This is a genomic window from Gilliamella sp. Pas-s25 (genome assembly GCF_009795885.1).
In the GTDB taxonomy this organism is placed as follows: Bacteria; Pseudomonadota; Gammaproteobacteria; order Enterobacterales; family Orbaceae; genus Gilliamella.
Genome location: NZ_WTEV01000006.1, coordinates 1 through 81,868, shown reverse-complemented (window position 1 = coordinate 81,868; position 81,868 = coordinate 1). Strand labels below are relative to the sequence as shown.

The window sequence follows — 81,868 nt, the reverse complement described above, 5'->3', positions numbered from 1 at the left end:
AGCTAAGTAGTTAATTTACTGTTACGGGGGGTAACAGCTAGCTGAGTGGTTAATTTACTGTTACGGGGGGCAACAGCTAGCTGAGTGGTTAATTTACTGTTACTCAAAATTTATTTTATTTAGATAGGAGTATTCCCATGGAAACAATTGAAAACAATCAAGTTGGTGTTTTACGAAGTGATATTAAAATAGAGCTTCATACTGTTCCAGCAATTCAAATCTGGTATGGCAGAAAAAAAACTGATGATAAGCATCAAATTCAAAGTATGACAAGGGCTATTGCTTATTTAAAAGTCATTGAAATAGCAACACGTCTTGATGATCCCTACGCAGATATCAGATTGACTAAATTCTATGAGCATATTACTAAAATTGAAAAATTATTAGATGTTGAGAATTATCGTATTGATGAAACACTTAAATCAGTCCCACCAGGTTTTAAAATAAGTGATGCGACATCAGTTAAACCCGTTGATCTGAACCTATTTATTAATGTTCCAAGTGGTTATCAGTTAGTATTTTTACTGTGTAAATTTGATTTATTTGTCCGAAAAGTTCAGCTAGCTAAACATATTTCATTAATCAAAAATAGTGATGCATCAGATAGGCAGAATATGATTGCTCATGAATTACGTTCGTTAATTACTTATATTACTAAATATAAACGCACTGGTGTAACACGAAAAGATTTTGTCGATAATACCCCGTTAGCAACTAAAGCTATTGAGCAATTAGGGATTGTACCAGAAGAAATACTAAATGCAGATAAAATGCGAGACAGAACAGTATCAATAACTAATAAGGTGAACTAATGAATGAGTTTTATAAAGATGAATATGCAAATACACTCTCTTCAACAGATTATCAATTTGCAAAACAACATCTATCCCTAAAAGGCCTTTTAAAGCCTTTTAAAGGTAAGGGGGAATATGAAACTATTTTACAAGAAATTGAGTCATACCTTTCTAGATTAGAAAACATTGCAGAAAGACTCATCAATGACACAAGAGATAAATTACCCATTAAGTATTTACCTTTTTATTTGAAAAAAAGACGCTTATCAAATGGTTCAGTATATTTAAGTTGGAAGTATAAGAAAATAGTCATTGTTGATGGTAAAACTAGTCGTACCGAGATTGAGGGAAAACGATTGATATTAGATGCGTTGGAACAAAACAATTTGAGTTATGAGGATAAAAATTTTATCAGACAACTAGAAATTGATCGCTTAACGTTAAATTTTCAAATGAGGGTATGTATTCGAATCAGACACTTAATTAATGAAATGTTGCCCAAGTTTGATGAGCTTAACATACCAACTAAATAAATAGCACTTGGTTGGAAAACTGCTGAAATACGTCACAACGACCGAAATTATATTGAGGAGTAAATTATGAAATATTTTACTTATGACCATCACGGTGATGGTTTTGAATATCACAACACAGAAGAAGAAGCAAAAAGCTATGCTCAACAATGTTTGGATTTTTACTTACAAAACGACGATGAAAACAATGTAGATATTTGTTGGGGTGAGATAAAAGAAGATGTGCATTCAAATGATGGAGTGCTTGAGTTAAAAGCAAGCAAGGAGTGATTATGATTGCATTCAAGTTTAAACGACGCAACGCAAGCTGTAAATTTTAGATTAGAAAAACGAATTGAAAAAATACAGCATCAAATTAATGAGAATTTAAAAGAATTGGAGCAAGAAAATGGCTAGAGGAATAAACAAGGTAATTTTAGTTGGCAATCTGGGGCAAGATCCTGAGGTTCGTTATATGCCTAATGGTAATGCTGTTGCTAATTTTAGTATCGCAACATCAGAATCGTGGAAAGATAAACAAACAGGTGAAAACCGTGATCGTACTGAATGGCATCGTGTTGTTATTTTTGGTAAATTAGCTGAAATTGCAGGAGAATACTGTAAAAAAGGTTCCCAAGTTTACCTTGAGGGGCAATTACAAACTCGAAAATGGCAAGATAAGTCTGGACAAGATCGTTATACTACAGAAGTGGTAATCAATCCAATCGGCGGTACTTTACAAATGTTAGGTTCACGGGATGGTTCACAAAATTGGGGACAAAGTGCTAACAATTCTTCATCTGCACCAGTGCCACAATCAACAACGCAAAATGCACCAACTACAGAACAAGCTACAGCTATGCCTGAGGAGCCACCAATGGACTTTGATGACGATATCCCATTCTAGAGTTTACTTTATAAATATTAAATAGATAATCTAGCTAAAAGTAGTTAGGCTATCTATTTTTCGAGGGTTATTTTTAAAATTCTTAATATTTCTTTTTTAGGTTTATTTTGCATTTCGTTGTATCTCATTTTTAATGATAATGCTTGAGTTGCTAATATGACTATGTGGGGAACTGACTCTGATTTTTCGTAATTTTGATATGTTCTTGTTGTCACGTTTAATTGTTCTGCTGCAATCTCTTGACACCAACCGAAACCTCTTCTCCAAATTTTTAATTCATATCCGTTCATATCGTCATTCTCTAATTTAAAAATACGAAAATTTTTCGTATTTTGGTTTGAAATTTTATTCATATTTATAACTGAATAAATCAGAAAATAAAATGATATATTGAATAATTTAAAAAAATTAATAATAATAAATTATAAGTATGTAGAAAGGTAGAAGATAATATGCACTTATATAAAGTTTTGCCTAATAGTACAATATTTCATGTCATTGAACGGAATCAATATGAAAAAGATACACAAAGTAAATTTCCTTTCGTTCAACAAAATGACAAAGGTGAAGCTTGCTATTTTGCTATTTGTCCTGCTTGTGATAATCCTATACAAATTATAAATCTATATCACAGCTCAGATAAATTATTGAAACCTTATGGAAAGCATTATCACAAACCAGTTAGTGGAGCTAATAATAACATTGTACAATTAGGTTATTTTAATCCAGATAATTATAAACAATGTCCATTTGCAGCCCATAACGCTAACAAACGCTATAAATCTTCTGATAGAAAATCAAAGCTAGATGAAACATCCAGAAAAATATTAACAATCTTGGGCCAACATTTAGATCGAATTATTTATCTTATCCAAAAAGATATTGGTTTTCACATAGGCAAGAATTTACTTACTAATATGTTACAAAATTATATTAACTTTGAAGGGTATCTTTATTGCGGAGCTACAATTCTTAATATCCCTTGGATATTTGCTTATATGGCTAAAAACCATTCTTTATTCGGTAAAAAAATAATTGACAGTACATTAAAGGACACAATTCTAGAAAAGACTAATAAATTTATAAAAATGGAAGAAGGATATTTCATTTTTTCTAGTAAAATTTTTACAGAATTAAATTTCTATTTTACAAATCATATTCCGCTTAGTGCTAATAATAAAAAAGAGTCTATCGATTTAGTCATTACTTATCGAGTTTCAAATAGTGAATTTCGTGAACCGCAAGAAATTTACCGAAAAACTATCGAAATGAATCATGTTCATTTTAGTAATTTGATAAATCTGGATAAATGGCATAAAAATTCTTTTAGTGATTATTGTATAGAACAGGCAAATGAATTGATATCACCTATACTTATAAGATAAATTTAATATAGGTGATGTTTGTCGCAAAATTTACTAATTTAAAACTTATTGGATAAGTGGTAGCGATTTTCTACTAATATCCAAAATTGGACGTTTATTTGAGGTATATAGTTGTTTTGCTCTGCGATTTTTAAGCAATTAAGAATAGTAAAAAGCCCGATTTGAAACTCATGTTTGGTATCTTTAACTTTAAATAAAATAGGATTATCGCAATTGTCACAAATGCAGTTTGTAATAATAGCAGGGTTTTTCATACAAATTTTTTTATGAGCATTGTAACAGTCATCATTTTTATAATATTCATTTAACGTATTAGTCCATTTATCGTCTTTAGGAATATATCCGAGTTGCATTGCTAGTTGTGCAAAATAGATAATATTAAAAAGTCCAATACAAAAATTGAATTTGCCGTTTGACATGTTAAATATTAGCGTTTCGTGGTTTTTATAATCTAAAAATGAATGATTAACGGGAATAGCCATATCTATCATTATTTACTCCAATAATTGTTTATTGAACTTTAATTATAATTATGCTGTATATGTTTTTTATTATTAAATCAATATTCCATTTAGCAATATTGATTTAACTATCCCATATTTATTTCAATTAATTAATATTCAGTTATCAAAAACAATAAGAGAATGAATGTTAATGAAATTATTTATTTGTGAAAAACCTAGTCAAGCTAAAGATATCCAGAAACATATTGGAGCTACAGTTAATGATAACGGTTTTTATCGTAGCTCCGATGGAAAAATATGTATTACATGGTGTGTCGGTCATTTGCTGGAACTAGCAGAACCACATGTTTATGACGAAAAATTTAAAAAGTGGAGCATAGACGATTTGCCTATTTTACCTGAAAAGTGGGTTTATAATGTTGCTCAAAAAACGTCAAAACAATTTAAAGTGGTTCAAGGATTAGTAAAAAAAGCTAATGTTATTATTATTGCCACCGACCCAGATCGGGAAGGGGAAGCTATTGCCTGGTCTCTGTTAGAACGTTTTAACTGGAAATGTGAAACTAAAAGATTATGGTTTTCAGCACTTGATGATACATCAATAAAAAAAGCCCTTGCTAGTCTTAAGGCAGCTAGTGAAACTTATCCGTTATATTTAGCAGCCCAAGCTCGAGCAAAAGCTGATTGGTTGGTTGGATTAAATAGTACCAGACTATTTACTTTATTAGGTAGAGATTTGGGTTACGGAGTTTTATCTGTGGGTCGTGTTCAGACACCAGTCCTAAAGCTAATTGTTGATAGAGATAGAGAAATTAAAAATTTCATACCCAAACCTTATTTTTCTGTAAATATTCAGTTATCTAAGACATCCCAGACATTTAATGCCACTTGGATTCCAGAAGAAAATATAGACGAAGCTGGACGATGTCTTAATGAATCTTTTGCAAGACAAATAGCACAAAAGCTACAGCATTCAAGAGAAGCAAAAGTTATTGATGTTAACACTGAACGGGTTAAATTCTCTCCTCCTTTAGCATTTAGTTTAAGTGACTTGCAGAAAGCGTGCTCTAAAAAGTACGGTATGTCTATGCCTCAAGTACTTAATATTGCTCAATCACTTTATGAAACACATAAAATTACAACTTACCCAAGAACTGATTGTGGATATTTGCCTGAATCAATGTTTAATGAGTCTGAAACCATAGTTTCTGTCATTATGAAAAATGATCCTGAAATGGCAAAATTTATGCCACAGATTAATTTAGCTTATAAATCTCGACTTTGGAATGATAAAAAAGTAACCGCACACCATGGAATTATCCCAACGTCAAAGATTATTGAATTGTCTCAACTTAGTACAGATGAATTCAAGGTTTATGATTTGATTAGACGAAACTATTTAGCTAATTTTATGGTGCATAATGAAGTAGATAAAACAGTAGTTAATTTAATTAGTTCTGAGCAGAAATTTCAAGCAAAAGGTACAGTATTAGTTGAGCTGGGATGGAAAGTATTATTTACAAGAGACAACATTGAAAATGCTGAAGATGTTGATGATAAACAAAAACTTCCACTTTTATCTAACAATGATATTTGCACTATTTCTAAAGTTGACTTTAGATCGTTACAAACTAAGCCACCGACACATTTCGATGACGGTAGTCTGCTTGATGCAATGAAACAAATTGCCAAATATGTAGAAAATCCTCAATTAAAAAAAATGTTAAAGGAGACATCGGGGATCGGTACTGAAGCAACAAGAGCTGGAATTGTAGAAACATTAGAAAAACGTAATTACATTGAACGAAAAAAGAAAGCTATCTTAGCAACTGATATTGCCTACGCACTGATAGACACATTACCTCCCGTATTAAAAGATCCTGGTATGACAGCCTTGTGGGAGCAAGAATTAGAAAATATTGCAACAGGTCAACAGCAACAAAGCGAGTTTATGCGTAAACAGTATATTTTTATTAACCAACTAATTCAAACGTATAAAGGAGCTGAGTTACCTAAAAATATCACATCTAAAAAAGTCTCAAAAACAAAATTATACGATTGCCCTGAATGTAAAATTGGCGCACTTATCAAAAGAGAAGGTAAAAGTCAAAAAGGTAAATATATTTGGTTTGGTTGCTCTCGTTACAAAGATGGATGCAAATTTACCTGCTTTGGGGACAAGAAAGGTAATCCAGTTTTTGAGAAGAAAGGGGGATGAGATTAGGCTCAATATTGAAAAATTAAACGAATTATGACAGAATCAAAACTTACTCCGTTGTTTTTGTGGTTTTGCGGTCATAAAATCACTAATTTGTTTTAGATTAATTTTTAACCCTTATTAATCTGAAATGTCCCAAGTCCATAATTTATGGCTGCTTGTAACAACTCTGTGTAAGTTACAACTATACTGCGGTTGGATAGAGCTGTATGTGTATCAGAGCTGATTCAATTCACATCAATTTTGAAATAATATACAACAAGGAGCAAGGTGGTTCTTGTTCCTGTCTTTATGTCCGAACTCAGGGTAAATACCATTGTAAATTGTAGCTTGTAGCAAGAAAAACAGTGGTATTTACCTTGTTTGTTCTATAACGACTAATAACAACACCAAAACTGAATGGTAAAAAATCAGTAGCCCTTAGTGCGTTAACGCGTGCCTGATAAGACTGTTTAAAGCAGGCTTGTTTATTCGGTTCATCTCAGCTAACTAAATAGCGAATCGAGAATGTGTATGAAACTGCATGATTTTTGAGGGGAGAGTGCATTTTATCACTTTTTATTGAGTTGTCTTTAACTCTAATTATATTAATTACATATATACTTGGAAACAAAAGCCCATTTTGATAATTTTGATAAATGGGTTTTTTGTTGTACTCAGCATTGATTTATTTGTTTACTCAGTCATCATTGCATTTTACCTTTTTACTTTCTATATTAATCTAAAGGTAAATACAATGAAAATCGCTATCTCTATGTTAGCATTGCTTCCAATATTTGTATTAACAGCATGTACAAATAACTCTAAAACTATTAGTTCTAAGTCTAAAATAGAATCTAAACCTACACCAGTTTTGCAGACAGATCGATATACCATTGTTGAACTAGATGATCCAATTCATAAATATGTTTTAGATCAAATTATTAATATTTCACTACCTAAAAATTTAAATTTAACAGTTAAAGATGGAATGGAATATGCTTTAAAACAATCGGGTTATTCTCTTTGCACTAACTCAGATATCAATGTTCTTTATGAAAGTACTTTACCTAAAGTTCAATATAAAATGGGGCCAATTTTATTAAATGATGCACTACATGTTATGGCTGGCCCTGCTTGGAATTTAGATGTTAATGACGTTGAACGAGAAATCTGTTTCCATCTAAAAAAAGGATATTCTCGAAAACAACAACCTATTTCCTCAGTTAAACAGGAACCTCAATTTGAAACTTATCAAGTACCTCCTCAAATGATAGAAACAAAAGAACTAAAAAATGTTGAAACAAAAGGAGGCAAAAAATGAAGGATACGCTAATAAATAAATTAAATATAAACCAACCCATTGCAATAACTAAAAAAATGGTCGTTTTAATATGTGGTGTATTTGTAATCTTGTTTATATTAGTAGCAATAGCATTGCATTTATCTCTCCTTAACATGAATCAAGCATCTAATAACTATAAAGAACTGGAAGATAAAATAAACACGAATAATGTAAGTATAAATAGTATTAACACATTGGAAAAAAAATTAGATGAAATTCAGTTGGAACAGAAAAAAATCAATGTTGATTATGATAATTTAAATACACGCTCTGCACGAAGTCAACAGGACATAACGTCATTACAACTAATTCTAAATGATAAAAATCTCGATAGTAAATTAGATAATTTTGAAACAGCTATAGCAAATATTGAAGTTGAGTTAGAAGCAGTTAAGAATGTTCAAAAAATGCAACAAGAGTCATTAGATGGCGTTGTGGCATCTTTCAGTCAATTTAAAGATCAGATTATACAAAAAATTACAGTAATGCTATCAAATAACAATAGCAAGTCAACCAATACAACAAGAAGTAATATAAAGGCTAAAACTGCAACTGCAACGGCAGTAAATTTTAAATATCAATTATCTAGCATTGAATTTAGAGCTGGTGAATTAGTTGCTGTATTCCTACCTAAAAATGCAACATCACTATCTGCGTTGAAATTTGTAAATGAAGGTGAGTTTATAGATGATTCTTGGAAAGTTGCAAAAATTGATAAAAACTCTGTGAAATTAATAAATAGTAAGCAACAAACTTATACTCTAACAATAGATAAGGAGTAAATATGATACTAAAAAAACAAATATGTTTGTTATTGCTATTAAGTTTTATTTCTTGGGATTTATTAGCTAATTCTCAACAGGTTTCCAAGGATCTTGATACCACTGAATCGGTTGAAAAATCTGATGAAGAATCTCGGAATACGCAAGAAGAAAGAATTAAAGAGAAAGCATCTTTTTGGGGATTGACAGTCACAGAATGGCAAAAATATGAAAAACTCATTAATGAAGGCGGACGGCGTTATTGGTCTCCTAATCTTGACCCTCTAACCACTCTTGGCGTTGAATCTGAAACTCAAGAAGAACGAGAGCATTACGCAAAATTATTAGCCCAAAAAGAATTTGAACGTACGACTAAAGAACTTGAATTTCAACGGATTTATAATCGTATGTTTAAACAACTTTATACAAACATATTACCTGTTGAGTTGGATGATAATCCTAATTTTGTAGCACCTCTAAATTATGAGGGGGACAGAATGATTTTATTTATTGATATTAATGATAATGTAAGAAGTGAAACATTATTAGGTAAAGTATTAAAAACAAATAAAGAAATGGATATTTATTTGCTGAATACCAAACATGATGATCTAGCTGCCCAAAAGTGGGCTAGTTTAAATCATCTCCCAATTGATAAAGTAAAAAGTGGCGAAATTACATTAAATCACAATAGCGGTCAGTGGGAACAAATCGGAAAAAATACCTTGCCAATTTTAGTACAAAATCAGGGTGGCAAATGGAGACAAATTGAATTGGGTGATTTGTAATGATTATAAACAAAAGAGCATTAATTTTTATTATCTCTATAACAGCTCATTCTGCAATAGCTGATTTGAATGTAATCAGTGATTATGGCGGTAATTCGATGGGTGTGTATTATGAAATGTTAGATCCTCAAGATGAATATAGTGAGCAACAACAGCAATTTTTAGCCCCTGAAAACATGAAAATTGATGAGGGAACCTATTTACCAGTGCATAGTGAAAAACTTTCTCCAGGTATTTTTGAATCATATTCAATTGATTATCCGACATTGCAACCTTTTATCATCATAGGCGCTGATGAACTTTCTATTGAATGGTTGAAAGCTCGAAATAATGATTTAGAGACAATAAATGGTATTGTTGCCGTTGCTGTAAACATAGACAATGTCAATCAGATTAAAACATTAAAATCTCTTACTAATATTCCTATATATGCAATGTCTGGCGATGAACTCGCAGAGAAGTTTCAAATAACATCATATCCGGCGCTAGTTACTGCGAAAAGTATTGAACAATGATGGGAATAACATCATGAGTAATGAGCACAATATTGAGGCCATATTTAGACCCGCTTCCGAGTTGTATAGCGCTGTAACATCAATAAGTTGTGCATTTATTTGCCTTGTTGCACCCTGGTCTGTAGCATTGTCAACTTCTGTTAATGTTGGTGTTGCATGTGCTTTTTTATTGTTTGGCATTTACAGAGCTAAGCAAGGTATTACCATTATTCGATATAAGCGGAATATAAAACGTTTACCATATTATTCTCTGACTAGTGAACAAATTCCTGTTAGCCAAAAATTTCTTTTTCTAGGGAGAGGGTTTAAATGGGAACAAAAACATTTACAACGAATTATATTGTGCCGTCGAGAGGAATATAAACGTTTTGTTCAACCATCAGCTATATACCGGGCTGCTAGGCAATGGGAACAAAAACATGAAAGAAGTCTTATAGCAAAGTGTACTAGTTCAAATCGTTGGTTTAATCCAGTAAAACCATTACCACCCGTTGGCGGAAACCCATTCTTACACGGTGTCGAAATTAATGAGGTCGATATTATGATGCCATTTGTTGATCGTGGAGGTCATACGTTAGTTTTGGGAACAACAGGTGTTGGAAAAACAAGATTGTTAGAAGTGCTTGTTACACAGGATATTGCAAGAGGAGATCCAGTTATTGTCATTGATCCTAAAGGAGATGCTGACTTATTAAAAAGAATGTATGCAGAAGCTAAACGTAATGGTAGACAAGACGAATTTTACATATTTCATTTGGGTTACCCTGAAATTTCAGCTAGATATAATGCTATCGGTCGTTTTAGTCGAATTACTGAAGTTGCGCAGCGTGTTTCAGCTCCACTGGCGGGAGAAGGCAATTCCGCAGCATTTAAAGAGTTTGCATGGCGATTTGTTAATATCGTTACAAAAGCGTTAATTGAGCTTGGTCGTCGTCCCGATTACATTCAAATCAATCGTTATACAAACAATATGGATACCTTATTTTTAGAATATGCTCAGCACTATTTTGATAAGCACGATCCAAAAGCTTGGATCACTATTAGCGAAATGGCAACAAAAGTTAATGACAAAAATGTTTCATTAGCAATGCGTGGAAGAGACAAGCTGGTCGTTGCTCTTTATGATTATATTACTGCAAAAAAAATTCGTGATGATGTTCTAGAAGGTTTACGTTCAGCTATTCAATACGATAAAACGTATTTTGATAAAATTGTTGCCTCATTAATGCCATTTTTAGAGAAGTTAACAACAGGAAAAACAGCACAATTATTAGCACCCGATTATTTGGATATCAATGATGAAAGGCCAATTTTCGACTGGGAACAGGTGATTCGAAAAAAAGGGATCGTTTATATTGGACTTGATGCTCTATCAGATGCGGTTGTCGGTGCCGCAGTTGGAAACTCAATGCTAGCAGATCTGGTATCAATAGCGGGTTATATTTATAAACATGGTGTTGATGATGGTTTACCTGGTGAGAATAGATCCAAAATTAACATCTGTTTGCATACTGATGAAGTGAATGAAATCATGGGAGATGAGTTTATTCCACTCGTAAATAAGGCTAGAGGGGCAGGAATAAATGTTAATGCATACTCACAAACGATTTCAGATATCGAAGTCAAAGTTGGGAGTGCCGCTAAAGCAGGGCAAGTGCAAGGTAATTTCAATAATATAATTATGTTACGTGTTCGTGAAACCAAAACAGCAGAACTTATTACATCACAACTTCCTAAAGTTGATATCTACAAAAATACGGTAGTATCAGGTGCAAGCGATACACCGAGTCCAGATACAAAAACGGATTTTACATCGAGTACACAGGACAGAATTAGTACTGAATCAATGCCATTACTTGAGCCATCGGAACTAATACAGTTACCAAGAGGACAAGCGTTTGTCCTGACTAACGGTGGTGTTTTATATAAAGTTCGCATGCCTCTTCCGTCTCAAGAGCAAGATATTATGATGCCTGATTCCATTAATACACTTTCTAAAGAGATGGCAAAAAGTTATTCAACAGGTGAACAATGGTGGGTAAATTCAAATTCAGTATGGGAAAAGCCTGAAATAGATAATGATTCAGATTGTCCTGAGGAAAATGAATTACCAGTTCATCTAGCATTGGACATTGATGATGATGAAAAAGCTTTTTTACATACTTTACAAGAGGAGAAAGATGAATAATGGCCAATGTTGAATCTGATTCAAATTCAAATAAGCCCAAAAAAAAGGGATTTATTTCATCTATAGTTTCTACACTTTTTTTTTCACTTCTTATAAGCATTGTTATTGAATGCATTGGTATAACGTTTTTTTGGACTGAACTCGGTGATAGTCATAGCGAAGAAATGCTCAATGTTGAGTTTAGTTATCTTGAACAAGACTTTGTCAATAGCTTTATTCTGTCTGAGCCTGTAGTTTTTGCTGAAAATATTATTACCAATATATATGAACTCATTGCTGTTAAAACGGGATTGATTGAAATAGTAGATGGAACTGTGAATGATGAAAGCTCGACTGTTTATAAATATATTAATTCGGTTGGTGTTTATGTAAAAGCCATTATTAATATTATATTGGTTTTTTTTGTTCGCTTAGTTATTTTGATTCTTTCAATACCGATTTTTATTCTTGCAGCTATTGTTGGTTGTGTAGACGGCCTGGTTCGGCGAGACATTCGGCGATTTGGAGCAGGTCGTGAATCGAGTTTTCTATATTATCATTCTAAAGCATGGATAAAACCTTTGTTAATTTTATCATGGCTTATCTATTTATCAGTTCCTTTCACAATTCACCCAAATGCCGTTTTTATTCCCATGGCCTTTTTATTTGGTCTCAGTATTAGTATTACGTTCGGTTCATTTAAGAAATATTTGTAAGCCAATTTTTTTTAAAAAATCAAAAAAGATTTAATTGATGTTTTTCGCATATTAATCATTATAGTAGAAATCCAGTTTAAAACTGGAGAAAAAATATGCGAAAGCATCCTAACATAATTCTTTCAATAGTTGGTTTATCTTTATTGTTAAGCTCTAATTTGAGTGTCGCAAATGAAAAAGAAGAACTCGCATTAGTGTTAAAACAACTTAAACAAGTTAAGCAATCTTTACTAAAAAGTGAGATTGTTTCAGGAACCGAGCAATCAGAACGTTATCATTTTAATTATAAAGCAATACAAAATGATATTGATCAAGTTATGCACGGTATCGAAAGCTATATATCCCCGACAAGATCACAACCTCGTTCACTTAACTTTCCAGTGATTGAAGGCGAATATCAAAATGAATGATATCAAAGAAAAAACCTATAACGCATTTAAAGATGGTGCAACATTCACGATGGATGACTCATTTAATTTTTTCGGTGCGATATGTTTTGCTGTAGGGCTATTTTTAATTGCTATCATTATTTTATGTCTTTTGAAGGGGCTTGGTGATGAAAGTGCCAAAGTTGATGATTTGCCGTCAATTATTATTCGTGCAGTTGTTGTTGTCTTAATTCTGATGTCTTTCATTTATTTTCAGTAAAAATTTTTAAGGAGAAAAAATTCATGTTCAAAAAAGCAAAAAAATTATTTCAAGTAAAAAATAATAAGATGTCTATAAACCTAATATTACTGTCTTTAGCGTTATGGGGACGAAATGCATTGGCAAAAATGCCAACTATAGATGACCCAACACAAGGGAAAAAAAGCGGATTTTTAGCAAATATGCAAGCATATATATATGACGGTTTCGTTTTTGGCGGATTGATTATTGTTGGTGGTGTTTTTATTGTCGCAGCAAAAAATATCATCGTTGAGTATAACAATATCGGTGAAGGGAAAGGTTCGTGGGCAAAACTAGGCACTTTAGTTGTTATAGGTATTGTATTAGTTGTTGCGTGTATTTGGCTTGCAACATTGGCGGCTGAAACACTGCAAGATTAATAGAAAGGTAAATAAGATGAAAGAGAATGACATTGATATGCTTCCTGACCGTCTCAACCGTATGCCTGTAGTCTATAAGGGCATGACAGTCCGTGAAATATCGTTGATGGTAGGGGTTGGTGCAATTATTGGTGGTTTGTTCGGAATTATCTTATTTATCTTATTTGGTCGCTGGGTGTTAATTCCCTCAGCGATCGTTTTTATGCCATTGCCAACCCTTTTTTTCGGTGGAAATAAGGTTACTAAATTAAAGCGAGGTAAACCAGAAACCTGGTTTGCACGGTCTATTGATTTGTTTTTCGCCAAAAAAGGATTCAATGGAAATAATCTAATTTTTAATGATCAAGAATTTATCGTTAGACGAAAAAAACTAAAAAATAATAAGGTAAAACAAAAATGAAATATTTACATGCACTTACGGGGCGAGATAAACACATCCAATCATTGAGATTTGTGATTATTGTATTGCTTGTAATTATTTTAGCTATGGCTTGGGGATGGCGGTCAGCACCAAAGGATTTAACTATTCATATTCCACCTGATACAAGATCTGGTAGCACTCGGCTTTGGTCAGATATCGATCCAAGTAACATTTATGGATTTGCATTTTATATTTTTCAGCAACTACATAACTGGCCAACAAACGGCGAAGTTGATTATAAACGTAACATTAATACTCTTACTCCGTTTTTAACTCCTCAATGTAAATCACAGTTATTGAATGAATATGAGGAAAGAAGGCAGGGTGGTGAACTAAGAGAACGGGCTCGAAACATTGCTGAAATAGATGGAAGAGGCATTAATTCAGGAATTAAAAATTACGAAACAAATCAACTGGAGCCTCGAGTGAAAATTTTATCAGATAAAGCATGGATTGTGACATTCGATTTATACATTGATGAATATTACAAAGGGGAAGCGGTTAAACGAGCAATGGTTCGTTATCCACTTAGTGTTGTTAAGAGTGATTCAAATCCAGAAGAAAATCCCTGGGGTTTAAAGCTTAATTGCTATGCAAGTCAACCGTTAAGACTCACTTCGTCTACAGGAGAACACAATGAATAATAAGATGATTATAAAACTTTCTCAACTAATCATAACATTATTTATTTTTGTATCGTCATTCAATAATGCTATTGCTGTTGAATTAATTACATGGGACAGAACACCTATTAAAATTAGTATTAATCAAAATGATGAAAGAATGGTAATTTTAGAAAGAAATATATCAGTCGGATTACCTGCATCATTACAAGATAAGCTTCGAGTACAAAGCCTAGGAGGTGTTATATATTTAAAAAGCAATGCGCCATTTACTGAAACTCGATTAATGCTAAAAGATCTTGAAACAGGTGAAATTATTTTAGTTGATCTGACGGGAAATGGACCATCCAAAAAGAAATTAGAAACAATTAAAATCACGACCGATAATGAAAGTGAAGCTAATTTAAAAAAAGCAGAAGAAAATTATACAACTGTGCATGATGAGCAGGTATTACCAACTCCCGTTTTGCTTACTCGATATGCTGCACAAAATTATTATGCTCCATTGCGTGCAATTGAAAAAGTACCTGGTATTAAACAAATTTCTATGTCATTACCCCCATTATTAACCAGACTTGTACCCCAGCTTCCAATTACTGCAGAACCCAAATCAGTCTGGCGTCTAAAAAACTATGAGGTTGTCGCAATCAAATTAGTTAATCATAGCAAAGGTTATGTCAATTTAGATGCAAGGTTGTTACAAGGTAATTTTTATTCAGCAACATTTCAACACAATACATTGGGTCCGAAAGGTGAACCTACTGATACGACGATGCTTTACATTGTTACTAAAGGTAAAGTAATCAATGCATTTTTACCTGAATTAAGTAAAGGTAGAGAGGAATAATATGGCAACAATCAAAGGTAATAAATTGTTACCAATTATCGTTGGTGGCGTAATCCTAGTTGGAATTTTTATTGTAGTCATTGCAAATAAAAATAAAAAAAATGAATTTTCATCAGGTGATGAAATAGTTGAAATAGCTGATTTAAATGAAGAAGATTTATCTGTGCTCGGCATTACGGGTGATACGGAAAAAGATACCGTTCAGACGTTAGTGACGCTAGTTAAGACTCTAAAAAAGGATCAAGCGGATATAGTAAGTGAACTGAAAAAGTTAAAATCCGAAAATGAAAATTTGAAAAAGACAAGAGTACCACAGTATAAGATAGAGCCACCATCAAATGATTCAAAATCTAATGAGCCTACTGAGCTAGAAAAAAAAGTTTCAATTCTAACAGATAAGCTTAATAAATTAGCATCAAACTTCCCTATATCTAGTTCTAGTGAAACAACTGATTCAAAACAATCAAAACCAGTTTCAATCCCAATAGGAAGAGGGCAAACAAGTAAAGTTGATATGACTAATGATGATGAAATTCAATGGATTAATCCAGCTGACCAAATTGTTGTTAATAGCAATAAAGGTAAAAATACGACGGGATTTCAGTTTCCGACTAGCTTTGGTAGCGATCCTATTCGTTCAAAACTAAAAGACCATAAAGATAGTATCAATCAGCCAATTGGTGAACGAAAAAATGAAAAAGATCGTCAACCATTTTATACAGTACCCGCCAATTCAACGTTAACAGGCTCTGTTTCAATGACATCATTGCTAGGTCGAGTTCCCATTGATGGTGTTGTATCTGATCCGTACCCGTTTAAAGCTGTTATTGGTCGAGATAATTTAATCTCAAATGGAATTGAATTACCGCATATTGAAGGAGCTATTGTCTCTGGAACTGCATCTGGTGATTACGTTCTATCTTGTGTAAGGGGCAACGTTAAATCAATTACATTTGTTTTTGATGATGGGCGAATTATAACGATCCCTGATTCCTCAAAAAATAGCAAAGATGAAAGTATTGGATGGTTATCTGACGAATACGGTATTCCCTGTGTTTCGGGAGAAATCAAATCTAATGCGAGCCAATATTTATCAACTGTAATAGGTCTAGGTACAGCAGCAGCTGCTGCAGATGCAATGGCACAACAAAATACTACTGTTGTAACAGATGGCTCAAATGTTACCAATGCCGTTACTGGTAATAATGGTCAATACGTTTTAGGGAAAGGACTGAGTGGTGGAATTAATCAAACAATCGACTGGTTAAATAAACGCTATGGTCAAACTTTTGATGCTGTTTATGTCCCTCCTGGTAAAGAAATTGCCATTCACATTAGCAAGGAGCTGCAAATTGATTATTTATTTGAGGGCAGACTTGTTGATTATGAGATGAATACTAAAAAAATGGGAGGGCTTGATTAATGAAACAGAAAAAAAAATTAACAATATTTTTATTAACTTTTGGCACAGCTCTATTTTTATTATCTGGTTGTAGTACTTCAAAAGAAAAAATGTTTCCACATAGTAGTGAGACGATGAGTGATATTTACAATAAAAAATCGGGAGGGGGAGCTTCTCAATCTCAATTGTTTGATAATCGACTTAAACTTAGGCGAGAAGTTGATAATTTAACGCAAAATGTTGAAGTGGTAACGCATACACGAACAGCAGAACAAGAAATTAATAATCTTTTTCAACGATTACCAAACCCCGATTTAGTCATGTATGTCTATCCTCATTTGACCGACGGAAAAGTTCCAGTTCCTGGTTATTCAACAGTATTTCCATTTTATGCGGAAGTGCAATATGCGATGCCTGGAGAAAGGGTGGAGAATTACTAATGAAGTTATTTGGTAAGAAAAAAGTTTCACAAAAAGAAGTTCAAGAAAGTAAAAGACCAACACGCAAAGGAAATTTGACTCATAGTCATAAAAAAAACTTTCTTTATGCCAATAATGGAAAAAAATCAATTATTGATTTTTTGCCTTGGATTGAATTTGATGAAGAGCATAATTCAATTTTATTAGAAGATGGTCGATCTGTCGGTGCTGTTTTTGAGATTACACCCTATGGAACTGAAGCAAAACCAACATCAAAACTACGAGCTATTAGTGATATTGTAGCAAATAGTATTGAGGATTCTTTTGATGAACGAGATATGAATCCGTGGGTTATACAATATTTTTGTCAAGATGAAGATAATTTACAAGATTATATCTCTTTATTAAAACAATATCCTAGACCTCACGCTCAGGGCACTGAATTTACAAAAAAATGGCTAGATATTATGGAATATCATTTAGATAGTATCACTAAAAGTGATGGCCTTTTTTTTGATAACACAGTGACAAAAACACCGTGGAGAGGAAAGGTTCGGAAAACGAGGTTAGTTGTATATCGGTATATCGGACCAAAAGAACGTGAAGATTTAAATGCACAAGAAAAGCTAGATATTGTTTGTAACAATTTGATACTTGCATTAAAAGGGGCTGGAATTGCTGTCAAGAGATTGGGGAAAAATGAGGTTTCTAGGTGGTTAGCTCAAATATTTAATCCTTCACCTGTTCAAGGTAAAAAAAATTTTATTAAACAGTTAATGGATGACCAAAAACAGGCTGATGAACTGCCGATCATTAATGATTTTGCCGAAAGCCTTTTCTACAGTGAACCAGAGATTAAAGAGGGTTACTGGCATTTTGATAATATTCCGCATGCTGTTGTTATGGTGGATCGATTAAAAACACCACCCAAAATTGGTCATATTACAGGCGAAACAAGTAAGGCCGATGGAATAAATGCGCTTTTTGATGTATTGCCTGAATCAACAATGATGAGTTTAACAATTGTAACTCATCCACAGGACAGGTTAGAAGAACATATCAATTTTGTTCGAGGTAAAGCCATTGGTGAGAATGCTGAATCGTTGTCTGTCAAGGAGGATTGTGATGAAGCGATGGAGTATATCAGGCAACGAGAAAAAATGTATTACAGCTCTATTGCATTTTTTGTGAAAGATTCAAGTATCGGTGGATTGAAACGTAAAATACAGGGGCTGAGTTCAGTACTTAATAATAATGGGCTTGTCACAGTAGCTGAAGCTAATGAAGTTGCTCCAGCATCGTCATTTTTAAGATGGTTACCTATGAATTATAACCCTCAAAATGACATAAAACGACTGTATGTTAAATTTAATTGGTGCAAGCATTTAGCTAATTTATTACCTGTTTTGGGTCGAAGTAGTGGAACAGGTCATCCTGGTGTGACATTTTTTAACCGCGGTGGGGAACCATTGAGTTACGATCCAATGATCGATAAAGCACAAAATGGTCATAAACTTATTTTAGGGCCGACAGGGGCTGGTAAATCAGCAACACTGAATATCGAAATAGCACAGCTTGTTGCTATGTATCGGCCGAGAACAATTATTGTCGAAACAGGTAATTCTTTTGGTCTTCTTGTTGATTTTATGGAGCGACTTGGGGTCAGTGTTCATCGAGTAAGTTTAAAGCCTGGTAGCGGTGTAGTGCTTAATCCTTTAGCTGATTCTCATTTAATTTTACAAAATAAGGATATTCAGTTTGAAATTGATGAAAACAATTTGAGCGATGACATTGTTAATGAAGCACTAGAACAAAATGAGGAAGATGAAGAAGATGATGCACAACGAGATGTACTCGGTGAAATAGAAATTTCTATACGTCTAATGATTACTGGAGGGGAAGAACGGGAAGATGAATTACTTCGTCGTTCAGATAGAGCAATGATTAGACAAGCCATAGTTATGGCTGCTCAAGTTGCTTATGATGAAAGACGGCAAGCTATTCCCAGTGATGTTCAAGATGCATTATTTTCTTTAAGTAAAGATAATCAGTTACCCGAAGCTCGACGTGCAAAAGCATATGAAATGGGTGAATCATTAAGTATGTTCACTCAAGGATTTGAAGGTGAAATATTTAATAAACAAGGCACGCCATGGCCAGATGTTGATGTCATTCATGTTGATTTGGCAACTTTTGCTAGAGAGGGGTATGAAGCTCAATTATCAATTGCGTATATTTCTCTTATTAATCATATCAACAATATGGGCGAACAATATCAGCATCAATCCAGAGCTATCGTTAATATCACAGATGAGTCACATATTATTACCGTAAAACCACTAACAGCAGCATACTTAACAAAAGCGTCGAAAATGTGGCGTAAACTGGGAGTATGGCTCTGGTTAGCCACCCAAAATATGGAAGATTTTCCCGATGCGGCTTCAAAACTATTATCAATGATTGAGTGGTGGGAAATGTTAGTAACAGAATCATCTGAAGCAGAGAAAATACGTCGTTTTAAAGCATTAACGGATGAACAAATTTCAATGATCACTTCTGCTTGTAAAGCTGCTTGCCAGTACACGGAAGGAGTTGTGTTATCAAAAAATATGGAATGCCTTTTCCGAATTGTTCCCCCAAGCCTTTTCTTAGCTCTAGCTATGACAGAAAAGGATGAAAAAGCGGAGAGAATGAAACTGATGAATGAGTTTAATATCAGTGAGCTTGATGCAGCCATTAAAGTATCTGAAAAATTAGATGAAGCTCGAGGTATTACACGAAAATATGAGGATTCATAATGAATGATAATAATTTTTTATTTAATGCTACTTCATTAAAAAAATCAAATATTAATATTGATCACAGTAAAGATTTTGAACAATTCTGTTCTGAATTATTAGGAAAAATTGGGGCAATAATTTCGACCAAATTACGTTTATGTCGCATACCTACAGATGATCATACAGAATTTGGAATACTGTATAAGCAATATGCTTTAATTGCTTTTGAAGGTAAAAAATCAGCGTGTTTAATTGAGGTGTCATGCAATCCTAATTTAAACAAAATTCATTGGCCACAATTAGCTGATATTGAAACAGGGAAACGGCTATGCATTAATGTTGTTGATTGGATAGATGCCTTTTTACTGATTAAAAATTTGATGGGCTTAACAAGAGGTGACTGATGCATGAAACGTATATTAGGACTGATTGTATTTGTAAGTTTTCAAAGTATTGGGGCAGATATTCATAGTATTGATGTTTTTGTGAATCATGAGCAAGCAAGTCGAGTTAAAAATTGTCATGATAATTGTCAAATATATGATCTAGATAGCACAGAAGTGCTTTTAAATTCATTTTTTGGTGAGTTACCGAGTGATATTGATGATGCTTATTCAGTTGTTGAAAAAAAATTAAATTTACCAGAATGGAAAACGCATGAAGCTCAAATAATTGAAGCTCAAAAAACAATTACAAAAGCATTTTATCTCGGTGTTAAAAAATATCCTGCGATTGTTATTAATGAAAAAAATGTGATTTACGGAATAACAGATGTTGCACGTGCAGTTAATGATTTTATGAGTAATGAGGATAAACGATGATAAAAAAAATAAAATGTAGCTTACTTGGACTCATAATTACTATGCCGAGTTTTGCCACATCTATTAGTACTCAACAAATAGTTCAATCAGCTCTCTCGACTAGTTGTACTGAATATAAAATTGCTGGAACCTGTTTTTGGCTGTTTTGTTCTTACGGTTGCAAAATTCGTACATCTGTAAAAGTAAAGCACTATATCCCCGATGTTGTTATGTCCGCATATGAACAGCCGTTTGAAAATCCTTGGACTGAAATTAATGCTATTACCTCATCAGGAAGTTCATTAGTTGGGGCAAATATTCAAGGAGGGGGAGATACAAATAATCGTCAAGCAAATAATCGAACAAAAATTCGTTTTAAAGATGTTCAAGCAATCGGCCACCCTGGTGGGGCTGTTTTCTCTCAAATGCTATCGGGTATGGGCTACTATTGTAATAATGGGGTAACGCCATTTTATCCTTATTTTGTGAGTGAACTTGATTTTATTGCATGGCGATTAGCACTTGTTGAATCTGTATACCCAGAGGCATTAATACCAGGTAAAAGGGAAATTGGTTCATCCGATATGTGGGGAAACATTTATCCAAGAGCTGGGGCTGTTACTCAAAATGACGACTTCAAGGCAGGAGCGGTGGTAGTTCAACGAGGTGCTGATGTATTAACAAATAGTAATTCATTGCATGTCGTTCAAAATTACACTAAGCGTAAAAAAGATGGATTTTGGCCACCAGCTCCAGTTAAAGAAAATACAAACAATCATAAATGGCAAGAATTGGCTCCAACATTAAATATGTCATGCGGTATCTTTCCAAATATTAATGATACAGCAAGCGTTGATGGAGCCTATGTTTATGCTTTGTGGAGACCTTATGCATGTTGTAAGAGACGTGGGCAAAAATTTTTATACAGTATCGATTTTGGGGGATGATCATGGCAAAGAAAACAACAATGACTATAACAGCATTATTATTAACAATTAGCTCATATAGTTATGCTAATTCAACTGGTGGGATATCTGATAGCCTTTATTACCGTATAGGTGGTGGATCGGTAAAAGGATCTACATATACATTTGATAAACCAAAATCAATTATGAATATGGGCAAATGGAACTCTAGTCTGATGTGCGGTAATTTTGATATTAGCTCAACGATTTCAAATCAGCTTAATGGTGTGACAGAGGGGTTTAACAATATTATGAGTGAGGTCATTAACAATGCTAAAGGCGCTGTGGCGAGTTTGCCAGCATTGGTTATTCAACGTGCTAATCCTCAGCTTTATGATTTGTTGACAAACGGTGTGTTACAAGCAAAGTTAGATTATTCCGATATTAAGACTAGTTGTAAACAACTTGCTGAAAAAATGACTGATTACACAGATTCTGCAAGTTTGGTTCAAGCCGCTAAAGCCGAAAATATGGCAGAGATGTTAAATGGAAAGAAAGTCGATGCTATTCGAGTTGATAAACAAATTGATAGCGATGCAGGTAAAAATGGCATTTCATGGATCGGAGGGGTAAAAAAGGGGGGAAAAGGGCAAGCTCCGATTAATATAACAAGTGATGTTGCTTTAGCTGGCTATAACTCATTAATAAATCGAAACGTTACGGATACAACACCCGTTAGTGATGCACAAAATAAAGGGGGGGTTTATAAAACATGGAATAAACCTAGTGACGCCCAAGTGTGGCTAACTGATGTGGTTGGTGAGCGCACCATGATAACTGATAGTGAAAATCAAAACGGCAATGAGACAGGTAAGCCAGGAACTGGTTTAAGCCCTAAAACCGAAGAATACTACGAATTTTATTATAAAAAGTTGGTTGATTTAGTAAATGGTACAAAGCCGCTTAGCAAAGCGGAATTAGAGGCACTAGAAGGTAGCTCTGTAAGTGTCACTCGAAGTGTCATTGAAACATTGAGAGACGATAATGAGCGTGTTGTACTAGTGAAACGTTTAGCGAGTGAAATGGCGCTGTCTAGAACTATTGAAGAAGCGATGATGGCACGGCGTATCATGTTGGCAGGCCGTAAAGAGCCAAATGTTGCTAAAAATGAACCAGTTCAGTCTAAAATATTGGATCAAATAGATGAACTGGATATGGAACTGAATCAAATTAAATTAGAGTACGATATGCGTAAATCTATTGCTGGGAATACGTTATTAGTCATACAAGAACGAAAACTTCAGCGACAACAAGGGGTTATTTTGCATATTGATAATCATGAATCTTTTGACGCCAATAAATAAAGAGCTAAATATGAATAAGAAAAAAGTTATTAAATTTGTCGTTTCTCTTGTTTTTTTACTTGGATTGCTTTGTTGCATATTATCTGTTTTTTCATTTGAGACAGAACATAAAGTTGCTTCTATTAATGAATTTTTGAACGGTAATTATTGTTTTTTTCTGGTAATGCGTTTAGTCATTTACTGTTTTGTTGGTTTTGTTTTATTCAAATTCAAAATTACGATAAAGGCCAAAGTTAAAACAGAAAAACAAAATGATTACAACAAGTTATTTTTCAGAACTAGCATTATATGCGTTGTTTTAATTTGTTTTAACGAAACAATGCTTTTTATGCATTTGATGGGATAATTAAAATGTCTGCAATGAGTTTTTTTGACTATGTGACATTGTCACTAGCATGGCTGATTAATAACGGGATATGGAACATTATATCAACATCTGGTATTTTCATTCTGCCATTCATATTTAAAATGTTTAGTATTCTGATAAATGTCAGAGAAGACGGTGAGTTAAAAGGTAAGCATGCAAACGTTATTGTTACTCGATTAGAAACTTACGTTTATATTAGCATGGTTGTCATTTTCTTTGCATGTTATCCATCAATTCCTCTTGACATTCGAGTGTTACATTATGAGCATAATGGATATTCAGCAGTTATCGATAAAGGAAAAATCACTCGACAGAAAATGGAATGTTCATACGCTGAAATATCTCCAGAATCGTCATCATTTAAAAAAAATAACATTCTGCTGAATGGACAACAAATTTATGTCCCAATTTGGTGGTACTTTGTGCATTCTTTATCTTCTGGTGTTACACAATCAGTGGTCACGACATTACCTTGCAATACTGATTTAAGAGAAGTTCGTTCAACAATCTCAGAATTAGCTGTAACAGATCCGATTTTGAAAAAAGAAGCGAATGAGTTTTATTCATTCTGTTTTAACCCATCTTTTAATAAATTAAGTACTGAGTTGCCTAAATTACCAGATGATTTAATCAATGATGTAACATGGCTTGGATCATCATATTATTTAAATACATCAGGATATTATGATTCTTTTAGATCTCAGAATCCTCAAAAAGATTGGCCCTATGACGAACAGCGAGATGTTGGGTTAACACCAGGCGATGGTAATACTGGCTATCCTTCATGTAAAGCATGGTGGAGCGAAAGTAAAGTTGGGTTAAAAAAGAAAATTATTGATAACATTAATAAACAAATTAAGATTGAATCTAATGAGAAAACAAGAACGGGTAATTTAAATCCTAACATAAATAAATTTTCGTTCTGGGAGTGGGTGACTAAAAGCAAAGAAGAGTTAGATGAAATTGTTTTACGTTCAGTTTTATCACCCAAAAAGATGTTGGCAACCGCTGATTATATGTTTATTGATTATGGAAATAAAGATCCTTCAGCATCTCAACAAATTGGTAGTGCAATTGCATCCACGGGTATATTTTTTAAGTCTATGACAACGTTCATTGAAATTGATGCATTGAGACAAGCAGCCCCGATGATACAGTCAGTATTATTGATGTCCGTAATTATTTTATTGCCCATTATCATAGTGATTGGCGGGTTTGAACCTAAAACGATAATTACACTAACATTTGTCATGTTTTCATTGATATTTTTAACCTTTGTCTGGGAACTTGCTCGTTTTCTAGACTCTAGGCTGATTAATATTATGTATGAAAATAATGCTGTTCATTTTCTGAGGGATAGGTGGTCAACTGATAAGTCTTTAATTGATATCATAACATCAATAATATTTATTGGTTTTCCGGTGATTTTGTTAGCAAGTTTTTCGTGGGCTGGAGTAAAAACAGGGAATGCAATAAATAATTTTATGGATAAAAATTCCGATAAAATGCAACAGGCAGGAAAAGAAGGAATGAGTGAGGTTAAACAAGGTGGTAAAAAGGCAACTAAAATAATAACGAAAGGTAAAAGTAAATAATTAATAGCATCAAAATAACTGGCATTAAATACTAAATGTCAGTTATTTAAAATAATTACCATTTCATCCTGCCATCTCTTGTATAAGCATGACCGTCATCATCGTAATATGCTGTTTCATTTCTTCTTTTTTCTTCTGATGATGTTTCCAAAAAGCATGGTAATACGTAGAGTATGCCTTTGAATATGAACAATATGAATTTTATAGAAACTGATAAAATTTTTATAAACAATTCAAATCCGTCGCTATTAAACAGCATTTTATGGTTTGTGTCAGATTGTATTGGTTTATCTTTATTTTCCATTTTTATGTCTCTGGTTAAAATTTATCCTTTATATATAAAATATATTTTGCTTTGTGTCAATGCTAAATACTTAAATGGCAAAAACAAAGGGTAAAAGGGTAAGGAAAAAAGGTAAAGGTTATTAATGGTAATGGGCCATAATGGGAATGGCCCTACCTTGAAAAGGCTGAAAAGGCTAAAAGTAAAAAGGGCATAACATAACTAGTTGTTGATTTTAAATTTAATATTGAATTTAGTGAATAATTTGCATTATAATGAAACTAGTTTTAGTTACTTTATTAGTAACAAACAACGAGAAGATGATCATTAATTCTCAGACGCTGCCAATAAAATGGGGCGTTCCTTTCTTAAGGTGATCACATCCTAACAGCCAACAAACTCACTACTTTCGTAGGTTGGTAACATCTATTTGATGTTGAGTTATTTTAGACTATCACATTCATATATTGAGGAATACTCAATGTCTTATGCAATTACTTTTGACTTCGATACTAGTAGATTAGAGCACTATTATCCTGGTGTATATACTAATGCTTATAAAGAAGTTAGAGATGAGTTAAAAAAGCTTGGTTTTGAATGGAAGCAAGGATCTGTGTATTTTGGTAATAGTAGTATTAATGCAGTAACTTGTGTTTTAGCCGTTCAACAATTGGGACAAAAGTTTAGTTGGTTTACACCTTCATTGAAAGATATTCGAATGCTAAGAATTGAGGAATACAATGACTTACTTCCAGCATTGGTGCAACAACGAGAACTAACTCATGCCTCATTAGAAAAAAATGAGATCCAAAATAAAACAAGAAAATTATTTTAATAAGTAATTAATTGTTTTTATCACTTACCCATAGGGGAATATTTTCTCCTGTGGAAAGTATTCTCCTTCTTATTCAACTTTTAATTAGGAGAATATCCATGACTAACGAATACATACTTCTTTCAACAGAATATTTCCTTGCTTTAATCAATTGTGAAGCAACTATACCTGATAATGTATCATTAAGTTCAATCATTCAAGAATACTTACATAAGTCTTAATTTTAATGTCAACCAGGAGGGGGATTTTCACTCCTCTTGAGTGATATCTCCTGATTTTGTTTGAGGAGGTTTATTATTATGAGATGGTATTTTGAGCATAATATTCATACTAAATCTGAGTTAATTAATTTATTAATTGCTCCTGTTTATAGTGAACATTATGAAGAAAAAACATTGCAATTTCATGTTTGTAATGACTATATTCATGGAGTAACCATATTATGGTCATTAATTGAATTTAATGTCATAAACGATTATCGAAACATTTTACTGGCGGGTAAATACCGTTACATAAAATGTAATTTGATTAAAAAAATTGACGAGGCTTGGAGCTATTCATATTATTGTGAATTATCTTTTCCTCCTTATTATTCATGTCCACTTAATTACCTTGAATTAGCTAATTTTGAAGTAAATCAAGAATGGCGAACTCAAGTTAGAAATTATCATCAACTACAAAAATAGTTTTCCTATTTCTATTTAAACCAGCTTACTTTATTACGCATAAAGTAGTTGGTTTTTATTTTTACTTTTTATACTGGAGCATTAATATGATTTCAATACCTGGTGAATTAGTCATTACAACCAGAACGGGTAAATATGGCAATTTCAATGTTGCCAAGCTTTTTACGTCCATTGGTGAATTTTCTTTAAAAGATAATAAATTATTGGATCAGTATGAAGCTGGAAAATATGAAGGGTCGTTTGTGATTAAACAAATCAAATCTTCTTCATATAGTTATGGCAATCGTGTTGTTATTGAATGTTGTGCGTATATTGAAGATATGGATCTGGTTAATTCATCCAAATTAGATGAAGCAGATTCGGAAAAAATACATGTATCAGAAGACCCTATTTGTCAGACTGAGTCATCTGAAGTTCAGAAAGTTAATACTGAACATCAACATGAAGAAACTATGGCTACCTCAGGTTCAGGTGATGCTGAACTGTTTGGTATTTTATGGCCGATAGGTGATCAAGTTAAACTAGATTCAACGGAGGATCGCTTAAAAATACGTTCCCAGAAAAAACGTTTAATCGAACTTGGTTACCATTTTGACTATAAAAGCCAATGTTGGAATAAATTGCCAGAACAATTTTAACTTAACTTATCTATCTCTGGGGAGAAACAGGTCTCTCTAGAGATCGTTTCTCCTTATATTGATTTAAGGAGAAACTTTAATGAGTAACATTCTTACATTACAAGATATTCCAGATTTGAAATGTGATTGTTGTATTGCGAATAATGACTCCGAACTGATTTTTTTATCTGTATGGGGGAAAGATACAGCAATGCAGGAACTCTTTGCAAAACTTACGATTGGCGAAACAACTACACATGGTTTAACGGATATTAAGTTAAATCATCATCGGGTGTTTTTAGCTGAAGGAAAGTATTATGCAAAGCGCACATTGAAAGTAACTAAAACGTTATTTGGTTCGTTGATTCATGCTTTTATTTTTGATAAACGCATTATTGAGCCAAACCGTGATTCAAATTCAATGATCTCTATTTATAAGATAGAAGATGTTTCCACTAGACATAATCGTTACTTTGATGCAATTAAAACACTTTCATCTGTACCCATTTTAGAACATTGGGCTGACAAAATTGTATCGATTGCTAAACAACAAGGAATGATTAAAGAACATAAAGCAATTGTTGGTGATATTGATGCAACAACAATTATTGTAAACGACACAATATTAACTCAAATCATGAGCCAAAAAATTTGTGATGGTATTTTAACTTTATCATAATCATAGGGAGTATTTATGGTTACACTTGTATCACCGAGAGTGGCGCATAATTTTGCTAAAAATGGCTATTATCCAACGGATGATGCTACAACAAATGCAATTATTAGCCATTTTGTAAGAACTGATAATACTGCTATTCGAGTTTTAGATCCTTGCGTTGGTGAAGCTCGAGCAGCAAGTAATATTGCGTATTCACTTAGTCATAAAGCAAAACTATATGGTATTGAATACAATCGACATCGAGCAGAACTAGCTCAAAAATATTGTGATGTTTTGTTAAGAAGTGACTTATTTGATACCGTTATTTCACCTAATTCCTTTGGTTTATTATTCTTAAATCCGCCATACGGAGATTTAACTAGTGAACATAATGGAGCAATTAAAAATTATCAGAAAGACTACAAACGACTAGAGAAAATATTCTATCGTTTTACGATTCCGTCGCTTCAGTATAACGGTATTTTAGTATTAATAATTCCGTTTACTCAGCTTGATGAGATGCTTTCAAATTGGATTGCAAATCAGTTCACTGATATTTCAATATTTACAGCTTGTGATAAACAATTCAAGCAAATTGTTATTTTTGGAAGAAAAGTTCGACAAAATGATATATCACTTCAGGAAAAAAATGATGTGAAGGCGAAATTTAAGGCTATTTTTGAAGGAGAAATTGCTCCTGATGAGATAGCTGTTACAAATAAGCCAATGTATCAAATTCCTGAGCTAGAAAGTGAAATTAAGTCTTTCTATAAATTATCATTTACCGATGAAGAGTTAGGTCAGGAAATTAAAAAGATAGGTGGATTATGGAATGACTTTAATCTTTTTTTCAAAAAATGTTGTGAACGCAAACGCAAACCGTTGTGTAAAATGTCGGATTGGCATTTATCGTTAGCACTAGCTGCTGGTGAAATCAATGGTATTGTAAAGTCTAACACAGGTAAAACATATATTATTAAAGGTGATACTTATAAATCAAAGTCGAAAAATGTTGAAAATACGTTGGATGATAATGGATTTATTATTGAATCAAAAACAATTTTGACTGATAAATTTGTTCCTTCAATTCAGGCATGGGATTTCACTCCAAATTCTGAAACATTTGGTTCGTTATTTCTGATTTCGAACCGAGATAATGAAGCTGATGAATTGTGTGAAAATGATGGATGTCTTGAAAATAATCAATACAATTTGGTTATCACTGGAGAGATTTATTTTACACAAGGAGTTAAGTCCTTAACAGATAGTGATTTTAATATGGCACTTGCTGTTTCAAAAGCTCTCAGTCGTTATGAAAAAGGTGATTGGGGTAATGATATGGATGATAGTGACAAAAAATTAAATGATCGAGTTTTAAGGCAAGGACAAAAAAATGATCGCTTATTTGCAAGTTATAAGCTTTCTGATGATATAAAACTATGGATTATTACTGAATGGCATGGTGAGCGAGGTTTTATAACTACGTTAATGCTGCCAAATGAATATTAAATCTATATTAATTTAAACATTAACCCATAAGGGATACAATCCCTTGTGGAGCTTGTATCCCTTTTTATTTAAGGATTAAAAATGGAACAAGTAACATCAAATATACAAATTGATTTAAATAGTTTTATTAACGAGTTTAAAGATTCACTATTGAATAGTTTGAATGCATCTAATCCTCCAGTTTACAGTGAGGATGATATGTCATTTGAACGACAATCAATTATGGAACAGTTAAAACGTAAACCATTTAGTGAACAAGCTAATGTTGTACAGGCTGTTACAAAATTGTTATTAGATCAGAATGAACCTGCAGCAATTATCAATGCTGAAATGGGAACAGGAAAGACAATGATGGCAATTGCTGTGGCAGCAGTACTTCACTATGAAGCCCAGTATCGACGTAATCTGATAATTTCGCCACCTCATCTTGTATATAAATGGCGACGAGAAATTTTAGAAACGATACCAGGTGCAAGAGTATGGGTTTTAAATGGCTCAGATACACTTGTGAAGCTATTAAAATTGAGGCAAGAGCTTAAGTTAGGTATTACATCTAATGTGCCTGAATTTTACGTTTTAGGACGTGTTCGAATGCGGATGGGATACCACTGGAAACATGCACTGAAATCAAAACCTATTTACCAAAAGCAAAATATTCATGAACGTGGGGAAGTTAAAACAAAATACATAAAAAAAGACTGTGCTGCTTGTCCCGACTGTTATAATTTTTGTCGTGATGACGAGGGGGAGTTAATTCTTTTTAGCGATTTTGTTTTGAAAGAACATCGAACAACTTGTGTGAATTGTGGCAGTGCTTTATGGACTTTGATTAGACCATTAAATAACTCGAATTCTAGTTTTAGAGACAGAGTTAAAAAATCGATGTGTCAAATTCCGACAATTGGGCCAGTGAAAGCTGAATCTCTAATTAATAAATTTGGTGACGATTTTCTATCTGATCTGCTTGCGGATAATGCATCAGATTTTGTTAATCTTATGAATGAAAATGGTGAGTTTATTTTCACTGACAGACAAGCAATAAGAATGGAAAAAGCTTTAGCTAAACTTGAATTTGGTTTTGGCGAAGGTGCTTATCAAGCTACCGAATTTATCAAAAGATATTTACCACAAGGATTTTTTGATTTATTGATTGTTGATGAAGGTCATGAGTATAAAAATCAAGGCTCTGCACAAGGGCAGGCGATGGGTGTGCTTGCCAGCCAAGTTAAAAAGATTTTACTTTTAACTGGTACTTTGATGGGAGGTTATGCAGATGACCTATTTTTTTTACTTTTCCGTGTATTAACGTCTAAGATGATTGAAGACGGTTATAAACCGAATAGCAGAGGTTCACTTGGTACTGCAGCAATGGAGTTTATGCGAGATCATGGAATCATTAAAGACCTATATACGGAAAGGCATGGAAATAGTCATAAAACAGCCAAAGGTAATCAGATTTCTCATCGAACACAAAAAGCTCCAGGTTTTGGGCCAAAGGGTATTTTACGATATGTATTACCGTATACAGTATTTCTAAAGCTTAAAGATATTGGTGATAATATTCTCCCGAATTATACTGAAGAGTATATTGATATTAAAATGTCATATGAGCAAAGAAGTTATTACGATGATTTATCGAATAAACTTAAGAGTGAGTTGAGAAGTGCATTAGTGAAAAGAGATACAACATTACTTGGTGTTGTACTCAATACCTTACTTGCATGGCCTGATTGCTGTTTTAGAGCAGAAACAGTCACTCATCCAAGAACACGAGATAAGCTGGCTTTTGTGCCATCTGTATTTAGTGGTGATGAGGGTGATAGTTTTATTGAATGTTCGCCAAAAGAGCAATCTTTAGTTGAACATTGTTTAGCTGAAAAAACAGATTGTCGTAAAGTATTAGTATATGCAACTTATACTGGTACTCGAGACATAACTGGACGGCTTAAGCTTATTTTAGAACAAGCTGGTTTAAAAACAGCTATATTAAAATCAAATGTGTCGCCAGAAAAGAGGGAGGATTGGATCTTAGACAAAGTGGATAAAGATTATGATATTGTCATAACAAATCCAGAACTTGTTAAGACTGGTCTTGATTTACTTGATTTTCCAACCATTATTTTCTTGCAAACTGGTTTTAATGTTTACACATTGCAACAAGCAGCAAAACGTTCGTTCAGAATTGGCCAGAAAAATGATGTAAAAGTGATTTATTTGGGCTATGAAAATTCAGCACAAACAAGCTGTTTAAAATTAATGGCAAAAAAAATAGCGGTTTCACAAAGTACTTCAGGGGATATGCCTGAATCGGGATTAGATATACTTAATTCTGATGATGAATCCATTGAAGTGGCTTTAGCAAAACAGCTAATTGCCGTATAAAAATAAGTGATATAAAGTAAAAGCTGGCACGTTATGTGTCAGTTTTTTTTAATTATAAATCCAAATGGCATTATAAGTGCAATAATATTATTGCCTAAATAATTATAGGAGCAAATAATGATGGATATGGCTTGCATTCGAGAACAAGAAAAAAGAAAACAATTAAAGGAGAAAGAGAAGATAGTTATTATAACCACATGCGAACGATTAATTGAAAAAGGATTTGATTTAAAATATAAAAATAATGAAAAATTCGATATTAACAAGTTACTGTCTTTGCATTCTCAACTATTCGATAAGAATAATACCGAAGATATTTTTTTAACAGTTATTGATGTGGAGCATCAAGAGGGCTTTCTTTCATTTAAAGCAAATAGTATCAATTGTTTGCATGTTATCAATAAGTACAGTGATAATTTAGATTTTGAAATGTTTGAAATATCAAGATTTATTCAAACTTACATATTAAATTAATATGGAGTTGCTGATATTGTAAATTAATCTGAGTTGCAATTATCAAAACAAATCTCTTTTAACTGAGTTTCAGTGAAATTATTTTGTTCAGAATCTGCAAAATCCGAAATAGTAAAATTACAAACTTCCCCCCATGTTACTAGGCACTCAACACACGTTATTGGGTATTGGTTTTCAGCGATTTTTAGAGAATCCCCAATTACTTCATTTTTTTCATTTCTTTTTATTGTATAGCTATTGCAGAGCGTGCCATCACTAGTTGCTATATGTGTTAATGTTCGTTGTAGAACTAGCCCTTTTTGTGTTTTAATTTGTTCGATTGTTGTAATTGTTTTTTTTATTGTTTCCATTATTAGCCTCAACCCCTATTTTTAAATCTATTGCGTGAGTCCAATCTGCACTGAATAAAATCAGTCGTAAAAAAGCAAGTTTCCTTGCTTTCTTATTGTGAATGATTTAACTAGTTAAGAGACAGATATTATCAATAATTTCACCATCAATACTTAATACAGCTTCGGAATACAAATCAAAATAGGCATTATGGCCTAATTCTTTTAAATGCTCCAAAAAGCAAATCAAAAAACATTGTGTATAATCTCCTGATGATAAAATTTCTTTATAAGATGAATTGAAACGGCTAGCAATTTTATGATTGAAATCATTTAAATTATTACATTGCCATTGTTTCATTAACCAATCTTCCATTTTTGATAGATAGAGATTAAATTCAACGCCTTCTCCATCAGAGAATGAATTAATCAAATCATATCGTTTAATATTAGATAATATATCGTCATCAATTTTTATAATGTCATCTCTAAGATAGAGTCGTTTACTAGTATCATTATCAAGTTTATTTTCACTATACATAAGTGTTCTCCTATAGTTTAATTGATGGAGAACACTCCATTAGGAGTATTCTCCTAATGGAATGTGTAGAGTTTTTATAAAGCTAATTCATAACGAGTTAGATCAATGAGTTTAGCTATTTCAATATTACGAACAATAGGTAATTTACGTTTCAGATATTCGATGAAATTAGTTGTTGGGTTTAACTGCCAATGAACTAATACTACATTTACTAAGCCACTAATTACTATGTTCTGGGTAGAATTGTCTACTATTGATGCACGTTTAACTTTACATGGACGATTATTAATTTCACCATCCATCCAAATATCACTAAGAAGGTGAGTAATTTCATTTTCAGCCTCAATAATTGAATTGAAACTACGCTCAGAAGTGATAATTTCGACCTGATTATTGTCAGTGAAAGTGATCTCTAGTTTAAATCCATAATTACTTGTAAATAAGTCTTTAATGTAATTAATTGTCATGATAATTCTCCAAAATTAAGTCAATAAAAAGGAGAATTTATGCCCGATAGGGATAAAATTCCCCTATGGGTGAGTAAAAGATAGTTTATAAGAACTCAACATCAAATAGATGTTACCAACCTGCAAGAAACAGTGAGTTTGTTGGTTGTTAGGATGTGATCACCTTAAGAAAGGAACGCCCCATTATTGGCAGCGTCTGAGAATTAATGATCATCTTCTCGTTGTTTGCTACAAAAAGTAGCTGAAAACAGGATAATTATACTAATTAAGTAAAAAATCGCAATAAGATCTTTTGATTAATGTTTATTTTGTTATATTAAATGTGGTTTACCGAGTTTATATTGAAAGACTACAGATATCTAAAAAATAATAGTGATTATGTTTCATTTAATAAAAAAATTAATTGTTAAAAATAAACAAGAAGACAACGAAACTAATGATATCACCACTTTAACCACTTTATCGGGGTTAGATGGGTGGTATATTCCAACATCCGCAAAAAAATTGCTTGATACGCCTTCCCGAAAAAAGTTGGTCTCACTAATTTGGCAACGAGTATCAATTGATCAACAAAGGTTTAATAAATTATATATGGATGTTATCAATAATTATGTTGAAATAGTGCAATTACTGCCAGCTTCGGAAGCACACCATCACTCGTATACAGGTGGAATGATTGATCACGGACTTGAGGTGGCAAATTATGCATTGAAGTTGAGGCAATCTTACTTACTTGGAGCTAACGCAGAAGATATTCCAAGACAAGCTCAGGCTTGGAGTGCCGCAGTTGTATACGGTGCATTGTTACATGACATAGGTAAAGTTGTTGTAGATGTTCATGTTGAAATGAACGATGGCAAAATCTGGTATCCGTGGAAAAGCAATTTAGATTTACCGTATCGGTTTAATTATAAAAAAGATAGGGATTATTCTCTTCATCCGAGTGCTGCAGCATTGATGATTAAACGAATTTTACCAGATGAAAGTATCACTTGGTTATCACAATTCCCTGAATTGTTTAAATCTTTTTTAAGTTTATGTTCAGGTCATACTGAAAAAGCTGGCGTATTATCCGAAATTATACAAAAAGCAGATATGTTTTCTGTATCGAATAACTTGGGGGGTGATCCAACAAAAATATTAAGTAAGCCAGTATCACTAATGAGTAAAATGATTGTTTCAATAAGATATTTAATTGAATCGGAGTTAATTTTAAATGGTCCAAAAGCCTGTGATGGTTGGTTTGATGGAAAAGATGTTTGGGTTATTAGCAAATCATTTACCGATAAAATGAAAGCTAATTTGCTACAAAACGGTATAACTGATATACCGACTGATAATGCAAAAATATTTAATATACTAAAAGAGCACGGGATAGCAATAGCAAATGAAGATGAAGATAAAACCATTTGGACATGTAAAATTGAATCTGAGGAGAGTGGTTGGATTGCTGAAAAATTAACACTTATCCGTATACCCGCCAATGTCGCTTTTCATAATATTACTAATGCACCAGAACCATTTAAAGGTTCAATCACTCCACTGTTGATAGAAGCTGAAAATTCTGAACATACTGAAAAAAATGATATTATGATACCCGATAATATTCCTGCCATTCCTGCCGAGGAAGTTGAAGAAGAGCCTAAATTAAACATTATATCTGAGTCTGTAGATGACAAAGCTTCTATAATGCAAAATACAATATTTAATCTATTTTCTAATCAACAGACAAATATTGAGATATCTGAAGTAGATATGGCTGATAATCACGATGATTGCGACAATTCCAAAGAGAACCGTCAGATAAAAGGGAATGATTCAAAAAATAATAATATTTCTATTTCAAATGAGTGTATTTCTAACACATTAGATAATGATGATATCTATAATCACCCATTTTTTAAATGGGTTAGAAGTCAAATTATTGATAAAAAATTACCAGTTAATAACCAAAATGCATGCATTCATACTGTTGACCATAAAATATTTATGGTAACTCCCAAAATTTTTAAAAAATACAGTTTACATATAAATGGTAATGATGATGATAGTAACTGGAAACAATATCAACGTGAATTTCAAGCTTTAAAAATTCATACAAAATTTAGTGATGAAGGATTTAACATCTGGAAATGCATCATTTCTGGAAAAAGAAAGAGTCATACTTTTATTAAGGGTTATTTAATTGATAACAAACCATTATTTGCTATTGAGAATAATTTCCCTGATAACCCTCATTTAACTTTAATCCATGATATTAATATTTACAAAAACAATTAATAAGGAGTTTTTATGAAAACAAAAACAGAAACACAAGGAAAAATGTCTTGGCAAAAATTGTTAATTGCATATCTAGACTTTAAGTCATTGCGTGAACAAAGTAGTTACAATTATCAAAGATATATTGAATCATTTACTCGATTTTTTTATAGCGAGTTTACAGATATTGATTCCATCACTCATGAAAAGGTATCTAATTTTAGAAACCACATTTTGTGTGTAAGACAATGTAAAAATGTAACGTGGAATAGCTATTGTCGGCATTTTAAAGCATTGATGAAGTTTGGAATTGAAAATAGTTTAGTTGCTCAAAAAAAAATCCGTTTGATAGTATGTTAATCAAATCGGGGAAGAAAGCAAAAAAGACTGTATCACAAACAAATATTGATATTTGTTTAAATTTTCTAAAACAAAAGCAGCTAAAAGAATCAATAAAAGATTTTTGTTATCCAGCACAGTTTTGGATAACTTTAATTAAAGTCTTGCAATATACAGGAATACGACGTAATCAATTGTTGCATATTCGTATTTGTGATGTTAATGATAAAGATAAGAAGCTATTTTTAAGAGAAGAAGGCTCTAAAACTCACAGCGAACGAGAAATTCCGCTCATTGATGATGTATTCAATGATATTGTTGAATTAAAAAAACAATTGAAAATGTTGAATAAGAAACCGACTATGCAATTATTTAATATTTATCATTTTAAAAATAATAAATGTGATTTTTATAAAGAAATGAATTTTAATAGAATAGATTCTTTTTTTCAGCAGTTATCAAAAGCTTGTTGCGTAAGAGTTAGTCCACACCGATTTAGACATACATTAGCAACAAACTTGATGAGGCATCCAGACAGAAATGTGACGTTGGTAAAAGAACTATTAGGGCATTCATCTTTGTCAACGACATTAGAATATATTGTGACAGATCATGAACAATTAAGATCTTGCTTAGATGCTCATTTTAACCAATTAAAATAATGGAGTAATTATATAAATAGTGGTTTGTTGATTATTAAAATTATTTAAAATAACTTACTGCTATTTATTTAATTGAAAGTAATAATATGAAAAACTAGCCAGAAATGTATTAATAGTTATAAAATGCTGAATAATTATTGATGTTGACAAAAATTTTAATTTATTTATTATTTATAAACAATATCTATCCCTCTATACTGAGCTTAGTTAAATATTAAAATCAGTTATTTGATGTAGTCGACTCATAATCGATTGGTCACTGGTTCAAGTCCAGTAGGGGCCACCATTAAATGTTTTATCACTTTTCATTTTAGTAAATAAAATCATTAAATTATATAAAATAAACCGTGTTTATTGTTCATTTTCATTCGTGTTAATTTGGCTGTTATTACCAATTTTAGTAATATGTTTAGTAATACAAATCATGGGTAATAAAAGATGTATTACTAAAAATTAGGTGATATATGGCTAGAGTAGTAAAACCATTAACTGATAAACAAATTCAGTCATCTAAACCTCAAGTAATTGTCTGATGGTAAGGGCCTTTTTTTATTAATAATGCCAACTGGTGCTAAATTATGGCCTTTAATTACATTGTAAATACCGCAAACTTAGTACAAGATTCAAGTAGAAAATCATGCTGCTTGTTTTAGTGTTTTATACTCAATCGGCATCATATTATTTAGTGCTTCATGAGGTCTTTCGGTGTTATAACTGGTTAGCCATTCTTCAGCTATCTTTCTTACTTGTTCTAGATTATTAAATAGATATAAATCTAATAGTTCTGTGCGATAGGTGCGATTAAATTGTTCAATATACCCACTTTGATATGGGCTGCCGAGCTCAATATAATCTATGGTTATACCATGTGACTTTGCCCATTTAATAAACGTATTTCCGGTGAATTCCGGTCCATAATCTACTCATATTTTGAGTGGATAACCATGATATTCAGCCAGTTTATCCAGATAACGGATAATTATCCCTGCCGGTAAGCTTACTGCAATATTAATGCCTAGCCCTCACGATTAAAGTCATCGAATAGCTACGATTTGATGTTCAGTCATTTTTTTCATAATTAAATCCTCTTTACTTTTATCATAGAGAATTTTCTACTTTTTTGCTGTACTATTTTAGGGGATAGTTACATAACAATAACAGTAAAAAGTACACACCAGAGATTCTTGCCTAATATGTGCAAATGCCATTCGACACAAAGATCGTGTAAAAACAATGCGAAGATTCATACATATTAACATTTTGTTTTTTGAAAAAATAATTCTAATCTTATCTCACTCATACTTCGTACCTTTAAATAATACACTAAACCGACCACTTCCTAACAACGCCAAACTAAAGGCACTTAGTGCCATAAAAGCAGGATACTCCCAACCGCCACCGGCATTACTAAATGACCAACCATTTACTGAATGAATGAAACTAATGACAATCATTTGAATAACAGCGAGTGAGCTGATCATACGAGTTAGCACCCCTAACAGTAATAACACACCACCACCAATTTCAAAAGCAATTGTTAAATAACCTACAAATCCCGGCAAACCCAGTGATTCAAAATACTGAGCTGTGCCATTAGGGGTAAAAACAAGGAGTTTAGTTAATCCATGCGCCAAAAACATAACGCCTAACGCTATACGTAATAAAAGCGATGCAATATCAGTTTGATATGGTTTCATATTGTTGTTCCTATAGGTAAATAAATTGACGTTGTTCGATAGTTATATATTTATATTAATGGTTATTTATTTAAGTATAAATAGGGTAATATGTGATTTATTGTCTCATAAAATGGAATAATTGGGTGGAGTTAGATGAATAGGTCAAATAAATTATTAGAAATGACAGTATTTGTAACCGTTGTTGATTGTAATAGCTTTGTTGAGGCTGCAAATAAATTGAATATGTCTAAGCAGGCTGTGTCGCGTTATATTCAATCGTTAGAAGATCGTTTGCAAGTGCGATTGTTGCAACGAACTACGCGGAAAATGGTCATTACTTACGAAGGACAAACGTTTTACTTGCAAGCAAAAGCTATTATTAATGCAACCATAGAGGCAGAAAACGCAATAAGCTTGAATAAAGTAAGTCCCCAAGGTATGCTCCGCATTAATGTACCTGTTAGTTTTGGTATTTTATATTTAGCGCCTTTATGGCAAAAATTTATCGATAAATACCCAAATATAGAGTTAGATATTACACTGTCTGATCGTGTGGTTGACTTACTTGAAGAGGGGTATGATCTTGCTGTTCGAATTAGTCGATTAGAAAACTCATCGCTAATTAGTCGAAAATTGGCAACCACACAAATTATCGCTGCAGCTTCACCAGATTATGTCGCCAAATATGGCATGCCCAATCATCCTGAGGAATTATTAAATCATAAAATTATTATGTATAGCCAATGGGCTAAAAAAGAACAATGGCATTTTTACAAAGATAATACTTATGACTCAGTTAATTTAAAAGCGAATATTTATTGTAATAATGGCGATACTTGTCGCCAAATTATGCTACAAAATGGCGGTATTTCACTACAACCCGATTTTATTATTGGTCAAGATATTAAAATGAAGAGGTTGGTTCGTGTTTTGCTAGATTATAATGTCGAGGATTTGAATATTTATGCTATTTACCCAAGCCGTAAATTGTTACCACTTAGAACACGTTGTTTAATCGATTTTTTAATCGGTGAACTTAAAGATTACCGAAGGTTAGTTTGTTGAGAAATGGGGTACGTATTGTTTGAAATACTTTGTAATATACATATAATGTATCAAAAACTGCATTAAATAGCCTTTTATTATTTTGGTAATAAATTGGGACAACAAATTTAAAAAAATAAATTTAATAAGGAATATAAAATGAGTCTATTTTCCCGTCTATTTAGCCGTTGGGATAATAAAAGTAGGCAATCGGATGACATTTTAGTTGCAAATTCTTCTATTGAAAATCCTCTATCTTTGGTAGTGCTATTCAATGACAATCTCTCTTTTAATCGACATAAATTATTAAAAACATTACGCAAAGTCGATTCGTCAATGAAAAACATCCGTTTACCATCATCCATTGAACAAATAACTGATGGCGTTGATACCCTTGTGGCATGGGGGCAGCATATTATCAAAATTGTTGGTTTTAATGCCCCTTGTCCTTCCGAAATTTTACAGCCTTGTATTGAAAATAGTCAAAACACGCAAGAGTTTAAGCAACAAGTTTCTCATCACCAAAGCCATATAATTTTATACTATGTTGGATTTGAAAATGATTTAGTTGAGCAATATGTTGCTTTAACACAGTTTGCTGTTGGATTTGAACATTGCGATATGAGCGCGCTTATTAATGCAAAGGCTCATCAAATTTTAGCAACACATGTTGCTAGCGCACTAGCAAATGAACAACAAGGTGTCTATTTGTTACGTAATTGTTTACCACTATTTTTTATTGGATTTGTGAAATTTAATGTTGACCATTTTGATGGCGTATGGATGCGTACTTATGGTGCAGATGCTTTTGGTTTGCCCGATTTGGCTATATTAGCCAATGGTTATGAAGATAGCGAGAAGTATATGAACATGTTCAATAATTTATTGCTTTATTTGCGGGATAGTGGGGCAGCGATACAAGCAGGTCATACTACAGAAGATACCGAAGGCAAAAAGATGTTATTACGTAGCCCATCAGCACAAGAATCTTTTTTACAAAATGGTGGAATAGTGTTGGTGATGGAATATCTTGTTGAGTAATCTTCAGCAATAAATCAGATTTATTGATATAACGATTAACATCCTCTTTATAATCATCAATTTTAGAAAAATTTAATATTAAGGAAGAATAAATGAATATTTTTTCACGTCTATTTGGTAAAAAGTCACAGCCACAACAAGCTAGCGGAACACTAGTTGAAAACCCAGATATTAAGGAAGCATTAGCATTAGGCGTTGTGTTTAAAGGGCAATTTTGTTTTGATGAAGATAATTTATTAAATAAATTACGCAATATAGATTCATCAATGAAAGACATTCAATGTCAACAGCCATTTGGACAGTTAGATGATGGATGTTATATCTTAGTTGGTTGGGGAAAACATGTGATTAAGCTATTTGGAATCAATGCCCCATATCCTGCTGAGGTTTTAGAAACTTGTGTTGCACCTGCACATTATAATCAGGATATCAAAGCGCAAATTCGCAATAATGATAGCCATTTAATTTTATATTATGTTGGGTATGAGCAAGATGTGCTTGAGCAATACCTAGCTTTAACCCGTTTAGCCGCTGGTTTGGAGGAGTTTAACGCTTTAGCTGTGATTAATGGAAATGGGCATTCTTCGCTACCAATAAATACTATTCGTGGATTGGTTACAGATAAAGGTGGGATTGATAGTTTACGTCATTGCTTACCCTCGTTCTTTTGCGGATTTGTGAAATATGAAGTAGAAGGTGTCAAAGGGGTATGGATGCGTACTTATGGTGCGGATGTTTTTGGCTTACCTGATTTTGCTGTATTAGCCAATAGCCATGATGAGGGAGAATATTATTTTGAAATGTTTGGCAATATTCTAGAGTATCTACGTGATAGCGGTGCAACAATGAGGCCAGGCGATACCATGGAGGTGGGCGATAATAAAATGATGTCATTACGCGCTCCACAAGATGATGAATACTTTTTGAAAGATCAAGGTCATGTTTTGGTAGTTGAAATAAATAGCAATAATGCAACTGCATAAATACTTAACTTGCCAGCAAAATTAATATTAATCTAATAAAATAAACGTCTATTTTTAAATAGTGCGTTTATTTTTTTATGTTCATTTTATCACTTATTTACTTATCGATCGTGCTAACCCATTATCAAAAATTTATTTTTTCATTATGAGTACAATATCGCCAGAATTCAGCCTTACCTTTTCGCCATTATATTGGTACTCAGACCACAGGGAAGGGTTATCCGATTCACAGTCATTAATGATTCGATATTCACTATAACCTGTATTACTGCCCAAGATAGGTATAATCTCACCAACAGATCTTTCAATATCATGTTCAGACAAGTAGGTAATTAATTTTTTTACTAATGCTAGTTTGTGTTTTAACTCTGGATTATCTTTATATGATGATTCAATAAAATCAATAATATCTAACATTTATAACCTTTATAAAAATGTAAAACCAAAAAAATGATTTGGGTCAAAAAGTAAATTACCACAGTCTTGACCATTGAAGTAATTTATACTCATTGAGGAAAAGGGTATTGATGAGTATGTTATATCGGTGATAATTACGGCTTGCTCGGTTTTGAATAATTGTGAATAAATTGACATTAATGAAAAATGGTCATCGTCATCTAAAGTAAACCATGCTTTAATTTCTGTTAATTCATTATATTGTATAATGCCTGTTTCATTTAAATATAACTCAAAAATAACTTTATCAATAATAAAATATAATCTATCATAAAGCGGGTGAAAAATCGGTAGAGTAGCATAATCAATATAGCCAGCGATCATTACATCCTTTAGTTCACCGCGCATTAATCTATCAAAAAATCCCTGCATGATTAACCTTTTTTACTTTGTACAATTAACTTAAAAAACGATTCTGTTGTAATCAGCATATCAAGAAAGTTTTTTATATTAAAATCAATATTTACGCCATTCATTTTTTCACCTATATTTGTTTAAGTATGTATGGGCAGCTTCTGCCAAAGCCTCAAACTCCACGTACAGCGCCCCAATTGTGGCGATGATTGGGTTTTGTTTTCCTATCTTATCGTTTAAATACTTGAACACTAACATGCAGTTGCTCTAAATAATCAAAGTTATTGTATGTAAATGTTGTCACACTCAACTTGCATCATTAACTACTTCAAACATTATCTAAAAGACATCTATTATTTGATAAATAGAACTCACCGATTTCTTGCACATCTTTATCGTCACTTTGTAAAGCTAAAATCGCCAATTTTTTTGATAACTTCTGGCTAAATGAATTGAATAAATACATCAATATACCAAATGTTTCATAATCCTGTTGCTCTAAAGTAGGTGTAATATAATTCCAAATATGTTTTTCTAGCCACTGTGTATTGATACTTAAAATAATCTCTTGGCATAGTTTTGTATTGCCATCTAAATATTGCATAATGTTGATAATTTCAGGTAATAAGCTTATTTTGATTGCTTCTGGAAATTGTTTGATCAAGTGTAATAACAAGGGATCAAACTTTTGGGTTAAATGTGTTTTAATTAATTCAACGGCTTTAGGCTGATTAGCTAATAAATAGAGTTTATTTAATAAATTATCCTGTAGATTAATGCAGTCGGTTAAAAACTGATTTATATCATTAAATGAGTGCATATTTTGGGTTACCTGTTTTATCTATGATGTTGCTCAAGGTTTTATCTGGCAAAACCATATCCAATTATCATGATGAAAATAGAATGCAATATTGTTATCAGGGCAGATAAGTAGGCTATCATCATGAATATTATCTATACAATGGGTTGATATTTCCATCCCATTGGTATAGGCATCATAATAATATCCTGATTTAATGGTATAGTGCTTTATAATTTGAGTAAATTTTTCAAAAGCATTGTTATCAATTCTTACACAATGGTGATTCAAATGTTTATCAAGATGTTTGATGTTATTGGCAAATTTCTGCCACTTTCCATTAATTAGAAAGTGATATCGTTGTTTTTTATCTTTCTTTATAAAGTTGTTTATAAAAAAATTTAGATGATTCATAGTATATTGAATATCAAGTTATGATTTGACCTTTATATATTGCCATTCTATCTTAAAAAATACCTTTTAATTGTGTTTTTGATATTTTGATCTGTTTAGCGATGACTTCTACGTAGAATGAATCACTTTGAATAATGTAATGCCAATACTCACCGCGATCATATTGTCGCCAATTAGGGAAATGAGATTGTCGTTCATTGACTAATTGCTCAAGCCATGATGATTCAGGGATAACCCAATAACAAGAATTAACATCATCGCTATCACAATGGCTGTAGTAAGCGCACTGTTTGTTTCGTTCAAAGCGCATTGCCCAAACATTAGAAAACTGGAATATACCCGTAAATTTAGAATACTTTGCAGGTTTATACCATATTTTACAATAGGCGGTTAACGTATCGCCTTTGGAATTTATGACAATGTCATCGTTGGGAGCTTGCCAAAAAGGAAGTTCAATAGGATAGGCATGATCTTTGGCTTGTGAGCATTGATAAGTGATATCATGATTGGTTAAAATTGTTTGAATATGCTCATCAACGTGGCAATTAAGGTATTCATTTCCCGTTATCATAAAGGTAAGAATATAAGATGGGCTAAGAACAATATCAAAACTGCGATCGATTTTGTCATAAACCACTATAGTAAAATCATCTAACTTAGCTTTAGCGATACTGCTATCATTTTTGTAGGTGAATGTACTGTCAAAGGCTTGCGCAAGCTTGGCTAATAGTTGCTCAAATGAGCAATCCTCATCAATTAACAATCTTAACCATTTTTGGGGCGTATTCATCTGTTCCTGCTTAGCACTATTACTCTGCGATTAATTTAAGGCTGAACCGGTAACAATATTTGCCAGTTTGCCAATAATATTTATCAATTTTAATCTTTTTGGGGATGAATTGTTAGACTAATCTTATTTTTTTATTATCTGAATAATTTTATTAAACGATGATTTTAAATTGAAGATAACACCGAAAGTTAATTGATAGTTTTGCTATTTACTTATTTGTTAATGCTATCTATGTATAGATTGCCATAGTTAGGATTTTTGTTTATGTTAAATCTAAATCAATATATAACAAATATGCGAGGATATTGATATTATAACGTTTTCTCAAATTAGCATTTAATTAATCGTGCAACTATTTAAAAAATAGCAGTGCGACGCGTAAGTCGCACTGTTATTGCTTATATTATTGTTAGTGTCGTTGAATCGATTTAAATTTTTCTGTCGTTTGTTTTAATGCAATTTCTGTTGGTAAACGCTCCATCGAGCTTGCACCATAAAATCCATTACAATCAGGGCAATTTTTTAAGATATATTCAGCATCTTCTGGAGTAGCAATAGGGCCACCATGGCATAAAATAATAATGTCTGGACGAATTGCTTTAGCCGCTTTTGCCCATTGATTGATTAACGGCACACAGTCAGCTAGTTTCAATGCCGTTTCTGCACCAATACTTCCACCTGTCGTTAATCCCATATGAGGCACTAAAATATCTGCACCTGCTTTAGCCATATCGATCGCATTTTGTTCGCTAAATACATAAGGTGTTGTAAGCAGATCTTTTGCATGTGCTTTGCGAATCATTTCAACTTCTAAAGCGTATCCCATCCCTGTTTCTTCTAGGTTTGCTCTGAAGTTACCATCAATAAGCCCAACAGTTGGAAAGTTTTGTACGCCAGCAAATCCCGTTTCCTTTAATTGATCTAAAAATTGGTCAAATTGACAAAATGGATCCGTGCCATTTACACCTGCTAGCACTGGCGTATTTTTGACTACAGGCAATACTTCTTTAGCCATATCCATTACAATTTCGTTAGCATTGCCATAAGCAAGTAATCCAGCTAATGAACCCCTACCAGCCATACGGTAACGTCCAGAATTATAAATAACAATAAGATCGATACCACCTGCTTCTTCACATTTTGCTGATAACCCTGTACCCGCACCACCACCAATAATCGGTTGACCTTTAGCAATCATATCGTGGAATTTTTTTAACAATTGAGCTCGTTGACTACCCATTATATTCTCCAAATATCTATTTCATTATCTTTGTAAATTCTTTGATGATCAGATCACAAAACTGCGGTGAGTTTATATGATAGGGGGTTTTTATTAACTTTCTTTTTTCAGTTTGGATAAAGGTTTTTTCAAATTCATCAATAAATGCTTGATTAGCTTTTGGTGACCAAAAAGCACCATTTTCAATATCTAGAGCCGAAAATCCACCTTCAGGAATAATAAAAGTGACATAACCTTGGCATTGGTTAAGTTTATTTGCTATCCAATTAGCCATTTTTTTGTTTTCTTCTGGCGTTGTTCGCATTAAGGTCACTTGTGGATTATGTGGATAAAACAGACGATCTTTATATTTTTGTGGGATAGTATCAGGGCTAGCAAAATTTACCATATCAATTGCGCCGCACGATCCAATATAAGGTATTTGGCTTCTGGCAATGGCACCAAAACGATCTTCATCACAAGCTAAAACGCCATTGAATAAATAATCACAGACTTCAGTTGTTGTAATATCAAGCACACCATGGAGTAAATGGCTATCAGCGAGTTTTTCCATCGCTTTGCCACCACTGCCTGTAGCATGAAAAACCAAGCAATCATATTGATCGTGTAATTTAGCTGATACCGATTGAACACATGTCGTTGTAACACCAAACATAGTCAATCCAATTGCAGGCTTATCTTCAATCGTATTTTTGGTTTTAAATAGAACCGAGCCAGCAATAAAATTAGCCGCATTGGTTAAAACTTTTCTTGATATAACATTAATTCCAGCAATATCAGTAACCGAATACATCATTGCAATATCACTTGCACCGATATAACCCGAAATATCGCCAGATGCCATTGTTGATACCATGAGTTTAGGAATTCCAACAGGGAGTGATTGCATAGCAGGAGTAATTAATGCTGTTCCACCTGAACCACCTAAACCTAGTATGGCTTCTACATCATTTTGAGCCATCAAAAATAATTTGAACGCATCAGCCATTGCAACAATTGCCTTGCCTCTATCGCCACAAAAAACAACTTGTTTACCGTTTGGATGGTAACTAGCAACAGTTTCTGCGGAGATAGCAGCTAAATGTTTATATTGGTGAGGTTGTGTAGAAATATCGACAATCTTACAGTTAAGGTTTTTCAAATCGAGAAGATTTTTGATATAAACAATTTCTTCCCTTTTGGTATCTAATGTTGTAACTAAATAAATTGTACGAGTTGATGCCATTTATTACTCCTAAATAAGCTAATTAGGGAAATATTTGTAACAAAAGGATGATGAATTGTCATACATTATATATCAAAAATGAGATTTAAGTCTCATTTTTTTTGTGGAAAGATAAATTTTAACTAATTTATTAAAATACGGTATCATGTTTACGATTACTACAAATTAAATATATACTCAATGATTCAAAAGACTTTAATATCTTCCTCAGCATATACTGGTGTAAAAAAACGAACTTATGAACGTTTAATTAATACTGCATTAGAAGCATTAGAACAGGGTTGTGAACTGACTATAACTGAACTAGCTGATAAATCTGGTATATCCCGAGCAACAGCCTACCGCTATTTTCCAACACAAAGTGCTCTAATTACAGCCGTAGTTGAAAGTTCATTAGAACCTATTTTTAGTTGGCGATCAAAAAAACAAAATGCAGACGAACGTATTCATGATTTTTTAGCTTTCGCCTTTCCACAAATGTTAAAACATGAAGGGGCATTACGCGCAGCACTAAGGGTTTCATTACAACAATGGGCAACAGAACGAGCGTCATTATCACCACTAACCGAAAAATTTGTACGAGGTAATCGCAAAGAAATCCTTTCAACAGTATTGTTACCACTCAAAGCTGAACTTCCAGATGAACTTTATGATAAAGTAATTTATTCTATTTCAATCATTTATGGATCTGAAATATTTATGGTCCTTAAAGACATCTGGAGGCTTGATGACCAGTCTGTAATATCGTTATCGCAATGGATAGCTAAAGCAATCATTAATCAAGCCAAACAAGATGCGTCGAAAATTTGATTGGCTACTGAAATAACTCAGCCCCACAATTTTGCTTAGTGGTATTGAATGGGTTGTTTACATTGTTCATCGTGAACTAAAAGTAAACAGGTATTACTTGATAATACCGCTTGTTGCAAGCGCTGTTTATCTTGTTCATTAAGATCGTTAATGCAAGCAACGATATAACTACAGGTATTGCTTCGTAAAGCCTTTTCTATCGTCGATATTAAATTTTCACTTTTTAAATTACTTAAATGGATAACTTTTTGTTTGTCGAGTCCAGCAGTATTGATCCATGCACGTTTTAACATTGGGCGATTTGATAACCATAATTGCCATTTTTTGGCTTTATTCAATGATTTTAATAAAGGTCGCTGTTGTTGCAGCAGTTGTTGGAACGGTGATTCAAAGTGAATAGCCATAAGTTGTTGTGATGAATGTTCAATTAACATAATAACCTCGATACTGTTTGTATATACAGTGTATATTAATACAGTATTTTGGCGTTGTAAACTTTATTTACGATCATTTTTTGTATTATTTATAAATAGTACAACTTTAAGGACGCAACCATTGATATGACAAGATTCCTAAAAAAGTTGTTAAAACTGATCCAACAACATGTATCAATATGGTTGCTAATCCCCAAGATATTCGACCTTCTTGTAAAAAGTTAACAATTTCAGCTGAAAAAGTTGAAAAGGTTGACAGACCACCACAAAAACCCGTTATCACAAGTAATCGCCATTCGGCTGAAAGATTAGAGTGATTAAAGAAAGCAATAGCAAAGCCAATAATATAACCTGCAACTAAATTAGACAGTAGTGTGCCTAGTGGAATTGCAAAAGCAATAATATTCAATTTAAGCGATAAAAACCAACGCAATAAACCACCCGCCACAGAGCCAACTGAAATGGCTAAAATAAGTTTCAACATAGATAATCCTTAATTAGCAAAAGAGAAATCTAACCGTATTAAGATAAAATGCAACCTTTTACTTACAATAATTAATACTTTAAGGTAAACATCACATTAATTACCAAAAAATTTAGTCATGATTATAACGATAGAAGATAGAAACGAATATCGTTTTATCCAAGTTTTATTTTGGGTTTTTATTGAATAATAATAAATAAAGACAGGACTTAATATTATTTGCCTATACAATTAATTTAATCATTAGGAAATTATGATTTGATTAGGCTAAAATAGCCATTAAAAATTGATATAGCAAAGGGGGAAATATTGTGTTTACAGGAATTGTACAAGGAGTGGGTCAAATTATTGATATTAAAGATCAAGATAAATTAATAACATATAAAGTCAAATTACCGCATCACTTAACCGATAAAATTGAAATTGGTGCTTCAATTGCCAATGATGGCTGTTGTTTAACTGTGACAGGCTTTGATAAAGATGTCGTGTCTTTTGATATTATGGCAGAAACCCTAGCATTGACCACATTAGGTGATAAAAAAATTAATGATTACGTCAATATCGAGCGTAGCGCCAAATATGGTGACGAAATTGGTGGACATGTGATGTCTGGGCATATCTCTTGCACCGCAACCATTATTGATATTCAAAAAACCGCAACAAACTGCCATATGGCGTTAAAGTTGCCGCCACAATTTAGCAAATATGTATTATATAAAGGCTTTATTGGAATCGACGGCGCTAGTTTGACCGTTGGCGAAGTTAACGATAATTGCTTCGATATCCATTTAATTCCTGAAACACTTGCAATTACCACATTAGACGCTAAAAAAGTCGGAGATAAAGTCAATATTGAAATTGACTCACAAACTCAAGCCATTGTTGATACTGTTGAACGAGTATTAGCCGCAAAAGAATGATAATATTAATCGAATTTGTGTCAGATTTAAGCTAATTTGTGCTGATTATAGATTGAAAATTCCTTATGATGGATTTTATTTAATAGTCAAAAGAGGTTAACATGCGTATTTTGTACAAAGCGAAAGCCATTATTTATAGTACATTATTATTGAGCACAAGTTGCAGTTATGCGGCACAATTACAATTAACTAGCACTGATCTTATCGATAAAGGGTTTACAGCTCGGTTTATATCCAATCAATTTGGTTGCCAAGGCGAAAATATATCTCCGCAAATTTCATGGCAAAATCTACCCAAAGCGACAAAAAGTTTAGTATTAACTATGTATGATCCTGATGCACCAACGGGTTCTGGCTGGTGGCATTGGGTGATTGTTAATATTCCTGTACAAACGCCGTTTATTAAACAATCAGCAGGAAATAATCCCAATTTATTACCTAAAGGAAGTAGGTTAGTACGTAATGATTTTGGCGTAATAAATTACGGCGGTCCATGTCCTGCGCTAAATTCGACTCATCGATATCAATTTACACTTTATGCACTAGACATTGATCACATTGAGGTTGATGAACAAACCACACCAGCTCTAATTGGTTTTATTGCTAATTCGCATCAAATAGCGAAGGCAGATATGATTTACTCCTACTCACGTTGATATTGGTTAATAGGCTATTAGGATTATGGATTTTGCTTCAATTGGTCGAGTGACTTATATAACACAACGTTGTAATCAAACCCTAAAGCAGATTCACAGCAATGATCCTATGATTGTCTATGTCATAAATGGCGAAAAACAGATTGAATGTGAGGGCGAATATTTTAAGGTAAAAACAGGTCAATTAGTCCTAATTCCAGCAGGTAATTTAATGAATATAAATAATTTTTATATTGATGATAAGGATTATCAAGCCATCTGTTATTCTTGGCATGCACAGTTAATAGACCAATTTGCTTTATCTCATCTTTATCAGAGTAGTCAAGTTCTTAAAAAAATTAAAGTTGAAACAATATTACCTGAAACTTTTATTACTCGAGTGATACAGATTAAAACAGAATTATTGACACATAACCAATGCAATTCTAATCTTGTTAAACATTTATTTATTGAATTATTAATCAGATTATCTGCATTTGGTGTGTATTTTCCCCTGAATAATAACCCAAAAATTAGCCAAAAAATTCGCGAAATTATTAACCAGCAGCCAGACAAAAAGTGGCAGGCAGCAGAAATTGCTAAACAATTTGCTATGAGCGAATCAACTTTAAGGCGACATCTTGCTTTAGAAGGATATAATTTATCTAAAATTATCTTAGATATAAGAATGAATTTTGGTTTAATGCTGTTGCAAACTACCCAAAAAACGATCCTACAAATTGCCCAAGAAGTGGGATATGAATCAGGCTCTCGTTTTACTTTTTACTTTAAACAACGTTTTGGATTTTCACCAAAGAGGCTACGTTAGTCAATTTTTTATCGCTAACATTTAATTTTATTTATTCAATTATTTTTATGCATGTCCATTAACATGGTTTCTCAAACTACTGTATATAGCGCTAGCAATTCCTACAGATTGTCAATTATTTTATCATAGTAATCAAATTTGATGATATAAAGTTTACAATTGATAAGCCAATTGATACGATCTATATCTAGTTATTTTTTATATATTCAATAATTATGCTTTATCTTATTTTGGTAACGATTATTTGGTCATTTTCATTTAGTTTTATTGCGGTTTATTTAAGTGGACAAGTGGATTCTTGGTTTGCTGTTGTGATGCGAGTGCTACTTGCCTTTATGACTTTTATTCCATTTTTACGTTTTAAAAATATTCGTTTTAAGCAGATGTTGCTTTTAATGGGAGTGGGGGCATGTCAATTAGGGATTATGTACTTTTTTTATTATAATTCTTTTCAATATATTTTGGTGCCTGAAGTCCTGTTATTTACTATTTTTACTCCAATTTATGTCACAGTTATTTATGATTTATTGCAGCATCATCCATTAAGGCTTAGCTATCTTTTAATGGCAATTATTGCGGTAATTGGCGCAGCTATTATTCGCTATGATCATATTAGTGCTAATTTTATTATTGGTTTTTTATTGATCCAGGGTGCTAATATCGTTTTTGCATTAGGTCAAGTAGGATATAAAAGGATTATGGAAGTTTATCCAATGCCCCAACATCAAGCTTTTGCATGGGTTTATTTAGGCGCTGTGGTTGTTGCTATTTTAGGCTGGCTGCTGTTTGGTGATGCATCAAAATTACCAACAACTAGTTTGCAATGGGGAATTATTATTTGGCTTGGAATTGTTGCTTCTGGTGTGTGTTACTTTTTATGGAATTATGGTGCAACCAAAGTGGATTCGGGCACTTTGGCTATTATGAATAACATGGTAATTCCAACAGGGATTTTGGTGAATGTGGTGATTTGGCATAAATCAATAGACTGGGGACGCTTTATAATAGGTAGTATAGTCATTATGTTGGCACTATTGCTACACTACAAAGTTAAAAATCGCTCATTAAGTTAAGAACAATAATCTGTAGGAGTTATTCGCGTTATTGACAGTAATTTGAGAAATGACCGTCACAAATGGACATAAAAAACAGAACTAACGCCAAATCAAAGATTGGCGATATGACGCTTATATCATAAAGAAAAATAATCGCCACTGATTTGGCTAAACGTTTTGGTGAGTCGTCCGACCATTTGTAACCTGCTTAAAAAGCCTGATTGAAGCTATTTGCCTACTTAACTGGTAGCAACAAACGTTATAAAACCATTAACTATTGAATTAACCATATGATTAAAATTGAAAAATAGATTAAAGATAAATTAAGACGGCAAGCCAAACATTCATTTTTCAGGTGATATGTTTTGTAAAAAATATTCAGGATTCTATACCGTTTGGTGATTAATTAAGACTCTGCAGTATCGCATTTGTTAGATTCAAAAGATAGAAAATGATTTATTCACTTTTATAATATGGTTAAACCAAATAAGTTGATTTTAAGTAAAACGCATTATGCATTGTTAGCGGATGATTTCAATTATGAAGTGTAAGCAATCTGGTGTTTTCCTACAAATAAGTGTTTAAGGTAAATGTGTCATAATTGATAAAATTAACGGTGTTGTAATAGAAGATAACGTCGTTGATATTAATAAGCTTGAAGCAATAGGGCCTTGCAACACTTCAAACTGCCTTGCCATCATATAACAATTTATCGCAATTGAAACTGAACTGAGTAATACCACAACTTGCAATTCTAAAGTTGGTAGTCCAATGAGTTTACCTAAAATATAAGTAACAATAGGTAACACTGTCAATTTTAATGTGCAGATAGCTGTTGTAATTAAAAGTTTATCGCGAATTTTATATTCAGCCAATCCCATTCCTAAAACAATTAATGAAAGAGGTGCGGTCATCTCACTCACCATTTTGGTTGATTTATCGATAAAGTTAGGTAACGGTAAACCAATAAAATTCACTACAATGCCTGTAAAAATTCCAATAATAATGGGATTTTTTGAAACATTTTTAAAGGCTTTAACAATCCCTTTAGTTGAAAATTTTCCCATTTGCACAAATTCAATAGAAACCGTCGCAAGCGTCCATAAAATTAATGCATTAAAGATAACGACAATGGCAACAATGGGGATGGCATCATCGCCTAATAACATTTTAATAATAGGAATACCAACAAACACTGTATTGGTGTAAATACTACCCATAGCAAATATTGTACTTTCTGAGCCATTTAACTTAAATATTTTTGATGCAATTAAGCAGCCAATTGCAAAGACGATAAAGGATCCACCAAAAAAGACGAATAACAGTTTTATATCGATTTGCGAATGTTCAGAAAAATGGCTCATGATCTGAAACAGCATGATGGGAAATGCAATATAAAAGGTAAATTTGGTTAAGCTATCGGTGACTGTTTTTTGCCAACGACCTAGTTTAACCGCTAAAAAACCCAATAAAATTAGCATAAAAAGGGGCAGGGTAGATAAAAACTGCGCCCATAATGTAGTAAAAAATTCCATCGTTATTATTTTATTAATGATTGCGTATGAAGTACCATTCTAAGTCAGTTGAGCGTTTTGAATCAAATTGATAGCCTTCTAGATTAAAACTTTTAATATCGTCACTCTTTTCAATGCAATTTTTTATAATGTATCGACTCATCAGTCCGCGTGCTTTTTTAGCATAAAAACTGATAACTTTATAAGTATCTTTGCTTTGATCTAAAAAGATGGGCTGAATAATAGTTGCGTTTAATTGTTTTGGTTTGATCGCTTTGAAATATTCGTTTGAGGCTAAATTGATTAATGTGCGATGTGATGATTTGGCTAATTCGCTATTAAGGTGTTGAGTTAATTTATCGCCCCAAAATTGATAAAGGTTAGTATTATCGCCATTTTTTAAGCGGATCCCCATTTCTAAACGATAAGGTTGAATTAGGTCAAGTGGTCTTAAAATACCATAAAGACCTGATAATATTCTTAAATGAGATTGTGCAAACTGTAGATCTTTATCAGTAAAATCTTCAACATGTAATCCTTCGTAAACATCACCTTTAAAAGCAAGTATGGCTTGTCTTGCATTTTCAAGATTAAAATCACTATGCCAATTTTTGAATCGTTCATAATTGAGTTCGGCTAATTTTTCGCTAATAGACATTAAATTAGCCAAATTCTCAATACTTAATTTTTGGCAATCTTCAATGAGTATTTTAGTTGAGTTAATAAATTGAGGTAATGTATGATTTTGGGTTAATAATGGTGATTGGTAATCCAAAGTTTTTGCTGGAGAAATAATTGTTATCATAACGTATATAGCCTATTGTATTTTGCAATAAATAGGTTTATTTTACATCTAATTCAATCCAAAGGAGTAGCAAAATGAACATCGATAAAAAAGAAATACATGATATTAAATCTTGGGCTTCTGTTCGTGAAACCTCGATTGAAATTGCAGAGGCGATTTTTGAGCTAGCTAACCATGATGAAAAACTTGCCGAACAAATTTGGTCGGAAGGTAGTGATGAAGTGTTGAAACTCGCGTTTTCTAAAACCAAAGCCGATAAGTTGTTCTGGGGTGAGCAAACTATTGAGCGTAAAAATGTTTAAATCTTTATGAATTTAACTTTCTTAGGGACAAGTGCTGGTTCCCCAACAGCAGAGCGCAATGTAAGTAGTATGGTACTTGATCTTAGACAAGAGAGGGGTAAGTTATGGCTTTTTGATTGTGGCGAGACAACTCAGATGCAAATGCAAAAAGCCAAATGTAGCCTCGCTAAACTTGAGATCATTTTTTTAACGCATTTACATGGTGATCATGTATTTGGGCTACCGGGTGTTTTAACGTCTCGTTCTTTGATGCAAAATCAATCACCTTTAACATTGATTGCTCCGAAAGGAATTAAACAGCTTGTCGAAACAGTTATTGAAATTAGCTATTCTTGGTTAACCTATCCGCTCAATATTATTGAACTTGAAGAAAATGGCATTGTTTTTGAAGATAATCAGTTTCAAGTTGAAGCTAAACTGCTAAAACATCGTGTGCCGTGTTTTGGTTATCGTATTATTGAAAAAGATCTACCAGCTCAGCTTGATATCGATAAATTAAAGCAAGCTAATATTCAGGCTGGTTCTTATTATAGTGATCTAAAAAAAGGTAAAACGGTAACTTTAGATGATGGGCGCATTATTCGTGGAGTTGATTATCAAAGTAAAGTAAAAAAAGGCAAAAAGCTGGCTATTTTAGGTGATACCATACCTTGTCAAGCATCGATTGAGCTTGCTAATGATGTGGATTTGCTTGTTCATGAAGCAACACAAGAAAACGCACTAAAAGATAAAGCACTCGAACGTGGGCATTCTACAACCATTCATGCCGCAACCATTGCCAAACAAGCCAAGGCCAAGCGGCTTATTATGACTCATATAAGCCCTAGATATAGTTTGAATGATAATAAAAAGTTAGTTAATGAAGCAAAAAGTGTCTTTGTTAATACTGAAATCGCTACCGATTTTGCATCCTTTCACGTTTAATTAATCAAATTTTTTTATTAAACTTCGCCGAAGTTATCGGCGAAGTGAGATAATTGACTAAAGACAAAAATCCTTAATTAGCCTTTCTATAGCTACTTTGGTTGGTTTTAAAAAGTCCATGGAAATAAACTCATCCGGTTGATGTGCTTGTTCGATTGATCCCGGCCCTAATACAATGGTCGGCGAGATTTGATTTAAGTATGGTGCTTCGGTGCTATAGTTAACCGTTTCGGCACTATGACCGACTAATTTTTCAATGTGTTGTAATGCTGGATGATCTTTTTTACATTCATATCCCGGAATTGGAGTAACCTCGTATTTTATCTCGATTCGATTTGGGTATTTATCCATAACGGGTTGTAGTACTTCACAAAGCGCATGATAAAGTGAATCAACATCGTTATCGGGCAATGCACGAATATCAATCACTAGCTCACAACAACCACAAATACGGTTGGCAGCATCGCCTCCGTGAATAACACCTAAATTTAGGGTAGGGTAAGGAACGCTAAATCCGTCATTATGATATTGTTCTTTAAATTTTTGTTTTAGTACTAACAAGCGTTCAATGACTAAATTCATCACTTCGATAGCGTTAATACCTTTATCGGGATCGCTCGAATGTCCTGATTTACCAATCACTTTAATGGAATTAGAGATAAATCCTTTATGTGCACGAATTGGGATTAACGATGTTGGTTCACCAATGATAGTGCAGTCAGGTTGTAGTTTGGTATTCTTGGCAAAAAATGTCGCACCAGCCATTGATGTTTCTTCATCGGCAGTGGCAAGGATATAAATGGGTTTAGTTAACTTTTTAAGATCAATGTCACGTAGAGCATCTAAAATAAAGGCAAAAAATCCTTTCATATCAGCGGTACCAAGCCCATACAGCTTATTATTTTCTTCGGTTAGTTTAAAAGGATCTTTAGTCCACTGCCCATCGTCAAACGGGACAGTATCACTGTGTCCACTTAACAATAACCCGCCTTGTGTTTTATTTTCGCTATTTGAATAAGTAGCTAACATATTATATTTATGGCGAGTATTAGGAACGGGTTGGATATCAATAACAAAACCTAAATCTTCAAACCAACTTGCTAACTTATCGATAAGTGGTTTATTAGAATAATCTAATTGCTCGTTAGTAACGTTACTAATTGTTGGTGTTGAAATTAATTCATTATATAGTGTTAAAAAAGATGGTAGCGTCATAAATGCACCTTTAAATGACAAATCGAAGATATACTTTTAATAATGTTATAAGCATACCATTTACATTATTTTTTGCATACAACTAACCACTTTGTTTCAATTAATGTTTTATGTTTTGATAGTATTCAATATGTACATTAACTAATGTATAGTTAGCTGATTATGAGTTAAATTGACTGCTAAATTTGTTGAATGTGGTGTTTTTTATGACTTTTATTCATGTTTTAGATAAGCATTTTATATAATAGGAGGAAGGGGAATGATTATATGAAAAATAAACAAAACAATATCATAAAAGTACGGCAAACATTACCTGATAATGTAAGCTTTATTGCAGAAGAAATTGATTATTTAGATTGTCAAAAAAAAGATATTTCTAAAAAATTGACAGCCTATGAAGCTTATAAAATGATGACATCTTATCAACCTAGATGGCTAAAAATACTCTTTAAAATAAGGGATTGTTTAGTGAAATTAATCGGTGTCAAAGCGATTAATGGATTTGATAGTTCTGCGGAAAATAAGCATCAACCAGACGAAAGCAATATGGCCGATTTTTTTACTATAACAGAGGAAACCAACGATAAACTGACATTAGTTGTAAAAGATTGCCATTTAGATGTATGTGTTTGTATTCGTGTTGTAGATAAAGGTAATGACATAAGTAAAAATACAGTATATTTAATTGCATCAGTTAAAAATCACAATATCTGGGGGAAATTATATATGTTACCCGTTGCTATTTTACATCCTTATATTGTTAATAAATTATTTGAAAATATAAAATAATAAGTCATTTATTATAAATAACTTATCAAGTTGTAATGAGCATATCAGCTTTATTGCATAATATAGTGATGTTATTAATTTCAAATCTATAAATAAAATATAAAACCATCCTGCTTAATTTTTTAGCTTTTATTGCGATTGTTTTATGAACAGATATTATTTGCCATAAACATTTGATACTATTTAAACGATGCAATTAATTAGGCCATAACGATTTGTTATCTCGTTAAAAATTATTATGAATCGTTTTAAAAAAATAAGGTGTTATATGAAAAATATAAGCAGGAAATGGATTGTTATTGCAGTTGTTATTATTTCTATTATTTTTATTTTATGGCAACAATTGAAGACAGATGGCTATGGTTCAGATTTTATTAGTGGCAACGGACGTATTGAAGCGACTGAAATCAATATTTCAGCTAAATTAGCTGGTAGAATAGAAAAAATTAATGTTGATGAGGGCGATTTTGTTAAAGCTGGTCAAGCTTTAGTTGTCATGCAAACGGATACCTTACAAGCACAACTTAACGAAGCCCAAGCACAACATCGACAAGCGGTCAGTAATGAGGCAAGTGCTAAAGCGCAAGTAGCATTAAAAATGAGCGATAAAGTTGCGGCACAAGCAGGTGTAAGCCAAAAAGAAAGTGACTTAGATATCGCCTCAAAACATCTACAACGAACTACCGCCCTATATCAAAAAGGCGCAATATCAATTCAACAATTTGATGATGATACTGCTAAAGTAAACAATGCTAAAGCAGCATTAGATTCTGCAAAATCACAAGTTACTGCTGCTGATGCGGCGATTGCTGTAGCCGAAGCGGGTGTTGATAGCGCCACATCGGCAATCAATGTTGCCAGCGCTAATATTAGAAGAATTCAAGCTGATATCGATGATAGTACTTTAATAGCGCCTGTTGATGGTCGTATTCAATATCGTATTGCTCAGTTAGGTGAAGTCTTACCGTCGGGCGGTAAAGTACTAAATTTAGTTAATTTGTATGATGTTTATCTAACTTTCTTTTTACCTGAAACTGTCGCGGGTAAGGTGGCTATTGGTGATGAAGTCAGACTTATTTTAGATGCGTTACCAGATAAAGCGATTTCAGCTAAAATTTCGTTTGTTTCAAGCGTTGCCCAATTTACGCCAAAAACCGTTGAAACAAAAGATGAGCGTCAAAAATTGATGTTTAGAGTTAAAGCACAATTAAGCCCTGAATTATTAAAATGCTATATTACTCAAGTTAAAACAGGTTTACCTGGTGTGGCTTGGGTTAAGCTTGATCCTAAAACGCCATGGCCAGCTGGCTTATCTGATATTGCAAAATGTCCAACCGAATAATTGGAGATAGCAGATGTCAGATTCAGACAATAAGAATTTAGTTTTATTAAACCAAGCTAAATCCATTGATGATGCAGTGGTAAAAGTAAGCAATGTCACGCTGTATTACAAAAAAAACTGTGCGCTCAATAATATTAGTTTAGCCATTCCACCGCGATGCATGGTGGGTTTTATTGGGCCTGATGGTGTGGGAAAATCGAGTTTATTATCGCTGATTGCTGGCGCGCATGTTATTCAAGAAGGCTTAGTGTATGTTTTGGATGGTGATATGAAAGACAAATCACATCGCAAAAACGTCTGTACACGTATTGCCTATATGCCACAAGGATTAGGCAAAAATCTTTATCCGACTTTATCTGTTGAAGAAAATTTGCAATTTTTTGCTCGTTTGTTTGGTAATGATGCGGTTGAGCGTCGTCGCCGTATTGATGAATTAACGCGTAGTACTGGATTATATCCATTTTTATCAAGACCGGCAGGGCGACTGTCCGGTGGTATGAAACAAAAAGTTAGCTTATGTTCGGCGTTAATTCACGATCCTGATTTGTTAATTCTTGATGAACCCACAACGGGGGTCGATCCACTTTCCAGAGCCCAATTTTGGCAGTTAATCAACAAAATCCGTAAACAACGACCACAAATGAGTGTGGTTGTGGCAACTGCCTACATGGATGAAGCCCAAAACTTTGATTGGTTGGTTGCGATGTATGGCGGTAAGATTCTCGAAACTGGCACACCAAAATCATTACTAGCTAAAACAGGAAAAGATAATTTAGATGATGCATTTATTCAGCTCATGCCAGAAAGCGCTAGACAAGGTTATCAAACTGTCGATATTCCACCTTTAGATCTTAATAAAGATTTGCAAATAGCTATAGAAGCAAAAGATTTAACTAAACAATTTGGTAATTTTATTGCAGTTGATCATGTTAATTTTTCAATTAAACAAGGTGAAATATTTGGCTTTTTAGGCTCAAATGGTTGTGGTAAATCAACCACCATGAAAATGTTAACGGGTTTATTACCGATTTCATCAGGAGAAGCATGGTTATTTGGTAAACCAGTTGATGCCAGTGATATTAATGTTAGGCGTCATTTAGGATATATGTCTCAAGCATTTTCTTTATATAGTGAGTTAACAGTCAAACAAAATTTAGTTCTACATGCGCGTCTGTTTGGTATTGAAGAAAGCAAAATATCCGCTCGCGTTGAAGAATTACTGAAACGTTTTGGTTTAGAACAAGACGCACAAAATCTGCCCGATAGTTTACCTTTAGGGGTAAAGCAACGGCTTTCATTGTCAGTTGCCGTTGTGCATAATCCGCAAATTCTTATCCTTGATGAACCAACATCAGGTGTTGACCCCATTGCTCGCGATGATTTTTGGCGTTTAATTATCGAACTTTCTAGAAAAGATAAAGTAACGGTATTCATCACAACTCACTTTATGAATGAAGCCGCAAGATGCGATCGAATTTCATTAATGCATGCAGGTAAAGTATTAGCAAGTGATACGCCAGATAACATTATCAGCTCCAAAAATGCTAAAACATTAGAGGCGGCCTTTATTCGTTATCTTGTTGATGCAGGGGCTGATGATAGTCATGCAGAAGAACGCTCTGTTGAACCGCCAAAAGAAATACTCAATCAAGCAACAAAAACACTACCAAATCATCACCTTCAAGGATTTAATTTTACCCGTATGATAGGTTGTCTATGGCGTGAGACTCTTGAATTATCTCGTGATCCTTTGCGAGCATTATTAGCGTTATTAGGCTCAGCAATTTTAATGTTGGTTATGGGATATGGCATTACGATGGATGTTGAAGATCTGCGTTTTGCTGTGCTTGATCGCGATCAAAGTGTAATCAGCCAAAATTATACTCTAAATTTGTCGGGCTCTAAACGTTATTTTATTGAAAGGGCACCTATCACTGATTATAACGATATGGATGCGCGGTTGCGCAGTAATGACATTGCTTTAGGGATTGAAATTCCACCAAATTTTGGTCGTGACATACAACGAGGCGATCCCGTTGATATTGCCATTTGGATTGATGGGGCAATGCCACTACGTGCCGAAACAATCAAAGGCTATGTGCAAGGCATGCATCTTGCTTGGTTAAGTGAAAAAGTAAAAGAAGTAACAGGAAAATCCTCAACTAGCTTGGCAAATATAGAAACAAGATACCGTTATAATCCTGATATTAAAAGCTTACCTTCTATGGTGCCGGCGGTAATACCTATTTTATTATTAATGATTCCATCAATGCTGGCAGCTTTATCGGTCGTGCGTGAAAAAGAGATGGGTTCGATTATCAATTTATATGTAACACCAGTAACTAAAGCTGAGTTTTTGCTAGGCAAACAAGTGCCTTATATCATTATTTCTATGTTTAGCTTTTTATTATTGTTATTTATGGCAATCACCATTTTTGCTGTGCCTGTAAAAGGAAGTTTGTTTACTTTGTGCCTAGCTGCATTTGCTTACTGCATTCTTTCAACGGGTTTTGGCTTGTTGGCTTCGACTGTCACCCGTAGCCAAATTGCCGTTATCTTTTTAACTTGCGTAGGGACAATGTTACCAGCAATTCAATTTTCAGGATTGCTCAACCCTGTCGCATCTCTAGAAGGCGGTGGCCGTTATATTGGCGAGGTTTATCCAACAACGCATATGCTAATTATTGCTCGTGGTGTGTTTAATAAAGCGCTTGGTTTTATCGATCTGCATAATTCAATATTTGCTTTATTGATCACAATCCCTATTGTATTGGGTGCCAGTATTTTTCTCCTTAAAAAGCAAGAGGGATAGATATTATGCAAAGTTTAATTAATATTTATCGCTTAGGGATTAAAGAGTTATGGGGTTTATTGCGTGATCCTATCATGTTGCTATTAATTGCCTATTGCTTTACCTTTGATATTTATATTGCTGCAACGGCAACTTCTGACTCGTTACATCATGCCTCGATTGCCGTTGTTGACGAAGATAACTCACCCTTATCAAGACAAATTATTACAGCCTTTTATCCGCCAATGTTTAATACTCCTGTTAAATTATATTCAATGGATGATGTCGATCGTGGTATGGATACAGATAATTATACGTTTGCTTTAAATATTCCGCCTAATTTTCAGCGTGATGTGCTAAATAATCAAAGTCCTGAAATTCAACTCAATATTGATGCAACAAGGATGGGGCAAGCGTTTGTCGGAAATGGTTATATAACGCAAATTATTACTGGTGAAGTGACTGAATATGTCAATCGTCACAATAAGTTAACAAATTTGCCCGTTAATATACAAGTACATACCGCCTTTAATCCTAATTTAACGCGATCTTGGTTTGGTTCTGTCATGGAAATTATCAATATTGTGACAACATTATCTATTATCTTAACTGGTGCCGCCTTAATGAAAGAACGCGAACATGGTACGATTGACCATCTTCTTGCCATGCCTGTTACTTCTTTTGAAATTATGATATCCAAAGTATGGTCAATGGGACTTGTGGTATTAATATCAACTTGGGTAGCGTTGTTACTTGTTGTTCATAGTTGGCTAAATGTACCAATTGCAGGTTCGGTAGCTTTATTTTTGATTGGTGCAGCGCTACATCTTTTTGTGACAACGTCACTTGGTATCTTTATGGCAACAGTAGCAAAATCCACTGCTCAATTCGCAATGTTACTTATTTTAATTTTGTTACCATTACAAATGCTATCAGGGGGGAGTACTCCGCGCGAAAGTATGCCTGAAATTGTGCAAAATATTATGATGTTTGCCCCAACAACGCATTTTGTTGAATTAGGACAGGCAATATTGTATCGAGGTGCTGGTTTAAGTGTAGTTTGGACTTCGTTTGCATGGTTATTGGTAATTGGTACCGTGTTCTTTTTAATTGCTTTAAGGCGTTTTCGTAGTTCAATTGTGAATATGGGATCATAATATCCCATTTTTTGATTAATTGAATCGATTGTCTTCATTAGCATGTCACTTTTATACTGTGTAATAAATGTGCTGGTTCAGTAATAAAAAAGTCAGGTTGGGAATAACTATTTTTAGCTTTTAAATCCAGTAACATAACGCCTGATTTCATAAATGAAAAATCTTGCCGATAAATTACCTGTAAACCCTTTTGCTCAGCTTGAATAATTAATCGCGAATCGTTTGTTGGAAAAGCAAGGGGTATCACAATGGAAGGATGATATTGTGATGTATTTACACAAAATTGATTTGTTTTTATTCGGTTCTAAAGCTCGGTCAACAATTAACAGATCACCATTAGAAATACCATAGCCAATCATAGAGTCGCCTGCCACTTTAATATAATATGTTGCGCTAGGCTGTTTTACTAAATGTTCGGTTAAATCAAGTTTCGTTTCTAAATAATCATCGGCTGATGAGGGGAATCCTGCTCTGACTGGAATATCGACCAAAGATAAGTAATTTTTGATAGTAGCATCAGCGATACTAAGTACAATACAATATTTACTCAAGAAAATTCTCCTAAAAAATAACGTGCAAATTTACGCCACGTTACAAAATTCGTGATGAAATGCGGAGGTGTGTATAAATATACAGTATAGAATTCTTGATTCAATAAAAATCAGTGTAAAAAAATAGAAATAGAGCAAAAATCATTGCGTCCCTTTATTGTAATTATTAGATATGCAATCATTATTGATATATTTAGACTGATAGTTGAGTTGCATATTTTATATTTTGGTGATTAATAAAATAGTATCTCCTAATTAAATTGATACAATTTGTATTACCGATTTTACAATGCTATATAAATGATTTACATTGTATTAAACTTTTATTAATCAATTTAAAACATATTTCACAGTATCTTGAATTATTTATTCACTGCCATATATATAGTCGCTAGTAATATGATTTTTAAGTAGTAAACTAAATATATAGATTAGTCAATTTATTATCTATATTGATGATGTTTTTATGACCGGAAATATCGCATAAAAAAATTACAATTTAGGTTAATTCGATCGCATATTAATTTTTACCATAATTTAACAATTGCTTTCTTTGTTTAAATTACATTTGTTTTTTATAAATAAAATTTATATTTATTGATTTTTATCAAAAAAAAATTTAATGTTTTTGGGTTTTTTAAGTTAGTTGGCCTTTCTTGATTTACACAAGGTTAAGAAGAATAAGTATAATACTTTCCAAGTTACGATATTTAACGTTTAAATATACCAAGAGCTGTTATATTAATAATGTCTTTATTTCAATACGCTAAAAGTAAAATAGCGTTAAGTTATATCAAGTTTCAAACAAGGTGGAATGTAGTTTTGCAAATATAGTTTTGTAGTTAATAGTGTATATTCGATTTTGTATCCCTTATTTTTGCTCGGTCATAAATAAAAAATCTAGTCCAAAGTTACCGACCCATTACCGAATTTGTATTTCAAGTAATATTATTTTAGGAGTTTTAAAAAATGAATTTAATCTGGTCAGCAGTTGGACAAGTTGTTAGTTCTTGTCTTCCGGTCTTTTTGTTAATTTTTCTTGGTTGGTTATGTGTACAACAAGGAATTTTTTCAAAAGACTCTAAAAAATTATTATCAGGGCTTGTATCAAACTTTGTTTTTCCTGCATTGCTTTTTGTGCATACATCTCATGCTAAACCATCACAAATATTTAATGGTATTTGGATGATTGCCTTTTTCTGCACTATGTCATTTTTATGGATAATTTGCTTTTTAACCAATAAATACATTTTGCATAAAGAGCTAAAATCAACAGCAATGAATGCAATGCTTTGCTGCTTTCCCAATATGGGCGGAATGGGGGTGCCTTTTTTAACGTTGATGCTTGGGGCAGCATCTACCATTTCGGTCGCGATTGCTAATTTTGTTGTCGCATTGTCATTGATTCCAATGACGATCTTCTTATTAGAACTCTGTGATACTAAATTATCTGGCGGTAAAGTCACCGGGGATATGATCTTTAGTGCAGTCAAAAACTCGCTCATGAAACCGATGTTTTTAGCCGTGATTTTAGGGCTAATTGTTAGTGTCACCGATGGAACCCAATGGTTACCTCATTTTGTATTTAACACTTTTGATATTATGTCAAATGCCTGTAACTTTATTTCGCTTATTGCGGTCGGTGTTGGTATTCATGGGGTTAAATTGAAATTATCTAAACCATTAATGGTCAATATTGTATTGAAAAGTTTTATTACGCCAATTGTTGCACTTATTGCCGTATATTTATTTGGTATCACAGGGATGGAGGCTGAAGAGCTAGTATTCCTATTGGCAATGCCAACGGCATCAACAGCAGTTATTTTGGCTTATAATTGGAATGTTGAGCAAGAACAAGCATCAAGCATTTTCTTTGCATCAACGGTCCTATCTATCTTTATTTTACCAACTTTATTACTTATTATGGATTTCACCATTCCTGGTGTTGCTTAATAAATAAAAACTAGGTATTGATGCCCTCGTTTAGTTTTAAATGAGGGCATTTTATTACTTATTACACATTTCTTGTAAGCGACTTTCCCTTAATTGCAATACAACCTCAGAATAAACCTATCCTATTGTTATAACAAAATACTGCCTTATTTCTTATAAAAAATCGGTCAGAAAAGGCATTGATTTTATTGGTTTTTTTGTAATAGTGGGGGATGATTGTATAAAACACCAATGTTATCAACTGATTTTATTAGTAAAATCATAAATGAACACTTTAAGTACTATTGATAGCACTAAGAACATAGCAAATTATTTAAGATAATAATTTGAAAGAAATAAATTGTCGTTTTTTTTATAAGAGTTAATTAGCTTTTTCGTTCTTTCAATCATTTCTTTACGAACATATTCAGGCTCTAAACAAATACATTGATGCCCAAAACTCATCAAAATACCATAACTATAATCATCGTCAATAAAGTTAAAATCCACAATATATTGTTTATCGTTTAATTTATGAAGATCTTGTTCATCGCAGTAATCTAAAATACGTTCTAAAATGGAATTATCTATTAATAATTTTATTTTAAAGACTCTTTTTTCCATGTCTTTTTCGAATGAAGAAAGTGCATCAGGCGTGGTTTGTTTAATAAATTTGGTATTTGTTATTTTTATGTTAGACATTTTAGACAGTTTAAATAGCCGAAAATCATTTCTACTTAAACAAAAAGCCTGCAAGTACCACTCTTTTTCTTTGAAAACGAGTTTATATGATTCAATTAGACGAGAATCTTGTTTATTTTTCAGTTTCATATACTCACAAGATAAACGCAATTGTTTATTTATTGCCGCTTTGATGATCGATATTTTATTATTAATATTCTGTTTAGAAAGCCAAGGCGATAAATCAACAGTTAGTTGGCTTAGATCATTTCTTACTTGATCGAGATCGTGTTTTGATAAAAGACTTTTGATCTTTTCTAGCGTTCTCACATTTTCATCTTCATTTAAAATTGGTGAGGATAATAAGTTCAGGCCTTTTAATAATACAATGACATCTTCTTTAGTGAATAAACCTTTACTAATTTTATAATTTTTTAAAATACTTATTCCACCAGCACTTCCTTGATACGTAATAATGGGTATACCAGCTCCCTCAATAACTTGTATATCTCGATAAATAGTCCGCAATGATACATTTAATTTTTCTGCTAATTCTTTACCGCTTATTTTTTCTCTTTGAAGCAATACCATGATGATAGTAATTATACGATTAATTTTCATGCTTTATGTTTACAAAATAATTTATATTAAATTTTAAATATGACATACAGTTGTCAGCAATGCTACATCATAATATAGATAACCAAAATTAAGTAAATTAAATTTTATCACCAAAAGGAAACAAAAAATGTTTAAACCTAATAGCGTTATTGTTTATGTCAAAGATGTCGATACTAGTACAGAATTTTACACAAAAATACTAGGACGCCCACCTGTTGAAACTTATCCTGGTTTCGCTGTATTTTTATTGAATGATAATTTTATTTTGGGGCTACAAGGGGCTGATGAAATAACTCCAAAGGCACCCAATCATTATGGTGGTTTTGAGTTGTCATTTAGTGATGTAACAAAAAATGATGTAGATGAGATTTATTCGACATGGAAGAAACTAAACGTCAAAATTGAACTTGAACCCCAAATGCTCGATTTCGGATACACATTTGTAGGAAATGATCCCGATGGTCATCGTCTTCGGGTTTGTGCTACCGACACTTCAAAGTTTGAATAAAACATTATCTTAATAAATTAAAACAATGGGGCTTTTATTTGTAAATACCCCATAATTAGTACAAAATAGACATAGAAAATCATGCTGCTTGTTTTAGTGTTTTATACTCAATCGGTGTCATATTATTTAATGCCTCATGCGGTCTTTCGGTATTATAAATCGTTAACCATTCTTCGGTTATTCTCCTTGCTTGCGCTAAGTTGTTAAAAAGATATAAATCGAGTACTTCAGTACGATAGGTACGATTAAATCGTTCAATATAGCCATTTTGATAAGGGCTACCGGGCTGGATATAATCAATGTTTATACCATGTAACTTTGCCCAGTTTATAAAGGTTTTTCCTGTAAATTCTGGTCCATTATCGACTCGTATTTTTAATGGATAGCCATGATATTCGGCCAATTTATCTAAGTAACGGGTAATTCTCCCTGCCGGTAAGCTTACTGCAATATCAATGCCTAGCGCCTCACGATTAAAGTCATCGATGACATTGAATGTCCTAAAGCGACGCTGATTACCACTACTAAAGCGACGCTGATTACCACTACTGTCACTCATAAAATCCATTGACCAACATTCACCTTGTTTATTGGGGACTAATAATCTTTCCGGGCATCGTGGAGGAATGCGTTTTTTACGCTTTACCCTGAGATTAAGTTTTAATTCACAATACACCTGATACACCCGTTTATGGTTCCATTTATAGCAGAGCTTTCTGATGCGATTAAAACATTGGGGAAAGCCCCAGCGTAAATGCTTGTCAGTCATCGCACTGAGTACCGATATAATCACCGAATCATCCGATAACTTAGGTTGATAATAGTAAGCACAACGGCTTAAGCCAACAATTGCGCAGCTCATGGCAATAGTAACAGGATGACTTTCTTACAATTGCACTGCCCAAGCTTTACGTGCCTTGGTAGGCACTAGAGCTTTTTATTATTTCCTCCTGAAGCTGAGTTTTTAAACTGAGCTGTGCAAACATCTGTTTAAGCTTACGATTTTCAGCTTCCAGTTCCTTTAAACGTTTAATATCAGAGATTCACATACCACCGTATTTTTCTCGCCATTTATAAAAAGTCGAGTTGCCCATGCCATATTTACGACAAAGTTCTTTAATGGGAATACCAGCCTCAGCTTTTTTTAATATCGATACGATTTGGTGCTCTGTCATCTTTTTCATGTTTCAATCCTCTTTTACTTTTATCATAGAGAATTTTCTACTTTTTTGCTGTACTATTTTCGGGGTAGTTACAATTTTACGCTCCTTAAAAAAATAAAATTAATGTTTTTTATCCGTAAAAAATTATTTTGCTATTTATTTAGCATTAAGAAAAGCCGAAAACTCTGCCGACTAAAAAGAAATTTTATACTAAAACGCATAGTTACCTGAAAGTTTTTGACAAAATTTCAACTCTTATTGTTTCCTTGCGATAGAAGACCACACCGTCCCGTAAAACCAAGGCTTTCAAGGGCAGTATTTTTACGAAGACAAATTTGTCTGGAACAAATTTGAACAATGCGTTAGCATTGCCCCTGTAAAGCTGAGTATCAGGATGATACGAATAATCAGGTTTACATTATAACCTTAATCGTTATTACGACCCGTTTACAGGTAGGTACATCACTCAAGATCCGCTTGATATTTTAAGTGATATCAATCTATATCGATATGTGGGTAATAATCCTATTAGCGGAATAGAGCTATTAGGATTGGATTTAATAGAACTTAGAACAGGTATAATGCCTCCAACAACAGAAACTTCCATCTCTCCAGTTTTAACATATTCGTCAAAATATAATGGAGTAACTGTAAAAATCGTTGTTAAACAAGGCACATTTTCTAAACTACAAGAAATAGGTATTGCAGCAAATTCTGCGGCAGCAAAAGTGTTTCCTACTATGTCGATTAAAACTGGAAAATGGCTGAAAACAAATACACGTTTTAAAGTTGAAGGCGGACAAATGACAACCCAACTTGGGCAAGGTAAAGGCATAGAAATTTTTAATGAAAATATTGTTCATTTTGCAAAAGTAAAATAAAGGTAAAAATATGCTATTAAAGTTAGAAAATTCAAAAGTACCAATGAAAATGGTCTTTTTATTATCAGAGGAATTAAAAAATAATCCTGAAAGGGTCGCTTTGACACAAGCATTAACGTTAGACAAATCAAAACCAACAATGGGGCTTAAAGGTATCAATGGTCTTTTTGGTTCAAAAGAGTGGTGGAATAGTATTGAGCAAGGAAGAATCCCTTTATTATTTATTTCGGGAATAATTAAAAAAGCTTATGTAGCAGGACAAGATCCCTCAAATTTTAATAATACAGTTGATTTATTACTTGAAGATGGAACTATTCAATCTGTTGGTATTTATACAAATAAAAGAGTAGATTCCAAGCTGTTTAAGATTGGCTATAGCGCAAGTATTGTATATGCGTTAGACGAACTAAAACCTCAGGCAGTACTAAATTTCGGACAAAAATATAATCAAATCGCTTTAGAAATGGCAGTTTCATTAGAGCCTGTAGAATAAGTTCCAATTTTAATTGCAGAGAGATTTTATTTAACATATCAAATCAGCAAAGCAAGCCTAATAATTGACTTGCTTTATTTTAATCATTATTGTATCGACTAACAGTAAAACTGATTTGTTCCAGACAAATTTGTGGCAAGGTAGCCGCTTATTGCCGAAACCGATAATGATAAACACTGGCAAACCTACCTTTACGAGCCAGATTCTTATCGCCCATTAGCCCTTGTTCACGGCAATGCCCGGCAAGATAATATCAAACTCTACTGGTACCAAAACGACCACCTCGGCATCCCTATTGCCCTCACCAGCAACATGGGTGACGACACCCTCTATGAATGCCAGTATAATGCCTATGGGCAGATAATAAACGAAACCTACCATCAAGACGATTTCCATGCTCTGCCGGATAACTCGTTAAGTTTTCAGGGACAATATTATGATGAGAACAAATTTGTCTGGAACAAATTTGAACAACGCTTTAGCGTTGGCCCTGTAAGGGTGAGTATCAGGATGATACGAATAATTAGGATTACATTTTTTTCGTTTAATCTTATTCATATTAGCTCCTTTTTTAGTTGTGATAAGTTTATCTTGCCCCTTAAAAAGTTGTATGAATTGGTGTAGCCGATTCAAAATAATTTCACGAATATGAGAATTATTTAATTTTAATAATTGCTTGATATTCATTTTCTATGCGTTCATAGTATAGAAAATGTTCTTTTCATTAGTATCGGACTTAGTTTTATGAAATCTTGTCAAGTTAAACTTAACATTCGATAAAGGTTTAATATCGAAATTAAATTTTTTCACACATAAAACAAATTCATACAATGTTGTTTTTTGTTGCAAGTTGATAAATCAAAAATACCCCAATAAAAGTAACAATAAAATCAATATAATACCTAACTAGTTTTTGATAATTTTTCTGAAATCTCTAAAGGCTAAGTTTTGTCGAGAGAGTTAATTGGCATAGACATTTGCAGGAACATAATGAGCCTTGGACGTACAAGGATGAGCATTCCAAGGTGATTCGTTAAATACCAATTAGTAAAGGAGAGGCGCTACGCAGTGATCAAAAATTCCTGCGATGAGAGGTTTTTAGGGGGTGAACTGCCCAACAAAAGCTAAACATTCAAAACCTAAACGTTCCCAAATTATTTCTATAAAATAAAAATGAAAAATATTCAATAATTTCAATATTTCCCTAAAAGCTTAATTTACCGCAATATTTACATTTTTTACCAAAAATCCCCCTAAAAAACTAGCCAAGCTTTTTAAAAACGGCTATACTTTCACCAATTATTGAAAATAGCTTATTTAATAAGATATTGTTATGATAAAAGATAAATAAAACAATAGTTTACTTGACAGGTGAACTATTGTTTTATCATTTTAGACACCAGCACTGGCAACCTATGTCTTAAATTTATCAAATAAGCCTATTCTTCGAGTTTTTGCACGAAACTCATTTATATCTTCGAAATTATTCCGAAAACCCTTGCTGGCGTTGGTGCTACTATTATTGTCGTCTTCATGGAATTTGCAGGCATTGGGTGTTAAAAATGGCCAAGAGGTAAATAATCGTAGTGATGCAATAATATTACCACCATCACCAATTATCAACTTTGTAAGACCTAGTACGCATTGGGGTAGTATTGACGACAATGCTTGGCGAATGAATTTCGCCGGCCCTGCTGGCATGTGGCAACCGAAAAAAGGATTCTTTGTTCAATCAATTGATCCTGCATCATACGCCCTGAATTTCCCAACCACGGGAGCTAATGGATTATATTTTGATTTACTGATGGATAACGTTGATGAAAGTGAATTGACATGGGCACCAGTCACGCATGAGGGAATAACTGCCACCGTGAAAAGGGTACCCGCGATAGATGATTGGATTGAAAGACCGCTTCCTACTCCTCGGGATGTGGTGACTTGCGTTATTCTGACAGGTCCAGAAGCACTGGAGCAAATAAACATTGACGAGCCTACTCGAATTACTGTGCCAAGGTTACCACAGACCTTTGAGTTAGTGGGTAGAGATAATCATGGTAATGAGATAGTAAAATATGGCTTTGTTTTGCAGAACTGGTTCGTCAATCGATGGATACACGCCGAACCCCCTGATAAACAGTCACTTTGGTGTAGTAACTTAGGCTATCGTCTTCCAAAAACACAGGACCTTACTAACGCCTTCTGTACTGTAGATTTAATAGATGGCCGTCGTTGTGAAGGTGTTGTTGGTGCTACGCCGTCATCAAGCGGTAATCATTACCAGCGTCGAATAGGGGGAGGATTACTTGCGGAGTGGGGTGCTGCTGGTGGATATTACGGTTCACGATTTATAGATTCTGGTTACTGGAGTAGCGCCATAGGAATTCCCCAATTCGTTAATGTGGCCTTTTTCAGAGGGACAATATATAGCGATGTTCCTTTTCACTATGGCTACTATGGCGTTTGTGTCACTCCTTAGCTTTTAGTTCTTAATACTTAGGTCGCGGTTAGGTTTATCGTACTCATTAAGGACAAGCCATTAAAAAATAAAACCACCGCAATAATAAACAGAAATTAGGCTATAATACATTGATTTTATTTAAAAGGTATCTCAATTTTTACAATACCTAAGAGTCAATACCGCTATTAATCTGGCATCAAAATGCGCCGACAACTGATCAGGAAGGGTATAACAGTTATAACGATTAATAATTGTTTAAGTAGTTAAAATAGTGATAATGGCTTCACTGTTTTAAGTTTTTGATTCAGTAACTAAGCAAGCTCTTGCAAGATTGTCTAACATCTAACTGCTTTAAAAAAAAACCGTTCTCAATGGAACGGTTTTTTATTGATTGGTATCAATTAAATTTGCTTATTAACCCTTGTATTTTTTCATGACAATTGAGGCATTTGTACCACCAAAACCAAAGCTATTTGACATGACTGTGGTAAGTTCACGCTCGGTTGGTTCGGTAATAATGTTCATGCCAATTGCTGCGTCATCAAGTTCATCAATATTAATGCTTGGCGTAATAAAGCCATGTTCTAACATTAATAATGAATAAATAAGCTCTTGTGCACCAGTTGCACTTAATGAGTGACCTGTCATTGATTTGGTTGATGAAATCGCTGGAATGTTATCACCAAATACTTGTTTGATTGCCCATAACTCTTTGACATCACCCACTGGGGTTGATGTGCCGTGGGTGTTGATGTAATCAACCGGAACATCTAAATCTTGAATAGCAAGTTTCATACAGCGCATTGCACCTTCGCCTGATGGGGCAACCATATCATGCCCGTCTGATGTTGCACCATAGCCAACAAGTTCACCATAAATATGAGCACCACGCGCAAGGGCATGTTCTAATTCTTCAACAACAACCATGCCGGCACCACCTGCAATAACAAAACCATCACGGTTTTTATCATAAGCACGTGATGCTTTTTCTGGGTTGTCGTTATATTTGGTTGATAAAGCACCCATGGCGTCGAATTCGCATGACATTTCCCAGCACAGTTCTTCACCACCACCGGCAAAAACGATATCTTGCTTGCCAAGTTGAATCAGTTCGGCTGCGTGACCAATACAGTGAACTGATGTTGCACAAGCAGATGTCATTGAGTAGCTAATCCCTTTGATTTTAAATGGGGTTGCTAAACAAGCCGAAATTGCCGATGACATTGATTTGGTTACAGCATAAGGACCAACACCACGTAGGCCTTTTTCTTTCATGCCAGCAACGACATTGTATTGTGTTCTGGTTGAGCCACCATAACCAGCAATTAAACCAGTGCGAGGGTTAGAGACTTGTTCCGGAGTCAATTTTGCATCTTCAATAGCTTGTTGTAAAGCTAGATAACCATAAATAGAAGCGTCATTCATGAAGCGAACAACTTTGCGATCAATCAGTCCTGTCGTGTCGAGCTTGACATTCCCGCATACATGGCTACGCATTCCGCTATCTTTCATTTCTTGGGAAAAGGTAATACCGCTACGACCGATTTTTAGTGATTCTAAAACTTCTTTAGTATTATTCCCAATACTTGAAAGAATTCCTAACCCTGTAATTACAACACGTTTCATTTACTATTTAGCTCCTAAGTTATCTGGCTTCATACAAAAAAGTTCGTTGATTATAGCGTACACTTGTAAGCTGAACAATACCTTACCGTGTTTTTTATTTTGATCTTCTGATATTGATTTTATTATTTATATAAATAAAGCAATTAAATCAAATATAACCTTATAAAAAGTTGCTAAAAGTAGCATAGATGCTGGTTGTTTTAGCCTGCAATATTTGCTTGCTAAGCTTGATATTATTGTTGTAAACTGTATAAATAAACAGTATTTTGATGAGTTAAATATGTCCGAAAAAATAATAACCAAACTTGAAATATTAGCCGAATCAGCAAAATATGATATTTCTTGCTCGTCAAGTGGCGCATCAAGAAGTAATAAGTCTAAAGGTATTGGTAATGCACATAAATCTGGTATTTGCCACACCTTTACTGCCGATGGAAGGTGTGTTTCGTTACTTAAAATTATGCTGACAAATTATTGTATGTTTGATTGTGCTTATTGTATTAACCGGCAAAGTAATGATATTCCAAGAGCGGGCTTTACGCCACGCGAACTGGCCAATTTGACCATTGAATTTTATCGCCGTAATTATATCGAAGGTTTATTTATCAGTTCGGGGATTGTTAGAAGTCCAGATCATACCATGGAAAGAATGATTAGAGTGGTAAAGATTTTGCGTGATGAGCATGGTTTTAATGGCTATATACATATGAAAGCGATCCCCGGTGCGAGTAATGATCTAATTAATCAAGCTGGCTTATTAGTTGATAGGATGAGTGTTAATTTAGAAATTCCAACGGAAGAAAACCTTAAATTACTCGCGCCCGATAAAGATCATCAAAGCATCTATCAACCTATGCGGCAAATTCATCAAAATGTGTTAGAAAATATCGAGGATCGCAAAAAATTTCGAACCACACCAAAATTTGTACCTGCAGGGCAAAGTACTCAAGTTATTATTGGTGCGACAGATGAGTCGGATAAGCAAATTTTGCAATTAACCGCCAAACTTTATAAACGACCAAGTATGAAGCGAGTTTATTATTCGGGATTTATTCCGGTAAATGGTTACGACAAACGGCTGCCTGTTGTGCAAGAAGTACCAAGAGTGCGCGAAAACCGTTTATACCAAGCAGATTGGTTATTGCGTTTTTATGATTTTAATGTCGATGAAATTGTTAATGATCAATATCCCGATCTGGATTTAACGGTCGATCCTAAATTGGCTTGGGCAATCCGTAATCCGCAGTACTTTCCAGTTGATGTTAATCGTGATAGTTATCAAAAAATATTACGAGTGCCAGGCATTGGAGTTAAGTCTGCCAAGTTAATTGTGATGGCAAGGCGTCACCGAAAGCTTACTCTTGACGCGCTTAAACGCATTGGCGTTGTTTTAAAACGTGCACAATTTTTTGTTATTTGTCATGAAATGAGAAAATTTAAATTACTCAATTCATCGGCCGAATATATCCGACTTACGTTGCAAGATCCACCTTTGCTAGAAGATAAACAGACAAATACTCCACAGCAACTAGTGATGGGCTGGTAAATCATGCTGGCGTTTTATTATGATAAGAGTTTTGAAAGCTTGCTTTGTGCTGTGTTTGATGCTTTTAAACTCAAGAAAATGCCTGAATGCTTATTAACCACAGGGCAGGTTGAGCCGTTGTTAGTGTCTGATAGGCATCATGTTGAATTTTGCGATGTAAAATATGAACGAGTACGCGTAGCATTAATTAACAAGATTAGCAAAGTTGCGCTTCGTCAGTTGATGTATGTTTGGCTATCGGAATTGCCTGAAAGTGATTTAATTGTTTTTCGTTACATTTGTAAGGTATTTAAATCCTCTAAATCAATCGAAACTGATTTTGCCGATCAAGATGTGCTAACTGTGCATGATATTGCTAAAAAAGTGAGCCGAGAACGGCATCGAGTGATGCAATTTGTACGCTTTAATGCCATCAATAATCCACTTAAAGATGTTGTTGAGCCTAACGATAGGGAAGATAAGATCTATTTTTCGATCATTGCACCTATTTATAATGTTTTGCCGTTGGTGATTAAATTTTTTAAAGAGCGCTTTGCTGATCAAAAATGGGCAATATATGATGAAAAGCGTGAATATGGTTATATCTATAATTTACACGGGATTGAACCTGTGTCGCTTATTGATAAAGATGATCTGATTATAAATAGCCAAGTTAATCAGCAGTATCTAACCAAAGACGAAGCGCTATTTCAAACTATGTGGCAACGCTATTGCAATGCGTTAACCATCAAAGAACGCATCAATCCTAAATTACAGCGCCAGCAAATGCCAAGCCGATTTTGGCATTATTTGCCAGAAATGAAACCAATATCGAACTAAATAGGCAAATAAAAGCGAATAAATTAGCGTCATCATAAATAAAAGACCATAAAAAACCGCCAATTAATGGCGGTTTATTTATTAGTGTGATTTAACGCAAAATTATGATTTAAATAAAGTTATTGTGAATCTATGTCATTGATAACGTCATTAATCGCTTCTTCACGTTGTTTTTGCTTGCCTTCGTCGACTTTACCGCCCGATGCCACAAAGTCATTACGTTGGAAGTAAGCATTACGCATAAAGTTATAAGGGTCATCGCTATTTTTAATTAAATCTTCATACTCGATCGCGACCGCACGTGCTTCAATACCGTCAAACGCACCACGCACTAACGCCCACTGCCAATCTAACCAAACAAGCGGTGGATAAAGAGAGTCAACTAAGCTACCACCTTCGTTTCTTAACGTTGCTGATCCATAAAACGGCAGCACAACATACGGACCATAAGGCACTTCGTAATGACCTAAAACATCGCCAAAACTCCTTTTGCCACCTTTTTGTAATTGAGGATCTGACATGCTAGCAACATCCATCAAACCCGCAAAACCGAAAACGGTATTTAAAAAGAATCGTGCTAAATGCGTACCCGCTTTATGAACATCACCTTGTAATAAGTTGTTCACCATTGAAGCGGGTTCAGAAAGGTTAGAGGAAAAGTTAACCACACCTGTACGAACAGGGGAAGGGACGTAATCTTTCCAAGCGACTGCCGTAGGGCGCAAAATATAAGGATCAAGCGCATAGTAGTTAACATTAAACATGGTTTTGTTAAACCCAGATAACGGATCACTATAGGAATTGTTTTCGGACTGATAAGTGGCACAACCTGTGAGAGCCATTATCGAAAACATCGTACCAACTATTCGTTTTTTCATAGTATCTTTGATTAAAAGTAATGAGGTTAAAGATGATGCGATTGTATCATGATTACTAAAAATAGAAAATTTTTCGTTATTTAAATGGCATTATCTTTTCAAATTTATTAGAATACGTATTCCAATGACCTCATAGTTAAATGGATATAACAAGCCCCTCCTAAGGGCTAGTTGCAGGTTCGATTCCTGCTGGGGTCGAAATTATACCGTTCAATAAAATTCAAAAACGTTCAAAAAGCCCAATAGAAACAAGCTTTATAATGATTTCATGGTTCATCTAAATTCAATAAGATTTAGCAAAATTCAAATTTTTATGTTATATGTTATGTTATACGCTCGGATATAACTTAAAAACGTATAACATGGCAAAGATAATAAAACCTTTAAATGATACTCAAATTAAAACAGCCAAACCAAAAGATAAGGATTACACTTTGTCCGATGGTAATGGATTATATATACTCATCAAAGTGACTGGCTCAAAGATATGGCGATTTAATTATATTAATCCAGTGTCCAATAATAGGGCTTTGGTTAGTTTTGGTAGTTATCCTGAAGTTACATTACAGCAGGCTAGGCAAAGACGAGAAGAATATAGAACATTAGTAAGCCAAGGTATAGATCCACAAGAACGAAGAAAATCATTAATAGAACAATCAGTAATAGAAAATAATAATACTTTTAAAAAAATATCAGATAAATGGATCGAATTGCAGAAATCAAAAGGTTTCACCAATAACACTATAAGCATTATTAAAAGCTCATTAGAAAACTATATTTATCCTGCGCTAGGTGATATTCCTATAAATCAACTTAAAGCAAAAGATTTTATTCCTGTTTTGAGACCATTAGAAAGCGCAGGGAAATTAGATACAGTTAGGCGTATTATTCAGCGAATAAATCGAATTATGGATTACGCTGTTACACAAGATATTATTGATATTAACCCTGTGGTCAGAATGAGTACAGTTTTTAAAACGCCTATAACTAAAAACCAACCATCATTACCGCCGTCAGAATTACCAAGAGTAATGAAAGCCCTTTCTTTGGCTAATATAGAATTACAAACCAGATGCTTAATAGAATGGCAATTATTGACTATCACAAGACCAAGTGAGGCAGTAAGTGCTTTGTGGGAAGAAATAGATCTAGATAATAAACTATGGATAATACCCGCTGAAAAGATGAAAATGAGACGTGATCATCTCATACCATTGTGCAAACAAGCCATAAACCTACTGGAAATAATGAAGCCTATTAGTGGTCATACTAAATTTGTTTTCCCGACACTAAAATCACCCTATAACAAACCAATGAACAAAGAAACAATAAACATGTCTCTTAAAAGAATGGGCTTTAAAGGTGAGTTAGTTGCTCATGGGTTTAGGTCATTAGCATCTACAGCTTTAAATGAGCATGGCTTTGATTATGACCTTATTGAAGTTTCATTAGCTCATGTGGACAGAAACGCAATCAGAGCTATTTATAACCGAGCTAACTACCTAGATAAAAGAAGAGATATGATGCAATGGTGGGGTGATTTTGTAGAGCAAGCAAGCCAAGGGAATGTGTCTTTATCAGGGAGTAATGCTTTGAAAACCGTTAATGATTAGTTTTGCCATAGCCATATATTAAGCCAGTCAACTAGACTGGTTTTTTATTGCCTCTTATATAGGAATATACTTTATACATTATTTTTAATAACACTAACAACACTAATAACATAATATAATTGATTTATATATATTTTTTTAAGTGTTATTAAAAAATAATAATAACATATATAACATTAAATTATGTCATTAGGTTTGATTCTAAATCTGTACTGATTTCTAAATGAGAGCCTTTCCTTTGGCTAGCTGGATTTCTCTAAAAAGCAATATTAAAAATACATGTAATTTTATCCAGTGGTGGTATAATTATATTTAAATATATTCAGCAAATTAAATTAGTTACGCCTAGGGTAGCTCCTGAACATTCGTAACCCTAACGAACTGGCGTAACTTCTTCATTAGGTTAGGGTGATTGTTTTAGGGAAACAAATGAGCAAGTTATATAGATTAAAAGAATATTTGTCATTGGATGAGGCGGCAAAAAGACTATCTCTAGGATTAAACGATAATAAAATTAATATATTTGATGTACTAGATTTAGTTGTTAGTGAACAACTAAAATTGAGTGTAAAGCCAACACATTTTCAGGTGAAAGCTATCTTTTGTGAAATACAAAAGCCAATAGTAAATTTAGGAACATTAAAAATTTATGCTCCAGAAGATGACGATAGATTCATTGATAACGTACAAGTTGGTGGAAGTGTTACAAATCGCTTGAAATTGATAGGTTATAATGGATTACTAATAAATTTAGCTGATGATTGTTGGAGTTTTCCCCTGGTTGGTGGTAACAAATTAGCTATTGAAAATTATAAAAGAAAATTGCAAGGAAAAAATCTAATCAATTCATTTGAAGGATATATATATATTAAAGGTACAGAATCATATCTTAAATTATATCACCCAAAAGATAATCAATTATTATTAAACGAAAAAGCATTAATGATTGAAAACTATGATCCTGTTACAAATTTTAATGATGATCTTGAATTAGTAATAAAACGAATAGATTTAGATAATTTTATCCAATCTTTACTGCAAAATGATGGTGATAATTTTACTATTGATGATTATCAAAATATTTTATTTTCATTAAAAGAACTTGTGTGCTCAAAAGCTAAACAATGGAGACAAGATACAATAAATCAAGAATTAGATAATACCTTAAAGGGAATGAGTAAAAGACGCTTAGAATCTTTGTGGTCAATGCTAAATAAAAAATATAAATCTTGAAATATTTTTTAATTATTTCGCACACGAAACTATGATTTCGCTTGCGGAGCTTTTTATCTTTATAATCCACATAATTACCTCATTAGTTAAACACAAATGAACTTAATGAGGTAAGAAATGCAGTTAAATACTCCTAAATATTATTCCCTTGATGAACTGGCGTTAATCTTAGGTTGTGCTAAGAATACATTACGCTACGATCCAAATTTCCCCAAAGGTATTAAAGTTGGCAAGCGTCGAGTAGTTTACGATATGGCCGAAGTTAAAACCTATTTAGAAAGCAACCGAGTACAGTAAGGGGGCTTTCAATGTCATATTCAATCACTCCAGAACAACACAAAGCCATTAGGGATAAATACGGTATCCAATATGATCGTCTTGTTCGTGAAAATGAGAGATACAAAATTACAAGTATCGCCCGTTCTACTGCTTGGCAACTTGAGAAAGAGGGTAAATATCCATTAAGAAAATCGTTAGGAGCTAATTCTTGCGGTTGGTCATTAGTGGAATTACTTCACTGGATAGACAACCCTCCAGCAGTAGCAAAGATAAATCAACCGACTAAACGCCGAGGGTTTGCTAATGGGAGCTACTAAGATGATTGTTAAACAAGATGAATTGAGTGTAATTAAATTTGATGGCATCGAAGTAAGAATCATTACTCATTTGGGTGAACCTTGGTTTATTGCTAACGATGTGTGTTTGGCGTTAGAGCATAGCAATCCAACCAAAGCAATTAAATCATTAAATAGCCTTGAATTAATGACCCTAACTTTAAGTTATAGTCATTCAGGCAAAAGAGGCGGGGCAAGAAAATTGTTAGCTGTATCTGAATCAGGATTTTACAAGTTGATCGCTAGAAGCAGAAAAGCAATTCAACAAGGAACATTTGCTTATCGATTTAGTAACTGGATATTTGGTGAAGTTATTCCAACAATTCGTAAAACTGGTGCTTATGGTGTGCCTTGGGCTTTCTTGAATGATCATGCTAAACGTGAAAAAGAATATCGTATTGAATCAAGCAGAAGAGGACGTAATTTAGAAGCTTGTAAAAAATGGAAAGCTAATTTAATCGCAGAGGAAAAAGCGTTATGGGCAAAATACCAACCCAAATTGATTTAATAAAAAAGGCAACCTGTTACAGTTGCCTCTATTCAATCACTCAAATCAACTAATAAGGAATTTTCAATGACAGTAGATATAATTAGATGCATTGAGATTGTGCCAAAGCGTCACGCATTTAAAACACGTTCTTATAATAACGCAGAGCTAAAAAATTGGGTAGATTTCGGAAGCGTTCGAAAGGATTTTAGTTATTTATTCAATCTCATTTTACAAGCAGTTTTGACCCAACCAGAAAAAGATTCACTATCTTTCTTGGCTTGTTGTTGGATTAATTCAAGTAAGTCATCTTCAAATCGGATCGTTTGTCTTGTGCTATTTAATCGATCACTTTTACTTTTTTGTTTTTTCTCTTGCATTGGTGCTGTCCACTATGGTAGATTATCATTAAATGGTGCAGTCCATTATAAAGATGAGTACCATAAAAAGCAATCCCCCGAAGTGCTCGCAACACTACCGAGGGATCTAACCACAAACATTAAACGGAGTAATGCTATGGCTAATAGTAATGATACCCTACGCCCTAAAAATGGGCAACCTGACCTATC

General features: G+C 33.4%; 88 protein-coding genes, 1 tRNA gene and 2 pseudogenes. 65 read left to right on the top strand and 26 right to left on the bottom strand.

Going from position 1 to position 81,868, the window contains the following annotated elements; genetic code table 11:
* The first annotated feature begins 137 nt into the window (after positions 1–137).
* The 4 genes from GQ593_RS04505 to ssb all read left to right on the top strand — a co-directional run bounded on the left by GQ593_RS04505 (position 138) and on the right by ssb (position 2,213).
* Positions 138–812: a PFL_4669 family integrating conjugative element protein gene (locus GQ593_RS04505; RefSeq protein ID WP_160430933.1), complete on the top strand. Its 675-nt coding sequence runs from the start codon at positions 138–140 to the stop codon at positions 810–812.
* Positions 812–1,327, top strand: a complete 516-nt coding sequence (locus GQ593_RS04500) for a DUF3158 family protein (RefSeq protein WP_065606428.1) — start codon at positions 812–814, stop codon at positions 1,325–1,327. The genes GQ593_RS04505 and GQ593_RS04500 overlap by 1 nt, the downstream gene beginning before the upstream one ends.
* A 66-nt stretch (positions 1,328–1,393) precedes the next feature.
* The gene (locus GQ593_RS04495) at positions 1,394–1,597 is read left to right on the top strand and encodes a hypothetical protein (RefSeq protein ID WP_160430931.1); all 204 of its coding nucleotides are present in this window, start codon (positions 1,394–1,396) and stop codon (positions 1,595–1,597) included.
* Between the two features lie 118 nt (positions 1,598–1,715).
* On the top strand, positions 1,716–2,213 hold the full coding sequence (ssb, locus tag GQ593_RS04490; RefSeq protein ID WP_160430929.1) for a single-stranded DNA-binding protein: 498 nt from the start codon (positions 1,716–1,718) through the stop codon (positions 2,211–2,213).
* A gap of 53 nt (positions 2,214–2,266) precedes the next feature.
* Here the strand turns inward: ssb and GQ593_RS04485 are convergent, their stop codons facing one another.
* Entirely contained in the window at positions 2,267–2,566 is a 300-nt protein-coding gene (locus GQ593_RS04485; protein WP_202115371.1) for a transcriptional regulator, read from the bottom strand.
* A gap of 99 nt (positions 2,567–2,665) precedes the next feature.
* On the opposite strand from GQ593_RS04485, the gene GQ593_RS04480 reads away from it, so the two are divergent.
* The gene (locus GQ593_RS04480; protein ID WP_065606432.1) at positions 2,666–3,598 is read left to right on the top strand and encodes a hypothetical protein; all 933 of its coding nucleotides are present in this window, start codon (positions 2,666–2,668) and stop codon (positions 3,596–3,598) included.
* A gap of 38 nt (positions 3,599–3,636) precedes the next feature.
* Here GQ593_RS04480 and GQ593_RS04475 read toward each other — a convergent pair whose 3' ends face one another.
* Positions 3,637–4,089, bottom strand: coding sequence for a hypothetical protein (locus tag GQ593_RS04475; RefSeq protein WP_081297996.1), 453 nt, complete (start codon positions 4,087–4,089; stop codon positions 3,637–3,639).
* Positions 4,090–4,252: 163 nt separating this feature from the next.
* Between GQ593_RS04475 and GQ593_RS04470 the strand changes: the two genes are divergently transcribed.
* The 22 genes from GQ593_RS04470 (at position 4,253) to GQ593_RS04365 (ending at position 25,123) form a co-directional block, all read left to right on the top strand.
* A complete protein-coding gene (locus GQ593_RS04470) occupies positions 4,253–6,280 on the top strand; it encodes a DNA topoisomerase III (RefSeq protein WP_160430927.1) in 2,028 nt (675 codons plus the stop codon).
* 736 nt (positions 6,281–7,016) lie between these two features.
* A complete protein-coding gene (pilL2, locus tag GQ593_RS04465) occupies positions 7,017–7,583 on the top strand; it encodes a PFGI-1 class ICE element type IV pilus protein PilL2 (RefSeq protein WP_160430925.1) in 567 nt (188 codons plus the stop codon).
* The gene (locus GQ593_RS04460) at positions 7,580–8,386 is read left to right on the top strand and encodes a hypothetical protein (protein WP_160430923.1); all 807 of its coding nucleotides are present in this window, start codon (positions 7,580–7,582) and stop codon (positions 8,384–8,386) included. Before pilL2 ends, GQ593_RS04460 begins: the two co-directional genes overlap by 4 nt.
* Positions 8,387–8,388: 2 nt before the next feature.
* Positions 8,389–9,153, top strand: coding sequence for a TIGR03759 family integrating conjugative element protein (locus tag GQ593_RS04455; protein WP_160430921.1), 765 nt, complete (start codon positions 8,389–8,391; stop codon positions 9,151–9,153).
* A complete protein-coding gene (locus GQ593_RS04450; RefSeq protein ID WP_160430919.1) occupies positions 9,153–9,668 on the top strand; it encodes a PFL_4695 family integrating conjugative element protein in 516 nt (171 codons plus the stop codon). Before GQ593_RS04455 ends, GQ593_RS04450 begins: the two co-directional genes overlap by 1 nt.
* A 13-nt stretch (positions 9,669–9,681) precedes the next feature.
* The gene (gene traD / locus GQ593_RS04445; protein ID WP_160430917.1) at positions 9,682–11,856 is read left to right on the top strand and encodes a type IV conjugative transfer system coupling protein TraD; all 2,175 of its coding nucleotides are present in this window, start codon (positions 9,682–9,684) and stop codon (positions 11,854–11,856) included.
* The gene (locus tag GQ593_RS04440; protein WP_160430915.1) at positions 11,856–12,551 is read left to right on the top strand and encodes a TIGR03747 family integrating conjugative element membrane protein; all 696 of its coding nucleotides are present in this window, start codon (positions 11,856–11,858) and stop codon (positions 12,549–12,551) included. The genes traD and GQ593_RS04440 overlap by 1 nt, the downstream gene beginning before the upstream one ends.
* A gap of 95 nt (positions 12,552–12,646) precedes the next feature.
* Positions 12,647–12,961, top strand: a complete 315-nt coding sequence (locus tag GQ593_RS04435) for an integrative conjugative element protein, RAQPRD family (RefSeq protein ID WP_160430913.1) — start codon at positions 12,647–12,649, stop codon at positions 12,959–12,961.
* On the top strand, positions 12,954–13,199 hold the full coding sequence (locus GQ593_RS04430; protein WP_160430911.1) for a DUF3262 family protein: 246 nt from the start codon (positions 12,954–12,956) through the stop codon (positions 13,197–13,199). The genes GQ593_RS04435 and GQ593_RS04430 overlap by 8 nt, the downstream gene beginning before the upstream one ends.
* 23 nt (positions 13,200–13,222) lie before the next feature.
* Entirely contained in the window at positions 13,223–13,600 is a 378-nt protein-coding gene (locus GQ593_RS04425; protein ID WP_160430909.1) for a TIGR03745 family integrating conjugative element membrane protein, read from the top strand.
* Between the two features lie 16 nt (positions 13,601–13,616).
* A complete protein-coding gene (locus tag GQ593_RS04420) occupies positions 13,617–14,000 on the top strand; it encodes a TIGR03750 family conjugal transfer protein (protein ID WP_160430907.1) in 384 nt (127 codons plus the stop codon).
* Complete coding sequence (locus tag GQ593_RS04415) at positions 13,997–14,665, top strand: PFL_4703 family integrating conjugative element protein (protein ID WP_160430905.1); 669 nt, start codon at positions 13,997–13,999, stop codon at positions 14,663–14,665. The genes GQ593_RS04420 and GQ593_RS04415 overlap by 4 nt, the downstream gene beginning before the upstream one ends.
* Positions 14,658–15,491 (top strand): TIGR03749 family integrating conjugative element protein, encoded by an 834-nt coding sequence (locus GQ593_RS04410; protein WP_160430903.1) that lies wholly within the window; start codon positions 14,658–14,660, stop codon positions 15,489–15,491. Before GQ593_RS04415 ends, GQ593_RS04410 begins: the two co-directional genes overlap by 8 nt.
* Before the next feature lies 1 nt (position 15,492).
* The gene (locus GQ593_RS04405) at positions 15,493–16,914 is read left to right on the top strand and encodes a TIGR03752 family integrating conjugative element protein (protein WP_160430901.1); all 1,422 of its coding nucleotides are present in this window, start codon (positions 15,493–15,495) and stop codon (positions 16,912–16,914) included.
* Positions 16,914–17,333 (top strand): TIGR03751 family conjugal transfer lipoprotein, encoded by a 420-nt coding sequence (locus GQ593_RS04400; protein ID WP_160430898.1) that lies wholly within the window; start codon positions 16,914–16,916, stop codon positions 17,331–17,333. Before GQ593_RS04405 ends, GQ593_RS04400 begins: the two co-directional genes overlap by 1 nt.
* Positions 17,333–20,110, top strand: coding sequence for a conjugative transfer ATPase (locus tag GQ593_RS04395; protein ID WP_160430897.1), 2,778 nt, complete (start codon positions 17,333–17,335; stop codon positions 20,108–20,110). Before GQ593_RS04400 ends, GQ593_RS04395 begins: the two co-directional genes overlap by 1 nt.
* Positions 20,110–20,496: a hypothetical protein gene (locus GQ593_RS04390; protein WP_160430895.1), complete on the top strand. Its 387-nt coding sequence runs from the start codon at positions 20,110–20,112 to the stop codon at positions 20,494–20,496. The genes GQ593_RS04395 and GQ593_RS04390 overlap by 1 nt, the downstream gene beginning before the upstream one ends.
* 3 nt (positions 20,497–20,499) lie before the next feature.
* Positions 20,500–20,913, top strand: a complete 414-nt coding sequence (locus GQ593_RS04385) for a TIGR03757 family integrating conjugative element protein (protein ID WP_160430893.1) — start codon at positions 20,500–20,502, stop codon at positions 20,911–20,913.
* Complete coding sequence (locus GQ593_RS04380) at positions 20,910–21,839, top strand: TIGR03756 family integrating conjugative element protein (protein WP_160430891.1); 930 nt, start codon at positions 20,910–20,912, stop codon at positions 21,837–21,839. Before GQ593_RS04385 ends, GQ593_RS04380 begins: the two co-directional genes overlap by 4 nt.
* Positions 21,840–21,841: 2 nt before the next feature.
* Positions 21,842–23,161: an integrating conjugative element protein gene (locus tag GQ593_RS04375; RefSeq protein ID WP_160430889.1), complete on the top strand. Its 1,320-nt coding sequence runs from the start codon at positions 21,842–21,844 to the stop codon at positions 23,159–23,161.
* 10 nt (positions 23,162–23,171) lie between these two features.
* Entirely contained in the window at positions 23,172–23,507 is a 336-nt protein-coding gene (locus GQ593_RS04370) for a hypothetical protein (protein ID WP_160430887.1), read from the top strand.
* 5 nt (positions 23,508–23,512) lie between these two features.
* A complete protein-coding gene (locus GQ593_RS04365; protein ID WP_160430885.1) occupies positions 23,513–25,123 on the top strand; it encodes a conjugal transfer protein TraG N-terminal domain-containing protein in 1,611 nt (536 codons plus the stop codon).
* A 55-nt stretch (positions 25,124–25,178) separates the two neighbouring features.
* Here the strand turns inward: GQ593_RS04365 and GQ593_RS04360 are convergent, their stop codons facing one another.
* Complete coding sequence (locus tag GQ593_RS04360; protein WP_160430883.1) at positions 25,179–25,427, bottom strand: hypothetical protein; 249 nt, start codon at positions 25,425–25,427, stop codon at positions 25,179–25,181.
* 460 nt (positions 25,428–25,887) lie between these two features.
* Here GQ593_RS04360 and GQ593_RS04355 point away from each other — a divergent pair, with 460 nt between their 5' ends.
* From GQ593_RS04355 to GQ593_RS04325, 7 genes are all read left to right on the top strand, one after another.
* Positions 25,888–26,241 carry a virulence factor gene (locus GQ593_RS04355; RefSeq protein ID WP_160430881.1) on the top strand — a complete coding sequence of 118 codons (354 nt, stop codon included), beginning with the start codon at positions 25,888–25,890 and terminating at the stop codon, positions 26,239–26,241.
* 299 nt (positions 26,242–26,540) lie between these two features.
* Positions 26,541–26,927 (top strand): hypothetical protein, encoded by a 387-nt coding sequence (locus GQ593_RS04350; protein ID WP_160430879.1) that lies wholly within the window; start codon positions 26,541–26,543, stop codon positions 26,925–26,927.
* A gap of 86 nt (positions 26,928–27,013) precedes the next feature.
* Entirely contained in the window at positions 27,014–27,565 is a 552-nt protein-coding gene (locus GQ593_RS04345) for a DUF3275 family protein (protein ID WP_160430877.1), read from the top strand.
* A 79-nt stretch (positions 27,566–27,644) separates the two neighbouring features.
* Positions 27,645–28,223: a hypothetical protein gene (locus tag GQ593_RS04340; protein ID WP_160430875.1), complete on the top strand. Its 579-nt coding sequence runs from the start codon at positions 27,645–27,647 to the stop codon at positions 28,221–28,223.
* Positions 28,224–28,238: 15 nt separating this feature from the next.
* Positions 28,239–29,711 carry a DUF6094 domain-containing protein gene (locus GQ593_RS04335; protein ID WP_160430873.1) on the top strand — a complete coding sequence of 491 codons (1,473 nt, stop codon included), beginning with the start codon at positions 28,239–28,241 and terminating at the stop codon, positions 29,709–29,711.
* A gap of 81 nt (positions 29,712–29,792) precedes the next feature.
* Positions 29,793–32,093, top strand: a complete 2,301-nt coding sequence (locus GQ593_RS04330; RefSeq protein ID WP_160430872.1) for an SNF2-related protein — start codon at positions 29,793–29,795, stop codon at positions 32,091–32,093.
* Positions 32,094–32,210: 117 nt separating this feature from the next.
* On the top strand, positions 32,211–32,567 hold the full coding sequence (locus GQ593_RS04325; protein WP_160430870.1) for a hypothetical protein: 357 nt from the start codon (positions 32,211–32,213) through the stop codon (positions 32,565–32,567).
* 23 nt (positions 32,568–32,590) lie between these two features.
* Here the strand turns inward: GQ593_RS04325 and GQ593_RS04320 are convergent, their stop codons facing one another.
* From GQ593_RS04320 to GQ593_RS04310, 3 genes are all read right to left on the bottom strand, one after another.
* Positions 32,591–32,917, bottom strand: a complete 327-nt coding sequence (locus tag GQ593_RS04320; RefSeq protein ID WP_160430868.1) for a hypothetical protein — start codon at positions 32,915–32,917, stop codon at positions 32,591–32,593.
* A gap of 106 nt (positions 32,918–33,023) precedes the next feature.
* Entirely contained in the window at positions 33,024–33,437 is a 414-nt protein-coding gene (locus GQ593_RS04315) for a hypothetical protein (RefSeq protein WP_160430866.1), read from the bottom strand.
* A 74-nt stretch (positions 33,438–33,511) separates the two neighbouring features.
* The gene (locus tag GQ593_RS04310) at positions 33,512–33,904 is read right to left on the bottom strand and encodes a hypothetical protein (RefSeq protein ID WP_160430863.1); all 393 of its coding nucleotides are present in this window, start codon (positions 33,902–33,904) and stop codon (positions 33,512–33,514) included.
* A 378-nt stretch (positions 33,905–34,282) separates the two neighbouring features.
* On the opposite strand from GQ593_RS04310, the gene mobH reads away from it, so the two are divergent.
* From mobH to GQ593_RS04295, 3 genes are read left to right on the top strand one after another with little or no spacing between them, the layout of a single operon-like run.
* A complete protein-coding gene (mobH, locus tag GQ593_RS04305) occupies positions 34,283–36,184 on the top strand; it encodes a MobH family relaxase (protein WP_160430861.1) in 1,902 nt (633 codons plus the stop codon).
* Between the two features lie 12 nt (positions 36,185–36,196).
* On the top strand, positions 36,197–36,523 hold the full coding sequence (locus GQ593_RS04300) for a phage integrase SAM-like domain-containing protein (protein WP_160430860.1): 327 nt from the start codon (positions 36,197–36,199) through the stop codon (positions 36,521–36,523).
* Entirely contained in the window at positions 36,517–37,164 is a 648-nt protein-coding gene (locus tag GQ593_RS04295; RefSeq protein ID WP_160430858.1) for a site-specific integrase, read from the top strand. The genes GQ593_RS04300 and GQ593_RS04295 overlap by 7 nt, the downstream gene beginning before the upstream one ends.
* A gap of 635 nt (positions 37,165–37,799) precedes the next feature.
* Here the strand turns inward: GQ593_RS04295 and GQ593_RS14170 are convergent.
* Both GQ593_RS14170 and GQ593_RS04285 read right to left on the bottom strand, forming a co-directional pair.
* On the bottom strand, positions 37,800–38,021 hold the full coding sequence (locus GQ593_RS14170) for an integrase core domain-containing protein (RefSeq protein WP_442903587.1): 222 nt from the start codon (positions 38,019–38,021) through the stop codon (positions 37,800–37,802).
* A 435-nt stretch (positions 38,022–38,456) separates the two neighbouring features.
* Positions 38,457–38,861, bottom strand: a complete 405-nt coding sequence (locus GQ593_RS04285; RefSeq protein WP_160430856.1) for a DoxX family protein — start codon at positions 38,859–38,861, stop codon at positions 38,457–38,459.
* 135 nt (positions 38,862–38,996) lie between these two features.
* On the opposite strand from GQ593_RS04285, the gene GQ593_RS04280 reads away from it, so the two are divergent.
* The 3 genes from GQ593_RS04280 (at position 38,997) to GQ593_RS04270 (ending at position 41,911) form a co-directional block, all read left to right on the top strand.
* Positions 38,997–39,908 carry a LysR family transcriptional regulator gene (locus GQ593_RS04280; RefSeq protein WP_160430854.1) on the top strand — a complete coding sequence of 304 codons (912 nt, stop codon included), beginning with the start codon at positions 38,997–38,999 and terminating at the stop codon, positions 39,906–39,908.
* Between the two features lie 138 nt (positions 39,909–40,046).
* A complete protein-coding gene (locus GQ593_RS04275; protein WP_160430852.1) occupies positions 40,047–40,928 on the top strand; it encodes a DUF4261 domain-containing protein in 882 nt (293 codons plus the stop codon).
* Positions 40,929–41,020: 92 nt separating this feature from the next.
* Positions 41,021–41,911, top strand: a complete 891-nt coding sequence (locus GQ593_RS04270; protein WP_160430850.1) for a DUF4261 domain-containing protein — start codon at positions 41,021–41,023, stop codon at positions 41,909–41,911.
* 132 nt (positions 41,912–42,043) lie between these two features.
* Here the strand turns inward: GQ593_RS04270 and GQ593_RS04265 are convergent, their stop codons facing one another.
* The 7 genes from GQ593_RS04265 to GQ593_RS04235 all read right to left on the bottom strand — a co-directional run bounded on the left by GQ593_RS04265 (position 42,044) and on the right by GQ593_RS04235 (position 47,189).
* Positions 42,044–42,328, bottom strand: coding sequence for a hypothetical protein (locus tag GQ593_RS04265; protein WP_160430848.1), 285 nt, complete (start codon positions 42,326–42,328; stop codon positions 42,044–42,046).
* Positions 42,329–42,337: 9 nt separating this feature from the next.
* On the bottom strand, positions 42,338–42,739 hold the full coding sequence (locus GQ593_RS04260; RefSeq protein ID WP_160430846.1) for a hypothetical protein: 402 nt from the start codon (positions 42,737–42,739) through the stop codon (positions 42,338–42,340).
* A 310-nt stretch (positions 42,740–43,049) separates the two neighbouring features.
* On the bottom strand, positions 43,050–43,541 hold the full coding sequence (locus GQ593_RS04255; RefSeq protein WP_160430844.1) for a hypothetical protein: 492 nt from the start codon (positions 43,539–43,541) through the stop codon (positions 43,050–43,052).
* A 33-nt stretch (positions 43,542–43,574) separates the two neighbouring features.
* Positions 43,575–43,934, bottom strand: coding sequence for a hypothetical protein (locus GQ593_RS04250; protein ID WP_160430843.1), 360 nt, complete (start codon positions 43,932–43,934; stop codon positions 43,575–43,577).
* A 52-nt stretch (positions 43,935–43,986) separates the two neighbouring features.
* Positions 43,987–44,724, bottom strand: a complete 738-nt coding sequence (locus GQ593_RS13585) for a hypothetical protein (protein WP_202115370.1) — start codon at positions 44,722–44,724, stop codon at positions 43,987–43,989.
* 409 nt (positions 44,725–45,133) lie between these two features.
* On the bottom strand, positions 45,134–45,964 hold the full coding sequence (locus GQ593_RS04240; protein WP_160430841.1) for a phosphoenolpyruvate hydrolase family protein: 831 nt from the start codon (positions 45,962–45,964) through the stop codon (positions 45,134–45,136).
* Between the two features lie 16 nt (positions 45,965–45,980).
* Positions 45,981–47,189 carry a Tm-1-like ATP-binding domain-containing protein gene (locus GQ593_RS04235; RefSeq protein ID WP_160430839.1) on the bottom strand — a complete coding sequence of 403 codons (1,209 nt, stop codon included), beginning with the start codon at positions 47,187–47,189 and terminating at the stop codon, positions 45,981–45,983.
* Between the two features lie 180 nt (positions 47,190–47,369).
* On the opposite strand from GQ593_RS04235, the gene GQ593_RS04230 reads away from it, so the two are divergent.
* On the top strand, positions 47,370–47,999 hold the full coding sequence (locus tag GQ593_RS04230) for a TetR/AcrR family transcriptional regulator (RefSeq protein ID WP_160430837.1): 630 nt from the start codon (positions 47,370–47,372) through the stop codon (positions 47,997–47,999).
* 35 nt (positions 48,000–48,034) lie between these two features.
* Here the strand turns inward: GQ593_RS04230 and GQ593_RS04225 are convergent, their stop codons facing one another.
* Positions 48,035–48,433 (bottom strand): SulA-like leucine-rich domain-containing protein, encoded by a 399-nt coding sequence (locus tag GQ593_RS04225; protein ID WP_160430835.1) that lies wholly within the window; start codon positions 48,431–48,433, stop codon positions 48,035–48,037.
* Positions 48,434–48,539: 106 nt separating this feature from the next.
* Positions 48,540–48,917 (bottom strand): fluoride efflux transporter CrcB, encoded by a 378-nt coding sequence (crcB, locus tag GQ593_RS04220; protein ID WP_160430833.1) that lies wholly within the window; start codon positions 48,915–48,917, stop codon positions 48,540–48,542.
* Positions 48,918–49,228: 311 nt separating this feature from the next.
* On the opposite strand from crcB, the gene GQ593_RS04215 reads away from it, so the two are divergent.
* The 4 genes from GQ593_RS04215 to GQ593_RS04200 all read left to right on the top strand — a co-directional run bounded on the left by GQ593_RS04215 (position 49,229) and on the right by GQ593_RS04200 (position 52,374).
* Positions 49,229–49,837 carry a riboflavin synthase subunit alpha gene (locus GQ593_RS04215; RefSeq protein WP_160430831.1) on the top strand — a complete coding sequence of 203 codons (609 nt, stop codon included), beginning with the start codon at positions 49,229–49,231 and terminating at the stop codon, positions 49,835–49,837.
* 101 nt (positions 49,838–49,938) lie between these two features.
* On the top strand, positions 49,939–50,493 hold the full coding sequence (locus tag GQ593_RS04210) for a YbhB/YbcL family Raf kinase inhibitor-like protein (protein ID WP_160402640.1): 555 nt from the start codon (positions 49,939–49,941) through the stop codon (positions 50,491–50,493).
* A gap of 25 nt (positions 50,494–50,518) precedes the next feature.
* Positions 50,519–51,301, top strand: coding sequence for an AraC family transcriptional regulator (locus GQ593_RS04205; RefSeq protein WP_160430829.1), 783 nt, complete (start codon positions 50,519–50,521; stop codon positions 51,299–51,301).
* A gap of 215 nt (positions 51,302–51,516) precedes the next feature.
* Entirely contained in the window at positions 51,517–52,374 is an 858-nt protein-coding gene (locus tag GQ593_RS04200) for a carboxylate/amino acid/amine transporter (protein ID WP_160430827.1), read from the top strand.
* A gap of 563 nt (positions 52,375–52,937) precedes the next feature.
* Here the strand turns inward: GQ593_RS04200 and GQ593_RS04195 are convergent.
* Complete coding sequence (locus GQ593_RS04195; protein WP_160430826.1) at positions 52,938–53,891, bottom strand: AEC family transporter; 954 nt, start codon at positions 53,889–53,891, stop codon at positions 52,938–52,940.
* 13 nt (positions 53,892–53,904) lie between these two features.
* Positions 53,905–54,675: a peroxide stress protein YaaA gene (gene yaaA / locus GQ593_RS04190; protein ID WP_160430824.1), complete on the bottom strand. Its 771-nt coding sequence runs from the start codon at positions 54,673–54,675 to the stop codon at positions 53,905–53,907.
* A 74-nt stretch (positions 54,676–54,749) separates the two neighbouring features.
* On the opposite strand from yaaA, the gene GQ593_RS04185 reads away from it, so the two are divergent.
* A complete protein-coding gene (locus tag GQ593_RS04185) occupies positions 54,750–54,977 on the top strand; it encodes a YccJ family protein (protein ID WP_085247933.1) in 228 nt (75 codons plus the stop codon).
* A gap of 6 nt (positions 54,978–54,983) precedes the next feature.
* Positions 54,984–55,901, top strand: a complete 918-nt coding sequence (gene rnz, locus GQ593_RS04180) for a ribonuclease Z (RefSeq protein WP_160430822.1) — start codon at positions 54,984–54,986, stop codon at positions 55,899–55,901.
* 57 nt (positions 55,902–55,958) lie between these two features.
* Here the strand turns inward: rnz and argE are convergent, their stop codons facing one another.
* Complete coding sequence (gene argE / locus GQ593_RS04175) at positions 55,959–57,116, bottom strand: acetylornithine deacetylase (RefSeq protein ID WP_160430819.1); 1,158 nt, start codon at positions 57,114–57,116, stop codon at positions 55,959–55,961.
* A gap of 267 nt (positions 57,117–57,383) precedes the next feature.
* On the opposite strand from argE, the gene GQ593_RS04170 reads away from it, so the two are divergent.
* The 4 genes from GQ593_RS04170 (at position 57,384) to GQ593_RS04155 (ending at position 63,195) form a co-directional block, all read left to right on the top strand.
* A complete protein-coding gene (locus GQ593_RS04170; protein WP_160402647.1) occupies positions 57,384–57,905 on the top strand; it encodes a DUF2867 domain-containing protein in 522 nt (173 codons plus the stop codon).
* Between the two features lie 268 nt (positions 57,906–58,173).
* Positions 58,174–59,247, top strand: a complete 1,074-nt coding sequence (locus tag GQ593_RS04165; RefSeq protein WP_160402648.1) for an HlyD family secretion protein — start codon at positions 58,174–58,176, stop codon at positions 59,245–59,247.
* Positions 59,248–59,260: 13 nt separating this feature from the next.
* On the top strand, positions 59,261–62,059 hold the full coding sequence (rbbA, locus tag GQ593_RS04160) for a ribosome-associated ATPase/putative transporter RbbA (RefSeq protein WP_160430817.1): 2,799 nt from the start codon (positions 59,261–59,263) through the stop codon (positions 62,057–62,059).
* Positions 62,060–62,064: 5 nt separating this feature from the next.
* Positions 62,065–63,195, top strand: coding sequence for an ABC transporter permease (locus tag GQ593_RS04155; RefSeq protein WP_160430815.1), 1,131 nt, complete (start codon positions 62,065–62,067; stop codon positions 63,193–63,195).
* Between the two features lie 194 nt (positions 63,196–63,389).
* Here the strand turns inward: GQ593_RS04155 and GQ593_RS04150 are convergent, their stop codons facing one another.
* On the bottom strand, positions 63,390–63,746 hold the full coding sequence (locus GQ593_RS04150; protein WP_160430814.1) for a LexA family protein: 357 nt from the start codon (positions 63,744–63,746) through the stop codon (positions 63,390–63,392).
* Positions 63,747–64,715: 969 nt separating this feature from the next.
* Between GQ593_RS04150 and GQ593_RS04145 the strand changes: the two genes are divergently transcribed.
* Complete coding sequence (locus tag GQ593_RS04145) at positions 64,716–65,699, top strand: AEC family transporter (RefSeq protein WP_160430812.1); 984 nt, start codon at positions 64,716–64,718, stop codon at positions 65,697–65,699.
* Positions 65,700–66,008: 309 nt separating this feature from the next.
* Here GQ593_RS04145 and GQ593_RS04140 read toward each other — a convergent pair whose 3' ends face one another.
* The gene (locus GQ593_RS04140) at positions 66,009–66,980 is read right to left on the bottom strand and encodes a helix-turn-helix transcriptional regulator (protein ID WP_160430810.1); all 972 of its coding nucleotides are present in this window, start codon (positions 66,978–66,980) and stop codon (positions 66,009–66,011) included.
* Positions 66,981–67,107: 127 nt separating this feature from the next.
* Between GQ593_RS04140 and GQ593_RS04135 the strand changes: the two genes are divergently transcribed.
* Entirely contained in the window at positions 67,108–67,488 is a 381-nt protein-coding gene (locus GQ593_RS04135) for a VOC family protein (RefSeq protein WP_085246549.1), read from the top strand.
* Between the two features lie 79 nt (positions 67,489–67,567).
* Here GQ593_RS04135 and GQ593_RS04130 read toward each other — a convergent pair.
* Positions 67,568–68,672, bottom strand: a pseudogene (locus tag GQ593_RS04130) (IS3 family transposase).
* A gap of 398 nt (positions 68,673–69,070) precedes the next feature.
* On the opposite strand from GQ593_RS04130, the pseudogene GQ593_RS04120 reads away from it, so the two are divergent.
* Positions 69,071–69,532 (top strand): annotated as a pseudogene (locus GQ593_RS04120) (RHS repeat-associated core domain-containing protein); the annotation flags it as partial.
* A 10-nt stretch (positions 69,533–69,542) separates the two neighbouring features.
* Complete coding sequence (locus GQ593_RS04115) at positions 69,543–70,025, top strand: hypothetical protein (protein WP_160430807.1); 483 nt, start codon at positions 69,543–69,545, stop codon at positions 70,023–70,025.
* 216 nt (positions 70,026–70,241) lie between these two features.
* Here the strand turns inward: GQ593_RS04115 and GQ593_RS13770 are convergent, their stop codons facing one another.
* The gene (locus GQ593_RS13770; protein ID WP_237397684.1) at positions 70,242–70,421 is read right to left on the bottom strand and encodes a hypothetical protein; all 180 of its coding nucleotides are present in this window, start codon (positions 70,419–70,421) and stop codon (positions 70,242–70,244) included.
* A 1,126-nt stretch (positions 70,422–71,547) separates the two neighbouring features.
* Here GQ593_RS13770 and GQ593_RS04105 point away from each other — a divergent pair.
* Positions 71,548–72,501 (top strand): hypothetical protein, encoded by a 954-nt coding sequence (locus tag GQ593_RS04105; RefSeq protein ID WP_160430804.1) that lies wholly within the window; start codon positions 71,548–71,550, stop codon positions 72,499–72,501.
* A 396-nt stretch (positions 72,502–72,897) separates the two neighbouring features.
* On the opposite strand, the gene fabB is transcribed toward GQ593_RS04105, so the two are convergent.
* Positions 72,898–74,109 (bottom strand): beta-ketoacyl-ACP synthase I, encoded by a 1,212-nt coding sequence (gene fabB / locus GQ593_RS04100; RefSeq protein WP_160430802.1) that lies wholly within the window; start codon positions 74,107–74,109, stop codon positions 72,898–72,900.
* 280 nt (positions 74,110–74,389) lie between these two features.
* Between fabB and GQ593_RS04095 the strand changes: the two genes are divergently transcribed.
* Both GQ593_RS04095 and GQ593_RS04090 read left to right on the top strand, forming a co-directional pair.
* Positions 74,390–75,655, top strand: a complete 1,266-nt coding sequence (locus tag GQ593_RS04095; protein WP_160430800.1) for a putative DNA modification/repair radical SAM protein — start codon at positions 74,390–74,392, stop codon at positions 75,653–75,655.
* 3 nt (positions 75,656–75,658) lie between these two features.
* Positions 75,659–76,474 carry a TIGR03915 family putative DNA repair protein gene (locus GQ593_RS04090; RefSeq protein ID WP_160430798.1) on the top strand — a complete coding sequence of 272 codons (816 nt, stop codon included), beginning with the start codon at positions 75,659–75,661 and terminating at the stop codon, positions 76,472–76,474.
* 119 nt (positions 76,475–76,593) lie between these two features.
* On the opposite strand, the gene GQ593_RS04085 is transcribed toward GQ593_RS04090, so the two are convergent.
* Entirely contained in the window at positions 76,594–77,352 is a 759-nt protein-coding gene (locus tag GQ593_RS04085) for an MlaA family lipoprotein (protein ID WP_160430796.1), read from the bottom strand.
* 126 nt (positions 77,353–77,478) lie between these two features.
* Here GQ593_RS04085 and GQ593_RS04080 point away from each other — a divergent pair.
* From GQ593_RS04080 to GQ593_RS04050, 7 genes are all read left to right on the top strand, one after another.
* A tRNA-Arg gene (locus tag GQ593_RS04080) sits at positions 77,479–77,550 on the top strand.
* A 164-nt stretch (positions 77,551–77,714) separates the two neighbouring features.
* The gene (locus GQ593_RS04075; RefSeq protein ID WP_065639102.1) at positions 77,715–78,965 is read left to right on the top strand and encodes an integrase domain-containing protein; all 1,251 of its coding nucleotides are present in this window, start codon (positions 77,715–77,717) and stop codon (positions 78,963–78,965) included.
* Positions 78,966–79,394: 429 nt separating this feature from the next.
* Positions 79,395–80,198 carry a hypothetical protein gene (locus GQ593_RS04070; RefSeq protein WP_160430794.1) on the top strand — a complete coding sequence of 268 codons (804 nt, stop codon included), beginning with the start codon at positions 79,395–79,397 and terminating at the stop codon, positions 80,196–80,198.
* Between the two features lie 117 nt (positions 80,199–80,315).
* Entirely contained in the window at positions 80,316–80,495 is a 180-nt protein-coding gene (locus GQ593_RS04065; RefSeq protein ID WP_065569266.1) for a helix-turn-helix transcriptional regulator, read from the top strand.
* Between the two features lie 11 nt (positions 80,496–80,506).
* Positions 80,507–80,794 (top strand): helix-turn-helix transcriptional regulator, encoded by a 288-nt coding sequence (locus GQ593_RS04060; RefSeq protein ID WP_065560022.1) that lies wholly within the window; start codon positions 80,507–80,509, stop codon positions 80,792–80,794.
* 1 nt (position 80,795) lies between these two features.
* Positions 80,796–81,320 (top strand): BRO-N domain-containing protein, encoded by a 525-nt coding sequence (locus tag GQ593_RS04055; RefSeq protein WP_202115369.1) that lies wholly within the window; start codon positions 80,796–80,798, stop codon positions 81,318–81,320.
* Positions 81,321–81,386: 66 nt separating this feature from the next.
* The coding region (locus GQ593_RS04050; RefSeq protein ID WP_160430790.1) for a hypothetical protein at positions 81,387–81,868 on the top strand (482 nt) is incomplete at its 3' end.

What these genes read in the sequence shown, in the direction of transcription:
- GQ593_RS04505 (WP_160430933.1), top strand. Translation starts at nt 138, where the DNA reads ATGGAAACAATTGAAAACAATCAAGTTGGTGTTTTACGAAGTGATATT.
- GQ593_RS04500 (WP_065606428.1), top strand. Translation starts at nt 812, where the DNA reads ATGAATGAGTTTTATAAAGATGAATATGCAAATACACTCTCTTCAACA.
- GQ593_RS04495 (WP_160430931.1), top strand. Translation starts at nt 1,394, where the DNA reads ATGAAATATTTTACTTATGACCATCACGGTGATGGTTTTGAATATCAC.
- ssb (WP_160430929.1), top strand. Translation starts at nt 1,716, where the DNA reads ATGGCTAGAGGAATAAACAAGGTAATTTTAGTTGGCAATCTGGGGCAA.
- GQ593_RS04485 (WP_202115371.1), bottom strand. Translation starts at nt 2,566, where the DNA reads ATGAATAAAATTTCAAACCAAAATACGAAAAATTTTCGTATTTTTAAA.
- GQ593_RS04480 (WP_065606432.1), top strand. Translation starts at nt 2,666, where the DNA reads ATGCACTTATATAAAGTTTTGCCTAATAGTACAATATTTCATGTCATT.
- GQ593_RS04475 (WP_081297996.1), bottom strand. Translation starts at nt 4,089, where the DNA reads ATGATAGATATGGCTATTCCCGTTAATCATTCATTTTTAGATTATAAA.
- GQ593_RS04470 (WP_160430927.1), top strand. Translation starts at nt 4,253, where the DNA reads ATGAAATTATTTATTTGTGAAAAACCTAGTCAAGCTAAAGATATCCAG.
- pilL2 (WP_160430925.1), top strand. Translation starts at nt 7,017, where the DNA reads ATGAAAATCGCTATCTCTATGTTAGCATTGCTTCCAATATTTGTATTA.
- GQ593_RS04460 (WP_160430923.1), top strand. Translation starts at nt 7,580, where the DNA reads ATGAAGGATACGCTAATAAATAAATTAAATATAAACCAACCCATTGCA.
- GQ593_RS04455 (WP_160430921.1), top strand. Translation starts at nt 8,389, where the DNA reads ATGATACTAAAAAAACAAATATGTTTGTTATTGCTATTAAGTTTTATT.
- GQ593_RS04450 (WP_160430919.1), top strand. Translation starts at nt 9,153, where the DNA reads ATGATTATAAACAAAAGAGCATTAATTTTTATTATCTCTATAACAGCT.
- traD (WP_160430917.1), top strand. Translation starts at nt 9,682, where the DNA reads ATGAGTAATGAGCACAATATTGAGGCCATATTTAGACCCGCTTCCGAG.
- GQ593_RS04440 (WP_160430915.1), top strand. Translation starts at nt 11,856, where the DNA reads ATGGCCAATGTTGAATCTGATTCAAATTCAAATAAGCCCAAAAAAAAG.
- GQ593_RS04435 (WP_160430913.1), top strand. Translation starts at nt 12,647, where the DNA reads ATGCGAAAGCATCCTAACATAATTCTTTCAATAGTTGGTTTATCTTTA.
- GQ593_RS04430 (WP_160430911.1), top strand. Translation starts at nt 12,954, where the DNA reads ATGAATGATATCAAAGAAAAAACCTATAACGCATTTAAAGATGGTGCA.
- GQ593_RS04425 (WP_160430909.1), top strand. Translation starts at nt 13,223, where the DNA reads ATGTTCAAAAAAGCAAAAAAATTATTTCAAGTAAAAAATAATAAGATG.
- GQ593_RS04420 (WP_160430907.1), top strand. Translation starts at nt 13,617, where the DNA reads ATGAAAGAGAATGACATTGATATGCTTCCTGACCGTCTCAACCGTATG.
- GQ593_RS04415 (WP_160430905.1), top strand. Translation starts at nt 13,997, where the DNA reads ATGAAATATTTACATGCACTTACGGGGCGAGATAAACACATCCAATCA.
- GQ593_RS04410 (WP_160430903.1), top strand. Translation starts at nt 14,658, where the DNA reads ATGAATAATAAGATGATTATAAAACTTTCTCAACTAATCATAACATTA.
- GQ593_RS04405 (WP_160430901.1), top strand. Translation starts at nt 15,493, where the DNA reads ATGGCAACAATCAAAGGTAATAAATTGTTACCAATTATCGTTGGTGGC.
- GQ593_RS04400 (WP_160430898.1), top strand. Translation starts at nt 16,914, where the DNA reads ATGAAACAGAAAAAAAAATTAACAATATTTTTATTAACTTTTGGCACA.
- GQ593_RS04395 (WP_160430897.1), top strand. Translation starts at nt 17,333, where the DNA reads ATGAAGTTATTTGGTAAGAAAAAAGTTTCACAAAAAGAAGTTCAAGAA.
- GQ593_RS04390 (WP_160430895.1), top strand. Translation starts at nt 20,110, where the DNA reads ATGAATGATAATAATTTTTTATTTAATGCTACTTCATTAAAAAAATCA.
- GQ593_RS04385 (WP_160430893.1), top strand. Translation starts at nt 20,500, where the DNA reads ATGAAACGTATATTAGGACTGATTGTATTTGTAAGTTTTCAAAGTATT.
- GQ593_RS04380 (WP_160430891.1), top strand. Translation starts at nt 20,910, where the DNA reads ATGATAAAAAAAATAAAATGTAGCTTACTTGGACTCATAATTACTATG.
- GQ593_RS04375 (WP_160430889.1), top strand. Translation starts at nt 21,842, where the DNA reads ATGGCAAAGAAAACAACAATGACTATAACAGCATTATTATTAACAATT.
- GQ593_RS04370 (WP_160430887.1), top strand. Translation starts at nt 23,172, where the DNA reads ATGAATAAGAAAAAAGTTATTAAATTTGTCGTTTCTCTTGTTTTTTTA.
- GQ593_RS04365 (WP_160430885.1), top strand. Translation starts at nt 23,513, where the DNA reads ATGTCTGCAATGAGTTTTTTTGACTATGTGACATTGTCACTAGCATGG.
- GQ593_RS04360 (WP_160430883.1), bottom strand. Translation starts at nt 25,427, where the DNA reads ATGGAAAATAAAGATAAACCAATACAATCTGACACAAACCATAAAATG.
- GQ593_RS04355 (WP_160430881.1), top strand. Translation starts at nt 25,888, where the DNA reads ATGTCTTATGCAATTACTTTTGACTTCGATACTAGTAGATTAGAGCAC.
- GQ593_RS04350 (WP_160430879.1), top strand. Translation starts at nt 26,541, where the DNA reads ATGAGATGGTATTTTGAGCATAATATTCATACTAAATCTGAGTTAATT.
- GQ593_RS04345 (WP_160430877.1), top strand. Translation starts at nt 27,014, where the DNA reads ATGATTTCAATACCTGGTGAATTAGTCATTACAACCAGAACGGGTAAA.
- GQ593_RS04340 (WP_160430875.1), top strand. Translation starts at nt 27,645, where the DNA reads ATGAGTAACATTCTTACATTACAAGATATTCCAGATTTGAAATGTGAT.
- GQ593_RS04335 (WP_160430873.1), top strand. Translation starts at nt 28,239, where the DNA reads ATGGTTACACTTGTATCACCGAGAGTGGCGCATAATTTTGCTAAAAAT.
- GQ593_RS04330 (WP_160430872.1), top strand. Translation starts at nt 29,793, where the DNA reads ATGGAACAAGTAACATCAAATATACAAATTGATTTAAATAGTTTTATT.
- GQ593_RS04325 (WP_160430870.1), top strand. Translation starts at nt 32,211, where the DNA reads ATGATGGATATGGCTTGCATTCGAGAACAAGAAAAAAGAAAACAATTA.
- GQ593_RS04320 (WP_160430868.1), bottom strand. Translation starts at nt 32,917, where the DNA reads ATGGAAACAATAAAAAAAACAATTACAACAATCGAACAAATTAAAACA.
- GQ593_RS04315 (WP_160430866.1), bottom strand. Translation starts at nt 33,437, where the DNA reads ATGTATAGTGAAAATAAACTTGATAATGATACTAGTAAACGACTCTAT.
- GQ593_RS04310 (WP_160430863.1), bottom strand. Translation starts at nt 33,904, where the DNA reads ATGACAATTAATTACATTAAAGACTTATTTACAAGTAATTATGGATTT.
- mobH (WP_160430861.1), top strand. Translation starts at nt 34,283, where the DNA reads ATGTTTCATTTAATAAAAAAATTAATTGTTAAAAATAAACAAGAAGAC.
- GQ593_RS04300 (WP_160430860.1), top strand. Translation starts at nt 36,197, where the DNA reads ATGAAAACAAAAACAGAAACACAAGGAAAAATGTCTTGGCAAAAATTG.
- GQ593_RS04295 (WP_160430858.1), top strand. Translation starts at nt 36,517, where the DNA reads ATGTTAATCAAATCGGGGAAGAAAGCAAAAAAGACTGTATCACAAACA.
- GQ593_RS04285 (WP_160430856.1), bottom strand. Translation starts at nt 38,861, where the DNA reads ATGAAACCATATCAAACTGATATTGCATCGCTTTTATTACGTATAGCG.
- GQ593_RS04280 (WP_160430854.1), top strand. Translation starts at nt 38,997, where the DNA reads ATGAATAGGTCAAATAAATTATTAGAAATGACAGTATTTGTAACCGTT.
- GQ593_RS04275 (WP_160430852.1), top strand. Translation starts at nt 40,047, where the DNA reads ATGAGTCTATTTTCCCGTCTATTTAGCCGTTGGGATAATAAAAGTAGG.
- GQ593_RS04270 (WP_160430850.1), top strand. Translation starts at nt 41,021, where the DNA reads ATGAATATTTTTTCACGTCTATTTGGTAAAAAGTCACAGCCACAACAA.
- GQ593_RS04265 (WP_160430848.1), bottom strand. Translation starts at nt 42,328, where the DNA reads ATGTTAGATATTATTGATTTTATTGAATCATCATATAAAGATAATCCA.
- GQ593_RS04260 (WP_160430846.1), bottom strand. Translation starts at nt 42,739, where the DNA reads ATGCAGGGATTTTTTGATAGATTAATGCGCGGTGAACTAAAGGATGTA.
- GQ593_RS04255 (WP_160430844.1), bottom strand. Translation starts at nt 43,541, where the DNA reads ATGCACTCATTTAATGATATAAATCAGTTTTTAACCGACTGCATTAAT.
- GQ593_RS04250 (WP_160430843.1), bottom strand. Translation starts at nt 43,934, where the DNA reads ATGAATCATCTAAATTTTTTTATAAACAACTTTATAAAGAAAGATAAA.
- GQ593_RS13585 (WP_202115370.1), bottom strand. Translation starts at nt 44,724, where the DNA reads ATGAATACGCCCCAAAAATGGTTAAGATTGTTAATTGATGAGGATTGC.
- GQ593_RS04240 (WP_160430841.1), bottom strand. Translation starts at nt 45,964, where the DNA reads ATGGGTAGTCAACGAGCTCAATTGTTAAAAAAATTCCACGATATGATT.
- GQ593_RS04235 (WP_160430839.1), bottom strand. Translation starts at nt 47,189, where the DNA reads ATGGCATCAACTCGTACAATTTATTTAGTTACAACATTAGATACCAAA.
- GQ593_RS04230 (WP_160430837.1), top strand. Translation starts at nt 47,370, where the DNA reads ATGATTCAAAAGACTTTAATATCTTCCTCAGCATATACTGGTGTAAAA.
- GQ593_RS04225 (WP_160430835.1), bottom strand. Translation starts at nt 48,433, where the DNA reads ATGTTAATTGAACATTCATCACAACAACTTATGGCTATTCACTTTGAA.
- crcB (WP_160430833.1), bottom strand. Translation starts at nt 48,917, where the DNA reads ATGTTGAAACTTATTTTAGCCATTTCAGTTGGCTCTGTGGCGGGTGGT.
- GQ593_RS04210 (WP_160402640.1), top strand. Translation starts at nt 49,939, where the DNA reads ATGCGTATTTTGTACAAAGCGAAAGCCATTATTTATAGTACATTATTA.
- GQ593_RS04205 (WP_160430829.1), top strand. Translation starts at nt 50,519, where the DNA reads ATGGATTTTGCTTCAATTGGTCGAGTGACTTATATAACACAACGTTGT.
- GQ593_RS04200 (WP_160430827.1), top strand. Translation starts at nt 51,517, where the DNA reads ATGCTTTATCTTATTTTGGTAACGATTATTTGGTCATTTTCATTTAGT.
- GQ593_RS04195 (WP_160430826.1), bottom strand. Translation starts at nt 53,891, where the DNA reads ATGGAATTTTTTACTACATTATGGGCGCAGTTTTTATCTACCCTGCCC.
- yaaA (WP_160430824.1), bottom strand. Translation starts at nt 54,675, where the DNA reads ATGATAACAATTATTTCTCCAGCAAAAACTTTGGATTACCAATCACCA.
- GQ593_RS04185 (WP_085247933.1), top strand. Translation starts at nt 54,750, where the DNA reads ATGAACATCGATAAAAAAGAAATACATGATATTAAATCTTGGGCTTCT.
- rnz (WP_160430822.1), top strand. Translation starts at nt 54,984, where the DNA reads ATGAATTTAACTTTCTTAGGGACAAGTGCTGGTTCCCCAACAGCAGAG.
- argE (WP_160430819.1), bottom strand. Translation starts at nt 57,116, where the DNA reads ATGACGCTACCATCTTTTTTAACACTATATAATGAATTAATTTCAACA.
- GQ593_RS04170 (WP_160402647.1), top strand. Translation starts at nt 57,384, where the DNA reads ATGAAAAATAAACAAAACAATATCATAAAAGTACGGCAAACATTACCT.
- GQ593_RS04165 (WP_160402648.1), top strand. Translation starts at nt 58,174, where the DNA reads ATGAAAAATATAAGCAGGAAATGGATTGTTATTGCAGTTGTTATTATT.
- rbbA (WP_160430817.1), top strand. Translation starts at nt 59,261, where the DNA reads ATGTCAGATTCAGACAATAAGAATTTAGTTTTATTAAACCAAGCTAAA.
- GQ593_RS04155 (WP_160430815.1), top strand. Translation starts at nt 62,065, where the DNA reads ATGCAAAGTTTAATTAATATTTATCGCTTAGGGATTAAAGAGTTATGG.
- GQ593_RS04145 (WP_160430812.1), top strand. Translation starts at nt 64,716, where the DNA reads ATGAATTTAATCTGGTCAGCAGTTGGACAAGTTGTTAGTTCTTGTCTT.
- GQ593_RS04140 (WP_160430810.1), bottom strand. Translation starts at nt 66,980, where the DNA reads ATGAAAATTAATCGTATAATTACTATCATCATGGTATTGCTTCAAAGA.
- GQ593_RS04135 (WP_085246549.1), top strand. Translation starts at nt 67,108, where the DNA reads ATGTTTAAACCTAATAGCGTTATTGTTTATGTCAAAGATGTCGATACT.
- GQ593_RS04115 (WP_160430807.1), top strand. Translation starts at nt 69,543, where the DNA reads ATGCTATTAAAGTTAGAAAATTCAAAAGTACCAATGAAAATGGTCTTT.
- GQ593_RS13770 (WP_237397684.1), bottom strand. Translation starts at nt 70,421, where the DNA reads ATGGAAATCGTCTTGATGGTAGGTTTCGTTTATTATCTGCCCATAGGC.
- fabB (WP_160430802.1), bottom strand. Translation starts at nt 74,109, where the DNA reads ATGAAACGTGTTGTAATTACAGGGTTAGGAATTCTTTCAAGTATTGGG.
- GQ593_RS04095 (WP_160430800.1), top strand. Translation starts at nt 74,390, where the DNA reads ATGTCCGAAAAAATAATAACCAAACTTGAAATATTAGCCGAATCAGCA.
- GQ593_RS04090 (WP_160430798.1), top strand. Translation starts at nt 75,659, where the DNA reads ATGCTGGCGTTTTATTATGATAAGAGTTTTGAAAGCTTGCTTTGTGCT.
- GQ593_RS04085 (WP_160430796.1), bottom strand. Translation starts at nt 77,352, where the DNA reads ATGAAAAAACGAATAGTTGGTACGATGTTTTCGATAATGGCTCTCACA.
- GQ593_RS04075 (WP_065639102.1), top strand. Translation starts at nt 77,715, where the DNA reads ATGGCAAAGATAATAAAACCTTTAAATGATACTCAAATTAAAACAGCC.
- GQ593_RS04070 (WP_160430794.1), top strand. Translation starts at nt 79,395, where the DNA reads ATGAGCAAGTTATATAGATTAAAAGAATATTTGTCATTGGATGAGGCG.
- GQ593_RS04065 (WP_065569266.1), top strand. Translation starts at nt 80,316, where the DNA reads ATGCAGTTAAATACTCCTAAATATTATTCCCTTGATGAACTGGCGTTA.
- GQ593_RS04060 (WP_065560022.1), top strand. Translation starts at nt 80,507, where the DNA reads ATGTCATATTCAATCACTCCAGAACAACACAAAGCCATTAGGGATAAA.
- GQ593_RS04055 (WP_202115369.1), top strand. Translation starts at nt 80,796, where the DNA reads ATGATTGTTAAACAAGATGAATTGAGTGTAATTAAATTTGATGGCATC.